Annotated in this window: 101 protein-coding genes, 5 tRNA genes and 1 pseudogene (2 of these 107 cut by a window edge); 34 read left to right on the forward strand and 73 right to left on the reverse strand. The window is 70.3% G+C overall.

Annotation, left to right across the window (positions count from 1 at the left end):
* The 15 genes from dprA to ACIOKD_RS19555 form a co-directional block, all read right to left on the reverse strand.
* A protein-coding gene (gene dprA, locus ACIOKD_RS19485; RefSeq protein WP_402085273.1) for a DNA-processing protein DprA crosses the window boundary here: on the reverse strand, window positions 1–321 show its beginning. It extends 822 nt beyond the left edge of the window; only the first 321 of its 1,143 coding nucleotides appear in the window; it begins with the start codon at window positions 319–321; the stop codon falls past the left edge of the window.
* Entirely contained in the window at window positions 318–1,946 is a 1,629-nt protein-coding gene (locus ACIOKD_RS19490; protein ID WP_402085276.1) for a YifB family Mg chelatase-like AAA ATPase, read from the reverse strand. Before ACIOKD_RS19490 ends, dprA begins: the two co-directional genes overlap by 4 nt.
* The gene (locus ACIOKD_RS19495; RefSeq protein ID WP_402085279.1) at window positions 1,946–2,371 is read right to left on the reverse strand and encodes a YraN family protein; all 426 of its coding nucleotides are present in this window, start codon (window positions 2,369–2,371) and stop codon (window positions 1,946–1,948) included. The genes ACIOKD_RS19490 and ACIOKD_RS19495 overlap by 1 nt, the downstream gene beginning before the upstream one ends.
* 180 nt (window positions 2,372–2,551) lie before the next feature.
* On the reverse strand, window positions 2,552–2,860 hold the full coding sequence (locus ACIOKD_RS19500) for a DUF2469 domain-containing protein (RefSeq protein WP_055510545.1): 309 nt from the start codon (window positions 2,858–2,860) through the stop codon (window positions 2,552–2,554).
* Window positions 2,861–2,915: 55 nt separating this feature from the next.
* Window positions 2,916–3,437 (reverse strand): NUDIX hydrolase, encoded by a 522-nt coding sequence (locus tag ACIOKD_RS19505; protein WP_402085283.1) that lies wholly within the window; start codon window positions 3,435–3,437, stop codon window positions 2,916–2,918.
* Window positions 3,427–4,173, reverse strand: coding sequence for a signal peptidase I (gene lepB, locus ACIOKD_RS19510; protein ID WP_402085286.1), 747 nt, complete (start codon window positions 4,171–4,173; stop codon window positions 3,427–3,429). Before lepB (ACIOKD_RS19510) ends, ACIOKD_RS19505 begins: the two co-directional genes overlap by 11 nt.
* A 78-nt stretch (window positions 4,174–4,251) precedes the next feature.
* Window positions 4,252–5,103 carry a signal peptidase I gene (gene lepB, locus ACIOKD_RS19515; protein WP_402085288.1) on the reverse strand — a complete coding sequence of 284 codons (852 nt, stop codon included), beginning with the start codon at window positions 5,101–5,103 and terminating at the stop codon, window positions 4,252–4,254.
* The gene (lepB, locus tag ACIOKD_RS19520; RefSeq protein WP_402085291.1) at window positions 5,078–6,172 is read right to left on the reverse strand and encodes a signal peptidase I; all 1,095 of its coding nucleotides are present in this window, start codon (window positions 6,170–6,172) and stop codon (window positions 5,078–5,080) included. The genes lepB (ACIOKD_RS19515) and lepB (ACIOKD_RS19520) overlap by 26 nt, the downstream gene beginning before the upstream one ends.
* Entirely contained in the window at window positions 6,165–6,947 is a 783-nt protein-coding gene (gene lepB, locus ACIOKD_RS19525; RefSeq protein ID WP_402085294.1) for a signal peptidase I, read from the reverse strand. Before lepB (ACIOKD_RS19525) ends, lepB (ACIOKD_RS19520) begins: the two co-directional genes overlap by 8 nt.
* 45 nt (window positions 6,948–6,992) lie before the next feature.
* Window positions 6,993–7,343 (reverse strand): 50S ribosomal protein L19, encoded by a 351-nt coding sequence (gene rplS, locus ACIOKD_RS19530; RefSeq protein WP_402085297.1) that lies wholly within the window; start codon window positions 7,341–7,343, stop codon window positions 6,993–6,995.
* Between the two features lie 135 nt (window positions 7,344–7,478).
* Complete coding sequence (gene trmD / locus ACIOKD_RS19535) at window positions 7,479–8,300, reverse strand: tRNA (guanosine(37)-N1)-methyltransferase TrmD (protein WP_402085299.1); 822 nt, start codon at window positions 8,298–8,300, stop codon at window positions 7,479–7,481.
* Window positions 8,300–8,878 (reverse strand): ribosome maturation factor RimM, encoded by a 579-nt coding sequence (gene rimM / locus ACIOKD_RS19540; RefSeq protein WP_402085302.1) that lies wholly within the window; start codon window positions 8,876–8,878, stop codon window positions 8,300–8,302. Before rimM ends, trmD begins: the two co-directional genes overlap by 1 nt.
* 106 nt (window positions 8,879–8,984) lie before the next feature.
* A complete protein-coding gene (locus ACIOKD_RS19545; protein ID WP_031100565.1) occupies window positions 8,985–9,224 on the reverse strand; it encodes an RNA-binding protein in 240 nt (79 codons plus the stop codon).
* 2 nt (window positions 9,225–9,226) lie between these two features.
* Window positions 9,227–9,646: a 30S ribosomal protein S16 gene (gene rpsP / locus ACIOKD_RS19550; protein ID WP_402085305.1), complete on the reverse strand. Its 420-nt coding sequence runs from the start codon at window positions 9,644–9,646 to the stop codon at window positions 9,227–9,229.
* Between the two features lie 319 nt (window positions 9,647–9,965).
* On the reverse strand, window positions 9,966–10,562 hold the full coding sequence (locus ACIOKD_RS19555; RefSeq protein ID WP_107021810.1) for a hypothetical protein: 597 nt from the start codon (window positions 10,560–10,562) through the stop codon (window positions 9,966–9,968).
* Window positions 10,563–11,301: 739 nt separating this feature from the next.
* Here ACIOKD_RS19555 and ACIOKD_RS19560 point away from each other — a divergent pair.
* Window positions 11,302–12,159, forward strand: a complete 858-nt coding sequence (locus ACIOKD_RS19560; RefSeq protein WP_402085308.1) for an SAM-dependent methyltransferase — start codon at window positions 11,302–11,304, stop codon at window positions 12,157–12,159.
* Window positions 12,160–12,355: 196 nt separating this feature from the next.
* Here ACIOKD_RS19560 and ffh read toward each other — a convergent pair whose 3' ends face one another.
* The 5 genes from ffh to ACIOKD_RS19585 all read right to left on the reverse strand — a co-directional run bounded on the left by ffh (window position 12,356) and on the right by ACIOKD_RS19585 (window position 20,219).
* Complete coding sequence (ffh, locus tag ACIOKD_RS19565; protein WP_402085311.1) at window positions 12,356–13,909, reverse strand: signal recognition particle protein; 1,554 nt, start codon at window positions 13,907–13,909, stop codon at window positions 12,356–12,358.
* A gap of 232 nt (window positions 13,910–14,141) precedes the next feature.
* Entirely contained in the window at window positions 14,142–16,619 is a 2,478-nt protein-coding gene (locus ACIOKD_RS19570) for a [protein-PII] uridylyltransferase (protein ID WP_402085314.1), read from the reverse strand.
* Between the two features lie 25 nt (window positions 16,620–16,644).
* A complete protein-coding gene (locus tag ACIOKD_RS19575; RefSeq protein ID WP_388911245.1) occupies window positions 16,645–16,983 on the reverse strand; it encodes a P-II family nitrogen regulator in 339 nt (112 codons plus the stop codon).
* Entirely contained in the window at window positions 16,980–18,320 is a 1,341-nt protein-coding gene (locus ACIOKD_RS19580; RefSeq protein WP_402085318.1) for an ammonium transporter, read from the reverse strand. The genes ACIOKD_RS19575 and ACIOKD_RS19580 overlap by 4 nt, the downstream gene beginning before the upstream one ends.
* A gap of 411 nt (window positions 18,321–18,731) precedes the next feature.
* Window positions 18,732–20,219 (reverse strand): hypothetical protein, encoded by a 1,488-nt coding sequence (locus ACIOKD_RS19585; protein WP_402085320.1) that lies wholly within the window; start codon window positions 20,217–20,219, stop codon window positions 18,732–18,734.
* Between the two features lie 459 nt (window positions 20,220–20,678).
* On the opposite strand from ACIOKD_RS19585, the gene ACIOKD_RS19590 reads away from it, so the two are divergent.
* On the forward strand, window positions 20,679–21,332 hold the full coding sequence (locus ACIOKD_RS19590) for a bifunctional DNA primase/polymerase (protein ID WP_402085323.1): 654 nt from the start codon (window positions 20,679–20,681) through the stop codon (window positions 21,330–21,332).
* A 166-nt stretch (window positions 21,333–21,498) separates the two neighbouring features.
* Here the strand turns inward: ACIOKD_RS19590 and ftsY are convergent, their stop codons facing one another.
* The gene (gene ftsY / locus ACIOKD_RS19595; RefSeq protein ID WP_402085326.1) at window positions 21,499–22,692 is read right to left on the reverse strand and encodes a signal recognition particle-docking protein FtsY; all 1,194 of its coding nucleotides are present in this window, start codon (window positions 22,690–22,692) and stop codon (window positions 21,499–21,501) included.
* 421 nt (window positions 22,693–23,113) lie between these two features.
* On the opposite strand from ftsY, the gene ACIOKD_RS19600 reads away from it, so the two are divergent.
* A complete protein-coding gene (locus tag ACIOKD_RS19600) occupies window positions 23,114–24,088 on the forward strand; it encodes an LLM class flavin-dependent oxidoreductase (protein ID WP_402085329.1) in 975 nt (324 codons plus the stop codon).
* A gap of 119 nt (window positions 24,089–24,207) precedes the next feature.
* On the opposite strand, the gene ACIOKD_RS19605 is transcribed toward ACIOKD_RS19600, so the two are convergent.
* The 4 genes from ACIOKD_RS19605 to ACIOKD_RS19620 all read right to left on the reverse strand — a co-directional run bounded on the left by ACIOKD_RS19605 (window position 24,208) and on the right by ACIOKD_RS19620 (window position 30,695).
* Window positions 24,208–25,626: a sugar porter family MFS transporter gene (locus ACIOKD_RS19605; RefSeq protein ID WP_402085331.1), complete on the reverse strand. Its 1,419-nt coding sequence runs from the start codon at window positions 25,624–25,626 to the stop codon at window positions 24,208–24,210.
* A 375-nt stretch (window positions 25,627–26,001) separates the two neighbouring features.
* On the reverse strand, window positions 26,002–29,598 hold the full coding sequence (gene smc, locus ACIOKD_RS19610) for a chromosome segregation protein SMC (RefSeq protein WP_402085333.1): 3,597 nt from the start codon (window positions 29,596–29,598) through the stop codon (window positions 26,002–26,004).
* A 219-nt stretch (window positions 29,599–29,817) separates the two neighbouring features.
* Window positions 29,818–30,021, reverse strand: a complete 204-nt coding sequence (locus ACIOKD_RS19615) for a hypothetical protein (protein ID WP_107021972.1) — start codon at window positions 30,019–30,021, stop codon at window positions 29,818–29,820.
* Window positions 30,022–30,413: 392 nt separating this feature from the next.
* A complete protein-coding gene (locus tag ACIOKD_RS19620) occupies window positions 30,414–30,695 on the reverse strand; it encodes an acylphosphatase (protein WP_402085335.1) in 282 nt (93 codons plus the stop codon).
* Window positions 30,696–30,826: 131 nt separating this feature from the next.
* Between ACIOKD_RS19620 and ACIOKD_RS19625 the strand changes: the two genes are divergently transcribed.
* Together ACIOKD_RS19625 and ACIOKD_RS19630 are read left to right on the forward strand one after the other, a co-directional pair.
* Window positions 30,827–31,981 carry a CAP domain-containing protein gene (locus ACIOKD_RS19625; protein ID WP_402085338.1) on the forward strand — a complete coding sequence of 385 codons (1,155 nt, stop codon included), beginning with the start codon at window positions 30,827–30,829 and terminating at the stop codon, window positions 31,979–31,981.
* 87 nt (window positions 31,982–32,068) lie between these two features.
* Window positions 32,069–32,467 (forward strand): winged helix-turn-helix transcriptional regulator, encoded by a 399-nt coding sequence (locus ACIOKD_RS19630; RefSeq protein WP_402085339.1) that lies wholly within the window; start codon window positions 32,069–32,071, stop codon window positions 32,465–32,467.
* Here ACIOKD_RS19630 and mutM read toward each other — a convergent pair.
* The 8 genes from mutM to ACIOKD_RS19670 all read right to left on the reverse strand — a co-directional run bounded on the left by mutM (window position 32,440) and on the right by ACIOKD_RS19670 (window position 41,149).
* The gene (gene mutM, locus ACIOKD_RS19635; protein WP_402085341.1) at window positions 32,440–33,300 is read right to left on the reverse strand and encodes a bifunctional DNA-formamidopyrimidine glycosylase/DNA-(apurinic or apyrimidinic site) lyase; all 861 of its coding nucleotides are present in this window, start codon (window positions 33,298–33,300) and stop codon (window positions 32,440–32,442) included. The genes ACIOKD_RS19630 and mutM overlap by 28 nt on opposite strands.
* 203 nt (window positions 33,301–33,503) lie before the next feature.
* Entirely contained in the window at window positions 33,504–34,379 is an 876-nt protein-coding gene (gene rnc / locus ACIOKD_RS19640) for a ribonuclease III (RefSeq protein WP_402085343.1), read from the reverse strand.
* Between the two features lie 7 nt (window positions 34,380–34,386).
* The gene (rpmF, locus tag ACIOKD_RS19645) at window positions 34,387–34,560 is read right to left on the reverse strand and encodes a 50S ribosomal protein L32 (RefSeq protein ID WP_033321093.1); all 174 of its coding nucleotides are present in this window, start codon (window positions 34,558–34,560) and stop codon (window positions 34,387–34,389) included.
* Window positions 34,561–34,562: 2 nt separating this feature from the next.
* Window positions 34,563–35,216 carry a YceD family protein gene (locus ACIOKD_RS19650; protein WP_402085346.1) on the reverse strand — a complete coding sequence of 218 codons (654 nt, stop codon included), beginning with the start codon at window positions 35,214–35,216 and terminating at the stop codon, window positions 34,563–34,565.
* A 160-nt stretch (window positions 35,217–35,376) separates the two neighbouring features.
* On the reverse strand, window positions 35,377–36,471 hold the full coding sequence (locus tag ACIOKD_RS19655) for a cell division initiation protein (protein ID WP_402085349.1): 1,095 nt from the start codon (window positions 36,469–36,471) through the stop codon (window positions 35,377–35,379).
* 93 nt (window positions 36,472–36,564) lie between these two features.
* Window positions 36,565–37,044, reverse strand: a complete 480-nt coding sequence (gene coaD, locus ACIOKD_RS19660) for a pantetheine-phosphate adenylyltransferase (RefSeq protein WP_189775483.1) — start codon at window positions 37,042–37,044, stop codon at window positions 36,565–36,567.
* 26 nt (window positions 37,045–37,070) lie between these two features.
* Window positions 37,071–37,658, reverse strand: coding sequence for a 16S rRNA (guanine(966)-N(2))-methyltransferase RsmD (gene rsmD / locus ACIOKD_RS19665; protein WP_402085352.1), 588 nt, complete (start codon window positions 37,656–37,658; stop codon window positions 37,071–37,073).
* A 266-nt stretch (window positions 37,659–37,924) separates the two neighbouring features.
* On the reverse strand, window positions 37,925–41,149 hold the full coding sequence (locus ACIOKD_RS19670; RefSeq protein WP_402085355.1) for a helicase-related protein: 3,225 nt from the start codon (window positions 41,147–41,149) through the stop codon (window positions 37,925–37,927).
* 163 nt (window positions 41,150–41,312) lie between these two features.
* On the opposite strand from ACIOKD_RS19670, the gene ACIOKD_RS19675 reads away from it, so the two are divergent.
* On the forward strand, window positions 41,313–43,160 hold the full coding sequence (locus ACIOKD_RS19675) for an HSP90 family protein (RefSeq protein ID WP_402085358.1): 1,848 nt from the start codon (window positions 41,313–41,315) through the stop codon (window positions 43,158–43,160).
* Between the two features lie 8 nt (window positions 43,161–43,168).
* The gene (locus tag ACIOKD_RS19680; RefSeq protein WP_402085708.1) at window positions 43,169–46,195 is read left to right on the forward strand and encodes a tetratricopeptide repeat protein; all 3,027 of its coding nucleotides are present in this window, start codon (window positions 43,169–43,171) and stop codon (window positions 46,193–46,195) included.
* A 101-nt stretch (window positions 46,196–46,296) separates the two neighbouring features.
* On the opposite strand, the gene ACIOKD_RS19685 is transcribed toward ACIOKD_RS19680, so the two are convergent.
* Window positions 46,297–48,045 carry a DAK2 domain-containing protein gene (locus tag ACIOKD_RS19685; RefSeq protein ID WP_402085360.1) on the reverse strand — a complete coding sequence of 583 codons (1,749 nt, stop codon included), beginning with the start codon at window positions 48,043–48,045 and terminating at the stop codon, window positions 46,297–46,299.
* Window positions 48,046–48,318: 273 nt separating this feature from the next.
* On the opposite strand from ACIOKD_RS19685, the gene rpmB reads away from it, so the two are divergent.
* Entirely contained in the window at window positions 48,319–48,504 is a 186-nt protein-coding gene (gene rpmB, locus ACIOKD_RS19690) for a 50S ribosomal protein L28 (RefSeq protein WP_107021922.1), read from the forward strand.
* A 125-nt stretch (window positions 48,505–48,629) separates the two neighbouring features.
* Here rpmB and thiD read toward each other — a convergent pair whose 3' ends face one another.
* Window positions 48,630–49,430, reverse strand: a complete 801-nt coding sequence (gene thiD, locus ACIOKD_RS19695; protein WP_402085364.1) for a bifunctional hydroxymethylpyrimidine kinase/phosphomethylpyrimidine kinase — start codon at window positions 49,428–49,430, stop codon at window positions 48,630–48,632.
* Window positions 49,427–50,392 (reverse strand): thiamine-phosphate kinase, encoded by a 966-nt coding sequence (locus ACIOKD_RS19700; protein WP_189775452.1) that lies wholly within the window; start codon window positions 50,390–50,392, stop codon window positions 49,427–49,429. Before ACIOKD_RS19700 ends, thiD begins: the two co-directional genes overlap by 4 nt.
* 318 nt (window positions 50,393–50,710) lie before the next feature.
* On the opposite strand from ACIOKD_RS19700, the gene ACIOKD_RS19705 reads away from it, so the two are divergent.
* Both ACIOKD_RS19705 and ACIOKD_RS19710 read left to right on the forward strand, forming a co-directional pair.
* Window positions 50,711–50,944 (forward strand): Lrp/AsnC ligand binding domain-containing protein, encoded by a 234-nt coding sequence (locus ACIOKD_RS19705; RefSeq protein WP_398293054.1) that lies wholly within the window; start codon window positions 50,711–50,713, stop codon window positions 50,942–50,944.
* Window positions 50,945–50,964: 20 nt separating this feature from the next.
* On the forward strand, window positions 50,965–51,474 hold the full coding sequence (locus tag ACIOKD_RS19710) for a DUF3515 domain-containing protein (RefSeq protein ID WP_402085368.1): 510 nt from the start codon (window positions 50,965–50,967) through the stop codon (window positions 51,472–51,474).
* Between the two features lie 144 nt (window positions 51,475–51,618).
* On the opposite strand, the gene ACIOKD_RS19715 is transcribed toward ACIOKD_RS19710, so the two are convergent.
* The 3 genes from ACIOKD_RS19715 to ACIOKD_RS19725 are packed head-to-tail and all read right to left on the reverse strand — an operon-like array spanning window position 51,619 to window position 54,732.
* Window positions 51,619–52,776 carry a D-alanine--D-alanine ligase family protein gene (locus ACIOKD_RS19715; RefSeq protein ID WP_402085371.1) on the reverse strand — a complete coding sequence of 386 codons (1,158 nt, stop codon included), beginning with the start codon at window positions 52,774–52,776 and terminating at the stop codon, window positions 51,619–51,621.
* 58 nt (window positions 52,777–52,834) lie between these two features.
* The gene (locus ACIOKD_RS19720; protein ID WP_402085374.1) at window positions 52,835–53,854 is read right to left on the reverse strand and encodes an NAD(P)H-dependent glycerol-3-phosphate dehydrogenase; all 1,020 of its coding nucleotides are present in this window, start codon (window positions 53,852–53,854) and stop codon (window positions 52,835–52,837) included.
* On the reverse strand, window positions 53,851–54,732 hold the full coding sequence (locus tag ACIOKD_RS19725; protein WP_402085376.1) for a lysophospholipid acyltransferase family protein: 882 nt from the start codon (window positions 54,730–54,732) through the stop codon (window positions 53,851–53,853). Before ACIOKD_RS19725 ends, ACIOKD_RS19720 begins: the two co-directional genes overlap by 4 nt.
* 144 nt (window positions 54,733–54,876) lie before the next feature.
* Here ACIOKD_RS19725 and cofC point away from each other — a divergent pair, with 144 nt between their 5' ends.
* Entirely contained in the window at window positions 54,877–55,509 is a 633-nt protein-coding gene (gene cofC, locus ACIOKD_RS19730; protein ID WP_402085378.1) for a 2-phospho-L-lactate guanylyltransferase, read from the forward strand.
* Between the two features lie 138 nt (window positions 55,510–55,647).
* Window positions 55,648–55,869 (forward strand): hypothetical protein, encoded by a 222-nt coding sequence (locus ACIOKD_RS19735; RefSeq protein ID WP_402085381.1) that lies wholly within the window; start codon window positions 55,648–55,650, stop codon window positions 55,867–55,869.
* 89 nt (window positions 55,870–55,958) lie between these two features.
* Here the strand turns inward: ACIOKD_RS19735 and ACIOKD_RS19740 are convergent, their stop codons facing one another.
* The 4 genes from ACIOKD_RS19740 to leuC form a co-directional block, all read right to left on the reverse strand.
* Entirely contained in the window at window positions 55,959–56,642 is a 684-nt protein-coding gene (locus ACIOKD_RS19740; protein WP_402085383.1) for an HU family DNA-binding protein, read from the reverse strand.
* 138 nt (window positions 56,643–56,780) lie between these two features.
* Window positions 56,781–57,011 carry a hypothetical protein gene (locus tag ACIOKD_RS19745; RefSeq protein ID WP_107021933.1) on the reverse strand — a complete coding sequence of 77 codons (231 nt, stop codon included), beginning with the start codon at window positions 57,009–57,011 and terminating at the stop codon, window positions 56,781–56,783.
* Window positions 57,012–57,289: 278 nt separating this feature from the next.
* Window positions 57,290–57,883 carry a 3-isopropylmalate dehydratase small subunit gene (gene leuD, locus ACIOKD_RS19750; protein WP_402085386.1) on the reverse strand — a complete coding sequence of 198 codons (594 nt, stop codon included), beginning with the start codon at window positions 57,881–57,883 and terminating at the stop codon, window positions 57,290–57,292.
* Between the two features lie 2 nt (window positions 57,884–57,885).
* The gene (gene leuC / locus ACIOKD_RS19755) at window positions 57,886–59,319 is read right to left on the reverse strand and encodes a 3-isopropylmalate dehydratase large subunit (protein WP_402085389.1); all 1,434 of its coding nucleotides are present in this window, start codon (window positions 59,317–59,319) and stop codon (window positions 57,886–57,888) included.
* A 191-nt stretch (window positions 59,320–59,510) separates the two neighbouring features.
* On the opposite strand from leuC, the gene ndgR reads away from it, so the two are divergent.
* Window positions 59,511–60,227 (forward strand): IclR family transcriptional regulator NdgR, encoded by a 717-nt coding sequence (gene ndgR / locus ACIOKD_RS19760; protein ID WP_107021936.1) that lies wholly within the window; start codon window positions 59,511–59,513, stop codon window positions 60,225–60,227.
* Window positions 60,228–60,351: 124 nt separating this feature from the next.
* Here the strand turns inward: ndgR and ACIOKD_RS19765 are convergent.
* From ACIOKD_RS19765 to ACIOKD_RS19805, 9 genes are all read right to left on the reverse strand, one after another.
* Window positions 60,352–60,424 (reverse strand) — tRNA-Glu (locus ACIOKD_RS19765).
* Window positions 60,425–60,444: 20 nt separating this feature from the next.
* Window positions 60,445–60,516, reverse strand: a tRNA-Gln gene (locus ACIOKD_RS19770).
* A 21-nt stretch (window positions 60,517–60,537) separates the two neighbouring features.
* Window positions 60,538–60,610, reverse strand: a tRNA-Glu gene (locus tag ACIOKD_RS19775).
* A gap of 62 nt (window positions 60,611–60,672) precedes the next feature.
* Window positions 60,673–60,745: transfer RNA gene (locus ACIOKD_RS19780), tRNA-Glu, on the reverse strand.
* 42 nt (window positions 60,746–60,787) lie between these two features.
* Window positions 60,788–60,859: transfer RNA gene (locus ACIOKD_RS19785), tRNA-Gln, on the reverse strand.
* An 89-nt stretch (window positions 60,860–60,948) separates the two neighbouring features.
* A complete protein-coding gene (locus ACIOKD_RS19790) occupies window positions 60,949–61,716 on the reverse strand; it encodes an HAD family hydrolase (RefSeq protein WP_402085393.1) in 768 nt (255 codons plus the stop codon).
* 143 nt (window positions 61,717–61,859) lie between these two features.
* Entirely contained in the window at window positions 61,860–63,344 is a 1,485-nt protein-coding gene (gene gltX / locus ACIOKD_RS19795; protein WP_402085394.1) for a glutamate--tRNA ligase, read from the reverse strand.
* The gene (locus ACIOKD_RS19800; protein WP_402085397.1) at window positions 63,337–64,125 is read right to left on the reverse strand and encodes a fumarylacetoacetate hydrolase family protein; all 789 of its coding nucleotides are present in this window, start codon (window positions 64,123–64,125) and stop codon (window positions 63,337–63,339) included. The genes gltX and ACIOKD_RS19800 overlap by 8 nt, the downstream gene beginning before the upstream one ends.
* Window positions 64,126–64,233: 108 nt before the next feature.
* Window positions 64,234–64,431 carry a hypothetical protein gene (locus ACIOKD_RS19805; protein WP_402085400.1) on the reverse strand — a complete coding sequence of 66 codons (198 nt, stop codon included), beginning with the start codon at window positions 64,429–64,431 and terminating at the stop codon, window positions 64,234–64,236.
* A 599-nt stretch (window positions 64,432–65,030) separates the two neighbouring features.
* On the opposite strand from ACIOKD_RS19805, the gene ACIOKD_RS19810 reads away from it, so the two are divergent.
* The 8 genes from ACIOKD_RS19810 to ACIOKD_RS19845 all read left to right on the forward strand — a co-directional run bounded on the left by ACIOKD_RS19810 (window position 65,031) and on the right by ACIOKD_RS19845 (window position 75,726).
* Window positions 65,031–68,840 (forward strand): nitrate- and nitrite sensing domain-containing protein, encoded by a 3,810-nt coding sequence (locus ACIOKD_RS19810; RefSeq protein WP_402085402.1) that lies wholly within the window; start codon window positions 65,031–65,033, stop codon window positions 68,838–68,840.
* A gap of 9 nt (window positions 68,841–68,849) precedes the next feature.
* Complete coding sequence (locus ACIOKD_RS19815; protein WP_055520031.1) at window positions 68,850–69,263, forward strand: roadblock/LC7 domain-containing protein; 414 nt, start codon at window positions 68,850–68,852, stop codon at window positions 69,261–69,263.
* 102 nt (window positions 69,264–69,365) lie between these two features.
* Entirely contained in the window at window positions 69,366–69,764 is a 399-nt protein-coding gene (locus tag ACIOKD_RS19820) for a DUF742 domain-containing protein (RefSeq protein WP_402085405.1), read from the forward strand.
* Window positions 69,745–70,320 carry an ATP/GTP-binding protein gene (locus ACIOKD_RS19825; protein WP_360922284.1) on the forward strand — a complete coding sequence of 192 codons (576 nt, stop codon included), beginning with the start codon at window positions 69,745–69,747 and terminating at the stop codon, window positions 70,318–70,320. The genes ACIOKD_RS19820 and ACIOKD_RS19825 overlap by 20 nt, the downstream gene beginning before the upstream one ends.
* 383 nt (window positions 70,321–70,703) lie before the next feature.
* Entirely contained in the window at window positions 70,704–74,066 is a 3,363-nt protein-coding gene (locus ACIOKD_RS19830) for a nitrate- and nitrite sensing domain-containing protein (RefSeq protein WP_402085408.1), read from the forward strand.
* Between the two features lie 10 nt (window positions 74,067–74,076).
* Complete coding sequence (locus tag ACIOKD_RS19835) at window positions 74,077–74,490, forward strand: roadblock/LC7 domain-containing protein (RefSeq protein WP_307536275.1); 414 nt, start codon at window positions 74,077–74,079, stop codon at window positions 74,488–74,490.
* A gap of 92 nt (window positions 74,491–74,582) precedes the next feature.
* Window positions 74,583–75,164 carry a DUF742 domain-containing protein gene (locus tag ACIOKD_RS19840; protein ID WP_402085411.1) on the forward strand — a complete coding sequence of 194 codons (582 nt, stop codon included), beginning with the start codon at window positions 74,583–74,585 and terminating at the stop codon, window positions 75,162–75,164.
* Window positions 75,145–75,726: an ATP/GTP-binding protein gene (locus tag ACIOKD_RS19845; protein WP_006375305.1), complete on the forward strand. Its 582-nt coding sequence runs from the start codon at window positions 75,145–75,147 to the stop codon at window positions 75,724–75,726. Before ACIOKD_RS19840 ends, ACIOKD_RS19845 begins: the two co-directional genes overlap by 20 nt.
* 250 nt (window positions 75,727–75,976) lie before the next feature.
* Here ACIOKD_RS19845 and ACIOKD_RS19850 read toward each other — a convergent pair whose 3' ends face one another.
* From ACIOKD_RS19850 to ACIOKD_RS19860, 3 genes are all read right to left on the reverse strand, one after another.
* Entirely contained in the window at window positions 75,977–76,192 is a 216-nt protein-coding gene (locus ACIOKD_RS19850) for a hypothetical protein (RefSeq protein ID WP_402085414.1), read from the reverse strand.
* Between the two features lie 26 nt (window positions 76,193–76,218).
* Window positions 76,219–76,539 carry a DUF6247 family protein gene (locus ACIOKD_RS19855; RefSeq protein WP_402085417.1) on the reverse strand — a complete coding sequence of 107 codons (321 nt, stop codon included), beginning with the start codon at window positions 76,537–76,539 and terminating at the stop codon, window positions 76,219–76,221.
* Between the two features lie 175 nt (window positions 76,540–76,714).
* Window positions 76,715–77,044: a hypothetical protein gene (locus tag ACIOKD_RS19860; RefSeq protein WP_402085419.1), complete on the reverse strand. Its 330-nt coding sequence runs from the start codon at window positions 77,042–77,044 to the stop codon at window positions 76,715–76,717.
* 147 nt (window positions 77,045–77,191) lie between these two features.
* On the opposite strand from ACIOKD_RS19860, the gene ACIOKD_RS19865 reads away from it, so the two are divergent.
* The 4 genes from ACIOKD_RS19865 to ACIOKD_RS19880 all read left to right on the forward strand — a co-directional run bounded on the left by ACIOKD_RS19865 (window position 77,192) and on the right by ACIOKD_RS19880 (window position 79,430).
* Entirely contained in the window at window positions 77,192–78,043 is an 852-nt protein-coding gene (locus ACIOKD_RS19865; RefSeq protein WP_402085421.1) for a helix-turn-helix domain-containing protein, read from the forward strand.
* Between the two features lie 9 nt (window positions 78,044–78,052).
* Window positions 78,053–78,253 (forward strand): DUF397 domain-containing protein, encoded by a 201-nt coding sequence (locus tag ACIOKD_RS19870; protein ID WP_402085424.1) that lies wholly within the window; start codon window positions 78,053–78,055, stop codon window positions 78,251–78,253.
* Between the two features lie 98 nt (window positions 78,254–78,351).
* A complete protein-coding gene (locus ACIOKD_RS19875; protein WP_402085426.1) occupies window positions 78,352–78,993 on the forward strand; it encodes a DUF433 domain-containing protein in 642 nt (213 codons plus the stop codon).
* Entirely contained in the window at window positions 78,993–79,430 is a 438-nt protein-coding gene (locus tag ACIOKD_RS19880) for a hypothetical protein (RefSeq protein ID WP_402085429.1), read from the forward strand. Before ACIOKD_RS19875 ends, ACIOKD_RS19880 begins: the two co-directional genes overlap by 1 nt.
* Window positions 79,431–79,638: 208 nt before the next feature.
* Here ACIOKD_RS19880 and ACIOKD_RS19885 read toward each other — a convergent pair whose 3' ends face one another.
* On the reverse strand, window positions 79,639–80,586 hold the full coding sequence (locus ACIOKD_RS19885) for an SDR family NAD(P)-dependent oxidoreductase (RefSeq protein ID WP_402085432.1): 948 nt from the start codon (window positions 80,584–80,586) through the stop codon (window positions 79,639–79,641).
* A 109-nt stretch (window positions 80,587–80,695) separates the two neighbouring features.
* Here ACIOKD_RS19885 and ACIOKD_RS19890 point away from each other — a divergent pair, with 109 nt between their 5' ends.
* Complete coding sequence (locus tag ACIOKD_RS19890) at window positions 80,696–81,361, forward strand: TetR/AcrR family transcriptional regulator (RefSeq protein WP_402085434.1); 666 nt, start codon at window positions 80,696–80,698, stop codon at window positions 81,359–81,361.
* 108 nt (window positions 81,362–81,469) lie between these two features.
* On the opposite strand, the gene ACIOKD_RS19895 is transcribed toward ACIOKD_RS19890, so the two are convergent.
* From ACIOKD_RS19895 to ACIOKD_RS19910, 4 genes are all read right to left on the reverse strand, one after another.
* A complete protein-coding gene (locus tag ACIOKD_RS19895; protein ID WP_402085437.1) occupies window positions 81,470–81,664 on the reverse strand; it encodes an acyl-CoA carboxylase subunit epsilon in 195 nt (64 codons plus the stop codon).
* A gap of 60 nt (window positions 81,665–81,724) precedes the next feature.
* The gene (locus tag ACIOKD_RS19900; RefSeq protein ID WP_402085439.1) at window positions 81,725–83,317 is read right to left on the reverse strand and encodes an acyl-CoA carboxylase subunit beta; all 1,593 of its coding nucleotides are present in this window, start codon (window positions 83,315–83,317) and stop codon (window positions 81,725–81,727) included.
* A 154-nt stretch (window positions 83,318–83,471) separates the two neighbouring features.
* Complete coding sequence (locus ACIOKD_RS19905) at window positions 83,472–85,877, reverse strand: polysaccharide lyase 8 family protein (RefSeq protein WP_402085442.1); 2,406 nt, start codon at window positions 85,875–85,877, stop codon at window positions 83,472–83,474.
* A gap of 93 nt (window positions 85,878–85,970) precedes the next feature.
* Window positions 85,971–86,486 (reverse strand): hypothetical protein, encoded by a 516-nt coding sequence (locus ACIOKD_RS19910; protein WP_402085445.1) that lies wholly within the window; start codon window positions 86,484–86,486, stop codon window positions 85,971–85,973.
* 259 nt (window positions 86,487–86,745) lie between these two features.
* On the opposite strand from ACIOKD_RS19910, the gene ACIOKD_RS19915 reads away from it, so the two are divergent.
* Window positions 86,746–87,354, forward strand: a complete 609-nt coding sequence (locus ACIOKD_RS19915; protein ID WP_402085447.1) for a YceI family protein — start codon at window positions 86,746–86,748, stop codon at window positions 87,352–87,354.
* A gap of 193 nt (window positions 87,355–87,547) precedes the next feature.
* Here the strand turns inward: ACIOKD_RS19915 and ACIOKD_RS19920 are convergent, their stop codons facing one another.
* Window positions 87,548–88,117 (reverse strand): YdeI family protein, encoded by a 570-nt coding sequence (locus ACIOKD_RS19920; RefSeq protein WP_402085450.1) that lies wholly within the window; start codon window positions 88,115–88,117, stop codon window positions 87,548–87,550.
* Between the two features lie 203 nt (window positions 88,118–88,320).
* On the opposite strand from ACIOKD_RS19920, the gene ACIOKD_RS19925 reads away from it, so the two are divergent.
* Entirely contained in the window at window positions 88,321–88,815 is a 495-nt protein-coding gene (locus ACIOKD_RS19925; protein ID WP_402085452.1) for an N-acetyltransferase, read from the forward strand.
* A 166-nt stretch (window positions 88,816–88,981) separates the two neighbouring features.
* Window positions 88,982–89,764 (forward strand): S1 family peptidase, encoded by a 783-nt coding sequence (locus tag ACIOKD_RS19930; RefSeq protein ID WP_402085454.1) that lies wholly within the window; start codon window positions 88,982–88,984, stop codon window positions 89,762–89,764.
* 149 nt (window positions 89,765–89,913) lie between these two features.
* On the opposite strand, the gene ACIOKD_RS19935 is transcribed toward ACIOKD_RS19930, so the two are convergent.
* From ACIOKD_RS19935 to ACIOKD_RS19960, 6 genes are all read right to left on the reverse strand, one after another.
* Window positions 89,914–91,248: a hypothetical protein gene (locus ACIOKD_RS19935; protein WP_402085456.1), complete on the reverse strand. Its 1,335-nt coding sequence runs from the start codon at window positions 91,246–91,248 to the stop codon at window positions 89,914–89,916.
* Between the two features lie 146 nt (window positions 91,249–91,394).
* A complete protein-coding gene (locus ACIOKD_RS19940) occupies window positions 91,395–94,418 on the reverse strand; it encodes a glycoside hydrolase family 3 protein (protein WP_402085459.1) in 3,024 nt (1,007 codons plus the stop codon).
* Window positions 94,419–94,685: 267 nt separating this feature from the next.
* Window positions 94,686–96,290 carry a citramalate synthase gene (gene cimA / locus ACIOKD_RS19945; protein WP_402085461.1) on the reverse strand — a complete coding sequence of 535 codons (1,605 nt, stop codon included), beginning with the start codon at window positions 96,288–96,290 and terminating at the stop codon, window positions 94,686–94,688.
* Between the two features lie 322 nt (window positions 96,291–96,612).
* Complete coding sequence (locus ACIOKD_RS19950; protein ID WP_402085463.1) at window positions 96,613–97,149, reverse strand: TolB family protein; 537 nt, start codon at window positions 97,147–97,149, stop codon at window positions 96,613–96,615.
* A gap of 870 nt (window positions 97,150–98,019) precedes the next feature.
* Window positions 98,020–99,108, reverse strand: a complete 1,089-nt coding sequence (locus ACIOKD_RS19955; protein WP_402085466.1) for a branched-chain amino acid aminotransferase — start codon at window positions 99,106–99,108, stop codon at window positions 98,020–98,022.
* Window positions 99,109–99,395: 287 nt separating this feature from the next.
* On the reverse strand, window positions 99,396–100,436 hold the full coding sequence (locus ACIOKD_RS19960; RefSeq protein WP_402085469.1) for a 3-isopropylmalate dehydrogenase: 1,041 nt from the start codon (window positions 100,434–100,436) through the stop codon (window positions 99,396–99,398).
* 162 nt (window positions 100,437–100,598) lie between these two features.
* Here ACIOKD_RS19960 and ACIOKD_RS19965 point away from each other — a divergent pair, with 162 nt between their 5' ends.
* Window positions 100,599–102,188 (forward strand): purple acid phosphatase family protein, encoded by a 1,590-nt coding sequence (locus tag ACIOKD_RS19965; RefSeq protein WP_402085471.1) that lies wholly within the window; start codon window positions 100,599–100,601, stop codon window positions 102,186–102,188.
* 59 nt (window positions 102,189–102,247) lie between these two features.
* Here the strand turns inward: ACIOKD_RS19965 and ACIOKD_RS19970 are convergent, their stop codons facing one another.
* The 3 genes from ACIOKD_RS19970 to ACIOKD_RS19980 all read right to left on the reverse strand — a co-directional run bounded on the left by ACIOKD_RS19970 (window position 102,248) and on the right by ACIOKD_RS19980 (window position 105,549).
* Entirely contained in the window at window positions 102,248–102,376 is a 129-nt protein-coding gene (locus tag ACIOKD_RS19970) for a hypothetical protein (RefSeq protein ID WP_265649617.1), read from the reverse strand.
* 384 nt (window positions 102,377–102,760) lie between these two features.
* Window positions 102,761–104,401: an L-glutamate gamma-semialdehyde dehydrogenase gene (gene pruA, locus ACIOKD_RS19975; protein ID WP_402085474.1), complete on the reverse strand. Its 1,641-nt coding sequence runs from the start codon at window positions 104,399–104,401 to the stop codon at window positions 102,761–102,763.
* Between the two features lie 221 nt (window positions 104,402–104,622).
* Complete coding sequence (locus ACIOKD_RS19980) at window positions 104,623–105,549, reverse strand: proline dehydrogenase family protein (RefSeq protein WP_402085477.1); 927 nt, start codon at window positions 105,547–105,549, stop codon at window positions 104,623–104,625.
* 150 nt (window positions 105,550–105,699) lie between these two features.
* Between ACIOKD_RS19980 and ACIOKD_RS19985 the strand changes: the two genes are divergently transcribed.
* From ACIOKD_RS19985 to ACIOKD_RS19995, 3 genes and pseudogenes are all read left to right on the forward strand, one after another.
* Window positions 105,700–106,938, forward strand: coding sequence for a PucR family transcriptional regulator (locus tag ACIOKD_RS19985; protein WP_402085479.1), 1,239 nt, complete (start codon window positions 105,700–105,702; stop codon window positions 106,936–106,938).
* 548 nt (window positions 106,939–107,486) lie between these two features.
* Window positions 107,487–108,299: pseudogene (locus tag ACIOKD_RS19990) on the forward strand (ABC transporter permease); the annotation flags it as partial.
* Complete coding sequence (locus ACIOKD_RS19995; RefSeq protein WP_402085481.1) at window positions 108,296–108,982, forward strand: ATP-binding cassette domain-containing protein; 687 nt, start codon at window positions 108,296–108,298, stop codon at window positions 108,980–108,982. The pseudogene ACIOKD_RS19990 and the gene ACIOKD_RS19995, both read left to right, overlap by 4 nt.
* On the opposite strand, the gene ACIOKD_RS20000 is transcribed toward ACIOKD_RS19995, so the two are convergent.
* A complete protein-coding gene (locus ACIOKD_RS20000) occupies window positions 108,927–109,547 on the reverse strand; it encodes a TetR/AcrR family transcriptional regulator (protein WP_402085484.1) in 621 nt (206 codons plus the stop codon). The genes ACIOKD_RS19995 and ACIOKD_RS20000 overlap by 56 nt on opposite strands.
* Window positions 109,548–109,644: 97 nt before the next feature.
* Between ACIOKD_RS20000 and ACIOKD_RS20005 the strand changes: the two genes are divergently transcribed.
* Window positions 109,645–111,282 carry an MFS transporter gene (locus tag ACIOKD_RS20005; RefSeq protein ID WP_402085486.1) on the forward strand — a complete coding sequence of 546 codons (1,638 nt, stop codon included), beginning with the start codon at window positions 109,645–109,647 and terminating at the stop codon, window positions 111,280–111,282.
* 105 nt (window positions 111,283–111,387) lie between these two features.
* On the opposite strand, the gene serA is transcribed toward ACIOKD_RS20005, so the two are convergent.
* Window positions 111,388–112,977: a phosphoglycerate dehydrogenase gene (serA, locus tag ACIOKD_RS20010; RefSeq protein ID WP_402085489.1), complete on the reverse strand. Its 1,590-nt coding sequence runs from the start codon at window positions 112,975–112,977 to the stop codon at window positions 111,388–111,390.
* Between the two features lie 322 nt (window positions 112,978–113,299).
* A protein-coding gene (gene ilvC, locus ACIOKD_RS20015; RefSeq protein ID WP_402085492.1) for a ketol-acid reductoisomerase crosses the window boundary here: on the reverse strand, window positions 113,300–114,278 show its 3' portion. The gene runs 20 nt beyond the window's last position; 979 of the gene's 999 nt are visible here — the last part of the coding sequence; its start codon lies beyond the right edge, outside the window; its stop codon occupies window positions 113,300–113,302.

Below are 114,278 nucleotides of genomic sequence, written 5' to 3' on the forward strand. Positions count from 1 at the left end.
CCGTACCCACAGCCCGACGGGCCTCGCATCCCCCAGGTCGTCCAGTTGCGCGGGCCACTCCGGGTCGCCAGGACAAATGAACCGTGTCCCGCTGTCCCGCGCCACCGCGAGGTCCCGCTCCGGGTCCGCCCGCTCGGCCCGGGCCCGCAGGCCCGCCCACCTCGTGTCCGTCACACCCGGCAGCTGCCGCCCGCCCCCGGCGAGGCGCCGGACCACCTCCCCCGCTCCGCACTCACGAAGCCATCGCCCGCACACCTCGTCCCCCGGTTCGACGACCCGTGCGAGGAAAGCCCGGTGGAGCCGCTCCTCGTCCCCGCTCACCGGGAGGCCCCGATCGCCATCGGCACCCCCCGGGGAACCCCGGTGCGCAGTTGCAGCGCGAGGGTCACGTCCGCTACCCCCGGCCGGTCACGGCCGGCGAGATCCGCGACGGTCCAGGCGACCCGCAGGACACGGTCGAGCCCCCGGGCGGTGAGCACACCGCGCTCCAGGCTGCGCTCCGCGTCGTCCATGGCGCCCGGGGACGCGTACCACCGGCTGCGGAGCTCGCGGCCCGGTACCTCGCTGTTCGTGCGCCAGGGGGTGTCCGTCAGGCGTGCGGCGGCCCTCTCCCTGGCCTCGCGGACCCGGTCGGCGACCGTCCGGGTGGTCTCGCCCGGCGCGCCCCGCCCGGTCAGCTGGGAACGGGTGACGCGGTCCACCTCGACCCTCAGGTCGACGCGGTCCAGCAGCGGTCCGGAGAGCCGGGCCTGGTAGCGGCGGATCGTGGAGGGCGAGCACTCGCACAGGGCGTCCCGCTGCGAGAAGCGGCCACAGGGACAGGGATTGGCCGCGAGCACCATCAAAAACCGTGCCGGGAAGCGCACCACGCCCGCACTGCGCGCGATCACCACATGCCCCGACTCCAGGGGCTGGCGCAGTGCGTCGAGGGCCCGGCTGCTGAACTCGGGTGTCTCGTCGAGGAACAGCACTCCCCGGTGCGCGAGCGACACCGCACCCGGCCGTGCCACCCCCTGGCCGCCCCCGACCAGCGCCTGCATGGTCGCCGAGTGGTGCGGGGCGCAGTAGGGGGCGACGTCGACCAGGGGTTTGCCGGGTGGCAGCAGGCCCGCGACCGAGTGGACGGCCGTGACCTCCAGGGACTCGCTCCGGCCCAGTCGCGGCAGGATGGCGGGCAGCCGCTCGGCGAGCATGGTCTTGCCCGCCCCCGGCGGCCCCTCCAGAAACAGGTGGTGCCCACCGGCCGCGGCGACCTCCACCGCGGTCCGTGCCGAGAGCTGGCCCACGACGTCGGCGAGGTCGTGTTCGTGGTCGTGGTCGTAGTGCGAGGCGCCCATGCTGTGCATTCCGGTGGCCGTACCCGTGCCCGGCATGCGCAGGCCCGCGAGCGGATCGGTCCGGCCCTGCTCGTCCGGATCCTCGTCGGGCACCGGTTCGTCCGTGAGGACCGCGATGAGCTGGCGGAGGCTGCGGACGCCGAGTACGGAGACACCGGGTACCAGGGAAGCCTCCGCTGCCGCGCTCTCCGGCACCACCACCTGTTCGTATCCCGCCTCGGCGGCGGCCAGCACGGCCGGCAGCACACCTCGTACGGGCCGGACCCGTCCGTCCAGGCCCAGCTCTCCGATCATCACGATGTCGGCGAGCACGCGCGGGTCGATGCGCTCGGAGGCGCCGAGGGCCGCACAGGCGATGGCGAGGTCGAATCCGCTGCCGCCCTTCGGCACCGAGGCCGGGCTGAGGCCCACGGTGAGCTTCTTCTGCGGCCACTCTCCGCCGGAGTTGACCACGGCCGCCCTGACGCGGTCCTTGCTCTCCGTCAGGCTCTTGTCGGGCAGTCCCACCAGGGTGAACGCCGCGACTCCGGGCTCCAGATCCGCCTGGACCTCGACGACGACACCGTCCACGCCCACGAGGGCCACCGAGCACGTACGCGCGAAACCCATCAGGCCGCCCCCCGCACGTGCTCCACGACGGGGGCGCCGCGGTCGGGCAGCAGGACACCCACGACGTCGATACGGACGCCGCCGGGTGGAGCCCCTCCGTGTTCCTGCAGCCAGCGCTCGGCGAGGCCGCGCAGGCGCCGGGCCTTGACGGGAGTCACGGCGGCCATCGGATGCCCGAAGGGCCCCGCACGACGGGTCTTGACCTCGCAGACGACCAGCGCGTCACCGTCGCGGGCCACGATGTCGATCTCACCGGCCCGGCCCGCGCGCCAATTGCGCTGCAGGACCGTCATTCCGGCCTCGGCCAACCGCCGCGCGGCCAGGTCCTCGCCGTACTTGCCGAGTGCGTTGCGTGCCTTGGACGCGTTGGGCGCGTTGGGCGCCTCGGAAACCTTGGATGCCTTGGATGTCTTGGACGTCTTCATGTCGGCACCACCTCCGGCGCCAACACTGAGCCCATCGCGATCCGCTGTTGGATCTTGGTGGACGGCCGCTCGACTGTGGACAACTCAGTCACCCGTACGAGCGGCCGCCGTAGGACTTCCGGGACTGTGCCGGTCGTCCCGACTGTCCCGTCCCGACTGTCCCGTCCCGACTGCCCCGTCCTAGCTGCTCGGCAGTTCGAGGTCGCTCTTGTTCAGCTCCTCGATGTTCACGTCCTTGAATGTCAGGACGCGCACCTGCTTCACGAACCGAGCAGGTCGGTACATGTCCCACACCCAGGCATCCGCCATGGACACCTCGAAAAACACCTCACCCTGAACCGAGTGCACCTGCATCTCGTAATCGTTGGTGAGGTAGAAGCGCCGTTCGGTCTCGATCACATATTTGAACAGACCGACGACATCGCGGTACTCCCGGTAGAGCTTCAGCTCCATCTCGGTCTCGTACTTTTCGAGGTCCTCGGCGCTCATGGCATGTTCCCCTTCAGCCGTGCGTCCCCCTATTGTGCGCCAGCCCCGCGAGCCCCTAGACGATTTCCGTGTCGAGGGTCTCGGGTCCGGCCGGGGGCCCTTCGTCGAGCAGCCTGAGCAGCAGCTCGGCGAGTCTGGTCGGATACACCGTCTCATGTGCCCGGGCAAGTTCCCGGCACGTCCACCAGCGCGCTCCGGCGACACTGCGCCGTTCCAGCTCGGTCAGCCCCGTGGCCTCGGTCGCCGTCTGCGTCGTACGGCCCAGGAAGTACCACTCGTCCTGGTCCCAGCGACGTCCCGCGAACGGGAACGAACAGGTCCGCCGCCACAGCACAGGACCCAGCTCGACCTCGGTGATGCCGGTCTCCTCCACGAGTTCCCGCAGCGCGGCCTCTTCCCGTGTCTCGTCGCCCTCCACACCGCCGCCCGGTGTGAACCACCAGTCGTCCGACGGGTCGTCCGGCTCATGTCCGTGCAGCAGCAGGATGCGGTCCTGTGGGTCGAGCAGCACCACCCGGGCGACCTTCCGCAGCTCACCGAGGTCACCGCCCGTCGGCGGGGACGCGTCAGCCGGCAAGGGCCCGCTCCCCCGTCCCCGTACGGCTGCGCCGGCGTCCCGACCGGTTGGCGATCGGCCCGTACGCGGCCCCGCCGAGGACGAGCAGAGCGCCCGCCACGACCGCTGCGAGGACCAGGCGCAGGGGCCCCGGCTCGGAGACGCCGCCGAGCGTCTCGAAGCCGGTGGGGCGGGCCAGCATGCCGTTCATGGGCCAGGCCACCGCGTCGACGCGCGCGCTCACCGCACTGCGCGGCACCGTACCGTTGCCGGCCTCCGTCAGGTGGGCGGTGGAGTCCAGCGAGCCGCTGCGCTCGTCGCCCAGCAGGAAGAGCCGGTCCTCGGGCACCTCGACGGAGGGAATCGTGGACGACTCCGCCGCGCTGCCCTTCGGCAGATACGGTTCCTCGATCTTCTTGCCGTTGACGGTCAGCTTGTCCTGCGTACAGCAGGCGACCGTGTCCCCTCCGACGGCGACGACCCGCTTGACCATGGGCATGTTGCCCCAGGCTGCCTGCTTGAAGACGACGACGTCACCGCGCCGCACCTCGGAGCCGTCGATCCGCTCGGCGAGCACCCGGTCGCCGCTCGCGATGGTCGGCGACATCGAGTCGGTCGGCACGGTGTACGGCTGGTAGACGACCGCTCCCCAGGCGAACCCACCGAGGAAGAGCACACAGCCGAGGGCCACGGCCAGCCCCGACAGCTTGCTGCCGAGCCGTCCGTGGCCCTCGTCCGTACGACGTGTCCCGCTCATCCCAGTGCTCCCCCAACTCGGAGAATCGACCTCGCTGCCCAGGTCGGGCGGCGGAAGATCGGCGTCTGGGACGGCACCCTACCCGGCGGTACGCGACCCAGAAACCCTGGTGTTCCCGACGGTGAGGCGGCGCCTGCGCCACAGCACCAGCGGCAGCGCGCCCGCGAGCCCGAGCGCACCCGGAGCGGCGGCGGTCAGGTTCTGGTCGAAGGTGTCAGGCACCGAAAGCGCCGACCAGCGAGTGGGCGGCCAGGCGACGACGATCGCGCGGCCCACCGCGCTGTCCACGGGTACGAAGCCCTTGTGCTTGTCCTGCTGGTGGTAGCGGGAGTCCAGCGAGTTCTGCCGGTGGTCGCCCATGACCCAGATTTTGCCTTCGGGAACCTTCACCTTGAACTGGCCGCCGGCGTCGTCCATGGTGCACGGCGTGTTCCCCGGGTACACGTAGGGCTCGTTCAGCGCCTTGCCGTTGACCTTCAGCGGGCCGGTGCCCTTGCACTCGATGGTGTCGCCGGCGACACCGATGACGCGCTTGATGAGGTCCTTCTCCTCGGAGGAGGGCATCAGGCCGATCCAGCTGAGGGCTGTCTGGATCGCGTTCGGGTTGGGCGTCGGCTCGCCCGCCAGCCACTTGTCGGGGTCGTGGAAGACGACGACCTCGCCACGCTCGGGCTCCGAGCCGAACCACGGAGTCAGCTTGTCGACGAGAACGCGGTCACCCTGCTGAAGGGTGTTCTGCATCGAGTCCGAGGGGATCGAGAACGCCTGCACCAGGAAGGACTTGATCAGCAGCGCGAGAACCAGCGCGATGCCGATGAGCAGGGGGAGTTCCTTCCAGAAGGACCGCGGCTTCTTCGGCGCCGAGGCGGTCCCGTCGGAGTTCCGCTCGCTCTCGCCGTTGTCGTCACCGGAGTCGTCTCCGGGGGCCACGGCGTCCTCGCCGGCCGGCGGGACCGACTCTTCGGATCGTCCCGGTCGGTCCTCGGGCCCCTCGTGTCCGGATCGTGCGCCGACCGCCAAATCCCCCACATCCACTCCTCACTCTGTGCCGCCGCCCGCGCCGGATACGGCGCAGGCCCACCACTCCCATAACGAGCGGGAGTTCCGCAGGGGTCGGGAGCGGGATCAATCCATATCGATCCGCGGTGGCCACCCTATGCGACGCGTCGAGTGCGGTGGTCGCTCCGCCGGCCACGTCGGGCACGGACGCGTAGGTGTCGGGTTCCTTGAGTTGGGTCCAGTGTCCGATGGGCCAGGCGATGACCATGGCACGGCCCACGACGTCCTCGGAGATCGTGCCGTCGTACTTCTCGGTGCGGTGGAACCGGGAGTCGGCGGAGTTGGACCGATGATCGCCCATCACCCACAGGCGCCCCGCCGGCACCTTGACCTCGAAGACCAGCGACGAGGGTTTGTCGCCGGGGTTGATGTAGGACTCGTCGAGCGGCATGCCGTTGACGGTGACGCGGCCCTGGGTGTCACAGCACTTGACGGTGTCACCGCCGACCGCGACGACCCGCTTGATCAGGTCCCGGTCGTTGTCGGAGGGCAGCAGGCCGATGAAGGTCAACGCCTCCTTGACCTGCTTGACGACGATGGGGTCTTCCTTCTTCGCCGTCGGCTGTTCGTCCTCCAGCCAGCCGCCGGGGTCCTTGAAGACGACGACGTCGCCACGCTCGGGCTTCGAGCCGAACCACGGAGTCAGCTTGTCGACCAGGACACGGTCGCCGATCCGGATCGTCTGCTCCATGGAGCCCGAAGGGATCACGAAGGCCTGGACGAGGAACGTCTTCAGGACGAGCGCGATGAGCAGCGCGACCCCGATCAGAAGAGGTATCTCCTTGACCGCGGAGCGCTGCCTTCGCCGCTTGACCCGCCGGGCCAGCTTGCGCCGGTCCGCCCGGCCGGGCATCACCGGGCCGCCCGTGCGCCGGGAGCCGGTGGGAAGGAGGTCCTCCGCGGCACTGTGGGTGCTGCGGGGCTTGCCGCGGTTACCCATGGACACCGTCCACGGCTTTCCGCCCGCTCGTCCCTGACAGGGGGGCCGCAAGGAGCGCGGAGAGGAGCGGGCCCGCGGCGGCGGGCACGCGCGCGTAGCCGTCGGCCCGGTCGATTCCGGTCCAGTGGCTCAGCGGCCAGGCGATCCAGTCGGCTCTGCCGATCACGTCACCGACGGGGATCATGCCGCCGCCCGGGGAGCCGAGGTGGTCGCGGGAGTCGCTGGAGTCGCCGCGGTGGTCGCCAAGGACGAAGAGGGTGCCGTCGGGGACGGCCACGTCGAAGGGCACTTCGGACGGCTCGTTCCCCGGGTACAGAAACGTCGACTCGTCGACCGAGCGGCCGTTCACCTCGATCCTCCCCTGCCTGTCGCAGCAGACCACATGGTCTCCCCCCACGCCGACGACACGTTTGATGTAGTCGGCGTCGCCGAAGTAACCGGTGCCGTCGAACACGACGACGTCACCGCGCCTCGGCTCAGCACCGAAACGGTACGCCAACTTATTTACGAGAACGCGGTCCCCGATCCTCAATCCGGGCTCCATCGAGCCACTGGGAATCTGGAACGGCTGGATCACGAACCGGGTGAGCAGCAGCAGGGAGAACAGACAGAACAGCACGGTCAGGGTGATCCGGCCGCCCGGCAGCCAGTCGGCGACCCGGTCCACCCACGCGAAACGCGACCGTCCCTCCGCCCCCTGTGTGTCCGAGATCTCCTCGGATACGGCGGGGTGGGAGGAGCGGTCGCGCTCCGTTCGCTGTGCTTCGGCGTCCATGTGGGCCAGATGCTATCCGGCCCACATGAGGGACCCGGCGCGAGATCAGCGGTCGCGCTTCTCCTTGATCTTCGCGGCCTTGCCGCGCAGCTCACGGAGGTAGTACAGCTTGGCGCGACGCACGGCACCACGGCTGACGAGCTCGATCTTCTCGACGATCGGGGTGTGCACCGGGAAGGTGCGCTCGACGCCGACGGAGAAGGAGACCTTGCGGACCGTGAAGGTCTCACGGACACCGGCGCCCTGGCGACGGACGACTACGCCCTTGAACTGCTGCACACGGGAGCGGTTGCCCTCGATGACACGGACGTGGACGTTGACGGTGTCACCCGGGCGGAAGGCCGGGATGTCGCTGCGCAGCGACGCGGCGTCGACGGATTCGAGCAGGTGGGACATGATCGTCTGCTTTCTTCGCCGATGCCACAGGTCATCGACGGAAGTCGGTGTTTCAGAAGGTGGGCTGTTCTCGTCGGGGCGGGCGTCGTGTCCCCCTGTGGCAGGGGCGCACGCCGGACGACGTACAGCAGCGGCCTATTCTTCCACGGTGTCGGGCCTGCGCCCAAATCGGCCGTCAGGGCCCGGCTGCCAGCCCAGGATCGAGAGCATCTCGCGGTCCTTCTTGTCGAAGGCGGCGGGGTCGCAGCGCTCGATGAGGTCCGGTCTGTTGGCGGTGGTACGCCGCAGTGCCTCGTCCCGGCGCCAGCGGGCGATCTTGCCGTGGTGGCCGCTGACCAGCACGTCCGGGATCTCCCGGCCGCGCCACTGGGGCGGCTTCGTGTAGATCGGCCCCTCCAGGAGGTTCGCCATGGCTCCTGGCGCGAACGAGTCGTCCCGGTGCGACTCGGCGTTGCCGAGGACGCCGGGCAGCAGCCGGGCCACGGCCTCCGTGACGACCAGGACGGCAGCTTCGCCGCCGGCCAGCACGTAGTCGCCGATGGACACCTCGTACACGGGCATGCGGGTCGCGTACTCGTCGATGACACGGCGGTCGATGCCCTCGTAGCGGGCGGGTGTGAAGACCAGCCAGGGGCGTTCGGAGAGCGCGACGGCGAGTTCCTGGGTGAAGGGCCGGCCGCTGGGCGTGGGCACGACCAGGACGGGCCCCCGGGAGCCCGTCTCGTAGCCGTCGGCGAGGACGGAGTCCAGTGCGTCACCCCAGGGTCCGGTCTTCATGACCATGCCGGGGCCGCCGCCGTACGGGGTGTCGTCGACCGTGTTGTGCCGGTCGTAGGTCCACTCCCGCAGATCATGCACGTGCACATTCAGCTGTCCACGCGCGCGTGCCTTGCCCACGAGGGAGACGTTCAGGGGGTCCAGGTACTCGGGGAAGATCGTGAGGACGTCGAGCCGCATCAGGCGTCGGCCTCACCGGAGAGGCCGGAGGAGCTGGTGTCCGCCTCCCTGGAGGAGGCGGTCTCCGCGCGGTCGTCGATCAGTCCGGGCGGCGGGTCGATGACCGCCCGCTGCTTCTCCAGGTCGATCTCGACGACGATCTCCTCGACGAACGGGATCAGCACCTCGGTCCCGTCCGCGCGCTCGACCACGAAGAGGTCCTGGGAGGGCAGGTGCGAGATCTCGGTGAGCCGCCCGACCTCGGTGCCGTCCGTCAGGACGACGTCCAGGTCCACGAGCTGGTGGTCGTAGTACTCGTCCGGGTCCTCGGGCACCTGGTCCGGGTCGACGTCGGCGATCAGCAGGGTGTTGCGCAGCGCCTCGGCGCCGTTGCGGTCGCGCACTCCCGCGAAACGCAGCAGGAGGCGGCCGCTGTGCACCCGCCCCGTCTCGATGGTCAGCGGACCGGCCGAGGCGGGGTCCGTGGCCAGGACGGCACCGGGCGCGAGCCGCAGCTCCGGCTCGTCGGTACGTACCTCGACGGTGACCTCGCCCTTGATGCCGTGGGCACGGCCCACCCGCGCGACTACCAGCTGCACTTGCTTGATCTCCTGTCGTGTGTCCACGGTTTCTACCGCGTGGACGACTACGGGCCGGGGACGGCCCTGAGGCCCTCCCCGGCCCGAGCCGGTGCTGCGAATTACGTCAGCGGACGTGATCCACGTCGACGAGGTCGACGCGGATACCACGACCGCCGATGGCGCCTACGACGGTACGCAGGGCGCGCGCGGTGCGGCCGTTGCGGCCGATCACCTTCCCGAGGTCGTCGGGGTGAACCCTGACCTCAAGGACGCGTCCGCGGCGCAGGTCACGCGAGGCGACCTGCACGTCGTCCGGGTTGTCGACAATGCCTTTCACGAGGTGCTCAAGAGCCTCCTCAAGCATGCTCAGGCCTCGGTCGACGTGGACTCGGCGGCAGCCTCGTCCTTCTTCTCAGCCTTCTTCTTCTGCGTGATGGCCTCGCCCTTGCTGTCGTTGTCGCCACCGAGGGCTTCGAACAACGGGCGCGCGGCCTTCGGCTCGGCGACGAGCAGCGGCGGCGGGGCGGGCTCGCCCTTGTGCTTCTGCCAGTCGCCGGTCAGCTTGAGAATGGCGAGCACGGGCTCGGTCGGCTGCGCGCCGACACCCAGCCAGTACTGCGCACGCTCCGAGTCGACCTCGATGCGCGACGGGTTCTGCACCGGGTGGTACAGGCCGATCTCCTCGATGGCCCTGCCGTCACGGCGGGTACGGGAGTCGGCGACGACGATGCGGTAGTGAGGCGCGCGGATCTTGCCCAGACGCTTCAGCTTGATCTTGACTGCCACGGAAGTGGTGTCTCCTGGTCTTGACGGGGTTGGGCACGGCGGGATTGCCGCGTGGGGTTGCGGTACCCGAGTGCCCGATGGACGCGTCAGCCGGAGGAGAGAGGGGTCCTGTGCGGCTGCGAGTACAGCTGACCATTCTGCCACACCCTGAAGGGCGCCTCGACCCGGGCAGCCCCGGGCCGGCCCGCGCTGCCACGGGCCCGGTACGGGTGTCGCCGTCGAGGTGGGCCGTCGCACGAGCCGGCACCCACGAAGTGCCGCCGCGCTCTCCCGCACCACCCCGGCGGGACGACGGCCCGCCGCTGCGTCAGCCGTCCGCTCAGCCCGCTGCCGCGCCGACCACCTCCGGGATGCGGAACGGCTTCCCGCACCCTCCGCACACGATCGGCGCCTGCGCGAGGACCGACGGGACGACGCGGACATTGCGTCCGCAGTCGCAGACCGCCTTCACGCGCACGCCTCCTCCGGAGGAGCCGTGCCGGGCGGCCGGGCCACGGAAGCTGCGGGCCGTGTCGGCGGCGGTCGCGACCGTGTGCGCCTTGAGGGCGCGCTGCAGCCGCTCGATCGTCGGGCGGTAGCGCCGCTTCGCCTCGGGGTTGAGCGTGACCAGTGAGAAGCCGCTGCTTGGATGCGGTTCCTCGGGGTGGTCGAGTCCCAACTCCTCGGCGATCGCGAGGAATCTGCGGTTGTGGTACCGGCCGGCGCGGGAGGTGTCACGGACACCTCGGGCGGCGGCGATGCCGTGGACTGCCTCGTGAAGCAGTCGTTCGAAGGAGAGTTCGTGTCCGCAGGCGGACGACGACTCCCCGATCAGGGACTCTGGCGCGGCAAGATCGGGCAGCTCGGGGTGGTGCCGCTGAATGTCGGCCCACGCCCCTGCCAGCTCTGCGGCGAGAACAGGTGGTGTCGTGCTCACGTAATGACAACGAGCCGAGGTGCCTCTGTGTTCCTATTCCGGGGCATCCCAAATATTTTGCACGTACCAGTCAGTTGCCGCTGATGCGTACTGACGAGGGCGGGTGCGCTGATCTGCGGAGAAGCCTCACAGTTCACACCCAGCCGGTACGTAGTGACGTGTACGTCCGGGCCAGTAGCCGCTGTCTGCGCACCGGGGCACCTGAGGCCGCCGGATGCGCAAGAGGCGTTTCGGTCCTTCTCGCGGCGGAATGCCGGGGCCCGGTCGATGCGGGCCACGACGACGACGTTACCGGGTGCGTCATCGAGCCGTGGCACCGGCCCGTCCCCGGCCACCGGACACCGTACGGCCCTCCGCGACGGCCGGTCGACGGGTTCGTGGACCTTGGCCGGAACCGCGTCGTCACCTTCGATGACGGGAACCGCGGCCTGCAGGGGCCGGGCACGGCGGCGCCCGCAACCCGCTGTCATCGCCGTACGGCGTGAACAGGCCATCCACCGCGCGGGCGCGTCTTCGAGGATGGCATCCGTTCGCCGATCGGCGAGGAGCGGTGGGCGCACATGTTGCCGGTATATGAATTCTCGCGGCGCGCGCCGTTGGTACGCAAACCGGGCTCCGTAACCCCTGGACGCCACGACGAGCGCGGAGTTTCCTGGCATACGGGGGGAGTGCGAGCGCACTGCACGGGGGTGAAGGAACGGGGCACAGAAGCAACTCTCGGCGGATTGGGGCACATTCGATGACACCTACGCTCGTGCGGCAGCACCTACCTCACTCGGGGGCTGCGCCCCAGATGGATCAGTGGGCACGCGCGCGTGACTGGGCCGAGATTCAGGAGCGGATGCTCGTACCGCTCTACGAGGCCGTCTACGAGCGACTCGAAGTGGGCTCCTCGACCAGGCTGTTGGGGCTCGGCTGCGGCTCCGGCCTGGCGCTGCTGATGGCCACGGCGCGGGGCGCGTCGGTCACCGGTCTGCAGGCCCACGCGCCGGAGCGGCTGGCTCTCGCGCGGGAGCGTCTGCTCCCCGAGGCACGGGGCACGCGTGCGCGTACCGGTGCGCGGCTGACCGACGGGGAGCCGACGGACATCCACGACGCGGCGACGGCCGCGTACAACCTGGTGACCGCTTTCGAGCCGGTCGGGTGTGTGGCCGGCGACTCCGAAGGCCTCACCGAGGCGCTGGCGGCGGCGAGTCCGCTCGTCGGCCGAGGGGTTCCCGTGGTTCTGGCGGGCTGGGGACCTCCGGAGCGGTGTGCCACGTCCTCGGTGCTGCGGGTCGCCGCCAAGCTGGCCGATCCCCTGCGCGGTACGGGCGGTTGGCGCCCGGCTCTCCGTGACGACCTGGAGGAGGTCGCCCAGCGGGCCGGCCTTCGGCCCGACGGGTCCGGGCGGGTCGCCTGTCCCTTCGGGTACGCGGACGTGGACAACGCGGTGCGGGGGCTGCTGTCCACGGGGCTCTTCGACGCGGCCGTCGCCGCCACGGATCCTGATCAGGTCGACAAGGAGGTGCGGGAGGCTCTGCATCCGTACAAACGGCGGGACGGGACGGTGTGGATGCCGAACGTCTTCCGGTATCTGGTCGCTCGGACGGTTTGAGGGCTCTCCTACCCGTTCCCGTCCCTGTCCTGGGGGCTGCGCCCCCCGACCCCCTGTCGCGGGGCTGCGCCCCCCGACCCCCTGTCGCGCTTGCGCGCTCGTCCTCAAACGCCGGACGGGCTGAAAGATATCCGCCCGTCCGGCGTCTGAGGACCGGGGGTTCGGGGGCAGCGGCCCCCGAGGCAGTGACCAGCCCCTAGCCCATGAACTTCTTGAACTCGTCAGGAAGCTCGAAATTCTGCGGCTGCTGGCCGCCCGGCAGTCCGAACGCGCCGCCCGCCTGCCCCCCGGCCTCCCGCCGAGCCGCGGCCTCTTCCTCCTGCTGCTTGCGCTTCATCGGGTTGCCGGAGCGCTGCTTGCCCTTGCTCTTCTTGGGCTGCTTCTTCGTCCGGCCGGCCCCGCCGCCCATGCCCGGCATCCCGGGCATCCCCGGCATGCCGCCTCCCTGGGCCATGCGGGACATCATCTTGCGGGCCTCGAAGAACCGCTCGACCAGGCCCTTGACCGCGCTGACCTCGACACCGGAGCCCTTGGCGATACGGGCGCGCCGTGAGCCGTTGATGATCGTCGCGTCCTGGCGCTCGGCCGGGGTCATCGACTTGATGATCGCGGCCGTACGGTCGACGTCACGCTCGTCGAGGTTGCTGATCTGGTCCTTGATCTGGCCCATGCCGGGCAGCATGCCGAGCAGCTTGGAGATGGAGCCCATCTTCCTGACCTGCTCCATCTGGGCCAGGAAGTCGTCGAGCGTGAAGTCCTGACCCTTCTTGGAGGCCAGCTTCGAGGCCATGGCCTCGGCCTCCTGCTGCGAGAAGGTCTGCTCGGCCTTCTCGATCAGCGTGAGCATGTCGCCCATGCCGAGGATGCGGGACGCCATGCGGTCCGGGTGGAACGCGTCGAAGTCGTCCAGCTTCTCGCCGTTGGAGGCGAACATGATCTGACGGCCGGTGACATGCGCGACGGAGAGCGCCGCACCACCTCGGGCGTCACCGTCGAGCTTGGAGAGGACCACGCCGTCGAAGCCGACTCCGTCGCGGAAGGCCTCCGCGGTGTTGACCGCGTCCTGGCCGACCATCGCGTCGACGACGAAGAGGATCTCGTCCGGCGAGACCGCGTCGCGGATGTCGGAGGCCTGCTGCATCAGTTCGGCGTCGATACCGAGGCGGCCCGCGGTGTCGACGATGACGACGTCGTGCTGCTTCTGCTTCGCGTACTCGATGGAGTCCCTGGCGACCTGGACCGGGTCGCCGACGCCGTTGCCCGGCTGCGGCGCGTAGACGCCGACGCCCGCGCGCTCGCCGACGACGCTCAGCTGGTTCACCGCGTTCGGGCGCTGCAGGTCGCACGCGACGAGCAGCGGGGCGTGTCCCTGGCCCTGCAGCCACTTGCCGAGCTTTCCGGCGAGCGTGGTCTTACCGGCACCCTGCAGACCCGCGAGCATGATCACGGTCGGCGGCTGCTTCGCGAAGCGCAGTCGCCTGGTCTCGCCGCCGAGGATGCCGACGAGCTCCTCATTGACGATCTTGATGACCTGCTGGGCGGGATTGAGCGCCTGTGATACCTCGGCCCCGAGGGCCCTCTCCTTGACCTGTTTGATGAAGGCCCGGACGACCGGCAGCGCGACGTCCGCTTCCAGCAGGGCGATACGGATCTCGCGCGCGGTGGCGTCGATGTCCGCCTCGGACAGGCGCCCCTTGCCGCGAAGGTTCTTGAATGTCGCTGCGAGGCGATCGGAGAGAGTGTCGAACACGGCGGTCGCGAATCCTCAAGTAGGGGGCAGGGGGGCAGGTCCGCCCTCCAGAGTATCTGCCCGCACCAGAAAGGGTCTCCACCCCGTCGTCACAGGCTTCGGTCGCGACGGGGCGCACCAGGGGGCGCCCCGTCAGGAGCGCGGGGCTGTGACATCGTGCGGCTCCGCCGCGGGGCGCGCCCAGCCACCGAGCGGCCCGCAGGCACAGGACGACCGGGTGCGGGCCCGGCATCTACTCCCGCAACGTATCCTCCAGCGCCCGCGCCAGCGAGGCCGCCTGCTCCCCCGGCAACGGCACCCCCTCGGCCCCGGTCACATAGAACGCGTCCACCGCGTTGGCGCCCAGCGTGGACACATGCGCACTGCGCACCCGCACCTGCGCGTCCTCCAGCGCACGCCCGATCCGGTGCAGCAGCCCCGGGGCGTCATGGGCGCGCACCTCGATGACGGTGGCGAGCCGGGACGCGGCGGAGGCCACGCTCACCCGGGCCGCCGGCGCCACGATGCCCCGTCGGCGCGGATAGGCGGCGTCCCGCTCGGCCAGCCGACCGGCGATGTCGAGAGACCCGTCGAGGGCGCGTACGAGATCGGCGCGCAGCCGGGCGGCCTGCGGCAGGGACCCGTACTCGGCGGCGACCCGCCAGTCGAGCAGCAGGACGGAGCCGGAGACGCCGTCGGGCAGCTCCAGCGCCCGCAGTTCCGCCGTCCGCACGGTGAGCCGGTGCATGGCGAGGACGCCCGCCACGGCCGGCAGGACGCCCTTCTGGTCCGGTACAGCGATGAGCAGTTCCACGCCGAGGGGTTCCGGCTCGCCCGAGGGCTCCTCGGTGGACGGTTCGGCCGACGTCTCGGTCTGGGCCCGCAGCGCGAGCACGGGACCGCCGGTGCGGAACGCCTCGATGGCGAGCCGTTCCTGTTCGGCGGTGGGCGCCGCGGCCTCGGGCTCCTCGGGGTCGTCCCCGGCGAGCGCGGCGGAGACCCGCTTCACCAGGTCCGCGACGAGGGAGGCGCGCCAGGAGGACCAGGCGGCGGGCCCGGTGGCCAGCGCGTCCGCCTCGGTGAGCGCGTGCAGGAGTTCCAGCGTGCCCTGCGAGCCGACCGCCTCGGCGACCGAGCGTACGGTCGCCGGGTCCTCCAGGTCGCGCCGGGTCGCCGTCTCGATGAGGAGCAGGTGATGGCGTACGAGCGTGGCGAGGGTGGCCACGTCGGTGCGGTCGAAGCCGATGCGGGCCGCCACGTCCCGGGCGATGATCTCGCCGGCCACGGAGTGGTCGCCGGGCCAGCCCTTGCCGATGTCGTGCAGCAGCGCGGAGACCAGGAGGAGGTCGGGGCGGTGGACACGGCGGGTGAACTCGGCGGCGCGCACCGCCGTCTCGATCAGGTGGCGGTCGACGGTCCAGATGTGGACGGCGTTGCGCTGGGGCCGGCAGCGGACGCGCTCCCAGTCGGGGAGCAGCCTGGTGATCAGCCCTTCCGCCTCCAGGGCCTCCCAGACCTCGATGGTCGAGGGGCCGGAGCCGAGCAGGGTGATCAGTTGCTGGCGGGCCTCGGCGGGCCATGGTGTGGGCAGCGGGCGGGCAGCGGCGGCCAGCCGGCGGACCGCGTGCAGCGAGAGCGGCAGTCCCGCCTGGGCGGCCGCGGCGGCGGCGCGCAGCGGCAGTACGGGGTCGCGGTCGGGGCGGGCGGCGCGGGCCAGGACGACCTCGCCGTCCTGCTCGACGACACCCTCGGCCAGCGGGGAGCGTTCGGGGGCCGGTTTGCCGCCGCCCAGGGCCCTCCCGCCGCCGAGCATGGCGCGAAGACGCGGTCGTACGGCGCGCGACCGCAGCACGCGCCCCACCTCGCGCCAGGTGACATCACTGGCGTACGAGACGACGCGGGCGGCCTCGTACACCTGGCGGAGCAGGGTGTCGGCGTCCAGCAGGCCGAGTTCCGCGGCGACCTGGTCCTGCTCCTGGAGGGCGAGGCGGTCGGTGGCGCGGCCGGTGGCGAGGTGCAGGGCGTCCCGGACGTCGAGGAGGCTCTTGCGGGCGTCGGCCAGGCCCTCGCGCGGGGCGTCGGCGAGCCAGGAGGCGGCGACGGCACGCAGCGCGGTGGCGTCGCGAAGGCCGCCGCGGGCCTCCTTGAGGTCGGGTTCGAGGAGGTACTGCAGTTCGCCTTGGCGCTCGGCGCGCTCGGCGCACAGCTCCTGGAGTTCGGGGAGGCGTTTGGGCGCTTGGTTCCGCCAGTCGGCGAGGACGGCCGTACGCAGTCCGGTGGTGAGGCCGAGGTCGCCGGCGAGGTGGCGGGCGTCGAGCAGCCCGAGCTGCGCCTTGAGGTCCTCGCCCGCCGTCCTGCGTGCCTCGGCGGGGGTGCGGACGGAGTGGTCGAGGTCGAGGCCGAGGTCCCAGACCGGGTACCAGATGCGGTCGGCCAGGGAGGCGATCGCGCCCGAGTCCGCGCTGCCGTCGTGCAGGAGCAGCAGGTCGAGGTCGCTGCGCGGGGAGAGTTCGCCGCGGCCGTACCCGCCGACGGCGACGAGCGAGACGCCGCGCAGTTTCTCGGCGCCCGCGTCGAAGAGACCGGTGAGCCAGTCGTCGGTCAGTTCGGCGAGGGCCGAACGGCGCGGCGGCCCGGACCGCGCCCCCTCCTGGAGGAGGCGCAGCCGGGCCGCCGCGTAGCCGCTGGGTCCCGAGTCCTCTGCTTCTGTACGCATGTCCGTACTCGTCACCCAGTGGCTCCTGTTCGTCTGCTGCCTACAGCGCGTCGGGTCCGCGCTCGCCGGTCCGGACCCGGACCGCCGTCTCGACCGGGACGGACCAGACCTTGCCGTCCCCGATCTTGCCGGTACGGGCCGCCTTCACGATGACGTCGAGCAGCTGCTCGGCGTCGGCGTCGTCGACCAGTACCTCGATACGGATCTTGGGAACGAGGTCGACGGTGTACTCGGCACCGCGGTAGACCTCGGTGTGGCCCCGCTGACGACCGTAACCGCTCGCCTCGGTGACCGTGAGGCCGTGGACGCCGAAGGCCTGGAGGGCCTCCTTGATCTCGTCGAGCCGGTGGGGCTTGACGACGGCGGTGATGAGCTTCATGCGTCCACCTTCTTGCTCGCGGTCCCGGCGACCGGGGCCGGGCCCGAGGTCCGGGCGGCGCCGCCGCCGGCGCCGCTGAAGTCGTATGCGGTCTCGGCGTGCTCCTCCTGGTCGATGCCCGCGACCTCGACGTCCTCGGGGACGCGCATCCCGATCGTCTTGTCGATCAGGAAGGCGAGCACCGCGGAGGCCACCAGGGAGTAGGCGAGGACGCCGAAGACACCGGCGCACTGCTTCCAGAACTGGTCGAGGCCGCCGCCGTAGAAGAGGCCCGCGACGTCGGACTGGCCGCCGCCGGTGGCGAAGAAGCCGATCAGCAGGGATCCTGCGACACCGCCGACGAGGTGGACGCCGACGACGTCGAGCGAGTCGTCGTAGCCGAACTTGTACTTGAGGCCGACGGCCATGGCGCAGAGCACACCGGCGATGGCGCCGACCGCGATCGCGCCGAGCGGGGAGACGGCGCCGCCGGACGGGGTGATCGCGACCAGACCCGCGACCGCGCCGGAGGCGGCGCCGAGGGTGGTGAACGCGCCGTGGCGGATCTTCTCGTAGGCGAGCCAGGCGAGCATGGCGGCGGCGGTGGCGACCTGTGTGTTGACGAACATCAGCGCGCCGACGCCGTCGTCGTTGCCGAGCCAGGAGCCGGCGTTGAACCCGAACCAGCCGAACCACAGCAGACCGGCACCGAGCATCACCAGCGGGAGGCTGTGCGGGCGCATCGGGTCCTTCTTGAATCCGACGCGCTTGCCGATGACGAGGATGACGCCGAGCGCCGCGGCGCCCGCGTTGATGTGGACCGCGGTACCACCGGCGAAGTCGATGACGCCGAGCTCGAAGGCCCAGCCGCCGGTGCCCCAGACCCAGTGGGCGACCGGGAAGTACACGATCGTGGCCCACAGGGCGATGAACAGGGACCAGGCGGTGAACTTCACCCGGTCCGCGAGAGCGCCGCTTATCAGGGCGGGCGTGATGATCGCGAACATCAGCTGGAAGACGGCGAAGACGTAGATCGGGATGGTGTAGCCGTCCCAGAGCTCCATCTTGCCGATGCCGCTGAGGCCGACGAAGTCCGAGGACCAGCCGACGATGCCGCCCGAGTCGGTACCGAAGGCCATCGAGAAGCCGTAGAGCACCCACAGGATCGTGATGATCCCCATGCTGATGAAGCTCATCATCAGCATGTTCAAGGTGCTCTTGACCCTGACCATGCCTCCGTAGAAGAAGGCGAGTCCGGGAGTCATGATCAGCACCAGGGCGGAACAGATGAGCATGAACCCGGTGTTGGCGGCAGACAGCGTGGGAGCGTCTGCGGCAAGCGTGATGGCTGGTGCCATCGGCGTCTCCTCGTCGTTGGTACGGCCCCGTGCGGGCGAAGCCATGAGCGGTTGTGAGGGGTGGGCCGGTTATGTGCCAGAGATTGGCGCAGCGCCGTTTCGACCGGAGCCCCTGCATGTTTCGCCCGGGTGACGAAGAGGACGTGCGTGTTACGCGTCGATGAACCGCCGGATTACGGCGGCGCCGATCGTTATCGTGGCGCAACCTTCCACAGGACGCACCCTCAGTCGTCGCCGACCACGAACCGAAGCCATCGTTTGAGCGACCCCGACGGCGGCCGGCCACCTCCGCGGGAGCGGCGCCGGCTCAGGCGCGAAGGGGTGACCGGCCGCGGCCTCCGTCCGATGACCTGGCATGGGGGAGCCGAGTCGGGCTGTTATGGACGGCGGTCGCGGCCGGCGTACTGGGGGTCAGACCGCCTCGGCGGTCTCGGGCAGGTCGATGGCGAGCTGGTCGGTCAGATCGATGACGGCCGCGAGGTCCCCGAAGTCGCGTACGGCCGTGTCGACGGTTTTTCGGATACGAGTGTTGACCCGCTCCGAGCGCACTTTCTTGGCGATCCTCAGGGCTTCGCGCACCAGGACCGTGCTCTGCTCGGGTTCTCGCCGCAGGAGGTGCACCGTGCCCATTCCGACGAGGTTGAGGGCGTATGAACGCTGGTGTTCGGTGTCCTTCTCGAAGAGGTCGACGGCCTGCTGCATGACGGGCTCGGCCAGCGAGGCGTACGCGGGACTGCGGCCGGCGACATAGGCGAGGTCGCGGTAGGAGTGGCTGTTCTCGCCGTGCAGCTCGGCCTCGGAGAAGAAGCGGATCCAGTCGGCCTCGGGCTCGTCGAACTCCTCGGCGTCCCCGAAGGTGTCCTCCGCCATCCGGACGGCCCGCTTGCACTTTCCGGGCTGGCCCATGTTGGCGTAGGCGCGGGCCTCCATCGCATACAGCATGGACTGCGTACGAGGACTGGCGCAGTCCCGGCTTCCGTACTGCGCGAGGTGGATCAGCTCCAGCGCGTCCTCGGGCCGCCCCAGGTGGATCATCTGGCGGCTCATGCTGGAGAGGATGTACGAGCCCAGCGGCCGGTCGGCGGCTTCCTTGGCGGCGTGCAGGGCGAGGACGAAGTACTTCTGGGCGGTGGGCTGGAGCCCCACGTCGTAGCTCATCCAGCCGGCCAGCTCGGCCAGCTCGGCGGCGACCTTGAACAGGCGCCTGGTGGTGGCCTCGGGCTGCGGCTCCTGGAGCAGGTCGGTCACCTCGTGCAGCTGGCCGACGACCGCCTTGCGGCGCAGACCGCCGCCGCACTGGGCGTCCCACTGGCGGAACATGACGGTGGTGGACTCCAGGAGGTCCAGCTCGGGCTGGGAGAGCCGGCCGGGGCGGCGCGAGGCGGCGGCGGAGAGCGCGGGCTCCGCGCGGGGGGTGGTGGGGCTGGGCACCAGCCAGCGCTGCATGGGCTCGATGAGCGTGGGTCCTGCGGAGAGGCCGAGGGAGGTGCCGAGGAAACCGCGGCGCGCCAGCATCAGGTCGCTGCGGGAGAACTCGCTGATCAGGGCGACCGTCTGCGGGCCGGTCCAGGGCAGGTCGACGCCCGACACGGACGGTGACCGGTGGACGGCTCGCAGGCCCAGGTCCTCGACGGCGACGACGCAGCCGAAACGCTCGGAGAACAGCTCGGAGAGGATGCGCGGGATCGGCTCGCGCGGGTTCTCCCCGTCGAGCCAGCGGCGGACGCGCGAGGTGTCCGTCGAGATGTGGTTGGCGCCCAACTGGCGTGCTCTGCGGTTCACCTGGCGCGCCAGCTCGCCCTTGGACCAGCCGCTACGAACGAACCACGAGCCCAACAGTTCATTGGGGCGTTTGTCCGTGCCAGTCGCGGTCGTCCCGCTTCCGCCGTTGCCGCCCACTGGAACGCCCCCATTCCTGAACCCACTTGCGCGCTGTATGCGCCAAGCCCTATCAGAATGCCGGTGAACAGGGTCGCCCGTCCGGCTGTTCTCACCCATCGAACGGGAAGCCGAGTTGCCTCCGGCATACCCACAAGTGCGTGCGTCCCCAGGACCCGTGCACTCACAGTAATCCTTCGATCACGGCTCCAGCCATGGCGATCCCGGAAACGCCACCATTCGCCACCCCTTCGAATGAACTCGCGGTGGCTGCCACACGATTCACTTGACACAGGACGGCAGGGAGTGGAAGCGCCGATGCACATTGGGGCGCACGAAGCCGGCCGCACCACCTACGGCACAACCGGGCGCCGCTTTCGAACCGCGCGCGGAGGGGAACTGAACGTACGGATGGCAACTGAGAGTCACCACGCGATTCCGTGACGTAACCACAGACACGCTGGACCCGTTGGAGGGGGCATGGGTTTCACGATCGGCGGCATCCGCGAAATTCGGTCCGGCTCGCGTCGCCGCGGCCGCTCCTCGGAGTGCACGGCCGTGGCCGAGTTCACGGGGCTGTGGGGCTGGGACGTGGTGCCCGGCGCCCGGACGGCCGCGGGTGCCTGCTCCTGCGGCAGGGCGGACTGCTCCGCACGCGGCGCGCATCCCCTGGACTTCGCTCCCGTCGTCCCGGCGCGAGCAACGCTGGACGAGGTGACGGAGGCCTGGGGCGCATTCCCCGGCGCCGCGGTGATGCTCCCCGTGGGCCGCGCCTTCGACATCATCGAGGTCGCCGAGTCCGCGGGCCGCCGGGCCCTGGTCCGGCTCGAACGCATGGGTCTGCCGCTGGGCCCGGTGACCGTCACCCCCGAGGGCCGCGCCCACTTCTTCGTCGCCCCCGGCGCAGCGGCCGAACTGCCCCAGCTGCTCTACCGCATGGGCTGGGACGACGCGACGCTCGACCTGCACGGCCTGGGTTGCGGTACGCACATCACGGCCCCGCCCTCCGACCGCGGCGGCCTCGGCCCGGTCCGCTGGCTCCGCTGCCCCGCGCTCGACTCGGCGACGAAGCCGCCGGCCGCGCGACTGCTGCTGGGGACACTCGCGTACGTGGCCCACCGCTCACGCCCATGAACCGCCGGCACAAACCTGCCGGCACACACCCGTCGGCACACACCCGTCCGCACAGGCCTGTCGGCACAGGCTTCCTCGACAGAGGCCTGCCGATACGGAAGGGCCCCACTCCATCTGCACCATGGAGCGGGGCTCTTCATCACGCACGCACCTGTCGTACGCGTTCTCACTCTCCGATAAGGGCATCCACGAACGCTTCCGGCTCGAACGGGGCCAGGTCGTCCGCGCCCTCGCCCAGACCGATGAGCTTGACCGGGACGCCCAGTTCGCGCTGGACGGCGATGACGATGCCGCCCTTGGCCGTGCCGTCGAGCTTGGTCAGGACGATGCCGGTGATGTTGACGACCTCGGCGAAGACGCGGGCCTGCACCAGACCGTTCTGACCCGTGGTGGCGTCCAGGACGAGCAGCACCTCGTCGAGCGGGGCGTGCTTCTCGACCACGCGCTTGACCTTGCCCAGTTCGTCCATGAGGCCGGTCTTGGTGTGCAGCCGGCCGGCCGTGTCGATCAGTACGACATCGGCACCCTCCTGGATGCCCTCCTTGACCGCGTCGAAGGCGATCGAGGCGGGGTCGCCGCCCTCGGGACCGCGTACGGTGCGGGCTCCGACACGCTCGCCCCAGGTCTGCAGCTGGTCGGCGGCGGCGGCCCGGAAGGTGTCGGCCGCGCCGAGCAGCACGTGCTTGCCGTCGGCGACGAGCACACGGGCGAGCTTGCCGGTCGTGGTGGTCTTGCCGGTGCCGTTGACCCCGACGACCATCACGATGCCGGGCGTGTCCAGCGGCGACTCGGTGTGCACCGTGCGGTCGAAGTCGGGCACCAGCAGCGTGAGCAGTTCCTCGCGCAGCAGGGCGCGCAGTTCCTCGGGCGTGCGGGTGCCGAGCACCTTCACGCGCTCGCGCAGCCGCTCGACCAGCTCCTGGGTGGGCTGCACGCCGACGTCGGCGGTGAGCAGCGTGTCCTCGATCTCCTCCCAGGTGTCCTCGTCGAGGTGCTCGCGGGCGAGGAGCGTGAGCAGCCCCTTGCCGAGCGCGTTCTGCGAGCGGGAGAGCCGGGTGCGCAGCCGCACCAGGCGACCGGCGGTCGGCTCCGGGACCTCGACCTCGACCGGGGGTGCTTCGACGACCGGGGCGGTCGCCGAGGTGTCCGGAAGATCCACCTCCTCTATCGTGCGGCGCGGTTCGTCGCGCGGCGTCTCGGCCTCGTCGCCGATGTGCGGCTCGGCCGGCGGAGCCGTGATGTCGGGGGCGGCGGGGGGCGGCGGGGGCAGCTGCTTGCGCCGGCGGCTGCCGACGACGAGGCCGCCGAGCGCGCCGATCACGACCACGGCGATGACTACAGCAAGGATGACGATTTCCATAACGGGTCCAGTATGCGCGACCACCCCTGCGGACCCCGGTCGCCCGATCCCTGTTTCCGCCCCCGCCACCCCTACCCTCCCCGTCACGTACTGAGGGCTCCGCCCCCGAACCCCCGGTCCTCAAACGCCGGACGGGCTGAGATCTTCGGCCCGGCCGCGACCCTTCAGCCCGTCCGGCGTTTGAGGACGAGCGCGCAGCGCGATATCGGGGGCGAGGGGGCGCAGCCCCCATGCAGTGACGATGGGGGTCCCCCCGGTCGAGCGAAGTCGAGGCTGGGGGAGGGTAGGGGCGGCGGGGGCGAAAACCCCACAGAGGCCACCCCCACCCCCTGGCCGCCTGACGACCCATCAGCTACCGTCACCCCCACCGAAGCCACCGGCACCCACCCGGCCGCCCGCCCGCCCGGCGAAGGGGACCCCCATGCCCGTAACGGTCGTACGTTTCAACCTCGTCGAACCCGCCGCCACACCCGCCTCCCTCAGCGACCGCTACAAGGCCGCACTGGAGATGGCCGCCTACGCCGACGACCGAGGCATGACCACCGTGCAGACCGAGGAACACCACGGCGCCGCCAACAACTGGCTGCCCTCCCCGTTCACCTTCGCGGGCGCGGTCTTCGGCGCGACCCGCAAGATCGCGGTCACGGTCTCGGCGATCATCGGCCCGCTGCACGACCCGCTGCGCCTGGCCGAGGACATCGCCGTGCTCGACCTCCTCAGCGGCGGCCGGCTGGTCACGGTCGCGGGCATCGGCTACCGGCCCGAGGAGTACGCGCTCTTCGACGTGGACTACAAACGCCGCGGCGCCCTCCAGGACGAGCTCCTGGAAACCCTGCTGAAGGCATGGACCGGCGAGGACTTCGAGTACCGCGGCCGTACCGTACGGGTCACCCCGCGTCCCTTCTCCGATCCGCACCCCCTGCTGCTGGTGGGCGGCTCCTCGAAGGCCGCGGCCCGGCGCGCGGCGCGGCTCGGTCTGCCGTTCTTCCCCAGCGCGCACCTGCCGGACATCGAGGCGTACTACAAGGAGCGGCTCGTCGAGTACGGCACCCAGGGCTGGACCATGATGCCCGCGGCGGTGACCCCGCTGCTGCACCTCGCCGAGGACCCGGACCGTGCCTGGGCCGAGCACGGCGAGCACTTCCTGCACGAGGCCATGACGTACGCCTCCTGGCAGTCCTCCGACATCCGCTCGGCGGTGAAGTCTGCGGCCACGACGGTGGCGGAGCTGCGTGCCGAGGGTGTCTACCGGATCGTGACGCCGGAGGAGTGTCTGGCCCTGGGCCTGGACAGCTATGTACTGCATCCGCTGTCCGGCGGGATGTCCGTCGACGAGGGGTGGCGCAGCATGCACCTGTTCTGCGAGAACGTGCTGCCCCGGCTCAAGGCCCTGTAGGCCTCGGAACCGGGGCGGCACGCCCTCCTACGAGTACGGGGAGAAGGACAGCGGGGACTTGGCCCCTCCCCCCGAGTTCATGCGACCCGAGTTCATGCGACGGGCTCGTGGGGCCGGCGCTAGCCCATCTCCTCCAGCGTCTTGCCCTTCGTCTCCTTGACGAACTTGAGCACGAACGGGATGGAGAGCGCGGCGAAGACCGTGTAGATCACGTAGGTCATCGAGAGGTTCCAGTCGGCCAGCGACGGGAAGCTCGCGGTGATGGCCCAGTTGGCGATCCACTGCGCGGCGGCGGCGACGCCGAGCGCCGCGGCGCGGAGCTTGTTCGGGAACATCTCACCGAGGAAGACCCAGACGACGACACCCCACGAGAGGGCGAAGAAGAGAACGAACACGTGGGCGGCGATCAGCGCGACCCAGCCCTGGGTGGCGGGCAGCTTGCCGTCGACGAGGTCGAAGGAGAAGGCCCAGGCCTCCAGGCCGAGTCCGATGACCATGCCCACGGAACCGATGAGCGCGAGCGGCTTGCGGCCGATCCGGTCGACGAAAATCATGGCGATCACGGTGCCGATGATGTTGATGATCGACGTGGTGAACGAGTAGAGGAACGAGTCCGTCGGGTCGACGCCCACCGACTGCCACAGCGTGGAGGAGTAGTAGAACGCGACGTTGATGCCGACGAACTGCTGGAACACCGAGAGCCCGATACCGATCCAGACGATCGGCTTGAAGAAGACGGTGCCGCCGAGCAGGTCCTTGAAGGACGACTTGTGCTCGCTCTTCATGGCGTGCTCGATCTCGGCGACGCGGGCGTCCAGGTCGATGTGGTCGCCCTCGACCTCCTTGAGCACCTCACGGGCCCGCTTCTCCCGGCCCGCGGAGATCAGGAAGCGCGGCGACTCGGGGATCGCGAAGGACAGCAGCCCGTAGATGACGGCCGGAACCACCATCACGCCGAGCATGACCTGCCAGGCCTCCAGGCCCATGACCTTGCCGCGCTGGTCGCCGTCCGCGGCGTTGAGGATGCCCCAGTTGACGAGCTGCGAGATGGCGATGCCGATGACGATCGCGGCCTGCTGGAAGGAACCGAGCCGTCCGCGGTACGCGGCCGGGGAGACCTCGGCGATGTAGGCCGGGCCGATGACCGAGGCCATCCCGATGGCGAAGCCGCCGATGACCCGCCAGAAGGCCAGGTCGTACAGGGCGAAGGGCAGTGCGGAGCCCACCGCGCTGACGGTGAAGAGCACGGCCGAGATCTGCATGCAGCGGATCCGGCCGATGCGGTCGGCGATCCGGCCGGCGGTGGCGGCGCCGATGGCACAGCCGATCAGTGCGATGGCGATGACCTGGGCCAGGGCTGCGGAACCGACCTCGTACCGGTCGCGGATGGCCTCGACGGCGCCGTTGATCACGGCACTGTCGTAACCGAAGAGGAAGCCGCCCATCGCGGCCGCCGCCGCGATGAAGATGACGTGCCCGAGATGCTCGGGATGAGCCGGTCGGGCTCCGGACTGGGGTGGCTGCGCTGTGCTGGTCACGTGTAACTCCTCGGGCCACCGGCCTCACTGCCGGGGGTGGGGGCGAGCCCTTCCGGACGGTGTCTCCAGTGGCGCACACGTTTACGCCACCCACCACCTGAAGGTAAAAGCAACGAAGCAGAGACTATGCCTTCAACTTTCGAAGTCAACAGGGGGTCCCCACGTGGAGTAAGCACCGAGAAACCACCCTATGTGACGGACTGATGTTCAAGACTTGAAGAGATAGGGACTGCGTAGCTACGGATACCCCGTAAGCGGCGCGGGGAACGCCACAACCGCCGCCGGTCGTGTACGGCTGTTCCCGGGCGGCCGGGACGACCGGTACCGCCGTTCGGGCGAGGGCCGACGCCCGCCGGTTCCCGTTCCCCGCACGGGTCAGCGCAGCCGCTGGCTGATGACCTTCGACACTCCGTCGCCCTGCATGGAGACGCCGTACAGCGCGTCGGCGACCTCCATCGTCCGCTTCTGGTGCGTGATGACGATCAGTTGCGAGGCCTCCTGCAGCTCTCGCATGATCCCGATCAGCCGCTGCAGATTGGTGTCGTCGAGCGCCGCCTCGACCTCGTCCATCACATAGAACGGGCTGGGCCGTGCCTTGAAGATCGCCACGAGCATCGCGACGGCGGTCAGCGACCGCTCACCGCCGGAGAGCAGCGACAGGCGCTTGACCTTCTTGCCGGGCGGCCGGGCCTCGACATCGACGCCCGTGGTGAGCATGTTGTCGGGATCGGTCAGGATCAGCCGGCCGTCACCGCCCGGGAACAGCCGTCCGAAGACCCCCTCGAACTCCCGGGCCGTGTCCCGGAACGCCTCGGAGAAGACCTGCTCGACCCGCTCGTCGACCTCCTTCACCACCTGGAGAAGATCGATACGCGTCTTCTTCAGGTCCTCCAGCTGCTCGCTGAGGAACTTGTGGCGCTCCTCCAGCGCGGCGAACTCCTCCAGCGCGAGCGGATTAACCTTCCCGAGCTGCTGGTAGGCCCGCTCGGCCGCCTTGAGCCGCTTCTCCTGCTCGGACCGGTGGAAGGGGCGGGGCTGGTTGCGCGGATGCTCCGGGTCGTCCGGCAGCTCCTCGCCCTCGGCGGGCAGGGAGGGCGGGACGAGCTGGGTGGGCCCGAAGTCGGCGACCAGGCCCGCCGGTTCGACGCCCAGCTCCTCCAGCGCCTTCGCCTCCAGCTGCTCGATCCGCAGCCGCTTCTCGGCCCCGAGCACCTCACCGCGGTGCACCGAGTCCGTGAGCTTGTCCAGCTCGGCCTTGAGGTCACGGCCCTGGTTACGGGCGACGACGAGATCCTGCTCGCGGCGCGCCTTGGCGCTCTCCGCGGCCGTACGCTCCTCGTCCGCCCGGCCGAGGGAGACCTCCACATGGGCGAGCAGCTGCCGTGCGCCGGAGGCGACCGCCCCGGCGACCGCGGCCTCGTGCCGCAACCGTGCCCGGCGCTGCTCGGCGCGGGCTTGTGCCTCCCGTTCGGCGCGCGCGGCCCGGTCGAGCGAGTCGGCCCGCCCGGCAAGCCCCTTGACCCGCTCCTCGTGCGTACGCACCTGGAGCCGGGCCTCCATCTCGGTCTGCCGCGCGTTGGCCCCGTCGGCCGCGAGCCGGTCCCGTACGGAGGTGTCGGGCTCCTCCTCGACCGGCATCTCCTCGGCGACGACGAGCCGTTCGGCCAGTTCTTCGGCCTCCTCCACGGCCCGGTCGAGCGCTTCCTGCGCACGCGCCGCCGCGGCCCTGCTCCGCTCCGCCTCTCCCACGGCACCCCGCGCCTGCCCGGCCAGCCGCCCGAGCTGCTGCGCGACCTGGGACCTCTCGCGCTCCCCGGCGCGCCGCCGCTCGCCCAGCTCCTCGACGAGGGACGCCCGTTCCCTGCGCAGCCCGGCGGCGCGGTGCTGGGCCCCGCTCAGCTCCTCGCACAGCACGCCGAGTTCTTCCAGCTCTGCCGTGGCCTCGTCCACCGACGCCTGTACTTCGAGCAGACTGGGCGCTCCGGCGGAACCGCCCTGCGCGAAGTGCGCCCCGAGCAGATCGCCCTCGGCCGTCACGGCGGTCAGCCCGGGCCGCGCGTAGACAAGATCCTCGGCGTCCTCCAGGGTCCCCACCACGACGATCCCCCGCAGCAGCCGCCGCACGGCGGGCACGAGTTCGGCAGGCGCACGGACGAGATCAGCCGCGAACGGCGGCCCGCCGGGCGACGGCCGCGGGTGTACGTCACCGGTGCCGACGGAGTCGGCCGCGTCGGCGCTGCTACCGGCCGGGTCGGGGGCCGCCAGCAGCAGCGCTGCCCGGCCCGCGTCCTGTTTGCGGAGCAGGCGGATGGCCTCCGCGGCCGAGGCGGGCGTACTCACCGCGATCGCGTCCGCCGCCACCCCGAAGGCCGCCGCCAGCGCGACCTCGTGGCCGGGGGCGACCGTGAGCAGTTCGGCGGCGGGGCCGAGCAGGCCCGACAGCCGGTCCCTCGCCGCGAGCAGCGCCCCGGTGCCGTCCTTGCGGCGCAGACCCAGGGCGAGTGCGTCGCGCCGGGCCTGGGTGGCCGCGCGCCTGCGTTCGGCGGAGGTGGCCGCCTCGCGGGCCGCGGTCAGCGCGGACTCGGCGTCGGCGAGGGCCCTCCTGGCCGCCTCGTGCTGTTCGGCGAGTTGCTCGTCCCCCGCGTCCAGCCCGTCGACCTCCGCCTTGAGCTGCTCGTACTCCTCCTGAGCGGCGACCGCGCGGTCCTGCGCCTCGTCGCGGGCGGCGGCCAGCCGGTCGATCTCGGACTGGGCGGAGGCGGCACGCGAACGGGCCGCGTTGACCTGGCCGCTCAACCGGGCCAGCCCCTCGCGGCGGTCGGCGATGGCCCGGGCCACGTCCTTCAGATGCCGCTCCTCCACCGCCAGTGCACGCTCCAGGTCGGCCCGGTGGGCGACCGTGTCCTCCAGGGCGTGCTCGGCCGCCTCCAGGGCCGCTTCGAGCTCGGCCTCCTGCTCACGCACCCGCGCGGCCTCGCGCTCCATGTCCTCGGGGTCGCGTCCGCGTCGCTCCTCCGGCGGCTGGGCGGTGGCGCTCTTCACCCTGGCGTCCGCCAGCGAGACCGTGCCGCGCACCCGCTCGGCCAGCTGCGACAGCTCGTACCAGGTCTGCTGGGCCCGCTGCAGACGCGGGGCGAGCCGCCGCACCTCGTCCTCCAGCGTCGCCTCGCGCTGGAGGGCCTTCCGCAGCTCGGCCTCGGCGGCCTCCTTGCGCTCCTTGAGCGCGGCCTCGTCGGCGACCTCGGCCCGCAGCGCCCCCCGCAGCCGTACGAGATCGTCGGCGAGCAGCCTCAGCCGGGCGTCCCGGAGGTCGGCCTGGATGACGGCGGCCCGGCGCGCGACGGCGGCCTGCCGGCCGAGCGGCTTCAACTGCCGGCGCAACTCGTCCGTGAGGTCCTGCACGCGCGCGAGGTTGGCCCGCATCGCGTCCAGCTTCCGCAGCGCCTTCTCCTTGCGCTTGCGGTGCTTGAGGACGCCCGCGGCCTCCTCGATGAAGGCACGGCGGCCCATCGGATCGGCGTGCAGGACGGAGTCGAGCTGACCCTGTCCGACGATGACGTGCATCTCACGGCCGATGCCGGAGTCGGACAACAGCTCCTGGATGTCCAGCAGTCGGCATGTATCGCCGTTGATCTGGTACTCGCTGCCGCCGTTGCGGAACATGATCCGCGTGATGGTGACCTCGGCGTACTCGATGGGCAGCGCGCCGTCGGAGTTGTCGATCGTCAGCGAGACCTCGGCACGGCCCAGCGGGGGCCGGCCGGTGGTGCCGGCGAAGATGACGTCCTCCATCTTGCCGCCGCGCAGCGACTTGGCCCCCTGCTCCCCCATGACCCAGCTCAGGGCGTCCACGACATTGGACTTGCCGGAACCGTTGGGCCCCACTACGCAGGTGATGCCCGGCTCGAACCGCAGCGTGGTGGCCGAGGCGAACGATTTGAACCCGCGCAGGGTCAGAGCCTTGAGGTGCACGCAGCCGGACTCTACCTTCCGGGTCCGTCTCACTCCACGAACGCACGGTTTCACCCATGAACGTGCAGGGCACACCAGACGTTGAAGAGGGTGGACAGCGAGCGATGCGCGGTGGAGTACCCCGGGAAAGAAAGAAGGGACGCCGAAGCGTCCCTTGCAACTCTGTTGGCGGCTGACACAGGCAGCCTGTTCACCGGTGGTGGGGGTGCTCTTCAGCGATCAGGTGAGCGCAGGCTCCGCCTGGGGTACGTCGATGCTTTCGAGAAGCGAGTCGTGAGAAGCGGCAGCCGCGAGCGCGTCGTTCTCGGCCTGGATTCGTCCGAGCTCGGATTCCAGGTCCTGGACGCGCTGCTGGAGCCGTCGCATCTCGGCGATGAGTCGCGGGTCGGAGCCGCCGACGTAACCGAGAAGCGCCTTTGCCATGATGGATGGTCCTCCACACTGAGTGACCGACCGAAGCGGTGTGGGTCGTGAGGGAATCGCACCCGCGATGCTTGGCGGTCTTGTGTTCTTACTGCCGCTCTTACATGCCAAACAGCTAAGGTGCGCGGGGACTTTCAGCGTCTCACCAAAAAGTTTGACGGTCAACACGATCACGCGCCGTATTGGCGGGCAACCCTCGGCGCGCGGCCTTGGAACGGGCGGCGCGGCCTCCGCGGCGGGACCCCTCGGGCGTGGAGATCATCCTTGTCGCGGAGCCTGCCACGGGCAGTGGTTTCTTGGCAACCACCTGGTGCTTTCTCTCCGGAACGGGTACCCGGCGCCCGCCCCGCGCGCACCTCGAAAGGGTCACGGCCGCCACGGCGAAGTGGATCTCACCGGATGGCGAAGCCGTCGTAGCCGCCGCGGGGCGTGTCCCAGATCTCAGTGACTCCGTCGACGCTGCCCGGCGTGTCGTCTCCCGTGAGCCACTCCAGCAACCCCTGACACCCCTCCCGGGGGCCCTCCGCGACCACCTGGACCCGTCCGTCCTCCAGATTGAGAGCAAAACCACTCAGCCCACCGATCTCCAGGGCCCTGGCTCGCGTGTACCAGCGGAAACCCACGCCCTGCACGCGCCCGCGTACCCAGGCGACCAGCCTCGTATGCTCACTCATGGCTGCACGCTAACCGGCCAATTGCTCTCGGAGCACTTCCTCCCCTTGCGCCATGGGGTACCGTCCCGACCCAATGAGCCTCACCCGTTCGGGTGAGGAACGTTGACCGCAAGGATGAGGAAGGCCAGGAGATGGGACGCCACCGACGCTCCGCCGCCGGCCGCGCCGCCACAGGCCGCGCCACCGGGGTCACAGATACGTACGAGACGTACACGGGCGGCCACGCGACGGATGACGCGAGCCAGTACGTGGGCCTGAGCGATTATCCGAGCCTGGGCGACTACGCCACCGCGGGTGACCACCGGACCGCCGGGGACTACCTGACCGGCGGCCCCTACTCGACCGCCGGCCTGTACGACTCGCCGGGCGGCATTCACGAGACGGGTGACCTCTACTCGAAGAGTGACGCCTACCTCTTCACCGGGGACGAGCCCGCCGACCACGCGTCGGGCGACTACACACCCGACCGGGGTGCCCGGCGAGGGGGCCAGCGCCGCCGCAGGAAGGGCGCGACGCCCGTACGCACCGGTCTGCTCGGTGTCTCGGCCGCCGTCGCGATGGGCGCCGTCGCCGTCGCCTCCGGGGTGATACCGGGCAGCGACTCCCTCTCGATCGGCGGCGGCGCGGACAAGGTGCGCGCCCAGGACTCCCCGAGCGACGTGGAGACGCAGGGCGGTACGAACGGTTCCGCGGACGACCGCGTGGACCCGGGCACGAGCCGTGACCTGGAGCGCTCACCCTCTCCTTCGGTCTCGCCGACGAAGGCTCCGGAGAAGGCCGCGAAGAAGCCTGCCGCGAAGCCGTCGACGAAGGCCCCGGCCACCGAGGAGTCGAAGACGGAGGAGCCTGCCGCGAAGGCTCCCGAGACGAAGGCTCCCGAGACGACTCCGTCGAAGGCGGCGTCCACGCCGTCCACGGCCGAGGCCGCGGTCCTCTCGCTGGTCAACGACGAGCGGGCCAAGGCGGGCTGCAGCCCGGTGACCGCGTCCAGCTCGCTGGCCGCGCTGGCCGAGTCCTTCAGCGAGGACATGGCCGCGCGGGGCTTCTTCGACCACACGGACCCGGACGGAGCCTCCCCCTGGGACCGGGCGGAGGAGCTCGGCATAGCGAACCTCGGCGGCGAGAACATCGCCCGCGGCCAGGCCGACGCCGCCGCGGTGATGGAGGCCTGGATGAACAGCCCCGGCCACCGCGCGAACATCCTGAACTGCGACTTCAAGACCCTGGGCGTCGGCGCGCACTTCGCGTCGGGCGGCCCCTGGTGGACGCAGGACTTCGGCTACTAGCCGGGACACCGGGACATATGGAAGCGTGCGCTAACTTTTGGTTAGTGCGCGCTTCTGGTCAGCGCTGCTTGGGAGTACGCTCACCGGGTGGACCTCACCGAGACGCCGGACCTCGCGTACGACGTGTTCTCCAAGGCATGCCCTTCCAGGAACACCCTTGAGCACGTCACGGGACGCTGGGGCGCGCTCACCCTGGGGGCGCTGGCAGCACTGCCCGAGGGCTCGCTCCGCTTCAACGAACTGCGCCGGCGCGTCGACGGCGTCAGCGAGAAGATGCTCTCCCAGACCCTGCACGCGCTGGAGCGCGACGGGCTGGTGCACCGGGAGGCCCAGCCGACGAACCCGCCGCGGGTGGACTACGAGCTGACGCCGCTGGGCCGCGAGGTCGCCGGACGGCTGCTGGCCCTCATCCACTTCGTGGAGGGGCGCATGGACGAGGTACTGGGGGCGCGCGAGCGCTACGACACCGCGCGCGGCGGACGCTGACAGCGCGGGCAGAAGTAGCTGGACCGGTTCATCCACGGCCTGCGCCGCATCACGGTGCCGCAGCGTCGGCACGGCTCGCCCTCGCGGCCGTACGCGTCGAGTGAGCGGTCGAAGTAGCCCGACTCGCCGTTCACGTTGACGTAGAGGCTGTCGAAGCTGGTGCCGCCGACGGCGAGCGCCGCGTTCATCACATCCCGTACGTGGCCCAGGAGTTCGGTCGTACGCGGGCGCGTGAACCCGGTGGTGGGGCGCTCGTAGTGCAGCCGCGCGCGCCAGAGCGCCTCGTCCGCGTAGATGTTGCCGACACCGCTGATCAACGACTGGTCGAGCAGGGCGCGTTTGACGGTCGTGCGCCGGCGCCGGAGCGCCTCGTGGAACGCGTCGTCGTCGAACAGCGGGTCCAGGGGGTCACGCGCGATATGTGCGATGACGTCGGGGAGTCCGTCGGGCGAGGTCTCGTGCAGGGAGAGCCCGCCGAAGGTGCGCTGGTCGACGAAGCGGAGTTCCGTGCCGAGGTCGTCCTCGAACCGGACGCGGATGCGCAGGTGCTTCTCGTCGGCCGCCTCCTGCGGCTGGACGAGGAGCTGTCCGCTCATGCCGAGGTGCGCGAGCACGGCGGTCGCGGAGTCCGCGAGCGGCAGCCAGAGGTACTTGCCGCGGCGCTGGACCAGTCCGACGCGATGCCCTGTGAGGCGGGCCCCGAAGTCCTCGCCGCCGGCGATGTGGCGGCGGACCGCGCGGGGGTGCAGGACCTGGGTGTCCGCGACGATCCGGCCGCTCACCCAGCGTTCGAGGCCTCGCCGTACGACCTCGACCTCGGGCAGTTCTGGCACGGGCTCCTCCGGAGGGGTGGTTTGGGTATGCGGGTGGGCGGTGGTCGCGGAGTTCCCCGCGCCCCTGAAGGGCGAAAGACGAAAGATCGCGCCGTTCCCCGCGCCCCCATATGCCCCGCGCCCCTGGCGGCGGGGGGCTGAGGGGGCGTTGGTGAACGGCTTTGCCCGCCCCCGGTGGTCGGGGGCGGGCAAAGGTTTGTTCGTCAGGCGGAAGCCGGGTCGGTCGTGGTCGGGGAGGAGGCGTCGGGCGTCTCCTCGGCGACTGTGGCCGTCGGGGCTTCCAGTTCGGCGGCTGCAGCCGTCGCGGCACGCTCGTCCGCGGCGGAGCGGATGGCCCGCCAAGCGGACTCCGCGGCCTGCTGCTCCGCCTCCTTCTTGCTGCGGCCGGTGCCGGTGCCGTACGAGACGCCTCCGACGCGGGCAGCAGCGGTGAAGGTCTTCTCATGATCGGGTCCGGTCTCGGTGACCAGGTACTCGGGAACCCCGAGCCCCTCGGTCGCCGTGAGTTCCTGGAGACTGGTCTTCCAGTCCAGGCCCGCACCCAGATTCGAGGATTTCTCGATCAGGGGATCGAAGAGACGGTGGACGAGTTCGCCCGCCGCGTCCAGACCCTGGTCGAGATAGACAGCGCCGATCACCGCTTCAAGGGTGTCGGCGAGGATGGACGCCTTGTCCCGGCCACCTGTGCCCTCTTCTCCCCGGCCGAGCCGGATGAAGGAGCCGAGGTCGAGCTCGCGGCCCACCTCCGCAAGCGCACGCGAGTTGACCACCGCGGCCCGCAACTTGGCCAGCTGGCCTTCGGGCAGGTCGGGGTGGGTGGTGTACAGCGTGTCCGTGACCACGAGACCGAGTACGGAGTCCCCGAGGAACTCCAGACGCTCGTTGGTCGGCAGACCGCCGTTCTCGTACGCGTACGAACGGTGGGTCAGTGCACGCACCAGAAGGGCGGACTCAAGTTTGTACCCGAGCCGCCCTTCCAGAAGGGTGTGGGACGAGGCTGTGTTCTCCGCCTTTTTCTTGGCGCTGACTTCCGCCTTGGCGTCGTCCGCCTTCTTGGGGCTAGACACAGTGCCTCTCACCAGCCGCTCAGACCTCGAGGACCTGGCGCTTGTTGTAGGTGCCACAAGCAGGGCACGCGATGTGCTGCAGCTTGGGCTCGTGGCAGCGCTCGCACGCAACCAGGTTGGGGACCGCAGCCTTCCACTGCGACCGGCGGTGGCGCGTGTTGCTGCGCGACATCTTCCGCTTCGGAACAGCCACGGCTACTTCTCCTGCTTCTTGTCGGCGTGCGCTGATGGAAGCGCGCCGCCGCCCAACTCGTCCTTCTCGCCATCTTCGAGTGAACCGGCGAGTCCTTGCAGTGCCGCCCAACGGATGTCGACGGCGTCATGATGGTGGTCCGGGTCGTCCGCGAGCCGGGCTCCACACTCGGAGCACAGGCCGGGGCAGTCGTCCTGGCACACCGGCTGCATCGGCAGTGCGAGCACCACCGCATCACGCAGCACGGGTTCGAGGTCGAACAGACCGTCCTCGATGAAGAGCGTGTCCTCGTCGTCCTCGGCGTCGTCGGCCGGCTCCGCTTTCACACGGCCCCGGTCGTCGGCGTCACGGTACGAGAACATCTCCTGGAAATCCGTGTCGAGCTGCTGCTCGACCGGCTCCAGACACCTTACGCACTCCCCCTTGGCCAGTGCATGGGCGGTGCCTGTGACAAGCACCCCTTCCATCACCGACTCAAGACGGAGGTCGAGCTTCACCGGGGCGCCTTCCGGCACTCCGATGACTCCCTGCAGACCGAGGTCCTTGGGAGCGTCGATCTCGCGGGTCAGGCGCTGCAGCGCACCGGGACGCCGCCCCAGCTCGTGTGTGTCGAACACGAGAGGGTTGCGGTGGTCGAGGCGGGCGTTCAGAGCCATTCCTGCTTTCGATCTCGGAACTCGGGGTACTGCCCTCGGTGTTTCCCGGGCAGCGGTGATCGCGGACGTGCACACGACCGAAGAGCCAGGATACTGGACCTTTCGCTCTCGGCCCAATCCGGTGCCCGCACCCCTCTGCGGGCCCCCGCCGGGCCTGCGGTCAGCGCCCCTGTTCGTACGCCCGCAGCTGCTCCGCGCTGATCATGGTGGTGTCGAAGAGACTGGTCTCGTCGAGCGCGTTCTCCTGCGGCTGGGGCGTCTGGGGAGCCTGGGCGTACGCCTGCTGCTGCCCGCTCTGGTCGTACGCGGCCTGCTGGTCGTAACCCTGCTGCGGGTAGGCGGCGTACGGGTCGGCGTTCTGCTGGTAGCCGTACCCGTCGTGCTGCGCGTACTGCGGTTGCTGGTAGCCGTACGGGTCGGCGGGCTGCTGCTGGTAGGCGTAGGCGTCCTGCTGCCCGTACTGCTGCTGGTGCGGCAGCTCCGCCGGGGGCCGGGGCTGGTCGGGGGTCCGGGGCCTGGCGGCCTGCTCGGGGATCTCCGCGAGGCCGTCCAGATACTCGGCGTCGGTGGTGTGCTGCCCGGTCGTCCCGTCCTCGCCGAAGGCGCCCAGGTCGCTCAGGTCGTCGCTGGCGATGCGGCCGTGCAGCTTCTGCCGACCGCGGCCGACGGCGTCCAGGGTCTTGGCGAGGACGGCCTCGAAGGCGCCGAGCTTGACGTCGACGTACTGGTCGGCGTTGTGGCGCAAGGTCTCCGGGTCGAGGCTGCGCTCGGGGGCGTCCTCGTCCTCGTAACCCTGCTCGTCGGTGCCGGGCCCGGTGCCGAGGAGCTTCTCGCGGCCGCGGCCGACCGAACCGAGGGTCTTGGTGAGGACGACCTCGAAGTTGGCGAGCTTGGAGTCGACGTATTCGTCGGCCTCGGCGCGGACGTCCTCGGCCTCCTTGCGGGCCTCGGCCAGGATCCGGTCGGCCTCGTTCTGCGAGCGGCGGGCGACCTCGGTGTCGGAGATCAGCGAGCCGCGCTCGGCGTGCGCGGACTCGACGATCCGCTCGGCCTCCAGGCGGGCCTGCTCGACCATCTGCTCGCGGCCGCCGATCAGTTCCTCGGCCTGGGCGAGAGAGCCGGGCAGCGCCTGGCGTACCTCTTCGAGCAGGGAGAGCAGCTCGGTGCGGTTGACCACGCACGAGGCCGACATGGGCATCGAGCGGGCGTTGCCGACCGCCGAGACGATCTCATCGAGCTTCTTCTGCACGTCCACCGTGTGCTCGCCACTCTCTACGACTGTGATGGAGACGGACGGTTCGACTGTACGACCACTCCTGCCCCGCCCGAGACCGGATGACGGACTTGCTCAGTCCTTCTTGAGGCGTTCCGTGAGTGCCCCGAGCACCAGTGGCGGGACCAGGTGGGAGACGTCTCCGCCCCAGGTCGCGACCTCCTTGACCAGCGAGGAGGAGAGGAAGCTGTAGGTGGGGTTGGTCGGCACGAAGAGGGTCTCGACGCCGGAGAGGCCGTTGTTCATCTGGGCCATCTGCAACTCGTAGTCGAAGTCGCTGACCGCGCGCAGGCCCTTCACGATGGCCGGGATGTCGCGCTCCTTGCAGAAGTCGACGAGGAGGCCGTGGAAGGACTCCACCTCGACGTTCCCGAATTCCGCCGTGACCTGGCGGATCAGGTCGATGCGCTCCTCGATCTCGAAGAGGCCCTTCTTGGACTGGTTGATCATCACCGCGACGTGCACGACGTCGTACAGCTTGGACGCTCTGGCGATGATGTCGAGATGTCCGTTGGTAATCGGGTCGAACGACCCGGGACAGACGGCGCGGCGCACTTCAGATCCCTCGCTCTCCGGTCCGGTCATCGTGCGTCTTCGCACGTAGAGGCGGCGCGACCGTACCAAAACGTTCCCTCGCCGTAGCGACGGGAGCGCAGAGCCTCGAAGCCGTCCGGCCATCGGAATTCGCCGCCTCTTGTACTGCGTTCAACGGTGACGAGCGCTTGGCCCGCGAGCCAGCCCCCCGCACGGAGTGTGAGCAGGATCTCGCGAAGATCGTCGTCCGTGACCGCGTACGGCGGATCAAGGAACACCACGTCGTACGGGGCTTCCGGGGTGCCGGTACGGATGATCTGTTCCGCTTTGCCGGACCTCACCTCGGCGCCGGGCAGGCCCAGCGATGTCACGTTCTCCCGGATCGTGCGGGCGGCGCGGGCGTCGGCCTCGACGAGCAGGGTGTGTCCGGCGCCGCGGCTGAGCGCCTCCAGGCCGATGGCGCCCGAGCCGGCGTACAGGTCGAGGACGCGGTCGCCTTCGAGGGGGCCGCCGAGCAGGGACTGCCAGGTGGAGAAGAGACCCTCGCGGGCGCGGTCGGAGGTGGGCCTTGTGCCGGTGCCGGGCGGGACCGCGAGGCGTCTTCCGCCTGCGACGCCTGCGATCACGCGGGTCATGTGGGGTCCTTGCCGGCGTTGTCGGCCTTGTCGGAGGGGGTGGTCACGGGTCCAGTCTGGCAGGTGGAGGGTGGTTCGCCCGGTGGGTGGCCGCGGGTGAATGGGGCTGGCCGCGCCCCGCGGCGGAGCCGCCCATGTCATGGCCCCGCGCCCCTCAGGAGCGGGGCCGCGCCCCTGCCTTTCAGCCTGTCCGGCGTTTGAGGACAAGGCCGTTCAGGCCGATGCGGGGGTCCGGGGGCGCGGCCCCCGGGGCCGGAAGGAGGCTCTCAGCCCTTGTCCAGGTACTGCTCCCGTTCCTCGTCCAGGAGGGCCTGGAGGGCCGTGCGCAGGCCGGGAAGGTTGTCGAGGGCCGGGTCGGCGGCCACCACGGCGGTCGCCTCCTCGCGTGCCTCGGCGATGATCTCCTCGTCCTCGATGACCGCGAGCATCCGCAGGGACGTACGGGCCCCGGACTGGGCCTGGCCCAGGACATCGCCCTCGCGTCGCTGTTCGAGGTCGATGCGGGAGAGCTCGAAGCCGTCGAGTGTGGACGCCACCGAGGTCAGCCGCCGGCGGGCCGGGCTCGCCTCCGGCATCTCGGTGACGAGCAGGCACAGGCCCGCGGCGCAGCCACGGCCGACCCGGCCGCGCAGCTGGTGGAGCTGGGAGACACCGAACCGGTCGGCGTCCATGATCACCATCGCGGTGGCGTTCGGCACGTTCACCCCGACCTCGATGACCGTCGTGGCGACCATGACGTCTGTCTCCCCGGCGGCGAAGCGGCGCATCACGGCGTCCTTGTCGTCCGGAGGCATGCGGCCGTGCAGCACCTCGACCTTGAGGCCCTGGAGCGGGCCCCTGGCGAGTTGGTCGGCGACCTCCAGGACGGCGAGGGGCGGGCGCTTCTCGGCCTCGTCCTCGGGCGACGGCTTCTTCTTCGACTTCTTCGGGTCGTCGTCCTCGTCGCCGATGCGGGGGCAGACCACGTACGCCTGGTGGCCGTTCGACACTTCCTCTCGCACGCGCTCCCACGCGCGCGCGAGGAAGTGGGGCTTGTCCGCGGCCGGGACGACATGGCTGGCGATGGGCGAGCGCCCGGCGGGGAGCTGGTCCAGGACCGAGGTCTCCAGGTCGCCGAAGACGGTCATGGCGACCGTGCGCGGGATGGGCGTGGCGGTCATCACCAGCAGGTGCGGGGGCTGCTTGCCCTTGCCGCGCAGGGCGTCGCGCTGCTCCACGCCGAACCGGTGCTGTTCGTCCACCACGACCAGGCCCAGGTCGTGGAACTGCACCTTGTCCTCGATCAGCGCGTGCGTGCCGATGACGAGCCCCGCCTCGCCGGTGACCAGGTCGAGGAGCGCCTGCCGACGGCCTGCCGCGCCCATGGAGCCGGTGAGCAGCACCACCTTCGTGGAGTCGTCGGCCCCGCCGAGCATGCCGCCCTCGGCCAGCTCCCCCATCATCTCGGTGATCGACCGGTGGTGCTGCTGGGCGAGCACCTCGGTGGGGGCGAGCATCGCGGCCTGCCCGCCCGCGTCGACCACGGCGAGCATGGCGCGCAGGGCCACCATGGTGTTGTGGGTCACTGTGAAGTTGTCGGTGACGTAGGCATGGCTCTGATGGGCCACGCTGATGCACTGGACGGGCTTTCGGCCCACGTACTCCACTGATCGGATGCCTCGACGGAATGTGTCGTATCTCGGCCGCGGGCGCATGCGACCGGCCTTGCGGGACAACCTGAAAGGTCCGTACTCGTCGGGTAGCGCCACGGACACGTTGAACGTGGCCCGTTCGGGCAGCACTCTCGCCCTGCCTCCCAGGGAACGCACGAGCCACGCGACATCCTCCGCGAGCCTGAGCGAGGCGGAGCAGAAGGAGACGCCGAGCCCGTTCGCATGCACCGTGCCGTCGGTGTCCATGAGCCCTTGCAGGACAGCGAGACGGTTCTTGATCGATGTCTTCTTGAATTCCTCGGGAACGAACTTGTCATGGGGCGTCACACCCCACAGCCCCAGGCTGCGCAGGGTTGTGACCACGGGATTTCGCACACCGCCGGAACGCTGCTTCAACTGGATGGTGTAGTCACAGCGGGAACCAGTCACTGGAACCAGTCGGCAGTCCGGTGCCACGGCACTCGCCGCGGCGTCGCGGATTTCCTCATCGACCGTGGACAGACGCAGATCGTGCCGGAACGAACCGTCGCCCAACAGCAACCCGAAGAGATAGGGATCGAGTGGCAACTCGGCATCGTGCCCCAGGTCGACCGGAGCTGCGACGGGGATGTACCACTTCGACGATCCGTTCGCCGTGAGCGTGTCGAGACGGATCTCCCGAGCGGTCATCACTTTGGGTGGCTGGCCACGATGCCACGCGCAGCTCGTGCCCACGATCCAAAGATGCTCGTCGTCACACTCCACGGAAGTGCCGTCGGAGAGCACCAAGCGCCATACCTCACGCTCCCCCTGTGGGAAGACCCCGTCGATCACGGCGATCTCACCGTTGGGCACGACGACCTCGTCGCCCTCCCGCATCTCTCCCATCTGTCGGAAACCCGCAGGCGTCAGCACCAGCGAATCGAGGGGCTGGGCCTTCCCCGAACCCACCTCCCCCTGCAGCAGCCGGTGCATCGGGTGCTCGGTGGCCAGGTCGTCGAAGATCTCCTTGGAGACCTTCCGCTGACCCTCGGTGAGGGTGAAGGGCAGCTTCGCGTCGAAGGCGGTCAGGAGTCCGTCCTGCTTGGGCTTCCTCGCCACCGCGGGCAGTTGGGAGTCCGCGTGGCGGCGGCGGGCCAGGGCCACCTGGAGGACGAAGGCCTCGTCCCACTTGAGGCGGGCGCGGGCGTCCTCGATGTCCGCCTTGGTGTGCGGGCGGTGGATCTTGAGGAGGGCCTCCGGCAGGGAGACCAGGCCCCGGCCTGCCTGGAGCGGCTCGGGCAGCGGGTCGACGGCCTCCTGGACGCTCGGCAGTACCGTCTGCACCGCCTTGGCGATCTTCCAGGACTCCATTTTGGCGGTGGCGGGGTAGAGCGGGATCAGCGCTCCGGCCCAGGTGTCCACCGTCTCGTCCGCGTCCTCCCCGCGCAGCGGCTCGTACGCCGGATGGGCCAGCTGGAGGCGGTGGTTGAAGACGGAGACCTTGCCGGAGAACAGCGCGCGGGTGCCGGGGAGGAGGTCTTTGTGGGGCTTGTGCACGCCGTTGCCGAAGAAGACCAGCTTGAGCTGTCCGCTGCCGTCCGTGATGGTCACTTCGAGGCGCTGGCCCTTGCCGCGGGGCGCCTTGGACGAGGCGAACGTGAGCAGGCGGGCGTCGGCGACCTGGGCGACCACCGTCACGTGCTCGTCCATGGGCAGATCGGCGAGGTGGGTGAGCTGCCCGCGCTCCTCGTATCTGCGCGGATAGTGGTGCAGCAGGTCGCCGACGGTGTGCAGGCCGAGATGCTCGGCCATCACCTTCGCGGTGGCGGGTCCGAGCACCTTCTTCAGTGGTTCTTCGAGCGCGGGCACGAGATCCATTGCACACCACACCACTGACAATGCCGTATACGTACTGGAAATCCCCTGGTCAGACGGCTCGTTCCGGGCCTAGGATGGCCGACTCCGGCACTGTTCGCGGTCGCCTCGTCACGGCACCGCCCGACCCCGCGCCGTCGCACGTCCCCCCACCGGCGCAGCGACGATGGACTCCCAGACCTCACAGCCGTCCCAGGCATCCCAGGCATCCCAGTCACCTCATACGTTCCAGGTCGACCTGCGCGGCCTCGTGGACCTTCTCTCCCATCACCTCTACTCCAGTCCCAGGGTCTATCTGCGCGAACTGCTGCAGAACGCCGTGGACGCGATCACCGCCCGGCGCGCCGAGCAGCCGGACGCGCCCGCCCTGGTGCGGCTGTTCGCCGAGGACGGCACCCTGCGCGTGGAGGACTCCGGCATCGGGCTCACCGAGGAGGACGTGCACAGCCTCCTGGCGACGATCGGCCGCAGTTCCAAGCGGGCGGACGGCCTGGAGTCGGCCCGTTCCGGCTTCCTGGGCCAGTTCGGCATCGGCCTGCTCGCCTGCTTCGTGGTCGCCGAGCGCATCCGGGTGGTCAGCCGCAGCGCGCGCACGCCCGACGCGCCGCCCGTGGAGTGGACGGCGACCGACGACGGCTCGTACCGGGTCCGTACGCTGCCGCCCGAGGCCCGTGCCGAACCGGGCACCACCGTCTACCTGGCGGCCCGTCCGGGCGCCGCCGACTGGCTGTCCGAGGAGCGGGTGCTGTCGCTGGCCCGGGACTTCGGTTCGCTGCTGCCGTACGACGTCCGGGTGGGTGACGAGGCGGTCACGGATCTGCCGGCGCCCTGGGACCGCGCGTATCCCGGTCCCGCCGCCCGGCGGGTCGCCCTGGCCCGGCACTGCCACGACCTGTTCGGGTTCACCCCGCTGGACTCGATCGAGCTGAACGTGCCGCTGGCCGGCATCCGCGGGGTGGCCTACGTGCTGCCGTCCGCGGTCAGCCCTGCCCAGCGTGCCGGCCACCGCGTACACCTGAAGGGCATGCTCCTCACCGAGCGGGCCGAACAGCTGCTGCCCGACTGGGCGTTCTTCGTGCGCTGTGTCCTGGACACGGACAGCCTGCGGCCCACCGCGTCCAGGGAGTCGCTGTACGAGGACGAGACCCTGGCGGGCGTACGGGAGGCGCTGGGTGAGCGGATACGGGCCTGGCTGACAGGGCTCGCGGCCGGTGATCCGGAGCGGCTTGCCGCCTTCCTGACCGTGCACCACCTGGGGGTGAAGTCCCTGGCGCGGCACGACGCCGAGATGCTGCGCACGATGCTGCCGTGGCTGCCGTTCGAGACCACCGACGGGCAGGTGTCCCTGGAGGAGTTCGCCCAGCGGCATCCGGTGGTGCACTTCACGCGGACCGTGGAGGAGTACCGGCAGGTCGCGCAGATCGCCTCCGCGCAGGGCGTGGGAGTCGTCAACGGCGGCTACACGTACGACACCGAACTGGTCGAGGCGCTGCCCTCCGTGCGCCCGGGGACGGTCGTCGCGGAGCTGGACGCCGACACGGTGACCGCCCATCTGGACGCGGTCGACCCGGCGGTGGAACTGGCCCTGTCGGCCTTCCTGGGGGCCGCGCGGGCGAGACTCGACCCCCTGGGGTGCGATGTCGTCCTGCGCGCCTTCCATCCGCTCTCCGTGCCGGCGCTGCACCTGGACGACCGGGCGGCCCGCCACGAGCAGGCCCGCGCGGACGCCGAGGAACAGGCCGACGACCTGTGGGCGGGCATCCTCGGCTCGCTGCGCGGCACCGCCCCGCGCGCGCGTCTGGTGCTCAACCACCTGAACCCGCTGATCCGGCGGATCGGTTCGCTCGACGACCGGGAGCTGATCGGTACGGCCACGGAGTCGCTCTACGGACAGGCCCTGCTGATGGCGCAGCGTCCGCTGCGGCCCGCGGACTCGGCGCTGCTGAACCGCGCGTTCATGGGCCTCCTGGAGTGGGCCACCCACAGCGACCCCCCGCAGGAGGGCCCCCGATGAGCCGCCCCATGGACGAGGACATGGACTTCGAGTCGCTGCGCCGGGCGATGCAGGAGAACTACGAGCAGCCGGAGGGCCCCGCCCGCAACGCGCGCGCGGAGCTGCTGCTCACCGAGGCCGAGAAGCTGAACATCCCGCTCGCCGTGGTCGAGGCGCTCGGCCACCAGCTGAAGGTCTACAACCACAGCTCCGAGAAGGACCGGATGTTCGTCCCCTTCGCGCGCCTGCTGCGCATGTGGGACGAACGGCCCGAGGACTTCGACGAGTACGAGATCCACTCCCTGCACTGGGTCTTCAAGTGGGTGTCCTCGGGGATGCTCGGCCAGCCCCACATACCGCTCGCCTCCATAGAGAAGTGGCTCGGCGAGATGGAGCACCGCTACCGGCTCGCCGGGCACTCCGAACGGGCCGTTCGCGCCGCCGAGTTCACCGTGGCCCGGGAGGTCGGGGATCTTGCGCGGGCCGAGCGCGCCTACGCGGCGTGGCTCGCCGCGGACCGGGACCGGATGGCCGACTGCCACGCCTGTGAACTGCACGACCAGGGCGGCTGGCGGGCGGAGCGGGGCGCGGACGCCGAGGCGCTTGAACTGTGGCGGCCTGTCCTGGAGGGCGAGTACACCTGCGCCCACGAACCGCACGCCGTCCTCGCGTCCTCGCTGCTGCCCCTGCTGCGCCTGGGCCGCACGGACGAGGCACGCGCCCACCACCTGCGCGGTCTCCGGCTGGTGCGCCCTATGGAGAGCATGCGCGGCGCGTACGCGGACCACGTGGAGTTCTGCGTGCTGAGCGGCAACGAGGCACGTGCCCTGGAGCTGCTCGCGGAGCGGCCCTCGTACTTCACGGACAGCGGGGAGCCACGCAGCCGCATGGACTTTTTGGCCGTGGTCGCCCTGCTGGCGGACCGGCTGACCTCGCTGGGGCTCGGCACCCGGACCGTGCCGGGTCCGGCGGGGCGCACCTGGACGGCGGGCGAACTCGCCGCCCACGCGCGCGTGGAGGCCCTTTCCCTGGCCGGGCGCTTCGACGCGCGCAACGGCACGACACGGGTGAGCGAGCGTGTCCGCCGGCGCATGGACCGGCAGCCGCTGATGGAGCGCCTGCCGCTGGGAGTACGGGCGGCGCGGACCGGCATCGCCGGCGCCACCACCGCTCCCGTGCGGCCCTCACCGGCGGCCGCTGCCGGCACGGGGCCGGATCTGCCCGCGCTGCTCGCCGAGGCCCGGCGGCTCTCCGCGTCGCTGCATCCGGAGTCCGTCGCGGCCTGGGCGGCGGTCGCCGAGGCCGTCGGGGACGTCAGGGACGTCAGGGACCAGGAGCTGACTCCGCGCGACCGTGCGGAGATGACCGACCACGAGGCGATGGGCCTCGGCCCGGAGGGCGTGGAACTGTTCGCCCGCGCGGCCGAGTTGCACGAGGACGCGGGCGACCCGGGCGAGGCACTCGCGGCACGCGCGCGTGGAGCGTACGCGCTGGCCCTGTCCGGCCGGAGCGAGGAGGCGCTGGCCGCGGTCTCGGAGCCGTACGAGCTGGTGCTCGCACTGTTCGCGGAGACTTCGACCGGGCTCCCGCAGGCCGCTTCCGTGCTGGTCGGGCGGGCCCGGATTCTGCTGCTGCGGGCGCACGAGGCGGCGGGGACGAACGGGCTGAACGGTGGCTCGGGGAGCGGATCGAAGGCTTCGGCCGACGCCAGGAATGCCGCCCGGGAGTTGCTGGCCCTCGCCGGGCCGGGTGCCGGGGACGATCTCCTGGTCGCCTCACGGGCCGCGGAGGCACAGGCGATGCTCGGCGAGCTCGCGGCGCTCTCCGGGGACGCGGAGAAGGCCGCTGAGCTGCTCACGGAGGCCTCGGAGGCGTTCGTCGCGGCCGGGGTGCCGTGGTTCGCGGTGGAGTACGAGGCCCGGCTGACCGGGCTCGCGCGTCAGCTGGGCGACGCCGAGGCGGCCGAGCGGGCGGCCAGGGGGGCGCTGGAGCACGGGGCGCCCTTCATGGAGGCGACCGGGCATGCCCAGCTGCATCTCCAGCTGGCCGAGATACTCGGCGCCACGGGGCGGTTCGGGCCTGCGGCGGACCACGCCCTGGAGGCGTCGCACTGGGCCGACGTGGGCGGCGAGAGTGCCACGCTGGGCGCCTGGGCGCGGCATCAGCTGGGCGGCTTCCTGCTGCGCCGGGAGCGGTGGGCGGAGGCCGCGGAGGTCCTGGAGTCGGCGCTGGCGGAACTGAGCGCGGACACGCACGGCGACGGGGCGATCGTGCAGACCCGGTGGTGGCTCGGCGACTGTCTCACCGAGCTCGGCGAGCACCGCGAGGCCGCCGAGCACTGGCTCCGGGCGGCCGACATCGCCCGGCGGTGGCCGGAGCAGCAGGACCACGCGACGCTCGCGCACCTCGCCGCGGAGGCGCTCGGGCACGCGGGCCTGCTCCCCGAGGCGGAGCAGGCCTATGAGCGCGCCGGTGAGCTGTGGCTGACCCTCGGGAACGTGCACGGGCTGGTCCGGTCGTTGCGGGCCCGCGCGTGGCTCGCTGTGCGCGGGCGGGACGCCGGGGATGCCGAGGCGCCGAAGGGTGCGGGGGTCGATGAGGCGCGGGAGTTGATGGGGCGGGCGGTCGCCGCGTGCGAGGCGGGTCTGTCCGAGGGCGGGGAGGCTGCTCGCGAGTCACTCGTCGCCGAACTCGCCCATACGCATCGGCAGTTCGGTGACCTGCTCGCCCGGTCCGTGCCCGAGGATGCCGCGGACGACGCGATTCGTTCCCTGTTCGAGGAGGCACTGGGCCGCTTCACGCTGGCTGTGTCGGGGTTCCTTTCGCTCGGTGATGACGCGCTCCATGACCGGACGGGGGCGCAGCTCGCCGCCGGGTGGATCGAGGCCGACCTCGACCGTCCGGGGTGGGCGGCGGGGCGGGCCCGGGATGTGCTCTCCGCGTATGCCGACGCCGATACCCACGCCCACGCCCACGCCGATGCCGATGCCGATGAGATCGTGGCTGCTCGGCTGGCTGAGGCGGAGCGGTTGCTGCGGGCGGCGGGAGGGGGCTGAGGGTGGGGTGCCGGGTGCGGGTGCGCTGTGGCCGGTCGCGTCGTTCTCCGCACCCCTTACGGGGCGCGCCTGTGTGAACGCCTCTCTGGGGGCGGCGACGCCTACTCCACGCCGATCAACAACAGTGCTCCCTGGTGGCCGCCCCGGTACACCACCGTGTCCACCGCCAGGTAGGACTCGCGGACCCGGGATTCGAGGTGGTCGGCGATCGTGTCGGGGGCCTCGTCGCCCAGGACCAGGGTGACCATCTCGCCGCCCGCCGAGAGCATCCGGTCGAGGACCGACTCGGCGATGGCCGTGACGTCGGAGCCGATCACGGCCACGTCGCCGTCGATGAGGCCGAGGACGTCGCCGGCCTGGCAGATGCCGGCCATCGTCCATGACTGCCGTTCCGCGACCTCCACCTCGGCGTACCGGGTCGCGCCCGCCGCCGAGGTCATGGCGACCACGTCCTCGTCGAAGCGCCGCTCGGGCTCGTGCACGGCGAGCGCGGCGATCCCCTGCACCGCCGAGCGCGTGGGGATCAGCGCGACCCGTACGCCCTCGGTGCGGGCCTGCTCGGCCGCCGCGGCGGCCGTGTGGCGCAGCTCGGCGCCGTTCGGCAGCAGGACGACCTCCAGGGCGTGGGCCCGTCGTACCGCGTCCACGAGTTCTCCGCTCGCCGGCGGCTCCCCGGGGCGCGCGAGGACGGTGGTGGCCCCCGCCTCCGCGTAGAGCCGCGCGAGGCCCTCCCCGGGGACGACGGCCACGACCGCGCGCTGTGCCCTCTCCCGGACCGGTCGGACCGTCGAGCCCGTGGTGTGCGCGTCGGCAGGCCCGAAGTGCGTGATCCGGATCCGGTACGGCCGGCCGGCCTCGACGCCGGCCTCCACGGCCGCGCCCGCGTCGTCGACGTGCACATGCACGTTCCACAGCCCGTCCCCGCCGACCACGACGAGCGAGTCCCCCAGCGCGTCGAGCCGGTCGCGCAGCCGCGCCACGGCCGTGTCGCCCGCCTCCAGGAGGTAGATCACCTCGAAGGCCGGGCCGCTCTCGTCCCCGACGGGTGCGGGACCGGGACCGCCGTCAGCACACTCCCCCGCCTCGACCTCCACGCGCGCGTGGGACGCGAGTAGCGGGACCGCTCCCACGGCCGGGACCACTCCGGTGAACGTCTCCACCAGCGCCCCCAGCACGGCCACCAGTCCCCGTCCGCCCGCGTCGACGACCCCGGCCCGTTCCAGGACGGCCAGCTGTCCGGGAGTGGCCGCGAGCGCCGCCCGCGCGCCCTCGTACGCGGCCCGCGCGACCACCGCGCAGTCCCCCTCGGCGCCCGAGGCCGCGTCGGCGGCGGCCGAGGCGACCGTGAGGACCGTGCCCTCGACCGGGTGCGCGACGGCCTGCCTGGCCGCGTCGGCCGCGTGCCGCAGGGCGAGCCGCAGGGCCGGGCCGCCGGTCCGCTCGGTACCCGTGCCCGCGGCGAGTACCTGGGCCATGCCCCGCAGGAGCTGCGCGAGGATCGTGCCCGAGTTGCCCCGCGCCCCGATGAGCGCGCCGTGCGCCATGGCCCGTACCGCGTCGGCGAGTGTGGGCGGCTCGATCCGCGGGCCGTCGGGCACCGGACCGTCGGACACCGACCCGTCGGGCGGGGTGGCGACGACGGACATCGCCGCGTGCGCCGCGAAGACCGCCTCGACCGCCGCCGCCGCCGACTCGACGGTCAGATAGAGGTTGGTGCCGGTGTCCCCGTCGGCGACGGGATAGACATTGATCGCGTCGATCTCCTCGCGTGCACGGCCGAGGGCCTCCAGCGCGAGTCCGCACCAGGCGCGTACCGCGGATGCGTCCAGTGTCTGCGGCACCTGCGGCACCTGCGCCTCCTTGAGCAGCCGGTCGGAGCGGCCGGACCGAGCGGCCGAACGTCCGACGCAGCGTAGACCCAGGTGGGGTGCCGGCCGGAAGAGGGCCGGGACGGACCCCGCGCGGAACATGGTAGTTTCGTTGTACGGACGCAGTCGTTGTATGCTGCTCCGGTTGCCCGATCTCATCGGGCCTTCCCCCTGGCAGCGCCACTCAGATCCTACGACCTGATCTCGGCATGCCGGGATCCACCGTAAGAGCATCTGAAGTCTTTGGAGTGACCCGTGGCTGCCAACTGCGACGTCTGTGGCAAGGGGCCGAGCTTCGGCAACAGCATCTCGCACTCGCACCGCCGTACGTCCCGTCGCTGGAACCCGAACATCCAGCGCGTCCGTACCGTGGTCAGCGGGACGCCGAAGCGCGTCAACGCTTGCACCTCGTGCATCAAGGCCGGCAAGGTCTCGCGCTGACATCTGCACAGCGCGCAGCCACTGCTGGTCCACCGCTCGAAGCCGGTCCCCCTCACGGAGGACCGGCTTTCTGCTGTTCCCGTTTCTGCTGTTCCCGGACTGCTTGGGTTTCCCGGGCTGCTCGGCTACTCGGTCACTGAGGTGAACCGCCAGCCGTGATGTACCGGGCCGATTCCGGCCCCGAGCGCGAATCCGGCCGCGATCGCCCCGGTGACGTATTCCTTCGCCGCCACGACCGCGTCCGGTACCGACCGCCCCTTCGCCAGCTCGGAGGCGATCGCGCTCGCGAGCGTGCATCCCGTGCCGTGGGTGTGCCGGTTGTCGAACCGGGGCGCGCGCAGCCAGAGCTCGTCGGAGCCGTCGGTGAGGAAGTCCACCGCGTCCCCGCTCAGGTGGCCGCCCTTGATCAGCGCCCAGGCGGGCCCGTACGACAGCACGGCCTCCGCCGCCCGCCGCATCCCGTCCTCCGACTCGACCGTCACACCCGTGAGCTGGGCCACCTCGTCGAGGTTCGGTGTCGCCACCGTGGCCACCGGGAGCAGTTTCGTCCGTACGGAGTCCAGCGCGGACGACGCCAGCAGGGAGTCGCCGTGCTTGGAGACGCCGACCGGGTCGACCACGGCAGGCGCGCCGGTGCCGCCGATCAACTCGGCGACGGTCTCGACGAGTTCGGCGGAGGAGAGCATGCCGGTCTTGACCGCCTGTACGCCGATGTCGTCGACCACGCTGCGGTACTGGGCGCGCACCGCCTCCACCGGCAGCTCCCAGGCGCCCTGTACGCCGAGGGAGTTCTGCGCGGTGACGGCGGTGAGCACGCTCATGCCGTGCACGCCGAGCGCGAGCATGGTCTTCAGGTCGGCCTGGATGCCGGCCCCGCCACCGGAGTCGGAACCCGCGACCGTCAGCACACGCGGCGGGGCGCTCATGACTCGATGTCCCCGAAGTGGTCCCAGCCGCCCTTGCTGGTCCAGGGCGCCCCGTCGACCGTCACCTGGGGCAGCGCCGACGGATTGAGGACCTCACCGATCACCTTCCAGCGGGCGGGCAGTTTCACGTCCGCCGGGAAGGTGGCGACGATCGCGTGGTCCTCACCGCCGGTGAGCACCCACTGGATCGGGTCGACGCCGACGGCCTGCCCGATGTCGTTCATCTGCGTGGGGATGTCGACGGCACCGGAGCGGATGTCGATGCGTACCTTGCTGGCCTCGGCGATGTGCCCGAGGTCGGCGATCAGCCCGTCGCTGACGTCCGTCATGGAGGTCGCGCCGAGCCCGGCCGCCGCGGGACCCGCGTGGTACGGCGGCTCCGGGCGCCGGTGCGCCTCGACGAAGGCGCGCGGCGAGCGGAAACCGCGGGAGAGCACGGCGTGCCCGGCCGCGGACCAGCCCAGCCAGCCCGTCACGGCCACCACGTCGCCGGGCCGGGCCCCGCCCCGGGTCACCGGCTCGTGGTTGCGCAGATCACCGAGCGCGGTGATCGCCACGGTGATCGTGTCGCCGCGTACGACGTCTCCGCCGACCACCGCCGCGCCCGCGACCTGACACTCGTCGCGCAGGCCGTCCATCAGCTCGGAAGGCCAGGTGGCGGGCAGTTCGGCCGGGACGACCAGGCCGAGCAGCAGCGCGGTCGGCACGGCGCCCATGGCGGCGATGTCCGCGAGGTTCTGCGCGGCTGCCTTGCGCCCGACGTCGTACGCCGTGGACCAGTCACGCCGGAAGTGCCGCCCCTCCAGGAGGATGTCGGTGCTCGCCACGACCCTGCGGTCCGGAGCGGCCACCACGGCCGCGTCGTCACCCGGCCCGACGCGTACCGCCGGGGTGGTGGTGAGCCGGGAGGTGAGCTCCTTGATGAGCCCGAACTCCCCCAACTCGCCCACGGTTCCCTTCACCGAGTCTCACCTGTTCCCTTCGTGCCCATGAGGCGAGTCGCCCTGTCTGCTTCTGTTTTTGCGTGACTGCGTCATGACTGCGTCTGTGACTACATCTGTGACTGCGACTGTTCCCGCGTGCGTCCGGTCGCGTCCCGCGTGCGTCCGGTCGCGGGCCTTCCCGTACCTCGGTACCGTCGAGTCAACCGTCAACCTGTGCGGTCCGTGCACCCTGGCGCGCAAGCCCCCGCCCCCGCGGGTCTCCCCGTGGCGTGCGGCGACGCGATACCGTGGCGTTCCTTTTCCCCACATGATCCTCGTGGCCGCCCTGGAGGTTCCGTGGTACAGGCGTACATCCTGATCCAGACGGAGGTCGGCAAAGCGTCGACCGTCGCCGAAACGATCAGCAAGATTTCGGGGGTGATTCAGGCCGAGGACGTGACCGGGCCGTACGACGTGATCGTGCGGGCCCAAGCCGACACAGTGGACGCGCTCGGCCGCATGGTGGTCGCGAAAGTCCAGCAAGTGGACGGCATCACCCGTACCCTGACCTGCCCGGTCGTGCACCTGTAGCCCCCGTCTACGCTGGGCCGGTGGACTTCTTCCGTCACCGGCGTGCTTCTTTGGTCGGGCTGCCCGCCCTCGTACTGCTGATCGCTGCCACGGGCTGCTCCTCAGCAGACGACAACGCCCCGGCGCCGGTTCCCAGTCCGGGGGCGAAGGCCGCCAAGCTGTGCCAGAACCTGGACAAGTCGTTGCCACGGAAGGTGGACGGCCTCGATCGGGAGGATCCCGAGCCCCGGTCAGCGCTGACCGCGGGCTGGGGAAGCCCGGCGATCATACTGCGCTGCGGGGTGTCGCGGCCCGCGAAGATGGTCGACCCCAAGGTGGCCGACGGGAGTGATCCCGATGCGATCGGGGGTGGCGTGAACGGGGTGGGGTGGCTGATGGAGGAACGGGACGGCGGGGCGACCCGCTTCACCTCCGCTCAGCGGAGCGTGTATGTCGAGGTGACGGTGGACTCCGGGCGGGATACGTCCTCTGTGCTTGTCGATCTGGCCGGGGCAATCAAGAAGACGATCCCTTTGGGGATCGCGGACTGATGGCGGCGGGCTGAGCGTGGTCGGGACATGGTCGGGTGCGGGTGCGGGTGCGTCGTGGCTGGTGTTGCGCAGTTCCCCGCGCCCCTGAAACCCGAGGCTCGGCCCCGCCCGAAAGCGGGAGCCCGCGCCCCTACGGGGCACTCCCTACCGCAAGCCCGTCGGCCTGCGCAGGGCCGCCTGGATCAGGCGGTCCACCAGTTCCGGGTACGGGACTCCCGTCGCTTCCCACATCTTGGGGTACATGGAGATCGGCGTGAAGCCGGGCATCGTGTTGATCTCGTTGATCACGAACTGGCCGTCCTCGGTGAGGAAGAAGTCCGCGCGGACCAGCCCCTCGCAGGAAGCGGCCTCGAAGGCCTCGACGGCCAGGCGCCGGATCTCGGTGGTCTGCTCGGGAGTCAGCGGGGCCGGCACGATGCCGGGGGTCGAGTCGATGTACTTCGCCTCGAAGTCGTAGTACGCGTGCGACTGCACCGGCGGGATCTCGGCCGGTACGGAGGCCCGGGGCCCGTCCTCGAACTCCAGGACACCGCACTCGATCTCGCGACCGCGCAGCAGCGCCTCGACCAGGATCTTCGGGTCGTGGTGCCGGGCCGCCGCGATCGCCTCGTCCAGGCCGGACAGGTCCTCGACCTTGGTGATGCCGATCGACGAGCCCGCGCGCGCGGGCTTCACGAAGAGCGGCCAGCCGTGCTCCCCCGCGAAGTCGATGATCTTCTTGCGGGCCGCCGACTCGTCCTGCTCCCACTCACGGGGACGGATCACCACGTACGGGCCGACCGGCAGCCCGAAGGAGGTGAACACCCGCTTCATGTACTCCTTGTCCTGGCCGACGGCCGAGGCGAGCACGCCCGAGCCGACGTACGGGACACCGGAGAGCTCCAGCAGACCCTGCAGGGTGCCGTCCTCGCCGTACGGGCCGTGCAGCATCGGGAAGACGACGTCGACCTCGCCGAGCGCCTTGGGCACCGAACCCGGCTCGCTGTAGACCACTTCGCGGTTCGCGGGGTCGACGGGCAGGATGACGCCGCCCTCGCTCGACTCGGCGAGTTCCTCGACGTCGGGCGTACGACGCTCGCTGATCGTCATGCGCTCCGGGTCGTCGGCCGTGAGCACCCAGCGGCCTTCCCTGGTGATTCCGATCGGCAGGACGTCGTACTTGGTCCGGTCGACGGCCCGCAGGACGGCTCCGGCGGTGACCATGGAGATCCCGTGCTCGGAACTGCGCCCGCCGAAGACGACGGCCACGCGCGGCTTGCGAGGCGGCTGCTCAGGGCTCTGGGGAAGGTTCTCGGTGCTCATATCGGGTTGAGAGTACCCGGTGGCAGGGCCCTGAGTCAGCGGCCGGTGGCGGGGTCGCTCAGTGCCGTTCCGGCTTGGCGCTGCGTGACATCAGTTCCTTGACGGCGACGACCGGCGGCTTGCCCTCGTGGACGATCTCGACGACGGTCTCCGTGATGGGCATGTCGACTCCGTGCCGGCGCGCCAAGTCCAGTACGGACTCACAGGACTTGACGCCCTCGGCGGTCTGTCTGGTGACCGCGATGGTCTCCTGGAGGGTCATGCCCCGGCCGAGGTTCGTGCCGAAGGTGTGGTTGCGGGAGAGGGGCGAGGAGCAGGTCGCCACGAGGTCGCCCAGGCCCGCGAGTCCGGAGAACGTCAGCGGGTCGGCACCCATCCTGAGCCCGAGGCGGGTCGTCTCCGCCAACCCCCGTGTGATGAGGGACCCCTTGGCGTTGTCGCCCAGGCCCATGCCGTCCGCGATGCCGACGGCGAGGCCGATGACGTTCTTGACCGCGCCGCCGAGCTCGCAGCCCACCACGTCGGTGTTGGTGTAGGGCCGGAAGTACGGCGTGTGGCAGGCGGCCTGGAGCCGCTGGGCCACCCCTTCGTCGCTGCACGCGACCACGGCGGCGGCCGGCATCCGGGCGGCGACCTCACGGGCCAGGTTGGGCCCGGTGACCACGGCGATCCGGTCGGCACCGACCTTCGCGACGTCCTCGATCACCTCGCTCATCCGCATCGCGGAGCCGAGTTCGACACCCTTCATGAGGGAGACGAGCACCGTGCCGGGCGCGAGCAGCGGCGCCCATTCCGCGAGGTTCTCGCGCAGTGTCTGCGAGGGCACGACAAGCACCGTGAAGTCGGCGTCGTGCGCGGCTTCGGCGGCGTCCGTGGTGGCCCGCAGGTTCTCCGGGAGTTCGATGCCCGGCAGGTAGTCGGGGTTGGTGCGGGTGGAGTTGACCGCTTCGGCGATCTCGGTCCGCCGTCCCCACAGCGTCACGTCGCACCCGGCGTCGGCGAGCACCATGCCGAAGGCGGTGCCCCACGATCCGGTCCCGAAGACGGTCGCCTTGACGGGCCTGCCGGATGTCGTCACTTGCCGTGCCCCTTTTTTTCGTGCTCTGTCTCGGTCGTGTCCCGCGCGCCCGCTTCCCGCACGGTCTTCTCCTGCGCGGCCGACGCGCGGCGCGCGTTCAGCTCGTTGTGCTTGTTGTCCTCGTCGTGCGCTTCCTGCTCGTCCTGTTCCCGTGTCCTGCGCCGCTGCTCGATACGCGCGATGCGCGGGTCGTACCGCGTGGCCGGCGCCTTCTCGCCGCGGATCAGCTCAAGCTGCGCGGTGATGGCGGCCATGATGACCTCGGTCGCCTCCTTCAGGAGGCCGGGGGTCATCTCCTTGTCGTAGAACGGCGAGAGGTCCACCGGCGGGCCCGCCAGCACATGATGCGTCTTGCGCGGCAGGAGAGCGGGCTTCTTCGCGTACGGGGCCAGCAGGTGGTTGGCGCCCCACTGGGCCACCGGGATCACCGGGCACCTGGTCTGCAGCGCGACCCGCGCGGCGCCCGTCTTGCCGGTCATCGGCCACAGACCGGGGTCACGGGTGAGGGTGGCCTCGGGATAGAAGGCGACGCACTCCCCGCGCTCCACGGCGTCGATCGCGGCCCGGTAGGCGCTGAGCGCGTCGGAACTCTCGCGGTACACCGGGATCTGCCCGGTACCCCGCATGGCCGCCCCCACGAATCCGCTCTTGAATAGCCCGCTCTTGGCAAGGAAACGCGGAACCCGGCCGGTGTTGTACTGAAAGTGCCCGTACGCGAACGGATCGGCGTGCGAATTGTGGTTCACCGCGGTGATGAATCCGCCATCGGCAGGGATGTTCTCCATTCCGCGCCAGTCCCGCTTGATCAGAACCACCAGTGGCGGTTTGACGAGGACCGCTGAGAAGCGGTACCAGAAGCCGATTCTGCGGCGGGACACGCGAACACCTTCCATCTTGGGCCTCGGGGCCGCACAAGTGTCACCCCGGGCCGCCGGTCTGTCGAGAACACCGTACGCCCCGGCCTCGGACCCTCTCCGGTGTCCGGGGGACAATGTGCGGGACAAGGGAGGGACGAAGCGCTCGTGCAATGGATCATGGTCGTACCCCTCAAAGCCCTTGCGCGGGCGAAGAGCAGGCTCTCGGACACCGCGGCCGACGGCCTGCGCCCCGGGCTCGCCCTCGCCTTCGCGCAGGACACGGTGGCCGCGGCGCTGGCCTGCCCTGAAGTCGCGGGTGTGGCCGTAGTCACGGGCGACGCCCTGGCCGGGCGCGAGCTGGCCGCCCTGGGTGCCCGAATCGTCCCGGACGAGCCCGGGGGCGGCCTGAACGCCGCTCTGCGGCACGCGGCGACAGCCGTTCGCACCACACACCCGCACACTCCGCTGGCCGCCCTGAACGCGGATCTGCCCGCTCTGCGCCCTCTCGAATTGGCCCGGGTCCTCACCGCCGCCGCCGAATTCCCCCGCGCTTTCCTCACGGATGCCGCCGGAATCGGCACCACTCTCCTGGCCGCATCCCCGGGCCACGAATTGCTTCCCGCTTTCGGAACGGATTCCCGCGCGCGCCATCGCGCCTCGGGCGCCACGGAACTCCTCCTGACCGCGGTGGATTCCGTACGCCAGGACGTGGATACGGGCGCGGACCTGCGAGCGGCATTGGCACTGGGCGCGGGCCCGCGCACGGCAGTGGCCGCCCAACGCCTCAAAGCGGCCTGAGCACTGGGCGGGCCCGAAGGGGCGCGGGCTGTGACATACGCGGCTCCGGCGCGGGGGCGCGGCAAGCCCCCACCGGCCCGCACGTACCCGCCAACCCCAGACCCCTCCCCCGCCGGGGGAACCGCATACCCTTCTGCCATGCAGGCGACCGCGTACACATACGACCCCGAAACCCGCTCCGGCCAAGTGCTGCTGGACGACGGCACCCCCGTCCCCTTCGACGCGCCGGCATTCGACAAGGGCGGCCTCAGACTGCTCCGTCCGGGCCAGCGCGTAAGGATCGAGGTCGAGGGCGGGGCCGGGAGCGAGGGCGGGAAGGACGACCGCCGCATCACGCTGGTGACCCTGCAGACCTTCTGAGGCGAACTCCTCCGAAGTCTCCGCGAACGCCGCGGGCCGGGCTCCCCCGTGGGAGCCCGGCCCGGCGCGTTTATGCCCTGCGCCCCTGTCTACCTGCGGGCGGTGGCCTTCTTGGCGGTGGTGGTCGTGCGGGCCGCCGACTTCTTGGCCGGGGCCTTCTTGGCCGCGGCCTTCTGCGCGGGGGCCTTCTTGGCCGCCGCCTTCTTCGCGGTGGTCTTCTTGGCCGCCGACGACGTCTTCTTCGCGGTCGCCGAGGTCTTCTTGGCGGTGGCCTTCTTGGCCGTGGCGGTGGTCTTCTTCGCGGTCGCCGGCGAGGTCTTCTTCGCCGCGGCCGCCTTCCGGGTCGTCGCCGCGGCCGTGGTCTTCTTCGCGGCCCCCGTCGCCTTCCTCGCGGTGGTGGCCTTCTTGGCCGCGGCCTTCTTGACCGTGGCGGAAGCGCCACCGCTCAGGCTGCCCTTGGGGGCCTTCTTGACCGCGACGTCGTTCTTCGGGAGCTTCTTCGAGCCGCTCACCAGGTCCTTGAAACCCTGGCCCGCGCGGAAACGGGGCACGGAGGTCTTCTTGACCCGAACCCGCTCCCCGGTCTGCGGGTTGCGGGCGTAACGGGCCGGACGGTCCACTTTCTCGAAGGAACCGAAGCCGGTGACCGAGACCCGGTCCCCGCCGACAACCGCACGCACCACGGCGTCCAGTACGGCGTCGACCGCGTCAGCGGCCTGCTGACGCCCGCCGACCTTGTCGGCAATCGCTTCTACGAGCTGCGCCTTGTTCACGTCTTCCCCTTCGGAGACATTGCCAGAACGAAAGTGTTCAAGCTTTTTCGCACGTTAGGCAGATATATACCGCAAATCAAACACGAAACGGGCTAATCACCCTTGTGCCGCAACGAACTGGGGCGCTGCCCAAGTTCCTCAGCGTTCCTCTTCGGGGATTCGGCCCTCGTCGAGGTCTGTCGTGAACCGCTCCAGACGCCTTGTCGCATCGGCGAGATCATGTTTGGCCACGGCCGTAATGACCAGCAGCTTCCGGGTCAGCGCCATCCGTACGCCCTCCGGGACTTGCAGTGCGCGCACCGATGTGTGCGCTTCCTTGAGTTGGGACGCGACTGCCGCATAGAGGTCGAGTTGGCCGTCGTGTTCCATGCACAGATTGTGCCATCTGGGGCGAGTTGTCGCCTGCGCAGGGGGTAACTACCGCCTCCCGAGGGCCTCCCACGCGCCTCTCCACAAGGGTCTACACAAGGGTCTGCCGGGGTTCGGCTACCCCATCAAGCCCCCTTGAAACAAGGGTAGTTGAGGCCAATCACAGAGGCCGGAACTCCCCTTCCGGGAGCAGACACGGATGTACCCCCAACCGTCCACGATTGGGGGTACAGAGGCCTGTTGCCTGGCTGGAATCAGCCTTGCGGGTCCGGCTCCGGTCAGACCTGAACGGTCCGCGGCTTGTACGAGGGCCGCTTGGCCTCGTACGTGGAGATGTCCGCCTCGTTCTGCAGGGTGATGGAGATGTCGTCCAGCCCGTTCAGCAGCCGCCAGCGGGCGTTCTCGTCGAGTTCGAAGGCGGCCGTGATGCCCTCGGCGCGCACCTCACGGGCCTCCAGGTCGACCGTGATCCGGGCCTCGGGGTCCTTCTCGGTGAGCTCCCAGAGCGAGTCCACGATCTTCTGCTCCAGAACCACTGTGAGCAGGCCGTTCTTGAGAGAGTTGCCGCGGAAGATGTCCGCGAAGCGCGACGAGATGACGGTCTTGAAGCCGTAGTTCTGCAGGGCCCACACGGCGTGCTCGCGCGAGGAGCCGGTGCCGAAGTCGGAGCCCGCGACCAGGACCGTGGCGCCCGTGCGCTCGGGCTGGTTGAGGATGAAGGACGAGTCCTTGCGCCAGGCCTCGAAGAGCCCGTCCTCGAACCCGTCCCTGGTCACCTTCTTGAGCCAGTGGGCGGGGATGATCTGGTCGGTGTCCACGTTGCTGCGGCGCAGCGGGACCGCGCGGCCGGTGTGCTTGGTGAATGCTTCCATGGCTATCGGACTCCAGCGGGCGTACGGGCGTCGGCGTCGGACAGGTCGGCGGGGGACGCCAGATGGCCCAGTACGGCCGTGGCGGCGGCGACCTGCGGCGACACCAGGTGCGTACGGCCGCCCTTGCCCTGCCTTCCCTCGAAGTTGCGGTTGGAGGTGGACGCGGAGCGCTCACCGGGGGCCAGCTGGTCGGGGTTCATGCCCAGACACATCGAGCAGCCCGCGTGCCGCCATTCGGCGCCGGCCTCCTTGAAGACCAGGTCGAGGCCCTCGGAGACGGCCTGCAGACCGACGCGCGCGGAGCCGGGGACGACCAGCATGCGTACGCCGTCGGCGACTTTGCGGCCTCCGACGATCTCCGCGGCGGCGCGCAGGTCCTCGATACGGCCGTTGGTGCACGAGCCTACGAAGACGGTGTCGACCTTGATGTCCCGCAGCGGCTGCCCGGCGGTCAACCCCATGTACTCCAGGGCCTTTTCGGCGGCGTGCCGCTCCGAAGCGTCTTCGTACGAAGCGGGGTCGGGGACGGCCGCCGAAAGCGGTGCTCCCTGGCCGGGGTTGGTGCCCCAGGTGACGAACGGCGCGAGGGAGGCGGCGTCGATGACGACCTCCGCGTCGAATTCCGCGTCGTCGTCCGTCTTCAGGGTCTTCCAGTACGCGACGGCGGCGTCCCAGTCCTCGCCCTCGGGGGCGTGGGCACGGCCCTCGATGTACGCGAAGGTGGTCTCGTCGGGGGCGATCATGCCCGCGCGGGCGCCGGCCTCGATCGACATGTTGCAGATGGTCATGCGGGCCTCCATCGAGAGTTTCTCGATGGCGGAGCCGCGGTATTCCAGGATGTAGCCCTGGCCGCCGCCCGTGCCGATCTTGGTGATGATCGCCAGGATCAGGTCCTTGGCCGTGACGTCCTCGGGCAGTTCGCCGTCGATCGTGATGGCCATGGTCTTGGGGCGGGCCAGCGGCAGCGTCTGGGTGGCCAGCACGTGCTCGACCTGGGAGGTGCCGATGCCGAACGCCAGCGCGCCGAACGCGCCGTGCGTGGAGGTGTGGGAGTCACCGCACACGACCGTGGTGCCGGGCTGGGTCAGACCCAGCTGCGGGCCCACGACGTGCACGACACCCTGCTCGACGTCGCCCAGCGAGTGCAGGCGCACGCCGAAGTCGGCGCAGTTCTTGCGCAGCGTCTCCAGCTGGGCCCGGGAGACCGGGTCCGCGATGGGCTTGTCGATGTCGAGGGTGGGGGTGTTGTGGTCCTCGGTCGCGATGGTGAGGTCGAGACGGCGCACGGGGCGCCCCGCCTGGCGGAGGCCGTCGAAGGCCTGGGGGCTGGTCACCTCGTGCAGCAGGTGCAGATCGATGAAGAGAAGGTCGGGCTCGCCCTCCGCGCGCCGGACGACGTGGTCGTCCCAGACCTTCTCCGCGAGTGTCCTACCCATCGCTTTCCCTCCGGCCGGCCTGTGTGGGCGCCGGCCCAACTAGAGATTTACCGGGGCGGCCGCGCCCGTACCCCCCGTACCGGACGTCTTCCGCCAGGCCCGTCGGTCCACGGGCCGTGTACGTATCAGGGTGGCGCGTTCCACGGAAAATTGAACTTGCGTTTCACAGAGTGAGACGCGAGTATCGTTTCATGGACAACAGTAGCGGCGTCGGCGTTCTGGACAAGGCAGCCCTTGTCCTGAGCGCACTGGAGTCCGGTCCGGCCACCCTCGCGGGACTGGTCGCGGCGACCGGACTGGCACGGCCCACGGCACATCGTCTCGCCGTGGCACTTGAACACCACCGGATGGTGGCGCGCGACATGCAGGGCCGTTTCATTCTCGGCCCCCGGCTGGCCGAGCTGGCCGCGGCCGCGGGCGAGGACCGCCTCCTCGCGACGGCGGGCCCGGTGCTCACGCATCTGCGCGACATCACGGGCGAGAGCGCGCAGCTCTACCGCCGCCAGGGCGACATGCGTATCTGCGTCGCCGCGGCGGAGCGCCTGTCGGGCCTGCGGGACACGGTCCCGGTCGGCTCGACGCTCACCATGAAAGCCGGCTCCTCGGCCCAGATCCTGATGGCCTGGGAGGAGCCGGAGCGCCTGCACCGCGGCCTCCAGGGCGCCCGCTTCACGGCGACGGCCCTGTCGGGCGTACGGCGCCGGGGCTGGGCCCAGTCGATCGGCGAGCGGGAGCCGGGTGTCGCGTCCGTCTCCGCGCCGGTGCGCGGGCCCTCGAACCGCGTGGTCGCCGCCGTCTCGGTGTCGGGACCGATCGAGCGGCTGACGCGCCACCCGGGCCGGATGCACGCTCAGGCGATCATCGACGCGGCCGCGCGCCTGTCGGAGGCCCTGCGCCGCACCAGCTGACACCCACCCTGTCGACTCCCCCGGCCGATCGCTTCAACGCCGCAGCGAACGGCCGGACTTGATGACCTCGTGGTGCGCGAAACGAAAGAAGCCCTCCCCTGGCGGGGAGGGCTTCTTCTCTCTGTACCCCCGACCGGATTCGAACCGGCGCTACTGCCGTGAGAGGGCAGCGTGCTAGGCCGCTACACAACGGGGGCGAGGATCACAAGTGATCCAGCTGGGCTACCAGGACTCGAACCTAGAACAACGGAACCAGAAACCGTCGTGTTGCCAATTACACCATAGCCCAATAGTGGTCTAGACCACTCTGTACCCCCGACCGGATTCGAACCGGCGCTACTGCCGTGAGAGGGCAGCGTGCTAGGCCGCTACACAACGGGGGCCCTAGCGATCCTGCATGAGAGACAGCGGGTGCGACCCGGACTGTCCCCCTGGGAAGGATCTGTACCCCCGACCGGATTCGAACCGGCGCTACCGCCTTGAGAGGGCGGCGTGCTAGGCCGCTACACAACGGGGGCCTTGCAGAGCTGGTCTCTGCTTGTGCAGATAAGCTCTGCGAGCTGGCCTACCAGGACTCGAACCTAGACTAACGGAACCAGAAACCGTCGTGCTGCCAATTACACCATAGGCCACTGAAACTCAACCCCATGGGGATTTTGTTTTAGCTTGCGCCTCCGGCCTGTGGCCTTTCGGTCCGCACTCCGGCGGCGCAGGAAGAACATTACCTGAAGGTGGACGGCGCTCCAAAACGGGTATCGGGCCGGAGGATCGCGGGGAGTTCGGCCAGCGAGACGATCCGGCGCGGGTGGGAGAGCCGATCCTCGGGCGGGCCCGGTGCGGCGTCCGGACCGGGGGCCGTGACCGCCCTCACGCCCATGCGGTCGATCCAGACGGAGAACAGGCCGGCGTCGGCCGCGCCCCACCCGTCGATCTCCGGGTGGTCCCCGACGTACGCGACCTGGTGCGGTGGCAGGTCCAGGGCCTCGCAGGCCGTGTGGAAGGCCTCGGCCGCGGGTTTGGAGACGCCCAGTTCGGCCGCGCACAGCACCGATTCGAAGCGGTCCCGTACGCCGAGGACGCGCAGTTTGTGGTCCTGGACACGCAGGCTGGAGTTGGAGAGCACCGCCTGGCGGTGGCTGCCCGCCAGGAGGTCGAGGACGGGCAGGACGTCCGGGAACAGCGCCCAGGCCCCTTCGTAGTGACCGAGGTAACGGACGAACCAGTCCTCCGCCTCCGTGTCGGTCAGTGGCCGGCCCAGGAACGCCCGCACCCGGTCCCGGCGACCCCCCTCCCAGTCCACCTTGCCCGCCGCGAACCTCGCCCACTGCTCGTCGGTGAGCTCGCGCCAGCGGTCCAGGGCCTGCTCCACGGACGCGAACCCGTCGAGCAGGCCCTCGGCGGTCAGGTGCCCGCGCATACCGGCCCGGTCGGCCGTGGTGTAGTCGAAGATGGTGTCGTCCACGTCCCACAGCACGGCTCGGATCGTCATGGTCCGACGGTAACGCCCGCGGTGACGATCGCCGCCCTGCCTTCCTGCGTGAGGTACGCGCGTTGCCGCCGAAGCACGTAGGGAGGGGCGGCGTCCGGTCCGGACGCCGCCCCTCCCTACGTACCCGTGTGTGCCGCGAACGCCTACGCGGTCAGCTTCGCCAGGGCCGCGTCGACGCGCGCCAGCGACTTCTCCTTGCCCAGGATCTCCAGGGACTCGAAGAGGGGCAGGCCGATCGTGCGGCCGGTGACGGCGACGCGGACCGGGGCCTGTGCCTTGCCCAGCTTCAGGCCGTGCGCCTCACCGGCGGCCAGCACGGCCTCCTTGAGGGACTCGGCGGAATTCCAGTCCGCGGACGCCAGCTTCTCGCGGGCCGTCGTGAGGAGGGCGTCGGACCCCTCCTTCATCGCCTTCGTCCAGGACGCCTCGTCGACGGCCGGCTCCGCCAGGAACAGGAAGTCGACGTTGTCGGTGATCTCGGAGAGGACCTTCAGGCGGGTCTGGGCGTGCGGGGCGATCGCGTCCCACTTGGCCGGGTCGAAGTCCTCCGGCGCCCAGGGGGCGAAGGGTGCCTTCAGCCAGGGGGCGCAGCGCTCGGCGAACTCCTTCACGTCCAGCAGCCGGATGTGGTCGGCGTTGATGGCCTCGGCCTTCTTGAGGTCGAAGCGCGCCGGGTTGGGGTTCACGTCCGAGACGTCGAAGGCGGCGACCATCTCCTCGATGGAGAAGATGTCGCGGTCCGCCGAGAGCGACCAGCCCAGGAGGGACAGGTAGTTCAGCAGGCCCTCCGGGAGGAAGCCGCGCTCCCGGTAGAGGTTCAGCGAGGACTCGGGGTCGCGCTTGGAGAGCTTCTTGTTGCCCTCGCCCATCACGTACGGGAGGTGACCGAAGGCCGGGGTCTCCTTGGCGATGCCCAGCTCGGTCAGCGCCTTGTAGAGGGCGATCTGGCGCGGGGTGGAGGAGAGCAGGTCCTCGCCGCGCAGGACGTGGGTGATCTCCATCAGGGCGTCGTCGACCGGGTTGACCAGCGTGTAGAGCGGGGCGCCGTTGGCACGGACGATGCCGTAGTCCGGCACGTTCTCCGGGAGGTAGGTGATCTCGCCGCGGACCAGGTCCGTGAAGGTGACCGGCTCGTCGGGCATGCGGAACCGCACGATGGGCGTGCGGCCCTCGGCCTCGTACGCGCTCTTCTGCTCGGCGGTCAGCTCGCGGCAGTGGCCGTCGTAGCCGGACGGCTTGCCTGCGGCGCGGGCGGCGTCGCGGCGGGCGTCCAGCTCGGCGGTCGAGCAGTAGCAGTGGTAGGCACGGCCGGCGTCCAGGAGCTTCTGGGCGACGTCCTTGTAGAGGTCCATGCGCTGCGACTGGCGGTACGGCGCGTGGGGGCCGCCGATCTCGGGGCCCTCGTCCCAGTCGAAGCCCAGCCAGCGCAGCGAGTCCAGGAGCTGCTCGTACGACTCCTCGGAGTCGCGGGCCGCGTCGGTGTCCTCGATACGGAAGACGAACGTGCCGCCGGTGTGGCGGGCGTACGCCCAGTTGAAGAGGGCCGTGCGGACCAGGCCCACATGGGGGTTGCCGGTCGGGGACGGACAGAAACGTACTCGGACGGCGGGGTCGGATGCGCTAGCCACGCTTGACAACCTTGTTGGTGAGAGTGCCGATGCCTTCGATGGTGACGGCGACCTCGTCGCCGACACTGAGCGGGCCGACCCCTGCGGGGGTGCCCGTGAGGATGACGTCGCCGGGGAGCAGCGTCATGGCCTCGGAGATGTTGACGATCAGATCCTCGATGGAGTGGATCATCTCGCTGGTGCGGCCCAGCTGACGCTGTTGCCCGTTGACCGTGCACTGGATGGTGAGGTCGGACGGGTCGAGGTCTGTCTCGATCCAGGGGCCGAGCGGGCAGGAGGAGTCGAAGCCCTTGGCCCTGGCCCACTGCTTCTCGCGCCGCTGGACGTCGCGTGCGGTGACGTCGTTGGCGCAGGTGTAGCCGAGGATGACGTCCTTGACGCGTTCGCGCGGGACCTCACGGCACATCCGGCCGATGACCACGGCCAGCTCGGCCTCGTGGTGCAGTTCCTCGGTGAAGGAGGGGTACGCGATGGCGTCGCCGGAGCCGATCACCGAGGTGGACGGCTTGAAGAAGGCGAACGGGGCGTCGGGCACCTCGCCGCCCATCTCCTTGGCGTGCTCCGCGTAGTTGCGGCCGAAGGCCACGACCTTGTTGGGGAGCACGGGCGGCAGGAGGCGGACCTTGCTCAGCGGGACCTTGGTCCCGGAGAGCTCGAAGTCGGCGAACGGGATGCCCTTGATGATGTCGAGCACGAGGCCGTCGGTCGATCCAGGAGGGCTGTCGCCCTCGACCGCACCGAACGCGACGTTGCCGTCGATGGAGAACCTGGCGATGCGCACGGTGTCCTTGCGCCCCTCACTGAGCTGGCCGGAGTCTGATGCTCCAGGCTAACGCGGCAAGGGGCGGCCGCCTCGCGCATGACGAGCCGGGGCCCGCCGGGACGGTGTCTACTCGGTGGCGCCGGACGCGACCGGGACGTCCATCAGGATCGTGCGGCGGGGGTTGGCGGTCTGTGCGGGGAGTTCGACGGCGTGCCCCTCCTGCTCCGGCCGCTCCGGCGTACGCGGCTCCTGGGCGTCGTCGAGGTGCGCCAGGGTGGTGCGTCGCGGGTTGGCTATGTTGAGGAAGGTCATCGTCGTCTTCATCTGGGGTTACAGGCCCTGTTCCATGGAGGCGCCGGCGGGTTCGGAAACCGTCGCGTAGGCGCGGGTTGTCGGATTTGCCATCCCTGTAAAGCGTCAGGCTAAACATGCGCTTCCCTGTCGAACCCGTGAAGACGCCGTGATCGTCGTGTGAGTTTCCTCACTTACCGCCGGGCATACAGGTCAATTCGGACCCCCACCTTCAGGCCATCAAACGGACATTGCGTCACGGACGACATCATTCCGCTCCTGATCATGGCGACTGGGACACCGCTTACCCACGCAGGTCTCGTCCCTATGTGTCCGATATGGATGAGGTCACTTTCTACGTCTCGTGACGCTGCCCTCACAACGCGTCACGGAGGTCACAGCATGACCCATGGGCCTTGTTGGAGATCCGGCACTGTGCTGGAATTCCTCGGACCGCCGCAGGAACGACCCGGCGCGCAGGGGCGCAACGCAGCGCCGAGTGGCGGCGGGAAAGGGGAGCCTGCGCCGGTCACTCACGACCACCATGGGAGCGCGTTCAGGGCGCTCCCAAGACGCCGACACCGTCCCGCCGTTCACGCGGAGGGGCGCCTGGTCCAGAGGTTGCGACGCTAGTGCAGGGACGTTTCAAGAGGGATGGCAGCGCTTCGGCGGAGCCGGAGCCGCAAGGCGGGACTGGCCCCAGGGCAGTCGGCTCCTCGCCCCAGCACGCCCAGAACCCGGGACCGGCGCAGGCCGGCAACAGCGGTGACCGCTCCTCGCGGCCCGGTGCGCCCAAGGGCGCCCAGGGCAAGGGCGGTCCGAACGCGGCGAACGGTGCTCCCGGCACCCCGACCCCCACGCCACCGAAAGCCAAGGCACCCAACGGCCCCGGCTCGCGCGTAGCGCTGCGCAACTGGCGCATCTCCACGCGTCTGGTCTCGCTGCTCGCACTGCCCGTGGTCGCGGCCACCTCGCTGGGCGCCCTGCGCATCAGCGACACGATGGACGAGATCCAGCAGCTTGAGAACATGAAGCTGCTGACCGACATGACGCGGCAGGCGACCTTGCTCGCCACGGCGCTCCAGCAGGAGCGCGACAAGTCGGCCGGTCCGCTCGCCAACGGCACCAAGGCCAGCGACGTCACCATCAAGGGCCTCCGCGACAAGACGGACCGTGCGCGTGCCTCCTTCCTGGAAGGCACCCACGAGCTCGACGACGCGGACAACAACGAGAGCCTCGACGGTGTCCGCGACAACGTGGTGGCCATCGCCACCCAGCTGAACACCCTCAACAAGGTCCGCAACAACGCCTTCCAGGACGAGGACAACTCGTCCCAGTCGGTCGAGGCGTACCACCGCCTCATCGAGCAGCTGCTCGGTCTCTCCCAGGACATGGCCGAGGCGACCAGCAACCCGGAGATGATCCAGCGCACGCGTGCCCTGGCGGCGTTCTCCAGCGCCAAGGAGTACGCGTCCGTCCAGCGCTCGATCATCGCCGCGGCCCTGCCCGCCACGGACAAGACGTTCGGTGAGCTCTCCCCGAACGACCGGCAGTACGGCCTCTCCGCCTTCGAGAACCAGAAGTTCGAACTCACGAGCTTCGCCAACATCTACGAGGGCGACGCGGACCAGCTCACCAAGCCGCTCGACGAGCCGAGCCCGACCATCAAGGACGCCGACGGTTATCTGTCACGCGTCCTGCAGCGCAACAACGGTCTGCAGCTGCAGGCCAAGCGCTCCTATCTGGACTGGGTGGACGCCGACTCCGCCCGGTACCAGGAGATGTCGAAGATCGAGCTGACGCTCCTCAACCAGATGGAGCAGAAGGCCCGCGAGCTGCGCAACGAGGCCGAGCAGGAAGCGATCATCTCCGGTGCGCTGATCCTGCTGGTGCTCGGTGTCTCGCTGGTCGGCGCCTTCGTGGTGGCCCGCTCGATGATCCGCTCGCTGCGCCGGCTCCAGGACACCGCGACGAAGGTCGCCCAGGACCGGCTGCCCGAGCTGGTCCGGCAGTTGTCGGAGTCGGACCCGCAGGACGTCGACACCTCCGTCGAGTCGGTCGGTGTGCACTCCAAGGACGAGATCGGCCAGGTGGCCGCGGCCTTCGACGACGTGCACCGCGAGGCGGTCCGCCTCGCCTCCGAGCAGGCCATGCTCCGGGGCAACGTCAACGCGATGTTCACCAACCTCTCGCGCCGTTCACAGGGCCTCATCCAGCGTCAGCTCTCGCTCATCTCCGAACTGGAGTCCCGCGAGGCCGACCCGGACCAGCTGTCCTCCCTGTTCAAGCTCGACCACCTCGCGACCCGCATGCGCCGTAACGGTGAGAACCTCCTGGTCCTCGCCGGTGAGGAGCCCGGCCGACGCTGGACCCGCCCGGTCCCGCTGGTCGACGTGCTCCGCGCCGCCGCGTCCGAGGTGGAGCAGTACGAGCGCATCGAACTCTCCTCGGTGCCCACCACCGAGGTCGCCGGCCGCGTGGTCAACGACCTCGTGCACCTGCTCGCCGAGCTGCTGGAGAACGCCACGTCGTTCTCCTCCCCGCAGACCAAGGTCAAGGTCACCGGTCACGCGCTGCCCGACGGCCGCGTACTGATCGAGATCCACGACACCGGCATCGGCCTCTCGCCCGAGGACCTCGCGGCGATCAACGAACGACTCGCCTCGCCGCCCACCGTGGACGTCTCGGTCTCGCGCCGCATGGGTCTGTTCGTGGTCGGCCGGCTGTCGCAGAGGCACGGCATCCGCATCCAGCTGCGCCCCTCCGACTCCGGTGGTACGACCGCGCTGGTCATGCTCCCGGTCGATGTCGCCCAGGGCGGCAAGAAGGTTCCGGGCAACAAGCAGGGCCAGGGTGCCCCGGCCGTCGGCGGTCCGGCGGCGGCGCAGGCCGCGGCCGGTGTCGCGGCGGCCCGCCGGGGCGGTGCCGGAAGCGGCCCCGCCCTCGGCACGGGTGCTCAGGGCGGCGGCAACGGCGGCCGGCTGAACCCCCCGCCGCAGCGCGGCCAGGTCGGAGCGGGTTCCGCACCGCGGGCCGCACTGCCCAGGCCCGAGGCGGGCGGCCGTCCGGGCGGACCGGGTGCGCCGGGCGGCAACCGCAATCCGCAGTCCCCGCAGCAGCCCCCGTACCCCCCGCAGGGCAGGCCGGCGCCCGCGGGCGCCGGGGCCCAGCAGAGCTTCAACGGCTTCGGCAACGACTCCGGCTCCGGCCGGCAGGACCTGTTCGGCGGCGGCCGCCAGGACACCACGGGCGCCAACCGCGGCCCCGGTTCCTCGCAGCAGCCCCAGCAGCGGCCGGCCGGCAACGGTGAGCAGGGCCGTCGCCCTCAGCAGCAGTCTCCGCAGCTGCCGCCCCGCGGCGGTCCGCGCGCCGAGCTGCCGGGCGGCAACCCGCAGCCGCGGGTGCCCAGCTGGAGCGACGACAACGCGCAGCCGCCGGTGCCGCGCTCCTCGCCGGACGCCCCGCGCGGCCACGAGGAGCCCGACGTCACCTCGCAGATGCCGCGGATCGACGACCGGCAGGGTGGGCCCGCGTCCACCGCCGAGTTCCAGCGGCCCGACTACGACGCCCCGCGTCCCGGCACGAACGCGCCGCAGGACAACGGACAGTTCGTCCGCACGGATGTGTTCGGCGCGTCGAACCACTCCGGTGCGGGGCACAACCCCCAGGCGGGCGGCCAGTACGACCGCCAGGACCCGGCTCAGTACGCCCCGAACGGCTACGAGACCGGAACCAACACCAACGGTCAGTACGCGGCGCCGGCCCAGCAGGACGCCGGGCAGTTCCCGGCACAGGGCTACGGCGAGCGGCAGGACGGTGGCACCGGGCAGTTCGAGCGGCCCACCAACGGCAACCGCCCGCCGCAGCAGCGCCCGCAGACGCGCCGCCGCCCCGCGCTCCCCCCGGAGCCGGACAACAGGACCGCCCCCCAGCGGCCCGAAGAGGTGCGGGGGCCGAACGACGGCTGGGAACTGCCGCCGGCGACGAGTCCCGGCGACGGACGTACACCGCTGTACGACACCCTGGAAACCAACTGGTTCAACCAGGCTCAGGGCGGCGACGGCGCCCAGAACGAGCAGACGCCGCAGCAGCCCGCGCAGGCTCCCGCGGCCCCGCAGCGTCCGGCACCCGCCGGCGCTTCCGCCTCCTCCTGGCGGACCACCCCCAATGACGAACTCGGCCGCCAGGCCGAGCGGGTACGCCAGCCCTCCGCGGGTGGCGTGACCGTCTCGGGTCTGCCGCGCCGGGTCCCCCGCGCGAACCTTGTCGCGGGAACGGCTCAGCAGCAGCAACAGCACCAAACCGGTCCGCAGGTCTCGCGCGCGCCTGATGACGTACGCGGACGGCTGACCAATCTTCGTAGGGGCATTCAACAGGGGCGCCAGGCCGGTACCGGCCAGACCGGCAGCTTCCCCAGCCCCACTCACCAGCAGGAGCGTTAGTTGAGCCAGATGAGCCAGGCGGCACAGAACCTCAACTGGTTGATCACCAACTTCGTTGACAACACCCCCGGGGTGTCCCACACCGTCGTCGTTTCCGCCGACGGACTCCTTCTGGCAATGTCCGAGGGCTTCCCGCGCGACCGCGCCGACCAGCTCGCGGCCGTTGCCTCCGGACTCACGTCCCTGACCGCCGGCGCCTCACGCATCTTCGAGGGCGGCACGGTGGCCCAGACGGTCGTCGAGATGGAACGGGGTTTCCTTTTCCTGATGTCCATCTCGGACGGGTCCTCGCTCGCGGTCCTCTCCCACCCGGACTGCGACATCGGCCTCGTCGGATACGAGATGGCTCTGCTCGTGGACCGTGCGGGCGCAGTGCTCACACCGGATCTGCGCGCGGAGCTGCAGGGCAGCCTGCTCCACTAGCAAGGTTCTACCGAATGTAGGAAAAACCGTCCGGCCGCCCTCCCCCCACCGGCCCCGTCAGACGGCACGACTGACCGACTTGCTGTCCCGCCCGGAGGATCCATGACCCCGCCCAACGCCTCTCATGATCCGTACTCACATACGTACGAGGAAGAGGGCGACCAGCCGCTGGTACGTCCGTACGCGATGACCGGCGGCCGGACCCGGCCGCGCTACCAGCTCGCCATAGAAGCACTGATCAGCACCACGGCCGATCCGGCAGCGCTCATGGGGCTGCTGCCCGAGCACCAGCGGATCTGCCACCTCTGCCGTGAAGTGAAGTCGGTGGCCGAGGTGTCGGCTCTGCTCTCCATGCCCCTGGGCGTGGCACGGATTCTTGTCGCGGACCTCGCGGAGGCCGGACTCGTCGCGATCCACCAGCCGGGTGGCGACGAGAGCAACGGTGGCGCTCCGGCCGTGACACTGCTCGAAAGGGTGCTCAGTGGACTTCGCAAGCTCTGACGGAGGGCGGGCGACCACCTCCGCGAAGATCGTAGTGGCGGGTGGTTTCGGCGTCGGCAAGACCACGTTCGTGGGTGCCGTCTCCGAGATCAACCCGCTGCGCACCGAGGCCGTGATGACGTCCGCTTCGGCGGGCATCGACGACCTCACCCACACCGGGGACAAGACCACCACCACGGTGGCCATGGACTTCGGCCGTATCACCCTGGACCAGGACCTGATCCTGTACCTCTTCGGTACACCCGGCCAGGACCGCTTCTGGTTCATGTGGGACGACCTGGTACGGGGTGCCATCGGCGCGATCGTCCTGGTCGACACCCGTCGTCTCGCCGACTGCTTCCCCGCGGTCGACTACTTCGAGAACAGCGGACTGCCGTTCGTCGTCGCCCTCAACGGCTTCGAGGGGCACCAGCCCTATACTCCCGAAGAGGTGCGCGAGGCTCTGCAGATCGGGCCCGACGCCCCGATCATCACGACGGACGCCCGCCATCGTTCGGACGCCAAGAGTGCTCTGATCACGCTCGTCGAGCACGCCTTGATGGCGCGCCTGCGGTAGGGCTCGCCCGTAGAATGGCGTCCCGGCAGGCTCGGCACCCAAGTCGGCAAGGTTGTACGCAAGTTGTCGTAGACGCATTGGAGCCGGCTGTGTCGTTTGACACGGTCGGCCTCAGTGTTCATAACGTTTCGACAGAGATATCGAGAGGTGCCGCCACGCGACGCGGTCGTCTGATGCCGCTGTGCTCACAAAAGCCCCGCCTTTTGGCGGGGCTCGTTCTTTATGTTCCGTTTTATCTGCGGCTTACGTCACTCGGAATCTTCGGTTCCGAGTGTTTGGCCGAGCCCACCCTGACGTGCTGGAATGCCAGAACTGCCCAGTAGTAAGGGCCGGAAGACACACGCGGCACGACGAAGGTGCCGAGCCGAGAGGTTGTTGGTCGAGTGAGGCGAAGCAAGAACGGTCCCGAGCCGTCGGCACGGGGCAACTTCACCCCGCCGCCGCGCGGAGCGGCACCCGCACATGTGCCCGGCTCGGAGCCGACGGCCCCACCACCGCCCAGCGGGAGCCGTTTCTCTCCGCGCAACTGGCGCGTACCGACCAGACTGAACGCGATCCTGCTCATACCCGTGGTGGTCGGCCTCGTCATGGGCGGCTTCCAGGTGAAGAGCTCGATCGACACCTGGCAGGAGGCCGAGGACGCGCAGAACACCGCGCGCCTGGTCCGCGCCGCCCTGACCTACGGCGACAAGCTGTACTCCGAGCGCGACATCAGCGCCGCCCCCCTCCTGGAGGGCAAGGGCGTGAAGGACGCGACCGTCGTCAAGGCCCGTGGTGAGACGGACGCGGCGGCCGTCGCCTTCAACGAGGCCGCCAAGAACATGCCGGCCAAGGCCGGACTCGAACGCCGTCTGGAGATCTTCCGCAAGCAGGAGCCCAAGCTCGTCGCCCTGCGCGCGGCCGCGTACACCTCGAAGCTCAAGGGTGTGGAGACCGAAGAGGGTTACGTCGAGATCCAGCACCCGCTGATGGAGTTCGCCAACGAACTCGGTCTGGGCACCGGAAACATCACCAGCTACGGCCGTACGGTCTACGCGATCTCCCTCTCCAAGGCCGCTCTCTCGCTCCAGCGCTCCATCGGCACCCATCTGCTGATCAAGCCGGGGCCGTCCGACGAGAGCCTGGCCAAGCAGCGCGTCGCCCTCACCTCCTACGCCTACCTCGAAGGCATCGCCATCGAGGAGTACATCGGTGGTGGTACCGAGAGTGACGCCGCCAAGCTGGAGCAGGCCAAGAAGCAGATCCAGACCGACGGCGCGGCGCAGGCCAAGGAGGCCGCGGAGACCGCCGCGGCACGCGGCCAGACCTACGTCCCCCCGCCGTCCAACCCCACCGACATGGTCAGCGGTATCGGCACCCTCGCGACGACCGACGCCAGTGCCCGCGTCGCGCTCGCCGACAAGGGCATCACCGCCCAGAACTGGTGGGCGGTCAACACCGCCAAGTACAACGCCTACCGCGCCATCGAGGCGGACCTCGGCGACAAGGCCGTGTCCGAGGCCTCGACCATCGCCTCCGACGCCAAGCGCGACGCCTTCATCACCGGTGCCGCCGTCGTCATCGCCCTGCTCGCCGCGTTCATCCTGGCAGGCATGGTGGCCCGCCAGATGAGCCGCGCGATGCGCCAGCTGCGCAACGCGGCCTTCGGCGTGGCCGAGCAGCGCCTGCCGATGCTGGTCGACCAGCTCTCGCGCACCGACCCGGGCCGGGTGGACACCCGCGTCCAGCCCATCCCGATCAACACCACGGACGAGATCGGCGAGGTCGCCCGCGCCTTCGACCAGGTCCACCGCGAGGCCGTCCGGCTCGCCGCCGAACAGGCGCTGCTGCGGGGCAACATCAACGCGATCTTCACCAACCTCTCGCGCCGCAACCAGTCCCTGATCGAGGGCCAGCTGACCCTCATCACCGACCTGGAGAACAACGAGGCCGACCCGGACCAGCTGGAGAACCTCTTCCGCCTGGACCACCTGGCCACCCGTATGCGCCGCAACGGCGAGAACCTCCTGGTGCTCGCCGGCGAGGAGCCGGGCCGCCGCTGGGACCAGCCGGTCCCGCTGGTCGACGTGCTGCGCGCCGCCTCCTCCGAGGTGGAGCAGTACGAGCGCGTCGAGCTGTCCGGTGTCCCGGAGGCCGAGATCCACGGCCGTGCCGTGACCGACCTCGTGCACCTGCTCGCCGAGCTGCTGGAGAACGCCACCACGTTCTCCTCCCCGCAGACCAAGGTCCGCGTCACCGCGACCCGGCTCCCCGACGGCCGCATCATGGTCGAGATCCACGACAAGGGCATCGGCCTCACCGCCGAGGACTTCGCGGACATCAACCACAAGCTGGCCAACCCGCCGACCGTGGACGCCGCGGTCTCGCAGCGCATGGGCCTCTTCGTGGTCGGCCGGCTGTCCGACCGGCACGGCATCCGCGTCCAGCTGCGCCCCTCGGGCGAGCAGGCCGGCACGACCTCGCTCGTCATGCTCCCCGACGCCATCACCCACGGTGGCGGCGGCGACTACCAGGTGCAGCGCGACGACTTCACGGTCTCGCAGATCATCCCGGAGCACGAGCTGCAGCAGCAGCCGCAGCAGCCGCCCTTCGGGGGCGAGGAGTTCCAGAGCGTCCAGCCGGCCCTGCGCACGGCCGCCGAACTGGGCTTCGACGACAGCCGCTACAACCCCGAGGTCCCGGACGACATACGCGAGCTGGACCCGGTGGGCCGCTCCCTCATGCGTGAGGAGCGCCGCGCGGCCCTGGAGGCCCAGACGCACGGCCCCGAGGGCGAGGCTCCGTCCTTCCAGGGCGAGTTCGACCCTCAGCAGGGCTACGAGAACGGTGGCCAGGGGTACGAGAACGGTCAGCCCGCGTTCGACGACACGGCGGCGGCCCTCCCCGAGGCACCCGCGTACACCGAGGCTCCTGGCTACGACCAGCAGACGTCGTACGAGGGGCAGCAGCAGACGTCGTACGACGAGACGTACTTCCCGCAGGCCGGTGGATACCAGGAACCCGCCTACGCGGAGCCGGGCCAGGACGAGCACCAGCCGGACCCCGCCGTCGGGCAGGACGCGTTCCCGCCCTTCCAGGAGCAGCCCTTCCAGGAGCAGCCCTACCAGGACGACTGGCCGCAGCAGGACACGTACCAGAACGGCTTCCCCGCCGAGTACGCTCCCCCGGCGGAGTCCTCGCAGACCGCTGAGGCGGCCGGGCAGGACAGCGTAGGCTTCGACACTCCGGGACCGGTCCCCTCCAGCGCCCCCGAGCTCACCGACGCCGGGCTTCCGCGCCGCGGAACCACCGACGCCGGACTTCCCCGCCGCGGAGCCACCGCGGTCGGCAAGCAGTCCGTGGGCCAGGAGTCACCGGCACCCTTCGCGAACAACGACAGCAACAGCAATGGCACCGGCGCCGGCGTCGTCAGCACCAACAACGGCACCGGCGGCAAGGGCGACTGGCGGTCGAACAACGACCAGATGTGGCACCGGGCCGAAGCGCTGAAGCAGCCCAAGGCGGGCGGGGTCACCTCCTCCGGCCTGCCGCGGCGGGTGCCCAAGGCCAATCTGGTCGAGGGCACCGCGGAATCGACCCCGCAGGGCGGCCCCCAGATCTCCCGCGCTCCCGAGGACGTCCGGGGCAGGTTGAGCAACCTGCGACGCGGCGTGCAGCGGGGCCGGGACGCAACCAGTGAAACGAACGGTCAGGCCACCAGGAACCAGCCCGGTGGCCCTGACAGCACCTACAACCAGGAGCGTTAGTGTGAGCCCGATGAGCCAGGCGGCACAGAACCTGAACTGGTTGATCACCAACTTCGTGGACAACACCCCCGGGGTGTCCCACACCGTGGTGGTCTCCGCCGACGGACTCCTTCTGGCGATGTCCGAAGGGTTCCCGCGTGACCGTGCCGACCAGTTGGCGGCCGTCGCGTCGGGCCTGACCTCACTCACCGCGGGCGCGTCCCGCATCTTCGAAGGCGGGCAGGTGAATCAGACGGTTGTGGAGATGGAGCGGGGATTCCTCTTCCTCATGTCCATTTCCGACGGTTCCTCGCTCGCGGTTCTCGCACATCCGGAAGCGGACATCGGTCTCGTTGGGTACGAGATGGCCCTTCTGGTCGACCGTGCCGGTACGGTCCTCACGCCTGATCTGCGTGCCGAGCTTCAGGGGAGCCTTCTCAACTAGCAGACAAGCGATGCGTTTTGGCGTCCCGTGGCCGTAAGGTTTCGGGACGCGGCTCCACATTGATGGGCCCGGCACATTCGGAGGAGGAGAAAGTGGCAACACCCCCAGACGGTTCGTCTTCGGGCAACTGGTCCTACGGCCCCGGCCAGGGCCAGGGCAGCGACGGCTCGCCGAACCGGTACAACTTCCCCTCCGCGCCGAGCCACCGACGCCAGCAGCCGTACTCTCCCCAGGGTCCGGGCCCCTCTCCTTACGACCAGCCGTCGGCACCGCGCATCCAGCCCGTGCAGCCGCAGCGGCGCTCGCCCGAACCGTCTCCCGCGGGGAGCGCCAGCAATCCGCTGGTACGCCCCTACGCGATGACGGGCGGCCGTACCAGGCCGCGATACCAGCTCGCCATCGAGGCACTGGTGCACACCACAGCGCAGCCGCACCAGATGCAGGGCCAGTTGCCCGAGCATCAGCGCATCTGCAACCTCTGCCGGGAGATCAAGTCGGTGGCCGAGATCTCGGCCCTGCTGACGATCCCTCTCGGTGTGGCCAGGATCCTTGTCGCCGACTTGGCGGAGGCAGGCCTGGTCGCCATTCATCAGCCCGGCGGCGACGAGAACGCCGGCGGTCAGCCAGACGTGACTTTGCTCGAAAGGGTGCTCAGTGGACTTCGCAAGCTCTAGCGGAGGGCCTTCCCGCTCCACCACGTCCGCGAAAATCGTGGTGGCGGGCGGCTTCGGCGTGGGCAAGACCACGTTCGTCGGGGCCGTCTCGGAGATCAATCCGCTGCGTACCGAGGCCGTGATGACGTCCGCTTCGGCGGGCATCGACGACCTGACGCACACCGGGGACAAGACCACCACCACGGTGGCCATGGACTTCGGCCGTATCACCCTGGACCAGGACCTGATCCTGTACCTCTTCGGTACACCCGGCCAGGACCGCTTCTGGTTCATGTGGGACGACCTGGTACGCGGCGCGATCGGCGCGATCGTGCTCGTCGACACGCGCCGTCTCGCCGACTGCTTCCCGGCGGTCGACTACTTCGAGAACAGCGGACTGCCGTTCGTCATCGCCCTCAACGGCTTCGACGGCAGCCAGCCGTACAACCCGGACGAGGTCCGGGAAGCTCTCCAGATCGGCCCCGACACCCCGATCATCACGACGGACGCCCGCCACCGCGCGGACGCGAAGTCGGCGCTGATCACGCTGGTGGAGCATGCGCTGATGGCGCGGCTGCGGTAGCGGGTTTGCTTAAGCATGAGAGGGGGCGGCAGCTGTTCACTGGCTGTCGCCCCCTTCTGCGTCCGCGTGTCGGCATCCGCATCTGTGGCCGCCCCCGAGGGACAGCCACGGGGACGGCCACAGCGTCCGCGCAGTCATATGCGCGATGTGTCGTGTGCTGCGCCGCATCGTGCCGACGCCGCGGTGACCCGGTCAAGCCAGGCGTACTGTGGATTGACGGCGATCACCTTTTGGGGCTCAACCAGTGCGCTCAGATCGCGACCAGATCGATCACATTGATCACTACGTGACGGTTCGACACGACGTACGTGACGAATCCCCCAGCGAAGGATGCCGACCAACTGCTGTCTCGGTTGCTCTGAGCAGGCGGTCCGAACGGGTTGAGGCTGATCCTCTTCTCCAGGCTTTCCAGCGCTGCCCGTTGCGGGGCGGCCAGGGCAGCCTTGCGCCGCGCGGCTCGGTCCACATACCTGATCGTGTACGCGCTCACGCTCACCTGCCCCTATGCACAGGGTTGTTGTCGACATCGAAGGGGTGACCCTCCTCGTCCCAGAAGACGAGCCCTTCGGTATCGCCCTCGGCCAGACGCTTGACGGTCTGCTCGATCTCGTCGAGATACCCCGGGGTCGCGCAGGCACAGGCGAACGGCAACCACTTGTCGAGTACGCCGTCCAGGGCCCCCTGATCAAAATCCGCAGCGGCACTGAGCCAGTCCTGCTCGAATCCCTGGAGCCAGTCCGGCCGCCGTTCAAGCGCTACGCGAATGGCGCCCGGCGTTCTCTCGCAGGCGTTCGGGTCGACTTCGTGGACCATGGTCGGCGACCTCCGGCGGGGAGCAATGGAACCTCCCCTACTCGAACGTAATGGAGAGTTCGGGGAGGAGTCGCTGCCCACGTTAGAGGGGGCACGCCCGGCCACGCACCCCGGACGCTCGACGACCGCGTCCGAGTCGGAGTGCGAGCGCCGACGGCTGCTCCTGTCCGGCACTTCACGCATGGAGACCACCCGTGTCCGACTCGGCCTGCGGCCACACGAGGCTGCCTACGCTGCCGGGACACATGGAGATGAGCTGCGCGGCCCGCTCGGGATTTCGCAGCGACATACGGAGCCCGCCGCTCTCGGTGGCGACTTGAGCGCTCCCGTCCTTGTGCGCGAGACCCCAGGCGGCGACGCGGGCGTCGCGGTCACCCGCCTCGGTGGTGTACTCCTCGACCACGGCGAAGAGGCGAGGGGCGGTGGCATCGACGAGGGCGTGGATCTCGGCGGTGAAGCCGTCGGGACGCTCGGGCTTCGGGAGGCCCAGGGATACGGTGGTCATGGCAATTTTCCTTTGCGTACAGGGAGTTGCGTGTGAGAACGATAAGCATGAACGCATAGATCTATGCCATAAATTCTGTAAGCTCTATGCGATTCACTCGTGTGAGGGACGTGCAGCACTCCCGCACGGTCAGGAGAGGAGAAACCGGTGGCAGCGACTGGCCCACCCACGCTGAGGCAGCGACGCCTGGGAACCGAGCTGCGCAAGCTCCGCGAGCGAGCTGGGCTGAGCTCTACGACGGGTGCCGCTCGCATCGGCGTGCAGCAGGCGCGGATGAGCATGATGGAGGCAGGACGGCACGGCGTCAGCGACGAGCGCGTACGCACGCTGGCGCTCGCCTACTCCTGCGACGACAGCGACTTGGTCGAGGCGCTGGCTGCGATGACTGGCCGCCGCAGCCGGGGGTGGTGGGACGAATACCGAGAGTTGCTCCCGCCCTCGCTCGTCGAGGTCGCCGAGTTCGAAGCCGACGCCACCGAGCTACGGGTCGGCGTGGTCTGCACCATGCCAGGCCTGGTGCAGACCCTCGACCATGCACGCGCGGCATTCCGGCAGAGCGTTCCCGCCCTGCGCCCGTATGAAGTCGAGCACCGGGTCTCGTTCCGCATCAAACGTCAGGCGATACTGTTCGCGGAACCGCCGACCCCCTACACCGCGATCGTCCACGAGGCCGCACTGCGGATGCGGGTGGGCTCCCCGGACGTGATGCGCAACCAGCTTCTGTACTTGAACGAGATGGGCGAGCGCGGAAACGTCCGCGTCCTCGTCGTCCCCTTCGACCAGGTCGACTTTCCCGCCTCGGGGCAGCCCATCAGTTATGCGTCAGGCCCCGTCCCGCAACTGGACACGGTCCTACTCGACTCCGACCACGGCTGCGATTTCCACGACGCTGAAGCACAGTTGCATCGATACCGCTCCGTACTCGACCGCATGGAGGCGTGCGCGCTCACGCCCCATAGGAGCCGCGACTTCATCCGCCGCCTCGCCAAAGACCTGTGAGGGAAACCCGTGCCTGCCTACACCTGGCAGAAGTCCTCGTACAGCACCGAGGGCGCAAACTGCCTCAACCTCGCCACCGCCCCCGACGACACCCTCCGCCTGCGCGAGAGTGACGACCCTGACCGAATACTGGCCGTGAACCGTGAAGGACTCTCCGCGCTGCTGGCTGCCGTCAAGAACGACCGCCTTCCGGCCACGGCACTCAGCTGACCTCGCCCACGCTTCCTGCGGTCGTGTGGTTGCACTGAGGCGTAGGCCGGTATGGTCCGGACAAGCATCACGAATGTGACGGGGAAGAGGTGATCAGGATGGCGTACTCCACGCATATGGCTGCGGCGCTCTCCGGCGCCACCGTGAGCCAACTCAGATCATGGCGCATCAACCGTGGCGCCAAGGGCCAGTTCCTGATGCCCGAACTGGGCACTCGCCCCCGCGCCGCGTACTCCTTCCGTGACGTACTGGCTCTGCGTACCTGCGTACGACTGCGGCAGGACTTCTCCCTCCAGAAGATCCGCACGGCGATCGGTACGCTCCGCGGCCTGGGGGAAACGGCCCATCTGGCGTCGTACCAACTGGTCACGGACGGCTCCAGCATCGTCCTGTATGACGACGAACACCCGACCGACCTCCTGGACCGTCCGGGGCAACGCGTGGTGGCAACCCTGACCGACATTCTTGAGCCCTTTGCTCCCCGGCCTGGCGTAGTGGTGCCACACCTGCTGCGCCCGGCGACGCACGTTGCCGTGGATCCGGCCAACCAGGGAGGCCATCCGGTGATCACAGGTACGCGCGTGCCGTACGAAGCGGTGGCGGAACTCCTCGAAGACGGTGTCCCGCTGAACCGAATCCCGGACTACTACCCGGCAGTGACGGTGGAGGCTGCCCGTGACGCGGCCGAGTTCGCCCGCTACGTCGACAGCTACCTCCCGAGCGGAAGCCGCGCCTCCTGATGCACCTTCTCGTCGACGAGAACACAGCGGTGCAGCTCCTGACCCCTCTTCGATACGTGCTGCCCCAGCACCAGGTCAACCACGTGACCGAAGTGAAGTGGTCGGGCAAGAAGGATGTTCAGCTTCTCCTGGATGCGGCCCGCAAGGGATACGACGCCCTGTTGACGAAGGACGGACGCCAGCTCGAAGACCCTGACGAGACGGATTCGATCAAGAAAGCCGGCATCCATCACATCCGGTACTCGCAGAAGGAGAGCGGCGTCGGCGGGCTGGCCCTGGCCGTAGGGGCGATCATCGCCGCCATGCCTTTCGTCATGCGAGAACTTGAAGCCGCTGACGGCCAACGACTCGTCCATATTCGAGGCCTGAGTCCGGTGCCGAGCCAACGCTTCGAATCGATGGACCCCCGCCAGAAGCCACCACGCTACTGGCGTTGACCGGAGCGACGTTGTTTGAGCCCCACGGCCGTACGGCGACGGTGTGGGCGGTGCCGAATCCGACCGAAGCGTGGCGGCCGTGGTCGGATGCTCCAGCCCTTCAGGTAGCGGGCGGTCAGGACGACGAACAACGGGCCGTGTCTCACACCCTGGCCCACGGTTCGCTTCCGCGGCCGGGACGTGGCTGGAATGACGACCGTCCCGCGGGCTAGACCGTGACGGCCGGCCCGGCGGGGAACGAGTTCTGACTGGGCCCGACGACGGGGAACTGCACCCCCGTGAGGTCTTCGGAGGTGGTCCACAGGCGTTGCTGGACGGCTGCCTCGTACGACTCCGGGCTTGAGGTGACCAGTCGGGGGTGGCCCTTGACCTCGTTGCGTCCGCTGGGGCCGTAGTACTGGCCGCCGAGCACTGCGGGGTCGGTGGCGGCGCGCAGGGTCGGCAGCGCGCCCATCGCCGGCGTCTGGGTGATCAGCGGCGCGAGCCAGGTGAGCGGGAGCCGGACGGCCGCGGGGGTGTTGCGGGCGAGTTCGGTGCTGGACATGCCGGGGTGCGCGGCCACCGCGACGGTGGTGCCGTGCCTGGCGAGCCGGCGCTGCAGCTCGTACGTGAACATCAGGTTGGCCAGCTTGGACTGGCCGTAGGCGGCGGCCCTGCCGTACGACCGCTCCCACTGCAGGTCGTCGAAGTGGATCGCGGCCCGGATGCGGTGGCCGGTGCTGCTGACCGTCACCACGCGCGAGCCGGGCACCGGCAGCATCAGGTCCAGCAGCAGCCCGGTGAGCGCGAAGTGCCCGAGGTGGTTGGTGCCGAACTGCATCTCGAAGCCGTCCCGGGTGGTCTGCTTCGGGGTGTACATCACGCCGGCGTTGTTGATCAGCAGGTCGAGCCGGCCGAGCCGGGACCGCAGCGCCGCCGCCGCGGTCCGTACGGAGTCGAGCGAGGTCAGGTCCAGCGCCTGCACGGTCACGTCGCCGGTCATGCGGGCCGCGGCCTGCTCGCCCTTCTCGACGTCGCGCACGGCGAGCACCACGGACGCCCCGCGCTCGGCGAGCGCCTTGGCGGTCTCGTACCCCAGCCCGGTGTTGGCCCCGGTCACCACGGCCACCCGCCCGCGCTGGTCCGGGATGTTCGCCGTCGTCCACTTCTCACCCATGTCGGGCTCCCAACCAATTAACGTACCGGAAGTATCTTCTGCCGACGACGCTAAAGTACTCTCGGTACGTTGTCAACGTACCGCTGGTACGTAAGTTAGGCTGATAATCGTGACTTTCCAGCGGGCGCGAACCGAGGAGCAGCGGGAGATCCGCCGACGGGCGATCCTCGACATGGCGTCGGCGATGCTCGACGAGATGCCCGTGGCCGCGGTCACCCTGAACGAGCTCAGCCGCCGGGTGGGCCTGGCGAAGCCGAACGTGCTGCGCTACTTCGAGTCCCGCGAGGCGGTGCTGCTGGAACTGCTGGACCACTTCCTGCAGGAGTGGCTGACGGAACTGGCAGGCGAGTTGGCCGCCGGAGCCGACGAGAACCTACCCATGGCCGAGCGAGCGGCAGCGGTGGCCGAGACCCTCAGCCGCTCGCTCTCCGGGCGAGTGGTGCTGTGCGACCTCTTCGGCGCACAGGGCAGCGTCCTGGAACACAACGTCTCCGTCGAGGTCGTGGCACGCTACAAGCGCGCCTCACTGGACCGTCTGACCACCATGACCGCCCTGGTCCGGAGGTACCTGCCGGAGCTGGGCGAGAACGCGACGCTGTTCAGCCTGCAGACCATGGTCATGGCCGGCGCGCTGTCGGCGTACAGCACGCCCCCGCCCAGCCTGCTGGCGGCCTACCGGGCCGAGCCCGACCTGGCCCGCTTCCACCTGGAACTGAAGGACTCCTTGCGGCTGGCCCTGACCGCGACCCTGCTGGGCGTGCTGCCCCGCCCCTGACGCGTTGGTGGCGCCCCGGCCCCGGCCCCGGAAACAGCGATCGCCGGCCGGGCTCCCTGTGGAGCCCGGCCGGCGATCGCTTGAGCACGTGAGCGCGTGAGCGCGTGCTCAGCCCTGCCAGGAGTGCGGCGCGCGGAAGCCCGGGGTGCGCTCCAGGCGGCGCCAGCCCGCCTTCGCGCGGCCGTGGTGGACCGGGGCCTCGACGGGAGCGGAGGCCGCGCGGGCCAGGAGGATCGCCGTGACCGCGGCTACTTCCTCGGGCTCGGCGTGGCCCTTCTCGACGCGGATATCAGGAATGTCCATGGGTGTCAGTCTCCGTGAGAGAGAGGTACGCGGCATTGCCGCGATGAATCCGCCGGGTTACTACTGCGGCGGGTTGCCGTGCTTGCGGGAAGGCAGGTCCGCGTGCTTGTTGCGCAGCATCGCGAGGGAGCGGATGAGGATCTCGCGGGTCTCGACCGGGTCGATGACGTCGTCGACCAGACCGCGCTCGGCCGCGTAGTAGGGGTGCATCAGCTCGGACTTGTACTCCTTGACCATGCGCACCCGCATCGCCTCGGGGTCCTGTGCCTCCGCGATCTGGCGGCGGAAGATGACGTTCGCGGCGCCCTCCGCGCCCATCACGGCGATCTCGTTCGTCGGCCAGGCGTAGGTGAGGTCGGCGCCGATGGACTGGCTGTCCATGACGATGTACGCGCCGCCGTAGGCCTTGCGCAGGATCAGGGAGATCCGCGGCACGGTCGCGTTGCAGTAGGCGTAGAGCAGCTTCGCGCCGTGGCGGATGATTCCGCCGTGCTCCTGGGCGACACCGGGCAGGAAGCCCGGCACGTCCAGCAGCGTGACGATCGGGATGTTAAAAGCGTCGCACATCTGGACGAAACGCGCCGCTTTTTCCGAAGCCTCGATGTCCAGCACGCCCGCCAGGGCCTGCGGCTGGTTGGCGACGATGCCCACCACCTGGCCGTCGAGCCGCGCCAGGGCACAGATGATGTTGCGGGCCCAGCGCTCGTGGATCTCCAGGTAGTCGCCGTCGTCGACGAGCTCCTCGATGACCTTGGTCATGTCGTACGGCCGGCTGCCGTCCGCGGGCACCAGGTCCAGGAGCACCTCGGAGCGGCGGTCCGCCGGGTCCTCGGACTCGGTGGCCGGCGGGTTCTCGCGGTTGTTCTGCGGCAGCATCGACAGGAGATAGCGGACCTCCGCGATGCAGGTCTCCTCGTCGTCGTACGCGAAGTGCGCGACGCCGCTCGTCTCGGCGTGGACGTCCGCGCCGCCGAGGCCGTTCTGGGTGATCTCCTCGCCGGTGACCGCCTTGACGACGTCCGGTCCCGTGATGAACATCTGCGAGGTCTCGCGGACCATGAAGACGAAGTCGGTGAGGGCGGGGCTGTAGGCCGCGCCGCCCGCGCACGGGCCGAGCATCACGGAGATCTGCGGGATGACGCCGGAGGCGCGGGTGTTGCGCTGGAAGATGCCGCCGTAGCCGGCGAGGGCCGAGACACCCTCCTGGATACGGGCGCCCGCACCGTCGTTGAGGGAGACCAGGGGCGCTCCGGCCGCGATGGCCATGTCCATGATCTTGTGGATCTTCGTGGCGTGGGCCTCGCCCAGCGCGCCGCCGAAGATACGGAAGTCGTGGGCGTAGACGAAGACCGTGCGGCCCTCGACCGTGCCCCAGCCGGTGATGACACCGTCCGTGTAGGGCCTCTTGGCCTCCAGGCCGAAGCCGGTCGCCCGGTGCCGTCGCAGCTGCTCGACCTCGTTGAACGAGCCTTCGTCCAGCAGCAGCTCGATCCGCTCCCGGGAGGTCAGCTTGCCCTTGGCGTGCTGCGCCGCGGTCGCCTTGTCGCTGGGTCCGCGAAGAGCCTCCGCACGGATCGCCTGCAGCTCGGCCACGCGCCCACGGGCATCCGCGGGTTCCCCGGCCAAGGATTCGGTCTCGTCCAAAACGGTCATGTAGTGACCTTACGAAGTCCACCAAGGAAAGCGGGCCGTCGACTCCGTACAGTCTCCGGCCCGTTTTACTGGTAGCCCTGAACAGAACCCCGACGGCGTGCAGGCGATCCGACTGCTCAGAGGGCCTTCGGCTTGTAGGGGTCGCACAAAGCGCTCAGCTGAGAGTCACCTCACACTCCAGCGTTTCGCATACCTTCCCCGGAGTGACGCGCAGCCTCAGCCGGCGTCCGGTGGCGAGTACCTCGACACCCGGATCCGCGCGCACGACCCCGCGTACGGGCCGGTCCCAGACGATCTCCAGGGCCTCTCCGGTACGCAGGGGTTCGCTCACGCAGAGGGTCGCGGTCCCGCCCCGGCGGCGTACGAGCACGCTCGCGGGAGCGGTGGCCGTGAGCGGGCCGGCCGAGCCCGCGCGCCAGAAGTTCGCCGCGAGCAGCCCCAGCGCCGGTACGGACACCGCCTGGCGGCCGGAGTCGTTGGCGAGGACCGACAGCCGGTGCCGGTCGGCGGCGCGGGCGGCGACCGTGCGGCGCGAGGCCCCGGGCAGCACGACGTAGGCGTACGTGGCGTCCACCGGGTCCGTGCCGTGGTCGAGCCAGAGCGTCTGCCAGCGGCGGGTCCGGCGTTCGGTGGTACTGGTGGTGTTGATGTCGGACCAGGCGCCGGTGCGGTCCTCGCGGAGCGTACGCAGGGCAGGCCCTTCCAGGACGACCCAGCCCCCGTGGCCCTCCAGGTGGGCCCAGCCCGGACCCCGTACGAGAGCCTGCGTACCACCCTCCCCCAGGTTCCTGTTGTCGACGACCGTCTCGACCGGGACGCCGTCCGCGGCGGTGATCCCCGCTCCGAGGCAGACGATCGCGTCGTCGAGGCAGAACCACGACGTGCGGGCCTCCAAGGTCGAGCCGAGCCCCAGCAGGTGCTGCCCGACCGCCGCGAACTCCCCGTCCGTCGTGCCGCCGACCCAGCGTGCCGCGGGTCTGGGCTCGCCCCACTCGCCGCCCGCCCGGTCGGCGAGCCGCTTGGTGGACACGGTCGTCCCGGGCAGCCGGTACCAGTCGACGGTCGGCCAGTACCAGTCCGTGTACTGACCGGAGGGACTGCCGCCGGCCCACCAGTAGAGCATTCCGGCACCCGTGTGCCAGCCGCGCGGGTTCTCGCCGTTGCCGCACTCGTAGTACGCGATCCGCTCGCTCGCCATCGAGATGTTGGCGGTGAAGCCGGGGCCCGTACCGGAACCCCTCCCGGTGCCGGAGCCGCGGTGGACCGCCCTGTCCATGGCGGCGAAGAGGTGGTGACCGGCCGGTTCGGGCGCGGCCGGGAGAGCCGAGTCGGCGACGGCGTGCAGGCGGGCCAGGTCGGCGACCCCGAACTGCCGTGCCGTCAGGATCGGGGTGACGGTGTCCCGTTCGATCCAGCCCTTGATCCTGCCCTGCCAGCGGTCGCGTTCCGCCGCGCTCGCGCCCTGGGCGAGGAGCGTGATCGCGGCGATCAGCGCCTGCCCGTGGAAGTGGTCGCTGCGCATGACCTGCCGGTCGTCGCTCTTGAGGTAACCCCGGCTGATGGCCCGCCCGTTGACGCTGTCCATCATCAGCCCGTCGTGGATCAGCGGCGCGTAGGCCTTCTCCACACTGTCCAGGATGATCTGCCGGCCGGCGTCGGTCACCTCCCACTGCGACCCGGCGAGCAACGCGAAGAGACGCCCGAGCCCGTCGAGCATGACCTGCCCGTACGTTCCCGAGTACGCGACCCAGGTGTGCTGGACGAAGGACCCGTCGGCGTAGAGCCCGTCCCCCTTGGTGACGTACGGGAAGACCGGTGAGAGCGCGTCCCGGGCGAGCGCGATCTTCTCGGGGGCACGGCCGAGGATGCCGCGCAGGGCGACGGAACGGCACAGGTCGACGCGGTTCGCGCCGGTCGAGGTGCCCGTGTAGTCCCCGAGCATGCTGTCGGGGACGAAGTGGTCGACGGCGGCGCAGGCGGCCCCGATCCGCGCGTCCGTGAGCTCGCCGTACAGGGCGGCCACGATGTCCATGAGGAGGCGGGGGCTGCCGATCTGCCACTCCCACCAGTTGCCGTAACGGGTGGTGGAGGGGTGGTAGACGGTGGCGGAGAGGTGGTCGAGACCGCGCAGGACGTCCGCGAGCAGGCCCGCGTCGCCGGTGGAACCGGTGCCCTCCTGGACGTACGCCTGGGTCATCGTCCACAGCCTGCTGTAGCTCTGGGTGATGCCGGCGGGCGGGTCGTACGGGTAGCCGGGCCACAGCGAGTTCGCCGTCGGCGCCATGGACGCCCGGAAGCCGCGGGCCAGTTCGCCGGTCTCGGCGAGGCGGGACGCGTACGGCTCGGCGGCCGGGTCGTAGCCCGCGCCGAGGGCGATCTCCAGCCAGCGGCGGCGGAGCGTGTCGTACGGGTCGTCGTCGGCCGCGTGCGCGGAGGCGGGGAATGCGGAGACGGGGAGTGCGGAGGCGGGGAGTGCGGAGGCGGGGAGTGCGGTCGCCAGGAGCGGGGCGCCCGACGTGAGCGCCGCCGCGAGCAGGAACGTACGGCGGGAGGGAGTCATCTCATGGATCTCCTGAATCTCCTGGATCTCATAGGTGTCCTGGGTCTCAGGGGTCTCAAAGGTCGCATGGGTCTCCTGAGCCTCATGAATCCCTTAGCAGCCGCCGCAGTTGTAGTAGAGGACGTCCCAGTGGTTGCCCTCGTCCGCGTAGATGTTGCCCGAGCCCGACCGGTACTGGAGGGCTCCGTCTCCGCGCGGGCCGATGTAGGTGAACGTGTTCTTGATGTAGTTCGTGACGCAGGTGCTCTTGGCGTAGTCGAGCTTGTAGCCGTTCCAGTGGGAGTACGTGCCGCTCGCGTGGCCGGTCTCGGTGCCGCCGGTGATGTCGAGGGCGCAGCCGGTGGCGCTCTTCAGGGTCTGCGCTCCCTGGGCGGTCGCGAGGTTGAGCTGCTCGAAGGACGTGCAGGTGGAGTTGTTGCGGTCCGAGCAGCCGCCGGAGGACGACCAGGTGATGCCGGAGCCGCTGAACATCGAGGTCGCCGTGGCGTGGCTGATCTTCGTGACGGCGACGGCGTCGGGAGCGGCGGTCGCCCCCGTGGCACCGCCGAGCACGACGGCGGCCGGGGCGGCGAAGAGGGTGAGGGCGGCCAGGGCGGAGCGGAGCTTCATGCGGAGCCTTCCTGCGGACGACCGGGCTGACTGTGGGGCGGCGATACAGGTGGAGCAAGGCGATGGTGCCCGAGGGCTACACGTGTCCACCAGGGGGTCGGCGGATCACCTTGGGCGTAGACCAATGGCAACCGGCTGTAACCGGGGCAACGCACCCCGCCAACAGTTGAAACCCGTAGGGAATAGGTCTATGGTCGCTCTAGTTGAACGTTAAACAGCTTCGGCGCAAGGCCGGGGCTCGTCCCCCAAGGAGCCAGTCATGGGAATCTTCGGCCGCAAGGACACCGACACCGCAACCGCGACGCCCGCCGCCGTGAGCCCCGACCTCGCCGCCTTGACCGGCGACTACACCATCGACCCGGCTCACTCGACGATCGGCTTCGTGGCGCGCCACGCCATGGTCACGAACGTCAAGGGCGGCTTCCAGGACTTCACCGGCAACCTGCACCTGGACGGCGCCGACCCGTCGCTGTCGACCGCGTCCATCGACGTCAAGATGGACAGCATCAGCACCGGCTCCGACGACCGCGACGGTCACCTGAAGAGCGCGGACTTCTTCAAGACGGAGGAGTTCCCCACGATGACCTTCCGGTCCACCGCGGCCCAGGCACTCGGCGGCGACGACTACCGCATCACCGGTGACCTGACGATCCTGGGCACCACCAAGCCGCTCTCCATCGACCTGGAGTTCAACGGCGCGGCGAAGGACCCGTACGGCAACGAGCGCGTCGGCTTCGAGGGCAAGGCCGAGATCCTGCGCTCCGCGTGGGGCCTCACCTGGAACGCGGCGCTTGAGACCGGTGGCGTGCTCGTCTCCGACAAGATCAAGCTGACCTTCGACATCTCGGCGATCAAGAACGCCGCCTGATCGCGGTAGCGGGTGCGGGTCCAGCCCCGCGTACCGCGTCCCGCATGTCGAGCGCGCCCGCCCTCCGGCTCCCAGCGAGCGGACGGCGGGCGCTCGGCTGTGCGGGCGGCCGCGCGGGCGGGCGGAGCGTCAGGAGCCGGACCCGAGACGGACAACCTGGGGCCCCGGGGTCCCGGGAGTGCGCGCGCCGGCGTCACCGCGGCCGCGGACCCGACTCCAGCCCGGCGACGGCCTTCCGCAGCCGGGCCGCCCGCACCTCGGGGGTCCTCGCCTTGAGCAGGTCCAGGACGACCAGGTACCGGTCCGTCTTGCCGAGCCCGTCGAAGGAGACCTTCGCCCGAGGGCTCCGGTCCAGCGCGGCGGCGAGGTCGTCCGGGACGGTGGCGTTCCGCTGCGACTCGTACGCGGCCTCCCACCGGCCGTCCGCCTCGGCGGCGGCGACCTCCGCGAGGCCCCTGGGCCGCATCCGGCCGGCCGCGGTCAGCGCCTCCACCTTGCGCACGTTGACCATCGACCAGAGGCTGCCCCGCCTGCGCGGGGTGTACTTCTGGAGGTAGTACGACGCGTCGAGGCGGCGCCGTTGACCGTCGATCCAGCCGTGGCAGAGGGCCACGTCGAGCGCCTCCGCGACCGTGACGGACGGCAGACCTGACCCCTTTTTAGCGATCTTCAGCCAGACCCCGTCCCGGAGTTCCTCATGAGCGGACACCCAAGCGTCCAGTTGCGCGGTGTCCACGAATGCTCTGATCTCCACACCGTCCATGAGAGGACGGTAAAACCCATCTAGGCCAGATCCCGTCCTAGAGCGCCGGCCAGCCACCCACCCGACCCACCCAGGGGCGCGGGGAACTGCGCACCGGGGGTTCGGGGGCGGAGCCCCTGAGCAGTGACGGAAAGCCGGCAGCCGGGAAGCGTCGCATGGATATTCCGATGCGGCGCCACCGGACCGCACGCTAGCCTCCGGCCATGACATGGCTCCCCAGCGACTTCGCCCACCCACTGCGCGTAGACGCGCCGGCCGGGCTGCACCTCCGGCCGATCACCGGTGAGGACGCCGCGATCGACTACCCGGCGGTGATGGGCTCCCGGGAGCGGCTGTGGTCGATCTTCGGGGAGGCCTGGGGCTGGCCCGCCGCCACGATCACGTACGAGGCCAACAAGGCGGACCTGGAACGGCACGCGGCCGAGATCGAGGCGCACGAGTCCTTCAACTACGTGCTGTTCGACGAGGCGGAGGCCACCGAGTACGGCTGCGTGTACATCGATCCCCCGGAGAAGGCCGGTGCCGACGCCGAGATCTCCTGGTGGGTCGTCGACGGCAAGGTCGGGACCCCGCTGGAGCGCGACCTGGACGCGTTCGTACCGCGCTGGATCGCCGGGGCATGGCCCTTCGAGCGGCCGCGGTTCATCGGCCGGGATGTGTCGTGGAAGGAATGGCTGGCTCTGCCGGACCGCACCTGACGGCGGCCCGGACGCGAGCGGCTGGTTTTCACCCCTTGTGGCGGTGCTCACAGCGTTCCCATAATCCTTCAACAGAAATTGACCGGCTCATGACGAGACCAACGGGATTTCTTTCGCCGAACTTGGCATGCGCCTGTCACTTCCACCCCCCACGGAAGGCATCACGTTGAAGAACCTCCTCAAGACCCTCAAGAGATGCGCGGTCGCGGGCGCCGCCACCCTCGCGGTCATCAGCCTTCAGCCCCTCTCCACCGCGCAGGCAGCCCCGGCGCCCGTCGTCGGCGGAACCCGCGCCGCGCAGGGCGAGTTCCCCTTCATGGTCCGGCTCTCCATGGGCTGCGGCGGCGCCCTCTACACCCAGCAGATCGTGCTCACCGCCGCGCACTGCGTAAGCGCCACCGGCAACAACACGAGCATCACCGCCACCGCCGGTGTCGTGGACCTCCAGTCCACCTCCGGCCGGGTCCAGGTCAAGTCCACCAAGGTCTACCGGGCCCCCGGCTACAACGGCAACGGCAAGGACTGGGCGCTCATCAAGCTCGCCACGCCCATCAACCTGCCCACGCTGAAGATCGCGACGACCACGCAGTACAACACCGGCACCTTCACCGTCGCCGGCTGGGGTTCGGCCAGTGAGGGCGGCGCCCAGCAGCGCTACATGCTCAAGGCGAGCGTGCCGTTCATCAGCGACGCCACCTGCCGCACGTACAGCGGTTACAGCGGCCTCGTCGCGGGTGACGAGATCTGCGCCGGTTACGCCGCCGGCGGTGTGGACACCTGTCAGGGCGACTCCGGCGGCCCGATGTTCCGCAAGGACAGCGCCAACGCCTGGATCCAGGTCGGCATCGTCAGCTGGGGCATAGGCTGCGCCCGCGCCAACGCGCCCGGCGTCTACAGCGAGGTCTCGACCTTCTCCTCCGCGATCGCGTCGGCGGCGTCGACTCTCTGACCTTCGCGGTACGACGTCCACGCGTCGTACGCGGTCCACGGGCCCGGCGCCGGACCGCGCCGGGTCCGTATCCGTATCCGTATCCGTATCCGTACCCGTACCGGCGCTCGCACCCGGTGCCCGGCGCCCGGTGCCCGGCGCCCGTGAGGTCAGAACCCGCCGCCGCCGCCGAAGTCCCCACCGCCGCCGCCGTCGAAGCCCCCGCCGAAGTCGTCGGAGTCGAAGTCGGCGCCGGACACGTCCCCGCCCTCGTACCCGCCGCCCGAGCCGCCGAAGTCCCCGTAACCGGAGCCGTAGTCGGCCGCGTACGCCGGGCCGGCCATCATCGAGCCGAGCACGGTGCCGACGAGGAGGCCGGGCAGGATGCCGCCGCCGAAGTAGCCGCCCGCCCAGGGGCCGTACGCCGGACCCGCGTCCCAGTAGGGCCGCCGCCCGTACTCCGTGTCGACCTCGCGCACGGCGGGGTCGGTGCCCTCGGCCAGCCGGACCCGGTCGGCGGCGCAGACGGGTACCTCGCGGGGCGCTCCGCCCGCCGGCGTCCAGGTCGCGTCGGCGACCGAAGGCCCGTGGCGCGGGTCGAAGAAGCAGGGCGCCCGGCGCTCGGGAACGGGCCTGCCCTCGCGGCGCGCGGCGAGTACGGCCAGCGAGAAGCGCCCGTCCTCCAGGGCCTCGGTGACTCCCCGCACGTCTTCGGGGCGGGTGGCCGCGGCCATGAAGGACTTCGCCTTGTCGTACGCGTCGAGGGAGCGCTCGTAGTCGGCGCGCATCGCGTCGTCCGCGCCGGTCTCCGCGGGGTGGAAGTCGAGCCGGTCGAGTTCCTCGCCGAAGGCGGTGATGTCCTCGTCCACGACGACGCGCAGCCGGTCGAGCGCGGCCCGCCGCTCCGCCTCCTGCCGTCGGCGGTTGCGCCTCACCAGGGCGTACGCGCCCGCGCCGCCCGCCACGACGACCGCGCCGACGCCGATCAGAGCGCCGGTGCCGACGCCGTCACCGCCCTCGCTCCAGCCGCTGGGCGCGGAGCCGCCGACGTTGGCGAGGGCCCGGTCCGTGAAGTCGTTCAGCTGGGTCTTCGCGTCCTCGCCCCGGACGCTGGTCACCAGGTTGCGCACGGCGGCGTTCGGCAGGACGGAGGAGTCGGCCTTCGCGTCGAACCGGGTGCCGAGCCTGATCGCGTACAGACCCGTGACACCGGTGTCGGTGCGCAGGTTCTGGAAGAGGTTCTCCGTGGGGAAGTCCCCGGGGAGAACGGCGACGAACACCGGCTTGTCCGCCTTCTCGATCTTCGCGGCCAGGGCGTCGGCATCCGAGTCGGACAGGACCCGGGCCATGGACGGATCGACGTACACAGGGCTCTCGCGCAGAGCGTCCGCGACCACCGAGACGTCCGTGGCGGCGTGGGCGCCGGTGGCTCCCGCGACCGACACCGCCAGCGCCGCGAACGGAATCAGCAGAACGGCCAGCCCTCGTGCAAGTACGCCTTTCATACCTCGAAGCTACTCCAGCCCCCGCTCGCCTGCTCCCAGGGGCGCGGGGGCTGTTGTCCGTATGCGGCTCCGCCGCCTGGGCGCGCCCAGGCGGCGCCGGGCCCGCGGACGTACGACAGACATCCGCGGGCCCGGCGGGCGGCCGGTCAGGCAGCCGTGTACGCGGCGGTCAGCTTCTCCACCGCCCGCGCGTAGCGCCCCGTGAGCAGCAGATGATCCGCGTCGGCGAACGGCTTGGCGACAGCCGAAGTGATCCCCTGCCCGACCTTCTGCTGGACAAGCACCCGCGCCTTGCCGACGATGGCGCGCCCGGCCTCCTCGGACCCGGCCCGCTCGGCCAGCGAGGCCGCGACGGCGAGGGCCTTCAAAGTGGCCGTGCCGCCCGAAGGCACCTTCGTGAGCGTCGTCAGCCCCCATCCGTACGGGAACTGCGGGTCGTACGCCGCGTCACCGACGTTGATCGGCAGCTGCGCCTCGGACTTCGGCCAGGTCACGGGCAGCTGCCCGGTGAAGGCCCGCTTCCCGTAGAGCACGTCCGCGACCCCGTCGCCCTCCGTGCCCGGCAGCCAGGACGCGACGAGCGCGTCGATGTCACCGAGCTGGTCGCCGACGAGCTGCGGTCGCCCGGAGACGACCAGGACCGCGCACTTCATGGCGCCGCACACCGTGTCGACGGCGGCCCGGTCGGCGGCGGAGAGGGCCAGGTCGTGTCCGTTGCCCACATCTCCGATGCCTTCCGCGTACGGGGTCTCGCCGACGACCACGACACCCACGTCGTGCCCGCCGGTCGGTGCCGACGCGTCCTTGGAGTACGTGACCGGGCCGCCGCCGGCCTTCCGGATGCCCTCCAGGACCGTCGTCCCGTCGGTGATGTCCCCGGACGAGCCCTGCCAGGTGACGGTCCAGCCGCCGCTCTGGTTGCCGATGTCGTCGGCGTTCGACCCGGCGACGTACACCTTCTGCGACTTCTTCAGCGGCAGCACACCGCCCGCGTTCTTCAGCAGGACCTGCGACTCGGCGGCGGCCTCGCGGGCCACGGCCCGGTGCTTCGCGGAGCCGATCGCCGAGGCGCCGCTCGTGTCGGCGTACGGCTTCTCGAAGAGGCCCAGCTTGAACTTCTGCGTGAGGATGCGCGACACGGCGTCGTCGACCCGCTTCTCGCTCACCCGCCCGGCCCGCACCTCGTCGAGGAGCGTGGCGTGGAAGTCCTTGTACGCGTACGGGACCATGATCATGTCGAGGCCGGCGTTGACGGACGTACGGACGTCGCTCGCGTAGTCGCCGGGGATCTGGTCGATGGCCTGCCAGTCGCTGATGACGAAGCCGTCGAAGCCCATGCGGTCCTTGAGGACCCCGTTGAGCATCGCGGCGTTGGCATGCATCTTCACCGGGCCCTCGGAGTCGCCGAGGATGTCCAGCGAGGAGTACGAGGGCATGAACGTGCCCACGCCCCGGTCCACCGCGTCCTGGTACGGGGCCAGGTGGACGGCCTCCAGCTCCTGCCGGGTGACCTTGGTGACGCCCTGGTCGATCGTGTACGAGCCGGTCGTGGACGAGCCGAACTCCGTGCCGCCGTCGCCGACGAAGTGCTTGGCGGTGGCGAGGACCTTGTCGTTCCGCTTCAGGTCCTCGCCGCCGGCCGCCCCCTGGAGGCCCTGGATGACGGTCTCCATGGACTCGACGAGTGCCGGGTCCTCACCGAACGACTCGTACGTACGGCCCCAGCGCTCGTCACGCGCCACGCACAGGCAGGGCGCGAAGTCCCACGGGATGCCGGTGGCCCGGACCTCGGCCGCGGTCACCTTGCCCGCGTCGTGGGCGACCTGGGGGTCGCGCGTGGCGCCGATGCCGATGTTGTGCGGCAGGATCGTGGCGCCGACGAGGTTGTTGTGTCCGTGCACCGCGTCCACGCCGTAGATGAGCGGGATCTGGAACCGGGTGGCCTGCGCCCGCAGTTGGAAGCCGTCGATCATCTTCGCCCAGGCCTCGGGCGTGTTCGGCGTCGGCGTGGAGCCACCGCCGGAGAGCAGCGAGCCGAGGTCGTACGCGGCGATGTCGCCCGGCGCGGTGAGCGCGCCCCGCTCGGCCTGGGTCATCTGGCCGGCCTTCTCGGCGAGTGACATCCGGGAGACCAGGTCGGCGACCCGCTTCTTCACCGGCGACTTCGTGTCGAGGTACGGGAGTCCGTGGGCGTCGATGACGACCTGCGGGTTCTCGGCGGGTGCCTTGGCGCCGGTGACCGTCAGCTTCAGCGGGACGGTCTCGGCGTTCTCGCCCGCCCTGTCGCGCAGGGTCGCCACCGTCACGGTCCGCGAGGTGCCCGAGGCCGTACCGGCCGGGAAGGTCAGCTCGCCCTTGACCGGGGTGTAGTCCTTGCCGGACTCGCCGGTGCCGCCGGCCGTCTCGTACGCGACGGTGACCGGTTCCTCGATCGGGGCGGAACCGGTGGTGGCGACCGTGATCCTCACCGCGGCCGAGCGGCCCTCCTTCACCGGGTACACCGCGGCGTCGGTGACGACGTTGGCCCGCAGCGCCTGGTCGGCCCTGCCGTACAACTCCACGCCGTCCATGGCGAACCGGTCCTTGACGCCGACCGGGAGCGTGAGCGCGTAGCCCCACGTCTCGGTGAGGCCGAGGACCTGGTCGATGCCGCCGACGGGCTGGTAGTCCGTCCGGTAGGTGAAGTCGGTGAACGGGATCTCCAGCTGCTTCCAGCCGGTGAAATCGTCGGTGAAGGACGTCGTCCACAGCTCGGAGGCCTCGCCGTTGGCGCCGCCGTCCTTCAGCTCGAAGTTGACCTTCTTGCCGTTGTTCCGGCCGTCCCACCAGAAGCGGACGCCCTTGCTCGCCGACCAGTCGTGGGCCGGCTCGGCGAAGGCGAAGTCGTGGGTGAAACCTCCGTAGCCGCTGATGTCGTACGTGCCGGAGAGGACCTTGTCGCCCTGCGGTGCGTCGTCACGGGCGGCGAGCTCCAGCGTGGGCGGGTCGTCCGAGTCGCCGCCCCAGGTGAAGATGCCTTCGGCGGGCGGGTTCGCGAACGGGATCTCGCCCTCGAAGTTGTCGACGGGGACGGGGGCGGGATCGTCCGCTCCGGAAGCGGAACCGGCCGCGGCGAACGGCAGCAGTCCGGTCAGCAGGGCGGCGGAGACGAGCAGGGCGGTTCTTCGCATGGACCTTCCTCGGCTCAAGCTGTGACGGCGGGGCCTCGCAGGGCTTAAATCACGCCGTGAGTTAACTGACGCCCCGCGAGGGCGTCAAGCCTTCGCACCGAATCCGGGGGGCGGGGTTTTCCGCCCCCGCCGCCCCTACCCTCCCCCATCGTCACGTACTCAGGGGCTCCGCCCCCGAACCCCCGGTCCTCAAACACCGGACGGGCTGAAACACCTCCAGCCCGTCCGGCGTTTGAGGACAACGGGGGCGAGAGAAGGGGGGGTTGGCTACGCTGCCGGTTCGACCCCCGCCCGCAGCAGCCCGTACGTGTACGCGTCCTCCAGCGCCTGCCAGGACGCCGCGATCACGTTCTTCGCCACGCCGACCGTCGACCACTCCCCCGCCCCGTCCGAGGTGGAGATGAGGACGCGCGTCGTGGACTCCGTGCCGTGCTTGCCCTCAAGGATGCGGACCTTGTAGTCGACCAGTTCCAGCCTGGCGAGCTGGGGGTAGAGCTTTTCGAGGGCCACCCGCAGCGCCCGGTCGAGGGCGTTGACCGGCCCGTTCCCCTCCGCCGTGGCGACGATCCGCTCGCCCTTGGCGAAGAGTTTCACGGTCGCCTCGTTGGCGTGGCTGCCGTCGGGCCGGTCCTCGACGATGGCGCGCCAGGACTCGACGTCGAAGTACTTGCGGGCCTTGCCCTCGGCCTCCTCCCGCAGGAGGAGTTCGAAGGAGGCGTCCGCGGCCTCGTACGTGTAGCCCTGCAGCTCACGCTCCTTGACCCGGCCCACGACCCGGGCGACCAGCTCGCGGTCGCCGCCGAGGTCGACGCCGAGTTCCTTGCCCTTGAGCTCGATGGAGGCGCGGCCCGCCATGTCGGAGACGAGCATCCGCATGGTGTTGCCGACCAGCTCGGGGTCGATGTGCTGGTACAGATCGGGGTCGACCTTGATGGCCGAGGCGTGCAGGCCGGCCTTGTGGGCGAAGGCGGAGACACCGACGTACGGCTGGTGCGTGGACGGGGTGAGGTTCACGACCTCGGCGATCGCGTGCGAGATGCGGGTCATCTCGGACAGCGCGCCCTCGGGGAGTACCTTCTTGCCGTACTTGAGCTCCAGGGCCGCGACGACCGGGAACAGGTTGGAGTTGCCGACGCGCTCGCCGTAGCCGTTCGCCGTGCACTGGACGTGGGTCGCGCCCGCGTCCACGGCGGCGAGGGTGTTGGCGACGGCGCAGCCCGTGTCGTCCTGGGTGTGGATGCCCAGGCGTGCCCCGGTGTCGGCGAGGACGGTGGCGACGACGGCCTGGACCTGGGCGGGCAGCATGCCGCCGTTGGTGTCGCACAGGACGACGACGTCGGCGCCGGCCTCCGCGGCGGCCCGGACGACGGCCTTCGCGTACTGCGGGTTCGCCCGGTAGCCGTCGAAGAAGTGCTCGCAGTCGACGAAGACGCGGCGGCCCTCGGAGCGGAGGTAGGAGACGGTGTCGCGGACCATCTCCAGGTTCTCTTCGAGGGTGGTGCGCAGCGCCAGTTCGACATGCCGGTCGTGGGACTTGGCGACGAGGGTGACGACGGGTGCGCCGGACTCGACGAGTGCCTTGACCTGCGGGTCCTCGCTCGCTTTGCCGCCCGCTCGTCGGGTGGCCCCGAAGGCGACGAGCTGGGCGTGCTTGAAGTCGATCTCCTGCTGGGCACGGGCGAAGAACTCGGTGTCGCGCGGGTTCGCGCCCGGCCACCCGCCCTCGATGAAGCCCACGCCGAAGTCGTCCAGGTGCCGTGCGATGGCCAGCTTGTCCGCGACGGTGAGGCTGATGCCCTCACGCTGCGCGCCGTCGCGCAGGGTGGTGTCGAAGACGTGGAACGAATCGTCGAGCTCGCTGGTTTCGGTCATGGGTCTCTGGGCTCCTGAGGATTGGATCTCGGTCGGTACCGGAATGACCGGTTCCACCGTCCTCGTATGGTCCCTCGCGCTCTCGCCTCCGGCTGAGGGTGGGCCAGAAAAGCGAAAAACCCCTCGCGGGTGCGAGAGGTTAGCGCGCGGGTCGAAGACGACGGTGTCCACCCGTACCTGGTCGTACGTGGTGGTCACTGCGGACCGGCGCGCCTGCTGCCAATAATCATGACGAACGAGAGCACGGAGGCAGTCTGGCACAGACCCCCTCCGCGCTCACCGTCCGTCTCAGGATGCGAGCACTCGGTGGATCACCGGCGCTTCACCGCAGGTGGCGGACGAACACGTCGGTCCCGTCGTTCGTGTCGCCGGCCGGGATCAGCGACGGGTCCCCTGACTGGAACGCGATGCGGCGGGCGCCGTCGGCGATCCGGCCCGGCAGGACGTCGGCGGTGGCCGTGCCGCCGGTGGAGTCGGGCGTGACCAGGGCGGTGGTGCCCTTCTTCAGGTCCCGCAGGTAGACGGGCCACTCCTTGCCGTACCGCGCGTCCGGCTCCGTCACCTCCGACATGAACGTGACGTACCGCCCGTCGGAACTCACCGCCGGGTTACGGGTGTAGGCCTCGCCGGGACCGCCCTGGGTGCCGTGGATCCGCCGGTTGGTGCCGGTGGCGAGGTCGTGGACGAACACGTTCCAGGCGCCGTCGGTGTCGTCGGGCACCAGGTGGGTGTCCCGGGACTCGAAGACGACCGTACGGCCGTCGCCGCTGATGGACGGACGCAGCGACTCCTTCTCGGTGACCGAGCCGTCGTGGGAGCGGTCGGCCTGGACGCGCTCGCCGGTGCGGCGGTCGTACACCCAGATGTCCGTTGCTTTGAGTTTCTGTGACTCTCAGCATTCCGGGCGTTTCCGCCCGGAAGGTTCGTGACGGTGTCACCAGAGTGCGAGTTGCTCGCGACTGGTGCCCTGTCGACGATCTCTCGTTTCTGTCCCCTGGCAGGGTGTTGCGCCAGCCGCCCGCGTGTCCGTCCCCTTGCGGGTTCGGGCGGTGCAGGTCTTCTGCTTGGCTCCACGAGGCTTCGGCACCACCGCGAGGGTGGGGCCCGGGTCTCCGGCCACTGCGGTACCCGCTTCACGGTCGGCCGCCGCGAGGGCGGCCAGGTTGTGGCCCCCGCGAAGCGGGTCCTGTCGGTGCGCAGGTCGCGCAGGTACATGCCCCCGTGCGGGACGTTCGGGTCCAGGTCCTCGGCGGCCGAGGTGAAGGCGACGTAGCGTCCGTTGCGGCTGATGACGGCGTCGTCCGAGGCCCCGTTGCCCGCTTTCCCGTCAGGTGTGACGCTGACCGCTTCGGTGTACGGACCGGCGTGCGGGCCTGGGGACGCGGCGTTCGCGGCGGTTCCCGTCAGAGCCGTCGCGGCCAACGCGGCGGCGACGAGAGTCGCGGCGAGCGCGGTGCGCGTAGAGCGTGTAGAGCGCGTGCTGCGCGTGCTGGCGTACAAAAGCTTTCCCCCTGTGGTGATTCGGTCGGTCCGTGCGATGCAAACGCACCGTCGGGCAGGGGTACGGCACTCTAAGCGAAGGAGCTGCTTGCGGGAGGTGGGCCGCGCGATTCCCCGCGCCCCTGGGTACCTAGGGGCGCGGGGAACTGCGCGAACGGGGGCGAGGGGGCGCAGCCCCCATGCGGTGACGGGTGCGCAACGGGGCGAGGGGGCGGAGTCCCCGTGGGCGTCAGCCCACGTTGTGCATCCAGTTGTGGGTGTCCCCCGCCACCCCCCGCTGGATGTCCAGCAGCGCCTCACGCAGCTTCAGCGTGACCTCGCCGGGGCCACCCCCACCCTGCCGCCACTCACCGGAGTGACTCTTCACCGTGCCGACGGGCGTGATGACCGCCGCCGTACCGCACGCGAACACCTCGGTGAGCGTGCCGTTCTCGGCGTCTCGCCTCCACTGGTCGCTGGAGACGCGGGCCTCCTCGGACCCGTACCCGAGGTCACGGGCGACCGACAGGAGCGAGTCCCGGGTGACGCCCTCCAGGATGGACCCGCTGAGCGTGGGCGTGACGATCCTGTCCCCGTACACGAAGTACAGGTTCATGCCGCCCAGCTCTTCCACCCACTTGTGCTCGACCGCGTCGAGATAGCAGACCTGGTCGCACCCCTTCGCCGCGGCCTCCGCCTGCGCGAGCAGGGACGCGGCGTAGTTGCCGCCCGTCTTGGCGTCGCCCACACCGCCGGGGACGGCGCGCACGCGGTCCTCCGAGAGCCAGATGGAGACGGGCTTCACGCCACCCGGGAAGTAGGCCCCGGCGGGCGACGCGATGACGAGGAAGAGGTACTCGTTCGCGGGCCGCACACCCAGGCCGACCTCGGTGGCGATCATGAACGGGCGCAGGTAGAGCGACTCCTCGCCGCCGTGCGCCGGCACCCACGCCCTGTCCTGCTGGATCAGCGCGTCACAGGCCTCGATGAAGGTCTCGACGGGCAGCTCGGGCATGGCGAGGCGGCGGGCGGACGACTGGAAGCGCAGGGCGTTGCGGTCCGGGCGGAACGTGGCGACCGACCCGTCGGGCTGCCGGTAGGCCTTCAGACCCTCGAAGATCTCCTGCGCGTAGTGCAGGACGCTCGTCGCGGGGTCGATGGACAGCGGGCCGTACGGGACGAGCTGGCCGTCGTGCCAGCCGCGGCCCTCCGTCCACTTGATCGTCACCATGTGGTCGGTGAAGTGGCGGCCGAATCCCGGGCTGGTCAGGATCGCCTCGCGCTCCGCGTCGGACAGCGGGGACGAGGAGGGCTTTAGCTCGATCGTGGGCGTCGTCATGAGTGGTTGTCCTTCACCGGTTGTGTGTGACGGGCCGCGCTCACGCCTGTACTGCCAGTGGCCAGTGTTAGGACGTCCGAGCATGTCGTCATTTCGCGGCTCCGCGTTCGATTATCGCGCGAGATGAGCCGAATGGGGCACCACCTCTGCCACGGAAGTCATGGAAGCCGTGGAAGGGGGCGAAACGGCGTGGATGCGGCCCAGGGATTGATGGTGACACCCGGCGGGACATACGAAAAGCCGCCGGGTGCGGAAGCGACCCGGCGGCTTGGGGTGGTACCGGCGGGTCAGCCGGATACTCGGGCGGCGAGCGCGTCGCCGATCTCCTCGGTCGTACGGGTCGTGGTGCCGCGCTCCGCGAGGTCCACGGAGACGGCGTCCTCGATGCGGGCGGCCTCGGTCTCGTACCCGAGGTGACGCAGCAGGAGGGCGACCGACAGCACGGTGGCGCTGGGGTCGGCCTTGCCCTGGCCCGCGATGTCCGGGGCCGAGCCGTGCACCGGCTCGAACATGGACGGGAACTCGCCGCTCGGGTTGATGTTGCCGGACGCGGCGACGCCGATGCCGCCGGAGACCGCCGCGGCGAGGTCGGTGATGATGTCGCCGAAGAGGTTGTCGGTGACGATCACGTCGAAGCGGGCGGGGTCCGTGACGAGGTAGATCGTCGCGGCGTCCACGTGGATGTAGTCCGTGGTGACCTCGGGGAACTCCTCGGCCACCTTGTTGAAGACGTTCGTCCACAGGTGACCCGCGAAGGTGAGCACGTTGTTCTTGTGGACCAGCGTGAGCTTCTTGCGGGGGCGGGCCTGGGCGCGGGCGAAGGCGTCACGCACGACGCGCTCGACACCGAAGGCCGTGTTCACGGAGACCTCGGTGGCGACCTCGTGCGGGGTGCCCTTGCGGATCGTGCCGCCGTTGCCGGTGTACGGCCCCTCGGTGCCCTCGCGGACGACGACGAAGTCGATCTCCGGCTGGCCCGCGAGCGGGGTGGCGACACCCGGCAGGAGCTTCGACGGACGCAGGTTGACGTGGTGGTCGAAGGCGAAGCGGAGCTTCAGCAGGAAGCCGCGCTCCAGGACGCCGGACGGGACCGACGGGTCGCCGATCGCGCCGAGCAGGATGGCGTCGTGCCGCTTCAGGGCTTCGAGGTCGGCGTCGGTGAGGGTCTCACCGGTCGCGCGGTAGCGCCGGGCGCCGAAGTCGAACTCCTTGGTCTCCAGCTTCACGTCCTGCGGGAGGACGGCGGAGAGGACCTTCAGGCCTTGGGCCACGACTTCCTGGCCGATGCCGTCACCGGGGATCACTGCGAGATCGATGCTGCGAGACATGTCGGCACCCTACTCCCCGTCCCACGGGATGACATGCGGTGTCCGCGATACGGACACGCCCCAGCGGGCAGGCAGGGTCGAGCATCAACCCGACGGCCGCCGTTCACCTGTACGTATGGCGCATGTTGGCGCCCGATGGGAAGTGATGGGAAGTTCAGCGTCATGGACACTCCCGACGTCGGCATTCCGCCGCAGCTCGCCCGCCGGATGAGCATGGCGGAGCAGTACGAGTACCTGCGGACGAAGTTCTCCCGCCGTCGCGCCCTGGTGAGCGCGGGCGCGGTGGCCGGCGGCCTGCTGACCGGCTGCGGCGGCTCGGGCTCCGGTTCCGGTACGGACGCGGCGAGCCGGTCCGCCTCCCCCCTGGCCGCCGGTCCGGCACCCACCGAGAAGGTGGACGGCGCGGTCGTCACCCCCTTCGGCCGCCATCTCGCCTTCGGCGCGGACCCGAAGACCCAGATGCGCGTCTCGTGGCAGGTGCCGCTCACGGTCAGGAAGCCGTACGTGCGGGTGGGGCTGAAGCCCTGGGAGCTGAGCCGGAGGATCGAGGCCGAGGTACGCGACCTGCACACCCCCGGGCTCGAAGGCGTACGGCTCGCCCTCGACCAGTTCTACCTGCACGCGGCACTCGACGGCCTGCGGCCCGGGACGACGTACTACTACGGGGTCGGTCACGAGGGGTTCGACCCGGCGTCCAGGGAACGGCACTCCACGGTCGGCTCGTTCACCACGGCGCCCGCCCGTGCGGAGAAGTTCGTGTTCACCGCGTTCGGCGACCAGGGCGTCACCCCGGACGCACTCGCCAACGACAAGCTGATCCTCGGCCGGGAGCCCGCCTTCCATCTGCACGCGGGCGACATCTGCTACGCGGACGTGACCGGCCACGGCAAGGAGTCGGACATCTACGACCCCACCGCCTGGGACCTGTTCCTCAAGCAGACGGAGACGGTCGCGAAGACGGTCCCGTGGATGGTGACGACCGGCAACCACGACATGGAGGCCTGGTACTCACCGAACGGGTACGGCGGCCAGTCGGCCCGCTTCTCGCTCCCCGACAACGGATTCGACGCGAGGAACGCTCCGGGCGTCTACTCGTTCACGTACGGCAACGTCGGGATCGTGGCGCTGGACGCGAACGACGTGTCGTACGAGATCCCCGCCAACAAGGGCTACTCGCAGGGCCGGCAGACGGCCTGGCTCGACAGGCGGCTCGGGGAACTGCGCAAGGACGAGGGCGTCGACTTCGTCGTGGTCTTCTTCCATCACTGCGCCTACTCGACGTCGACCCATGCCTCGGACGGAGGCGTACGGGACGCCTGGCTGCCGCTGTTCACCAAGCACCAGGTGGATCTGGTGATCAACGGCCACAACCACGTGTACGAGCGCACCGACGCCGTCAAGAACGGCGGGGTGGGCAAGCCGGTGCCGGTCGGCGGGTCGACCGATCCGACGCGGGACGGGATCGTGTACGTCACGGCGGGCGGCGCGGGCAAGAGCCTGTACAGCTTCCCCTCAGGGGTGAAGGACAGCTACGAGGGCAAGGTCGCCGACCGCGAGTCCGTGGACACCTACCACTGGACGAAGTCGAAGAACCAGAACCCCGACACCGTGGAGTGGTCGCGGGTGCGGTACACCGGCTACTCCTTCCTCTCCGTGGAGGCGGAGTCAGGACCGGCTCCCCGGCTCAGGGTGTCGGCGCTCGCCCAGAGCGGGAAGCGCATCGACCACTTCGAGGTGCGGCGCGGAGCGTGAGGCCCCGCGCCACACCCCGATCGGGCGCGGCTCCCGGCTTCTTCGGTGGCGGTCGGGGCTCAGTGGCCCGTGGAGCCGCCGTTGTCCCGGCGGTCGAGGGCGCGCTGGAGCGCGGCAGCGGCGTTCTTGCGGTCGGACTCGCTGGTACGGGAGACGTGGCGGACTCGGCGGGCGGTCGTCTCGGCCATGGTGAATCGACTCCTTGCCTCCGGCAGTGGACGCCGGAAATGCGGTGAGGGGTTACGAGACGCCGGAAGGGGCGGGGAGCGGCGCCGCAGGGGTTGCCTGCCAGGGGCTCCGGCTCACGACCGCCATTCGCTGGGTCGAGCGAGACGTTCGGCTCCTACAAAGCTAAGCGAGGACTCCACATCTGTCTCCATAGTTAGTCGGACTTCCTACTATCTGAGACGGCGAGTTGGGTCACACGTCTGTGACCTGCGCTTTCGAACGCACGCCGCCCCCGGCCCGGAGGGGTGCTTCCGGGGCGGGGGCGGTTCGGTGGGGACGTCGGCCCGTGTGCGGGGACGTCCCGGCCTGGGTGCGGGTGGGACTCAGCTCGGTACGAGCCGGTCTCAGCCCATGTGCGGGTACGGGTAGTCGGTCGGGGCGACCAGCGTCTCCTTGATGGCGCGGGTCAGCGTCCAGCGCATCAGGTTCTGCGGGGCGCCCGCCTTGTCGTTCGTGCCGGACGCGCGACCGCCGCCGAAGGGCTGCTGGCCGACGACGGCACCGGTCGACTTGTCGTTGATGTAGAAGTTGCCCGCGGCGTAGCGCAGCTTCTCCATCGTGTACGCGGCGGCGGCGCGGTCGCCCGCGATGACCGAGCCGGTGAGCGCGTAGTCCGACACCGACTCCATCTGGGCCAGCATCTCGTCGTAGGCGTCGGCAGAACTGTCGTCGTAGACGTGCACGGCGAGGAACGGGCCGAAGTACTCCGTGGTGAAGACCTCGTTGGCCGGGTCGGAGCACTCGACGACGGTCGGGCGCACGAAGTAGCCCACCGAGTCGTCGTACGTGCCGCCCGCGACGATCGTGCAGCTCGGGTCCGCGGCGGCCCGGTCGATCGCGGCCTTGTTCTTGGCGAAGGACCGCTCGTCGATGACGGCGCCGATGAAGTTCGACAGGTCGGTGACGTCACCCATGGTGATGCCGTCGATCTCGGCCGCGAACTCCTCCTTGAAGCCGGAGTTCCAGATGGAGGCCGGGACGTAGGCGCGCGAGGAGGCGCTGCACTTCTGGCCCTGGTACTCGAAGGAACCGCGGGTGAGGGCGGTCTTGAGGACGGCACGGTCGGCGCTCGGGTGCGCGACGACGAAGTCCTTGCCGCCGGTCTCGCCGACCATGCGCGGGTAGGTGCGGTACTTCTCGATGTTGTTGCCGACCGTCTTCCACAGGTACTGGAAGGTCTTGGTCGAGCCGGTGAAGTGGACGCCGGCCAGGTCGCGGTGTTCGAGGGCGACCCCGGAGACCTCGATGCCGTCGCCGGTGACGAGGTTGATGACGCCCTTGGGCAGGCCCGCCTCCTCCAGGAGCCGCATGAGCAGCACGGCGGCGTGGGTCTGCGTCGGGGACGGCTTCCAGACGACGACGTTGCCCATGAGGGCGGGGGCCGTGGGCAGGTTGCCCGCGATGGCCGTGAAGTTGAACGGCGTGATCGCGTAGACGAAGCCTTCGAGCGGGCGGTGGTCGAGCCGGTTCCAGACGCCGGGCGAGTTCGCCGGGGGCTGCTCGGCGAGCAGGTCACGGGCGTACTTGACGTTGAAGCGCCAGAAGTCGACCAGCTCGCAGGGACAGTCGATCTCCGCCTGCTGGGCCGTCTTGGACTGGCCGAGCATGGTGGAGGCGGCGAGGGTCTCGCGCCACGGTCCCGAGAGCAGTTCGGCGGCGCGCAGGATGATCGCGGCGCGGTCGTCGAAGGACATCGCGCGCCAGGCGGGCGCGGCGGCGAGGGCCGCGTCCACGGCGTCCTGGGCATCCTGCTTCGTGGCGTTCGCGTAGGTGCCGAGCCGCGCCTTGTGGTTGTGCGGCTGCACGACGTCGAAGCGCTCGCCGCCGCCCATCCGCTTCTCGCCGCCGATGGTCATCGGCAGGTCGATCGGGTTCTCGGCGAGCTCCTTGAGCTTCGCCTCCAGGCGGGCGCGCTCGGGCGTGCCGGGGGCGTAGCCGTGCACCGGCTCGTTGACGGGGGTGGGGACCTGGGTCACTGCGTCCATGGATTCCGTACTCCTTGATGAGCGGGTGTGTCGGGGCTCGGGCCCGGGTCGGCGGCCCCCTTGCTGATGTCTTGGGCTCAGTGCCCGCGTCAGCCCCTGGTGAGGACCGAGCGGGCGAAGAAGAGCAGGTTGGCCGGCTTCTCCGCCAGACGGCGCATACTGTGCCCGCCCGGGGGACAACCCCCGGACCCCCGGCCGAAAGACTGTGTCGTCGCCATCCCTCAGCCCCGGGTCAACAAGCTGCGGGCGAAGAACCGCAGATTGGCCGGCTTCTCCGCCAGGCGGCGCATGAAGTAGCCGTACCAGTCGGTGCCGTAGGCGGTGTAGACCCGCATGCGGTGCCCCTCGGCGGCGAGCCTGAGGTGCTCGTCGCTCCTGATCCCGTACAGCATCTGGAACTCGTACTCGTCGATCTTGCGTCCGGCGCGCCGTCCCAGTTCCTGCGCGATGGAGATCAGGCGCGGGTCGTGGGACCCGATCATCGGGTACCCGTCGCCCTCCATGAGGATGCGCAGGACCCGGACGTACGCCTTGTCGATCTCCGGCTTCCACTGGTACGCGACCTCGGCGGGCTCCTTGTACGCGCCCTTCACGAGCCGTACGCGGCTGCCGTTCGCGGCGAGGCGGCGGGCGTCGGCCTCGGTGCGGAAGAGGTAGGCCTGGATGACGCAGCCGGTCTCCGGGAAGTCCTCGCGGAGCTCCTCGTGGATGGCGAACATCGAGTCGAGGGTGGTGTGGTCCTCGGCGTCGAGCGTGACGGTCGTGCCGATGGCGGCGGCGGCCTCGACGACCGGCCGGACGTTGGCCAGCGCCAGCTCGTGCCCGCCTTCCAGCGCCTGCCCGAACATGGACAGCTTCACCGACATCTCGGCGCGCGTCCCGAGGTCGAGTTCTGCCAGACGGCCGATCAGCTCCAGGTACGCGTCACGGGCGGCCCCGGCCTGCTCGGGGGTGGTGATGTCCTCGCCGACGACATCCATGGTCAGCTCCAGGCCCCTGGCCGTGAGCTCCCGGATGATCGGCACGATCTGGTCGACGCTCTCGCCCGGGATGAAGCGGTCGACGACCGGCCTGGTCACCGGGGCCGCCGAGACAAGACGACGCATCCGGTCGCTGCGCGAGGCGGCGAGAATCACGGGACCCAGCACGGGGCACCTCCACAGAAAGCCGGTAGACGGAGAACCACCGTGAAACCTAGGGATTCCCCCGATCGTCAGCCATCGACAGCTGTCACGCATCCGTGTCGCCGATCTCAGACAGATGTATGAAGGCGGTCGGAAAGGAGGCACAATGCCCAGGTGACGGCCGAATTCAAGGGTGACTATCAGGACCTGGTCGACGAGATCTCGGAGCTTCTCGGCGCCCCCGCGACGCTGGAGAACCGCGACTTCGAGCTGATCGCCTTCGGCGCGTACGACAGCGAGGGCGAGCTGGACGCCTCGGCTCTCGACCCGGTGCGCGCCCGCTCGATCCTCACGCGCCGCTCCACGGCGGCGGTCCGCACCTGGTTCGAGAGTTTCGGCATCGCGCGGGCGACAGGACCGATCCGTATCCCGCCGACTCCGGAGGCGGGCGTCCACCGGGGCCGTGTCTGTCTCCCGGTACGCCACCGGGGGGTCGCCCTCGGCTATGTGTGGCTCCTGGCCGACGAGCCGGGCCCCACCGACCGGCAGCTCGCGGCGGCCATGGAGGTGACGCCGCGCATCGGCGCCCTGCTCGCCGACGAGGCCCAGGCGGGCGCCGACCTGAGCCGCGAACTGCGCGCCGTGCTCACCGCCGGGAGCGGCTGGCAGCACGAGTTGGCGGTGACGGAACTGCGTACGGCCCTCGGCCCGCGCGGCGAGGGCCTCCACACCGTGCTCTGTGTGGCCGCCTGGCCCTCGGCCGACCCCGACGACGCCCCGTCCGTCCGGACGATCCCGGGCGCCACCGCGCTGTGCGCCCTCCCCTGGAACACCGACGACCAGGGGCTGGCCCTGCTGGTCCGGCTGCGCTCCCCGGAGGTCCTCACCCCGGCGACGACGGCGGCTGCCCGCCTCCTGGAGAGGGCCGAGGAGGTACGGGGGTCCGCCCCGCCCGGTCAGCACGTGAACGAGGGAGCCGAGGGCACACCGGGCGGCGGCGGCCGGGCGGCGGCCGGGATCGCCGTCCCCCGCACCGGTCTCGCCGACCTCTCCACCGCCTGGCAGGAGGCCTCCGCCGCCGCCCGCGCGGCCCTGGCCGAGCCCCGGCTGGGCCCGGTGGCGCACTGGTCGTCGATCGGCCCGTACCGCCTGCTGTCGACGATGTCCCCGACCGCCGCCCCCGACCCGGCGGTACGCCCGCTGCTCACCCCAGCCCACCGCGAACTGGCCCGCACCGCCGAGGTGTTCCTCGACTGTGCGGGCCAGGCCGGCCGCGCCGCGGCGGAGCTGGGCATCCACCGCCAGACCCTCTACTACCGCCTGTCCCGCGTCGAACAGCTCACAGGCCTGGACCTGGACGACGGCGAGGACCGGCTGCTGCTGCACATGGTGATCAAGGCGCGGCGCCTCTAGGGCGTGTTTCGACAGTCCCGTCCGCCACCGCCGAGTCCGAGGCCACCGACCAGGGCACACCCACCGCCCAGGACCTGATCGGCTTCTTCCACCGGGACGAGCAGCCCTCTTGAACCCCGCGTCGCCGTTCGGCCGCTTCGCCCGGTCGCCGCTTCGCCCGGTCGCCGCTTCGCCCGGTCGCTGCTTCGCCCGGTCGCCGCTTCGCCTGTCCGGGCCCGGCGAGTAGGCGCGCCGGGCCCGGACAGGCGTGGTGCACTCACCGGCATGCCCCTGTTGATGCTCGATCTCGACCACACACTCGTCGACCGTGATGCCGCCTTCCGGGAGGCGGCGTCCGCGTTCCTCGCCGCCAACGGGCTTCCCGTGGACGACCTCGCGTAACTGATGTCCGTCGACGGCAGCGGTTACCCGCCGAGGCAGCACGTGGCTCGGGCCATGGCCGCCCGCTACGGGGAAGCCGCCCCGGAGGACCGCGTCCGGGACTTCCTCGACCGGGGCGCGGCCGATCGCGTCGTGCTGACGGCAGCCGTGCGCACGGCTCGTCGGGGCCGTCGACGCTCGCGGCGGTACTCCTCACCACCAGCGCCTGGGGCCTGCTGCGCGACCCGTACACCGTGGACACGGCCGCCCGCCTCCGAGCACCCTCCTGGACCCACCCGCTCGGCACCGACGGGCTCGGCCGTGACGTGCTGGCGCGGCTGGGGCACGGGGCCGCGTCGACGGTCGGCACCGCCGCCGCGGTGTGTCTGGCCGGTCTCCTGCTCGCGCTGGCCCTCGGCTTCCTGCCGAACCTGGCCGCCGGCGCCTCCGACATCGCGAACGCGCTGCCGCCGGTGATCGTCGGCATCCTGGTCGCGGCGGTCGCGGGCCCGGGCACGGGCGGTGCCGCGTGGGCCGTGGCCCTGATCTCCTGGCCACCCCTCGCGGCCCACGCGGCGGCGCTGGTGCAGGAGATCCGCGCGTCCACCTTCCTCCTGACCCAACGGGCCATCGGCGCGAGCCCGTTGTGGATCCTCACCCGGCACGTCCTGCCCTCGGTGGCGGCCCCGGTCACCCGCCACGCCCTGCTGCGTCTGCCCGGCATCGCCCTGGCCCTCGCCTCGCTCGGCTTCCTCGGCCTCGGCGCTCAGCCGCCCGCACCGGAGTGGGGTCTCCTCCTGGACGAGTCCCGCGCCTACGTGGAACGCGCCCCCCGGGCGGCCCTGGCCCCGGCGGTAGCGCTGGCACTGCTGGCGGGACTCTCGGTGTCGGCGGCCTCGTACACGGCGAGCGAGCCGGTCCGAGGCCGCTCACCGGCCCGGACCCGCCTCTCCTTCGTCCCGGCCGCACTTCGTCGCCCACGCGAGGAGCCGGCCCGTTGAACACCCACCCCGAAGTACTGCTCCGCGTACGGGACCTGCGGGTCTCCTTCGGCGCCGTGGAGGCCGTACGCGGCCTCTCCTTCGACGTACGTGCCGGTCAGGTCCTCGCCGTGGTGGGCGAGTCGGGCGCGGGCAAGTCCCTGACGGCCCGCGCGCTGCTCGGCATGCCGCCACGCCGGGCGACGGTGTCGGGCAGCGTGCGGCTCGGACCACGGGAACTGGTGGACGCCCCCCGTTCCGTACGCGCCGCCCTCTGGGGCCGCCGTCTCAGCCTCGTACCCCAGGACGCGCTCTCGGCGCTCTCCCCCGTGCACCCGGTGGCCGACCAGCTCGCGGCGGCCGTCCGGTCCGTGGACGGGGTGTCCCGCGGGGCGGCGCCGGCCCGGGCGGTGGCCGCGCTGGAGGAGGTCGGCATCACGGCGGACCGGGCCCGGCGCCGTCCGCACGAGTTCTCGGGCGGTATGCGGCAACGGGCCGTCACCGCCATGGCGTTGCTCCACTCCCCCGCACTCGTGGTCGCCGACGAACCGACCACGGCCCAGGACCGCTACCTCTTCATCTGCCACGACATGGCGGTCGTACGCCACTTCCGCGACCGGGTGGCCGAGATGCGCGACGGCCGGATCCTCAGGACGACGGCTCGCCCTTCGGTCCCGGCACCTTCCCTTCCGTGGCCTCGATGACCTTCCGCAGGCCCTCGGTGAGTTCGTCGGCGTCGGTCGCGGTCCCGGGGTCGAAGGTCCACTGTGCGATGAGCCCCATCATCAGGGTCATGTAGAACTTGCCCAGGGTGTCGACGTCGTCTTCGGACACGTCCTCCTCCAGGCCGCCCATCAGCATCGGGATGACGCCGCGCGCCCCTTCGCGCTGGGCCTTGGCGAGATGGGCGCGCACCCCGGGCAGCTTGTCGCCCATGGCCACGATCTCCATGCTGAGATGCCAGGGCGAGCCGGGTGTGCGCATGGTCGCGATGATGTTCTTCCAGACCTCGTGGAACCGCTCCAGCGAACCCGGCTCGGAACCGGCCGCCTCCTGCTGCTGCTCCGTACCGTCGAAGTCGTCGGAGACCCCCTCGACGATGGAGATGTACGCCTCCGCGAGCAGCGTGTCCTTCGCCCCGTAGTGGTAGCCGATCGACGCCAGGTTCGTCCCCGACTCCTTGACGATGTCGCGCGCGGTCGTCCGCGCGAAGCCCTTTTCCAGCAGGCAGCGCTTGGCGCCTTCGAGCAGATCCTCACGGTGTCCCATGCCCGTCACCCTACCTCTGCGACAGACAAGCGTCCCAGACACGCGTATTACACTTGCGTACTAGACACGCGTTTAAGACGCCCGTACAGTCCACGGCATGACGAACCCGCCGAACCCGATCGCCGACGCCGCGCCCCCTCCCGCGCCCCTTCCCGCGCCCCTTCCCGGACCCCTGGCCGGACGCCGTGAATGGACCGCACTCGGCGTCCTGATGCTGCCGTTGCTCCTGGTGTCCATGGACGTCTCGGTCCTCTATTTCGCGATCCCCCAGATCAGCGCGGACCTGGAGCCGAGCGGCACCCAGCAGCTGTGGATCTTCGACGTGTACGCCTTCGTGCTCGCCGGGCTGCTGATGACGATGGGCTCGATCGGTGACCGCATCGGCCGCCGCAGGCTCCTCCTGATCGGCGCCGCCGCCTTCGGCGCCGCCTCACTGATCGCGGCGTACGCGAACAGCCCTGAGACGCTGATCGCTGCCCGCGCGGTGCTCGGTATCGGCGGTGCGACCCTGATGCCGTCCACCCTGGCGATGATCCGCACGCTCTTCACGGACCCGGGCCAGCGCTCCAAGGCCATCGGCATGTGGTCCGCGGTGATGACGGGCGGTGTCGCGCTCGGCTCGGTGATGAGCGGTGTCCTCGTCGAGCACTTCTGGTGGGGCTCGGTGTTCCTGGTGAACCTGCCCGCGATGGCGCTGCTGCTGATCCTCGGCCCGTTCCTGCTCCCGGAGTCCAAGAACCCTTCGCCGGGCCGCTTCGACCTGCTGAGCGTGCCCCTGTCCATGGCCGCCGTCCTGCCGGTGATCTACGGCATCAAGGAGATCCCGTCGGAGGGCTGGAACGTCCGTTACGTCGTCTCGGTCACCGTCGGCCTGCTCTTCGCCGCGCTGTTCGTCCACCGCCAGCGGACCACCGAGTCACCGATGCTCCCGCCCGCGCTCTTCCGCGGCCGGGGCTTCACGCCCGCCGTCGTACTGAACCTGCTGTCGTCGTTCGCCATGCTGGGCTCGGCGTACTTCACCACGCAGTACCTCCAGTCGGTGCTCGGCAAGAGCTCCATGGAGGCCGCGCTGTGGGCACTGCTGCCCACGGTGCTGGTCGGTGTCGCCGCCCCGGTCGCCGCGCAACTCGTCCAGCGGGGAGTGAACCGGGCGTACGTCGTCGCCGGCGGGTTCGTGTTCGCCGCCTGCGGATACGGGATGCTCACGGCCGCCGGTACGGACTCGATGTGGCTGGTGCTCGCGGCGGCGGGCGTCATCGCCTCCGGGATCGTCACCGTGATGTCCCAGATGATGGACCTGGCGCTGGGCGCCGTACCCGTGCAGCAGGCGGGGACCGCGTCCTCGGTCCTGGAGACGGGCGCGGAGTTCGGCGGCGCGCTGGGTATGGCGCTGCTGGGGTCGATCGGTACGGCGGTCTACCGGCACGAGATGCCTGCCTCGGCGCCGGCGGGGGCGCACGAGACGCTGGGCGCGGCGCTTGCCGAGGCTCAGCGGTTGCCCTCGCGGGCGGGCGAATCGCTGGTGGGCGCGGCGCGTGAGGCGTTCACCGGTGGGATGCAGGCGGCGGCTCTCGCGGGGACGCTGCTTTTGGTGGGCGCGGCGGTGCTGGCGGCAGTGACCCTGCGCGAAGTTCGGGTCCGCGAGCCGGAATGCACAGGGCCGGATCTCGCCCCCGCCGCCCCTACCCTCCCCCTCTCGGCTTCGCTCGACCGGGGGGACCCCCATCGTCACTGACTCGGGGGCTCCGCCCCCGCACCCCCGATTGCGCAGTTCCCCGCGCCCCTAGGTACTAGGGGCGCGGGGGTCCGGGGGCGGCAGCCCCAGGGAAGTCGGTCAGGGTCAGACCAGGTTGACGGACCGGGCCTGCGTAGCCCCGATCTCCTCCGCCAGCTCCGTCAGGACCGGCTGCGGCACCGTGTCGTCCACCGTGAGAACGGCGAGCGCCTCGCCGCCCACGTCCGCACGGGCGACCTGCATGCCGGCGATGTTGATACCCGCCTCACCGAGGATCCGGCCGAGGGTACCGACCACACCGGGACGGTCGGTGTAGTTGAGGACGACCATGTGATCGGCGAGCGCCAGATCCACGTCGTACTCACCGACGGCCACGATCTTCTGGTGGTGCTTGGGACCGGCGAGCGTGCCGGAGACCGAAACCTCCTGGCCGTCGCTGAGGGTGCCGCGCACCGTGACGACGTTCCGGTGGTCCGAGGACTCCGAGCTGGTCGTCAGCCGTACCTCGACACCACGCTCCTGCGCGAACAGCGGGGCGTTGACGTAGCTCACGGTCTCGTCGACGACGTCCTCGAAGACACCCTTGAGCGCGGAGAGTTCGAGCACCTTGACGTCGTGCTGGGTGATCTCGCCGTACACCTCGACGTCGAGGCGGACCGCGACCTCGCCCGCGAGCGCGGTGAAGATGCGGCCGAGCTTCTCGGCGAGCGGCAGACCCGGCTTGACGTCCTCGGCGATGACTCCGCCCTGGACGTTCACCGCGTCCGGGACCAGCTCACCGGCGAGCGCGAGACGCACCGAGCGGGCGACGGCGATACCGGCCTTCTCCTGCGCCTCGTCCGTGGAGGCGCCGAGGTGCGGGGTGCAGACGACCTGGTCGAGCTCGAAGAGCGGGGAGTCCGTGCAGGGCTCCTTCGCGTACACGTCGAGGCCGGCGCCGGCGACCCGGCCCTCCTTGAGCGCCGAGTACAGCGCGACCTCGTCGACGATCCCGCCGCGCGCGGCGTTGACGATCCGCACCGACGGCTTGACCTTGTGCAGCGCCTCGTCGCCGATGAGACCGAGGGTCTCGGGCGTCTTCGGCAGGTGGACGGTGATGAAGTCGGAGACTTCGAGCAGTTCGTCCAGCGAGAGGACCTTGACGCCCATCTGCGCGGCCCGCGCGGGCTGTACATAGGGGTCGTAGGCGACGACCTTCATGCCGAAGGCCGACATGCGCTGGGCCACGAGCGCGCCGATGCGGCCCAGACCCACGACACCGAGGGTCTTCTCCGCGAGCTCGACACCCGTGTACTTGCTGCGCTTCCACTCGCCGTTCTTCAGGGCCGTGTTGGCCTGCGGAATGTGGCGCGCGGTGGCGAGCAGCAGGCCGCAGGCCAGCTCGGCCGCGGTCACGATGTTCGAGGTGGGGGCGTTGACGACCATCACGCCGGCCTTGGTGGCGGCGGAGACGTCGACGTTGTCCAGGCCGACGCCGGCTCGTGCGACGACCTTCAGTTTCTTCGCGGCGGCGACGGCCTCGGCATCGACCTTCGTCGCGGAGCGGATCAGGATCGCGTCGACGTCGGCGATGGCGGGCAGCAACTCGGCGCGGTCGCCGCCGTTGCAGTGCCGGATCTCGAAGTCCGGGCCCAGTGCGTCCACAGTCGCGGGCGACAGTTCTTCAGCGATGAGTACGACAGGTTTCGAGCTCACGTGAGTCCTCACAAGTCCAATGCGGACGGCCGTCCCGACGGCCGCAGGCGGTGAAGGAATGCCGCGTGGAAGACGCACGACGCTGTGGGCCCGACGCGTATGTAGTGCTGCAGTCTAGTGGCGACGCGCCGTGTTCACGCGCCTCCGCAGAAGGATCACCCGCACGCCTACTACTTGGCCCCTGGGGGTCCCCCCGCGCCCTTGAGGCTGTGGGGGAGATCGAGGAGCGGGGTCCGGGGCACAGCCCCGTGACGTCACCACGGGCGGACGGATACGGCCGCGGCACCGGGGCGCACCCGGTACCACGGCCGAACCGATGGAGTCACTCGTCGTCGCCGACCCACGACATCAGCTTGCGCAGCTCCTTGCCGGTGGTCTCCAGCAGGGACTCCGCGTCAGCCGTCTTGTACTCGTTGTACTTCTTTAGACCGCCGTGGTACTCGTCCATCCACGCCTGGGCGAAGGTGCCGTCCTGGATCTCGGCGAGGACCTTCTTCATCTCGGCCTTGGTGGCGTCCGTGATGATCCGCGGGCCGGTGACGTAGTCGCCCCACTCGGCGGTCTCGGAGATCGACCAGCGCATCTTCTCCAGGCCGCCCTCGTACATGAGGTCGACGATGAGCTTCAGCTCGTGCATGCACTCGAAGTAGGCGATCTCCGGCTGGTAGCCGGCCTCGGTCAGCGTCTCGAAGCCCGCCTTGACCAGCGCGGCCGTACCACCGCAGAGGACGGCCTGCTCACCGAACAGGTCGGTCTCGGTCTCCTCGGTGAAGGTCGTCTTGATGACGCCGGCGCGGGTGCCGCCGATGCCCTTCGCGTACGAGAGGGCCAGCGGGAAGCCGTTGCCGGTCGCGTCCTGCTCGACGGCCGCGATACACGGAACGCCGCGGCCCTCCTCGTACTGGCGGCGGACCAGGTGACCCGGGCCCTTGGGGGCGACCATGCAGACGTCGACGCCGGCCGGGGGCTTGATGAAGCCGAAGCGGATGTTCAGGCCGTGGCCGAAGAACAGCGCGTCGCCGTCGTTCAGGTTGTCCTTGATGGACTCCTCGTAGACCTGGGCCTGGATCGGGTCCGGGACCAGGATCATGATGACGTCGGCCTCGGCGGCGGCCTCCGAGGGGGTCACCACGCGCAGGCCCTGCTCCTCGGCCTTCGCCTTGGACTTGGAGCCCTCGTGCAGACCGACCCGGACGTCGACGCCCGAGTCACGGAGCGACAGCGCATGGGCGTGGCCCTGACTGCCGTAACCGATGACCGCGACCTTGCGGCCCTGGATGATGGACAGGTCGGCGTCAGCG

This window comes from Streptomyces sp. NPDC087844, from assembly GCF_044742785.1.
Classification (GTDB): domain Bacteria; phylum Actinomycetota; class Actinomycetes; order Streptomycetales; family Streptomycetaceae; genus Streptomyces.

Coding starts and splice junctions, on each gene's coding strand:
- ACIOKD_RS19490 (WP_402085276.1), bottom strand. CDS start 1,946: ATGGGTTTCGCGCGTACGTGCTCGGTGGCCCTCGTGGGCGTGGACGGT.
- ACIOKD_RS19495 (WP_402085279.1), bottom strand. CDS start 2,371: ATGAAGACGTCCAAGACATCCAAGGCATCCAAGGTTTCCGAGGCGCCC.
- ACIOKD_RS19500 (WP_055510545.1), bottom strand. CDS start 2,860: ATGAGCGCCGAGGACCTCGAAAAGTACGAGACCGAGATGGAGCTGAAG.
- lepB (WP_402085286.1), bottom strand. CDS start 4,173: ATGAGCGGGACACGTCGTACGGACGAGGGCCACGGACGGCTCGGCAGC.
- lepB (WP_402085291.1), bottom strand. CDS start 6,172: ATGGGTAACCGCGGCAAGCCCCGCAGCACCCACAGTGCCGCGGAGGAC.
- lepB (WP_402085294.1), bottom strand. CDS start 6,947: ATGGACGCCGAAGCACAGCGAACGGAGCGCGACCGCTCCTCCCACCCC.
- rplS (WP_402085297.1), bottom strand. CDS start 7,343: ATGTCCCACCTGCTCGAATCCGTCGACGCCGCGTCGCTGCGCAGCGAC.
- trmD (WP_402085299.1), bottom strand. CDS start 8,300: ATGCGGCTCGACGTCCTCACGATCTTCCCCGAGTACCTGGACCCCCTG.
- ACIOKD_RS19545 (WP_031100565.1), bottom strand. CDS start 9,224: ATGCTTGAGGAGGCTCTTGAGCACCTCGTGAAAGGCATTGTCGACAAC.
- ACIOKD_RS19560 (WP_402085308.1), top strand. CDS start 11,302: ATGACACCTACGCTCGTGCGGCAGCACCTACCTCACTCGGGGGCTGCG.
- ACIOKD_RS19575 (WP_388911245.1), bottom strand. CDS start 16,983: ATGAAGCTCATCACCGCCGTCGTCAAGCCCCACCGGCTCGACGAGATC.
- ACIOKD_RS19580 (WP_402085318.1), bottom strand. CDS start 18,320: ATGGCACCAGCCATCACGCTTGCCGCAGACGCTCCCACGCTGTCTGCC.
- ACIOKD_RS19590 (WP_402085323.1), top strand. CDS start 20,679: ATGGGTTTCACGATCGGCGGCATCCGCGAAATTCGGTCCGGCTCGCGT.
- ftsY (WP_402085326.1), bottom strand. CDS start 22,692: ATGGAAATCGTCATCCTTGCTGTAGTCATCGCCGTGGTCGTGATCGGC.
- ACIOKD_RS19600 (WP_402085329.1), top strand. CDS start 23,114: ATGCCCGTAACGGTCGTACGTTTCAACCTCGTCGAACCCGCCGCCACA.
- ACIOKD_RS19615 (WP_107021972.1), bottom strand. CDS start 30,021: ATGGCAAAGGCGCTTCTCGGTTACGTCGGCGGCTCCGACCCGCGACTC.
- ACIOKD_RS19620 (WP_402085335.1), bottom strand. CDS start 30,695: ATGAGTGAGCATACGAGGCTGGTCGCCTGGGTACGCGGGCGCGTGCAG.
- ACIOKD_RS19625 (WP_402085338.1), top strand. CDS start 30,827: ATGGGACGCCACCGACGCTCCGCCGCCGGCCGCGCCGCCACAGGCCGC.
- ACIOKD_RS19650 (WP_402085346.1), bottom strand. CDS start 35,216: ATGGCTCTGAACGCCCGCCTCGACCACCGCAACCCTCTCGTGTTCGAC.
- rsmD (WP_402085352.1), bottom strand. CDS start 37,658: ATGACCCGCGTGATCGCAGGCGTCGCAGGCGGAAGACGCCTCGCGGTC.
- ACIOKD_RS19670 (WP_402085355.1), bottom strand. CDS start 41,149: ATGGATCTCGTGCCCGCGCTCGAAGAACCACTGAAGAAGGTGCTCGGA.
- ACIOKD_RS19675 (WP_402085358.1), top strand. CDS start 41,313: ATGGACTCCCAGACCTCACAGCCGTCCCAGGCATCCCAGGCATCCCAG.
- ACIOKD_RS19680 (WP_402085708.1), top strand. CDS start 43,169: ATGGACGAGGACATGGACTTCGAGTCGCTGCGCCGGGCGATGCAGGAG.
- thiD (WP_402085364.1), bottom strand. CDS start 49,430: ATGAGCGCCCCGCCGCGTGTGCTGACGGTCGCGGGTTCCGACTCCGGT.
- ACIOKD_RS19715 (WP_402085371.1), bottom strand. CDS start 52,776: ATGAGCACCGAGAACCTTCCCCAGAGCCCTGAGCAGCCGCCTCGCAAG.
- ACIOKD_RS19735 (WP_402085381.1), top strand. CDS start 55,648: ATGCAGGCGACCGCGTACACATACGACCCCGAAACCCGCTCCGGCCAA.
- ACIOKD_RS19745 (WP_107021933.1), bottom strand. CDS start 57,011: ATGGAACACGACGGCCAACTCGACCTCTATGCGGCAGTCGCGTCCCAA.
- leuD (WP_402085386.1), bottom strand. CDS start 57,883: ATGGAAGCATTCACCAAGCACACCGGCCGCGCGGTCCCGCTGCGCCGC.
- leuC (WP_402085389.1), bottom strand. CDS start 59,319: ATGGGTAGGACACTCGCGGAGAAGGTCTGGGACGACCACGTCGTCCGG.
- ndgR (WP_107021936.1), top strand. CDS start 59,511: ATGGACAACAGTAGCGGCGTCGGCGTTCTGGACAAGGCAGCCCTTGTC.
- ACIOKD_RS19790 (WP_402085393.1), bottom strand. CDS start 61,716: ATGACGATCCGAGCCGTGCTGTGGGACGTGGACGACACCATCTTCGAC.
- ACIOKD_RS19805 (WP_402085400.1), bottom strand. CDS start 64,431: ATGAAGACGACGATGACCTTCCTCAACATAGCCAACCCGCGACGCACC.
- ACIOKD_RS19815 (WP_055520031.1), top strand. CDS start 68,850: ATGAGCCAGGCGGCACAGAACCTCAACTGGTTGATCACCAACTTCGTT.
- ACIOKD_RS19820 (WP_402085405.1), top strand. CDS start 69,366: ATGACCCCGCCCAACGCCTCTCATGATCCGTACTCACATACGTACGAG.
- ACIOKD_RS19835 (WP_307536275.1), top strand. CDS start 74,077: ATGAGCCAGGCGGCACAGAACCTGAACTGGTTGATCACCAACTTCGTG.
- ACIOKD_RS19855 (WP_402085417.1), bottom strand. CDS start 76,539: ATGGTCCACGAAGTCGACCCGAACGCCTGCGAGAGAACGCCGGGCGCC.
- ACIOKD_RS19860 (WP_402085419.1), bottom strand. CDS start 77,044: ATGACCACCGTATCCCTGGGCCTCCCGAAGCCCGAGCGTCCCGACGGC.
- ACIOKD_RS19875 (WP_402085426.1), top strand. CDS start 78,352: ATGGCGTACTCCACGCATATGGCTGCGGCGCTCTCCGGCGCCACCGTG.
- ACIOKD_RS19880 (WP_402085429.1), top strand. CDS start 78,993: ATGCACCTTCTCGTCGACGAGAACACAGCGGTGCAGCTCCTGACCCCT.
- ACIOKD_RS19885 (WP_402085432.1), bottom strand. CDS start 80,586: ATGGGTGAGAAGTGGACGACGGCGAACATCCCGGACCAGCGCGGGCGG.
- ACIOKD_RS19895 (WP_402085437.1), bottom strand. CDS start 81,664: ATGGACATTCCTGATATCCGCGTCGAGAAGGGCCACGCCGAGCCCGAG.
- ACIOKD_RS19900 (WP_402085439.1), bottom strand. CDS start 83,317: ATGACCGTTTTGGACGAGACCGAATCCTTGGCCGGGGAACCCGCGGAT.
- ACIOKD_RS19905 (WP_402085442.1), bottom strand. CDS start 85,877: ATGACTCCCTCCCGCCGTACGTTCCTGCTCGCGGCGGCGCTCACGTCG.
- ACIOKD_RS19910 (WP_402085445.1), bottom strand. CDS start 86,486: ATGAAGCTCCGCTCCGCCCTGGCCGCCCTCACCCTCTTCGCCGCCCCG.
- ACIOKD_RS19915 (WP_402085447.1), top strand. CDS start 86,746: ATGGGAATCTTCGGCCGCAAGGACACCGACACCGCAACCGCGACGCCC.
- ACIOKD_RS19920 (WP_402085450.1), bottom strand. CDS start 88,117: ATGGACGGTGTGGAGATCAGAGCATTCGTGGACACCGCGCAACTGGAC.
- ACIOKD_RS19925 (WP_402085452.1), top strand. CDS start 88,321: ATGACATGGCTCCCCAGCGACTTCGCCCACCCACTGCGCGTAGACGCG.
- ACIOKD_RS19935 (WP_402085456.1), bottom strand. CDS start 91,248: ATGAAAGGCGTACTTGCACGAGGGCTGGCCGTTCTGCTGATTCCGTTC.
- ACIOKD_RS19940 (WP_402085459.1), bottom strand. CDS start 94,418: ATGCGAAGAACCGCCCTGCTCGTCTCCGCCGCCCTGCTGACCGGACTG.
- cimA (WP_402085461.1), bottom strand. CDS start 96,290: ATGACCGAAACCAGCGAGCTCGACGATTCGTTCCACGTCTTCGACACC.
- ACIOKD_RS19955 (WP_402085466.1), bottom strand. CDS start 99,108: ATGACGACGCCCACGATCGAGCTAAAGCCCTCCTCGTCCCCGCTGTCC.
- ACIOKD_RS19960 (WP_402085469.1), bottom strand. CDS start 100,436: ATGTCTCGCAGCATCGATCTCGCAGTGATCCCCGGTGACGGCATCGGC.
- ACIOKD_RS19965 (WP_402085471.1), top strand. CDS start 100,599: ATGGACACTCCCGACGTCGGCATTCCGCCGCAGCTCGCCCGCCGGATG.
- ACIOKD_RS19970 (WP_265649617.1), bottom strand. CDS start 102,376: ATGGCCGAGACGACCGCCCGCCGAGTCCGCCACGTCTCCCGTACCAGC.
- pruA (WP_402085474.1), bottom strand. CDS start 104,401: ATGGACGCAGTGACCCAGGTCCCCACCCCCGTCAACGAGCCGGTGCAC.
- ACIOKD_RS20000 (WP_402085484.1), bottom strand. CDS start 109,547: ATGGGACACCGTGAGGATCTGCTCGAAGGCGCCAAGCGCTGCCTGCTG.
- ACIOKD_RS20005 (WP_402085486.1), top strand. CDS start 109,645: ATGACGAACCCGCCGAACCCGATCGCCGACGCCGCGCCCCCTCCCGCG.